At 43.2% G+C, this 115343-nt stretch carries 104 protein-coding genes and 4 pseudogenes (2 of these 108 cut by a window edge); 58 read left to right on the top strand and 50 right to left on the bottom strand.

Annotated features, from left to right (window positions below):
• On the top strand, positions 1 to 1233 hold the 3' portion of the coding sequence (locus EYR97_RS12885; RefSeq protein ID WP_131094201.1) for a DUF342 domain-containing protein. The gene continues 423 nt to the left of window position 1, outside the view; only the last 1233 of its 1656 coding nucleotides appear in the window; the start codon falls outside the window, past its left edge; the stop codon is at positions 1231 to 1233.
• 73 nt (positions 1234 to 1306) lie between these two features.
• On the opposite strand, the gene EYR97_RS12880 is transcribed toward EYR97_RS12885, so the two are convergent.
• From EYR97_RS12880 to EYR97_RS12865, 4 genes are all read right to left on the bottom strand, one after another.
• Positions 1307 to 2758: a diguanylate cyclase gene (locus EYR97_RS12880; protein WP_242635015.1), complete on the bottom strand. Its 1452-nt coding sequence runs from the start codon at positions 2756 to 2758 to the stop codon at positions 1307 to 1309.
• 89 nt (positions 2759 to 2847) lie between these two features.
• The gene (gene kynU / locus EYR97_RS12875; RefSeq protein ID WP_131094200.1) at positions 2848 to 4083 is read right to left on the bottom strand and encodes a kynureninase; all 1236 of its coding nucleotides are present in this window, start codon (positions 4081 to 4083) and stop codon (positions 2848 to 2850) included.
• Complete coding sequence (locus EYR97_RS12870) at positions 4016 to 5005, bottom strand: alpha/beta hydrolase (RefSeq protein WP_131094199.1); 990 nt, start codon at positions 5003 to 5005, stop codon at positions 4016 to 4018. The genes kynU and EYR97_RS12870 overlap by 68 nt, the downstream gene beginning before the upstream one ends.
• A 100-nt stretch (positions 5006 to 5105) precedes the next feature.
• Entirely contained in the window at positions 5106 to 6281 is a 1176-nt protein-coding gene (locus tag EYR97_RS12865; RefSeq protein WP_131094198.1) for a thiolase family protein, read from the bottom strand.
• Positions 6282 to 6618: 337 nt separating this feature from the next.
• Here EYR97_RS12865 and EYR97_RS12860 point away from each other — a divergent pair, with 337 nt between their 5' ends.
• The 6 genes from EYR97_RS12860 (at position 6619) to EYR97_RS12835 (ending at position 13662) form a co-directional block, all read left to right on the top strand.
• Complete coding sequence (locus EYR97_RS12860; protein WP_131094197.1) at positions 6619 to 7026, top strand: MerR family DNA-binding transcriptional regulator; 408 nt, start codon at positions 6619 to 6621, stop codon at positions 7024 to 7026.
• A complete protein-coding gene (locus EYR97_RS12855) occupies positions 7023 to 8192 on the top strand; it encodes an isovaleryl-CoA dehydrogenase (RefSeq protein ID WP_131094196.1) in 1170 nt (389 codons plus the stop codon). Before EYR97_RS12860 ends, EYR97_RS12855 begins: the two co-directional genes overlap by 4 nt.
• 80 nt (positions 8193 to 8272) lie before the next feature.
• Complete coding sequence (locus EYR97_RS12850) at positions 8273 to 9880, top strand: carboxyl transferase domain-containing protein (protein WP_131094195.1); 1608 nt, start codon at positions 8273 to 8275, stop codon at positions 9878 to 9880.
• Between the two features lie 11 nt (positions 9881 to 9891).
• Positions 9892 to 10710, top strand: coding sequence for an enoyl-CoA hydratase/isomerase family protein (locus EYR97_RS12845; RefSeq protein WP_131094194.1), 819 nt, complete (start codon positions 9892 to 9894; stop codon positions 10708 to 10710).
• Entirely contained in the window at positions 10703 to 12760 is a 2058-nt protein-coding gene (locus EYR97_RS12840; RefSeq protein WP_131094193.1) for an acetyl/propionyl/methylcrotonyl-CoA carboxylase subunit alpha, read from the top strand. The genes EYR97_RS12845 and EYR97_RS12840 overlap by 8 nt, the downstream gene beginning before the upstream one ends.
• A 2-nt stretch (positions 12761 to 12762) precedes the next feature.
• Entirely contained in the window at positions 12763 to 13662 is a 900-nt protein-coding gene (locus tag EYR97_RS12835; protein ID WP_131094192.1) for a hydroxymethylglutaryl-CoA lyase, read from the top strand.
• 153 nt (positions 13663 to 13815) lie between these two features.
• Here the strand turns inward: EYR97_RS12835 and EYR97_RS12830 are convergent, their stop codons facing one another.
• From EYR97_RS12830 to EYR97_RS12810, 5 genes are all read right to left on the bottom strand, one after another.
• Entirely contained in the window at positions 13816 to 15009 is a 1194-nt protein-coding gene (locus EYR97_RS12830; protein WP_131094191.1) for an MFS transporter, read from the bottom strand.
• A 127-nt stretch (positions 15010 to 15136) separates the two neighbouring features.
• Positions 15137 to 15670: an SRPBCC family protein gene (locus EYR97_RS12825; protein WP_131094190.1), complete on the bottom strand. Its 534-nt coding sequence runs from the start codon at positions 15668 to 15670 to the stop codon at positions 15137 to 15139.
• 38 nt (positions 15671 to 15708) lie between these two features.
• Positions 15709 to 16008, bottom strand: a complete 300-nt coding sequence (locus EYR97_RS12820) for a hypothetical protein (RefSeq protein ID WP_131094189.1) — start codon at positions 16006 to 16008, stop codon at positions 15709 to 15711.
• Entirely contained in the window at positions 15959 to 16240 is a 282-nt protein-coding gene (locus tag EYR97_RS12815; protein ID WP_131094188.1) for a nucleoside hydrolase, read from the bottom strand. Before EYR97_RS12815 ends, EYR97_RS12820 begins: the two co-directional genes overlap by 50 nt.
• A complete protein-coding gene (locus EYR97_RS12810) occupies positions 16206 to 16691 on the bottom strand; it encodes a nucleoside hydrolase (RefSeq protein ID WP_131094187.1) in 486 nt (161 codons plus the stop codon). Before EYR97_RS12810 ends, EYR97_RS12815 begins: the two co-directional genes overlap by 35 nt.
• Positions 16692 to 16934: 243 nt before the next feature.
• Between EYR97_RS12810 and glgC the strand changes: the two genes are divergently transcribed.
• Positions 16935 to 18218, top strand: coding sequence for a glucose-1-phosphate adenylyltransferase (glgC, locus tag EYR97_RS12805; RefSeq protein ID WP_131094186.1), 1284 nt, complete (start codon positions 16935 to 16937; stop codon positions 18216 to 18218).
• Positions 18219 to 18313: 95 nt separating this feature from the next.
• On the opposite strand, the gene EYR97_RS12800 is transcribed toward glgC, so the two are convergent.
• Positions 18314 to 19117 (bottom strand): alpha/beta fold hydrolase, encoded by an 804-nt coding sequence (locus EYR97_RS12800; RefSeq protein ID WP_131094185.1) that lies wholly within the window; start codon positions 19115 to 19117, stop codon positions 18314 to 18316.
• A 111-nt stretch (positions 19118 to 19228) separates the two neighbouring features.
• Complete coding sequence (locus EYR97_RS12795; RefSeq protein ID WP_131094184.1) at positions 19229 to 20554, bottom strand: MFS transporter; 1326 nt, start codon at positions 20552 to 20554, stop codon at positions 19229 to 19231.
• Between the two features lie 169 nt (positions 20555 to 20723).
• Here EYR97_RS12795 and EYR97_RS12790 point away from each other — a divergent pair, with 169 nt between their 5' ends.
• Positions 20724 to 21539, top strand: coding sequence for an acyl-CoA thioesterase II (locus tag EYR97_RS12790; protein ID WP_131094183.1), 816 nt, complete (start codon positions 20724 to 20726; stop codon positions 21537 to 21539).
• 222 nt (positions 21540 to 21761) lie between these two features.
• Here the strand turns inward: EYR97_RS12790 and EYR97_RS12785 are convergent, their stop codons facing one another.
• A complete protein-coding gene (locus EYR97_RS12785) occupies positions 21762 to 22607 on the bottom strand; it encodes an HDOD domain-containing protein (protein WP_131094182.1) in 846 nt (281 codons plus the stop codon).
• Positions 22608 to 23041: 434 nt separating this feature from the next.
• On the opposite strand from EYR97_RS12785, the gene EYR97_RS12780 reads away from it, so the two are divergent.
• A complete protein-coding gene (locus EYR97_RS12780; RefSeq protein WP_131094181.1) occupies positions 23042 to 24283 on the top strand; it encodes a glycosyltransferase family 4 protein in 1242 nt (413 codons plus the stop codon).
• Positions 24284 to 24285: 2 nt separating this feature from the next.
• Here the strand turns inward: EYR97_RS12780 and EYR97_RS12775 are convergent, their stop codons facing one another.
• Positions 24286 to 24678, bottom strand: a complete 393-nt coding sequence (locus EYR97_RS12775) for a SufE family protein (RefSeq protein WP_131094180.1) — start codon at positions 24676 to 24678, stop codon at positions 24286 to 24288.
• 57 nt (positions 24679 to 24735) lie between these two features.
• Positions 24736 to 25158, bottom strand: a complete 423-nt coding sequence (locus tag EYR97_RS12770; protein WP_242635014.1) for a DUF2750 domain-containing protein — start codon at positions 25156 to 25158, stop codon at positions 24736 to 24738.
• Positions 25159 to 25359: 201 nt separating this feature from the next.
• On the opposite strand from EYR97_RS12770, the gene xthA reads away from it, so the two are divergent.
• The gene (gene xthA, locus EYR97_RS12765; RefSeq protein WP_131094179.1) at positions 25360 to 26169 is read left to right on the top strand and encodes an exodeoxyribonuclease III; all 810 of its coding nucleotides are present in this window, start codon (positions 25360 to 25362) and stop codon (positions 26167 to 26169) included.
• A gap of 24 nt (positions 26170 to 26193) precedes the next feature.
• Positions 26194 to 26844: an energy-coupling factor ABC transporter permease gene (locus tag EYR97_RS12760; protein WP_242635013.1), complete on the top strand. Its 651-nt coding sequence runs from the start codon at positions 26194 to 26196 to the stop codon at positions 26842 to 26844.
• Between the two features lie 83 nt (positions 26845 to 26927).
• Here EYR97_RS12760 and EYR97_RS12755 read toward each other — a convergent pair whose 3' ends face one another.
• Together EYR97_RS12755 and EYR97_RS12750 are read right to left on the bottom strand one after the other, a co-directional pair.
• The gene (locus EYR97_RS12755) at positions 26928 to 27491 is read right to left on the bottom strand and encodes a phosphoribosyltransferase (RefSeq protein WP_131094178.1); all 564 of its coding nucleotides are present in this window, start codon (positions 27489 to 27491) and stop codon (positions 26928 to 26930) included.
• Positions 27492 to 27568: 77 nt separating this feature from the next.
• On the bottom strand, positions 27569 to 28819 hold the full coding sequence (locus EYR97_RS12750; RefSeq protein ID WP_131094177.1) for a lipoprotein-releasing ABC transporter permease subunit: 1251 nt from the start codon (positions 28817 to 28819) through the stop codon (positions 27569 to 27571).
• A gap of 206 nt (positions 28820 to 29025) precedes the next feature.
• Between EYR97_RS12750 and EYR97_RS12745 the strand changes: the two genes are divergently transcribed.
• The 4 genes from EYR97_RS12745 (at position 29026) to EYR97_RS12730 (ending at position 35965) form a co-directional block, all read left to right on the top strand.
• Positions 29026 to 29625 (top strand): PilZ domain-containing protein, encoded by a 600-nt coding sequence (locus EYR97_RS12745; protein ID WP_131094176.1) that lies wholly within the window; start codon positions 29026 to 29028, stop codon positions 29623 to 29625.
• Between the two features lie 69 nt (positions 29626 to 29694).
• Complete coding sequence (gene mfd / locus EYR97_RS12740; protein WP_131094175.1) at positions 29695 to 33198, top strand: transcription-repair coupling factor; 3504 nt, start codon at positions 29695 to 29697, stop codon at positions 33196 to 33198.
• A gap of 1 nt (position 33199) precedes the next feature.
• Positions 33200 to 35380, top strand: a complete 2181-nt coding sequence (locus EYR97_RS12735; protein WP_131094174.1) for a CsiV family protein — start codon at positions 33200 to 33202, stop codon at positions 35378 to 35380.
• 69 nt (positions 35381 to 35449) lie between these two features.
• Positions 35450 to 35965, top strand: coding sequence for a cob(I)yrinic acid a,c-diamide adenosyltransferase (locus tag EYR97_RS12730; RefSeq protein ID WP_131094173.1), 516 nt, complete (start codon positions 35450 to 35452; stop codon positions 35963 to 35965).
• A 128-nt stretch (positions 35966 to 36093) separates the two neighbouring features.
• Here EYR97_RS12730 and nagZ read toward each other — a convergent pair whose 3' ends face one another.
• Positions 36094 to 37131: a beta-N-acetylhexosaminidase gene (gene nagZ / locus EYR97_RS12725; protein WP_404840967.1), complete on the bottom strand. Its 1038-nt coding sequence runs from the start codon at positions 37129 to 37131 to the stop codon at positions 36094 to 36096.
• Positions 37132 to 37229: 98 nt separating this feature from the next.
• Between nagZ and EYR97_RS12720 the strand changes: the two genes are divergently transcribed.
• The 11 genes and pseudogenes from EYR97_RS12720 (at position 37230) to EYR97_RS12670 (ending at position 46601) form a co-directional block, all read left to right on the top strand.
• Positions 37230 to 39563 carry a penicillin acylase family protein gene (locus tag EYR97_RS12720; protein WP_131094172.1) on the top strand — a complete coding sequence of 778 codons (2334 nt, stop codon included), beginning with the start codon at positions 37230 to 37232 and terminating at the stop codon, positions 39561 to 39563.
• Positions 39560 to 40028, top strand: a pseudogene (gene ybaK, locus EYR97_RS12715) (Cys-tRNA(Pro) deacylase). Before EYR97_RS12720 ends, ybaK begins: the two are co-directional and overlap by 4 nt.
• Positions 40029 to 40244: 216 nt before the next feature.
• Positions 40245 to 42086: an ATP-dependent endonuclease gene (locus tag EYR97_RS12710; RefSeq protein WP_131094171.1), complete on the top strand. Its 1842-nt coding sequence runs from the start codon at positions 40245 to 40247 to the stop codon at positions 42084 to 42086.
• Positions 42087 to 42200: 114 nt separating this feature from the next.
• Positions 42201 to 42773 (top strand): hypothetical protein, encoded by a 573-nt coding sequence (locus EYR97_RS12705; protein WP_131094170.1) that lies wholly within the window; start codon positions 42201 to 42203, stop codon positions 42771 to 42773.
• A gap of 271 nt (positions 42774 to 43044) precedes the next feature.
• Complete coding sequence (locus EYR97_RS12700; RefSeq protein WP_131094169.1) at positions 43045 to 43407, top strand: hypothetical protein; 363 nt, start codon at positions 43045 to 43047, stop codon at positions 43405 to 43407.
• Positions 43408 to 43422: 15 nt separating this feature from the next.
• The gene (locus EYR97_RS12695) at positions 43423 to 43872 is read left to right on the top strand and encodes a DUF2059 domain-containing protein (RefSeq protein WP_131094168.1); all 450 of its coding nucleotides are present in this window, start codon (positions 43423 to 43425) and stop codon (positions 43870 to 43872) included.
• Positions 43873 to 43989: 117 nt separating this feature from the next.
• The gene (locus tag EYR97_RS12690) at positions 43990 to 44424 is read left to right on the top strand and encodes an N-acetyltransferase (protein ID WP_131094167.1); all 435 of its coding nucleotides are present in this window, start codon (positions 43990 to 43992) and stop codon (positions 44422 to 44424) included.
• Positions 44425 to 44512: 88 nt separating this feature from the next.
• Complete coding sequence (locus tag EYR97_RS12685) at positions 44513 to 45115, top strand: hypothetical protein (RefSeq protein WP_131094166.1); 603 nt, start codon at positions 44513 to 44515, stop codon at positions 45113 to 45115.
• A 154-nt stretch (positions 45116 to 45269) separates the two neighbouring features.
• Complete coding sequence (locus EYR97_RS12680) at positions 45270 to 45524, top strand: hypothetical protein (protein ID WP_131094165.1); 255 nt, start codon at positions 45270 to 45272, stop codon at positions 45522 to 45524.
• Positions 45525 to 45583: 59 nt separating this feature from the next.
• On the top strand, positions 45584 to 46027 hold the full coding sequence (locus EYR97_RS12675; RefSeq protein ID WP_242635012.1) for a hypothetical protein: 444 nt from the start codon (positions 45584 to 45586) through the stop codon (positions 46025 to 46027).
• 55 nt (positions 46028 to 46082) lie between these two features.
• Positions 46083 to 46601 (top strand): YcxB family protein, encoded by a 519-nt coding sequence (locus EYR97_RS12670; protein ID WP_131094164.1) that lies wholly within the window; start codon positions 46083 to 46085, stop codon positions 46599 to 46601.
• Positions 46602 to 46684: 83 nt separating this feature from the next.
• On the opposite strand, the gene EYR97_RS12665 is transcribed toward EYR97_RS12670, so the two are convergent.
• Together EYR97_RS12665 and EYR97_RS12660 are read right to left on the bottom strand one after the other, a co-directional pair.
• A complete protein-coding gene (locus EYR97_RS12665; RefSeq protein WP_131094163.1) occupies positions 46685 to 46981 on the bottom strand; it encodes a type II toxin-antitoxin system RelE/ParE family toxin in 297 nt (98 codons plus the stop codon).
• 6 nt (positions 46982 to 46987) lie between these two features.
• Entirely contained in the window at positions 46988 to 47230 is a 243-nt protein-coding gene (locus EYR97_RS12660; RefSeq protein WP_131094162.1) for a type II toxin-antitoxin system Phd/YefM family antitoxin, read from the bottom strand.
• A 353-nt stretch (positions 47231 to 47583) separates the two neighbouring features.
• On the opposite strand from EYR97_RS12660, the gene EYR97_RS12655 reads away from it, so the two are divergent.
• Positions 47584 to 48144 (top strand): hypothetical protein, encoded by a 561-nt coding sequence (locus EYR97_RS12655; RefSeq protein WP_131094161.1) that lies wholly within the window; start codon positions 47584 to 47586, stop codon positions 48142 to 48144.
• Positions 48145 to 48219: 75 nt separating this feature from the next.
• Positions 48220 to 48552: a hypothetical protein gene (locus tag EYR97_RS12650; RefSeq protein ID WP_131094160.1), complete on the top strand. Its 333-nt coding sequence runs from the start codon at positions 48220 to 48222 to the stop codon at positions 48550 to 48552.
• 81 nt (positions 48553 to 48633) lie between these two features.
• Here EYR97_RS12650 and EYR97_RS12645 read toward each other — a convergent pair whose 3' ends face one another.
• From EYR97_RS12645 to EYR97_RS12625, 5 genes are all read right to left on the bottom strand, one after another.
• Positions 48634 to 48858 carry a hypothetical protein gene (locus EYR97_RS12645; RefSeq protein WP_131094159.1) on the bottom strand — a complete coding sequence of 75 codons (225 nt, stop codon included), beginning with the start codon at positions 48856 to 48858 and terminating at the stop codon, positions 48634 to 48636.
• Positions 48859 to 49078: 220 nt separating this feature from the next.
• Positions 49079 to 49867: a motility protein A gene (locus EYR97_RS12640; protein WP_131094158.1), complete on the bottom strand. Its 789-nt coding sequence runs from the start codon at positions 49865 to 49867 to the stop codon at positions 49079 to 49081.
• Positions 49860 to 50750, bottom strand: coding sequence for a MotB family protein (locus tag EYR97_RS12635; RefSeq protein WP_242635011.1), 891 nt, complete (start codon positions 50748 to 50750; stop codon positions 49860 to 49862). Before EYR97_RS12635 ends, EYR97_RS12640 begins: the two co-directional genes overlap by 8 nt.
• Positions 50751 to 50784: 34 nt before the next feature.
• Positions 50785 to 51555 (bottom strand): hypothetical protein, encoded by a 771-nt coding sequence (locus EYR97_RS12630; protein ID WP_131094157.1) that lies wholly within the window; start codon positions 51553 to 51555, stop codon positions 50785 to 50787.
• A 48-nt stretch (positions 51556 to 51603) separates the two neighbouring features.
• Positions 51604 to 51945 carry a PadR family transcriptional regulator gene (locus EYR97_RS12625; RefSeq protein ID WP_131094156.1) on the bottom strand — a complete coding sequence of 114 codons (342 nt, stop codon included), beginning with the start codon at positions 51943 to 51945 and terminating at the stop codon, positions 51604 to 51606.
• Positions 51946 to 52243: 298 nt separating this feature from the next.
• On the opposite strand from EYR97_RS12625, the gene EYR97_RS12620 reads away from it, so the two are divergent.
• Positions 52244 to 52846, top strand: a complete 603-nt coding sequence (locus tag EYR97_RS12620) for a hypothetical protein (protein ID WP_131094155.1) — start codon at positions 52244 to 52246, stop codon at positions 52844 to 52846.
• A gap of 78 nt (positions 52847 to 52924) precedes the next feature.
• Here the strand turns inward: EYR97_RS12620 and EYR97_RS12615 are convergent, their stop codons facing one another.
• Together EYR97_RS12615 and EYR97_RS12610 are read right to left on the bottom strand one after the other, a co-directional pair.
• Positions 52925 to 53272, bottom strand: a complete 348-nt coding sequence (locus tag EYR97_RS12615; protein ID WP_131094154.1) for a hypothetical protein — start codon at positions 53270 to 53272, stop codon at positions 52925 to 52927.
• A gap of 137 nt (positions 53273 to 53409) precedes the next feature.
• Positions 53410 to 53937, bottom strand: a complete 528-nt coding sequence (locus EYR97_RS12610; RefSeq protein WP_131094153.1) for a helix-turn-helix domain-containing protein — start codon at positions 53935 to 53937, stop codon at positions 53410 to 53412.
• Positions 53938 to 54106: 169 nt separating this feature from the next.
• Here EYR97_RS12610 and EYR97_RS12605 point away from each other — a divergent pair, with 169 nt between their 5' ends.
• The gene (locus EYR97_RS12605; RefSeq protein WP_131094152.1) at positions 54107 to 54502 is read left to right on the top strand and encodes a hypothetical protein; all 396 of its coding nucleotides are present in this window, start codon (positions 54107 to 54109) and stop codon (positions 54500 to 54502) included.
• A 53-nt stretch (positions 54503 to 54555) separates the two neighbouring features.
• Here EYR97_RS12605 and EYR97_RS12600 read toward each other — a convergent pair whose 3' ends face one another.
• The 9 genes from EYR97_RS12600 to thrS all read right to left on the bottom strand — a co-directional run bounded on the left by EYR97_RS12600 (position 54556) and on the right by thrS (position 64113).
• Positions 54556 to 55803, bottom strand: a complete 1248-nt coding sequence (locus EYR97_RS12600; RefSeq protein ID WP_131094151.1) for a DUF563 domain-containing protein — start codon at positions 55801 to 55803, stop codon at positions 54556 to 54558.
• 361 nt (positions 55804 to 56164) lie between these two features.
• Positions 56165 to 56722 (bottom strand): hypothetical protein, encoded by a 558-nt coding sequence (locus tag EYR97_RS12595; RefSeq protein WP_131094150.1) that lies wholly within the window; start codon positions 56720 to 56722, stop codon positions 56165 to 56167.
• Between the two features lie 114 nt (positions 56723 to 56836).
• Positions 56837 to 57136 (bottom strand): integration host factor subunit alpha, encoded by a 300-nt coding sequence (gene ihfA / locus EYR97_RS12590; protein WP_131094149.1) that lies wholly within the window; start codon positions 57134 to 57136, stop codon positions 56837 to 56839.
• 3 nt (positions 57137 to 57139) lie between these two features.
• Positions 57140 to 59527, bottom strand: a complete 2388-nt coding sequence (gene pheT, locus EYR97_RS12585) for a phenylalanine--tRNA ligase subunit beta (RefSeq protein WP_131094148.1) — start codon at positions 59525 to 59527, stop codon at positions 57140 to 57142.
• 14 nt (positions 59528 to 59541) lie between these two features.
• Complete coding sequence (pheS, locus tag EYR97_RS12580) at positions 59542 to 60522, bottom strand: phenylalanine--tRNA ligase subunit alpha (protein WP_131094147.1); 981 nt, start codon at positions 60520 to 60522, stop codon at positions 59542 to 59544.
• 333 nt (positions 60523 to 60855) lie between these two features.
• On the bottom strand, positions 60856 to 61212 hold the full coding sequence (gene rplT / locus EYR97_RS12575; RefSeq protein WP_012518092.1) for a 50S ribosomal protein L20: 357 nt from the start codon (positions 61210 to 61212) through the stop codon (positions 60856 to 60858).
• Positions 61213 to 61230: 18 nt separating this feature from the next.
• Positions 61231 to 61428 carry a 50S ribosomal protein L35 gene (gene rpmI / locus EYR97_RS12570; RefSeq protein ID WP_012518091.1) on the bottom strand — a complete coding sequence of 66 codons (198 nt, stop codon included), beginning with the start codon at positions 61426 to 61428 and terminating at the stop codon, positions 61231 to 61233.
• A gap of 116 nt (positions 61429 to 61544) precedes the next feature.
• Entirely contained in the window at positions 61545 to 62084 is a 540-nt protein-coding gene (gene infC, locus EYR97_RS12565) for a translation initiation factor IF-3 (protein WP_131094146.1), read from the bottom strand.
• 112 nt (positions 62085 to 62196) lie between these two features.
• The gene (gene thrS / locus EYR97_RS12560; RefSeq protein ID WP_131094145.1) at positions 62197 to 64113 is read right to left on the bottom strand and encodes a threonine--tRNA ligase; all 1917 of its coding nucleotides are present in this window, start codon (positions 64111 to 64113) and stop codon (positions 62197 to 62199) included.
• A gap of 414 nt (positions 64114 to 64527) precedes the next feature.
• On the opposite strand from thrS, the pseudogene EYR97_RS12555 reads away from it, so the two are divergent.
• The 4 genes and pseudogenes from EYR97_RS12555 to EYR97_RS12545 form a co-directional block, all read left to right on the top strand.
• Positions 64528 to 65250: pseudogene (locus tag EYR97_RS12555) on the top strand (fructosamine kinase family protein); the annotation flags it as partial.
• Positions 65251 to 65314: 64 nt separating this feature from the next.
• Entirely contained in the window at positions 65315 to 65413 is a 99-nt protein-coding gene (locus tag EYR97_RS22715; protein WP_404840969.1) for a fructosamine kinase family protein, read from the top strand.
• A 59-nt stretch (positions 65414 to 65472) separates the two neighbouring features.
• The gene (locus EYR97_RS12550) at positions 65473 to 66222 is read left to right on the top strand and encodes a pteridine reductase (protein ID WP_131094144.1); all 750 of its coding nucleotides are present in this window, start codon (positions 65473 to 65475) and stop codon (positions 66220 to 66222) included.
• A gap of 86 nt (positions 66223 to 66308) precedes the next feature.
• Entirely contained in the window at positions 66309 to 67358 is a 1050-nt protein-coding gene (locus EYR97_RS12545) for a DUF3080 family protein (protein ID WP_131094143.1), read from the top strand.
• Between the two features lie 86 nt (positions 67359 to 67444).
• Here EYR97_RS12545 and EYR97_RS12540 read toward each other — a convergent pair whose 3' ends face one another.
• On the bottom strand, positions 67445 to 68068 hold the full coding sequence (locus EYR97_RS12540; protein WP_131094142.1) for a CPBP family intramembrane glutamic endopeptidase: 624 nt from the start codon (positions 68066 to 68068) through the stop codon (positions 67445 to 67447).
• Between the two features lie 218 nt (positions 68069 to 68286).
• Here EYR97_RS12540 and EYR97_RS12535 point away from each other — a divergent pair, with 218 nt between their 5' ends.
• The 10 genes from EYR97_RS12535 to EYR97_RS12490 all read left to right on the top strand — a co-directional run bounded on the left by EYR97_RS12535 (position 68287) and on the right by EYR97_RS12490 (position 81827).
• A complete protein-coding gene (locus EYR97_RS12535) occupies positions 68287 to 69123 on the top strand; it encodes a MurR/RpiR family transcriptional regulator (protein ID WP_131094141.1) in 837 nt (278 codons plus the stop codon).
• A gap of 212 nt (positions 69124 to 69335) precedes the next feature.
• A complete protein-coding gene (locus EYR97_RS12530) occupies positions 69336 to 70544 on the top strand; it encodes an amidase (protein ID WP_307722614.1) in 1209 nt (402 codons plus the stop codon).
• An 82-nt stretch (positions 70545 to 70626) separates the two neighbouring features.
• Positions 70627 to 72204, top strand: a complete 1578-nt coding sequence (locus tag EYR97_RS12525) for a gamma-glutamyltransferase family protein (protein WP_131094139.1) — start codon at positions 70627 to 70629, stop codon at positions 72202 to 72204.
• A 110-nt stretch (positions 72205 to 72314) separates the two neighbouring features.
• Positions 72315 to 73133 (top strand): sulfite exporter TauE/SafE family protein, encoded by an 819-nt coding sequence (locus EYR97_RS12520; protein WP_131094138.1) that lies wholly within the window; start codon positions 72315 to 72317, stop codon positions 73131 to 73133.
• Positions 73134 to 73143: 10 nt separating this feature from the next.
• Positions 73144 to 74403, top strand: coding sequence for an alanine--glyoxylate aminotransferase family protein (locus tag EYR97_RS12515; protein ID WP_131094137.1), 1260 nt, complete (start codon positions 73144 to 73146; stop codon positions 74401 to 74403).
• Complete coding sequence (locus EYR97_RS12510) at positions 74396 to 75631, top strand: allantoate amidohydrolase (RefSeq protein WP_131094136.1); 1236 nt, start codon at positions 74396 to 74398, stop codon at positions 75629 to 75631. Before EYR97_RS12515 ends, EYR97_RS12510 begins: the two co-directional genes overlap by 8 nt.
• Positions 75632 to 75742: 111 nt before the next feature.
• Positions 75743 to 76108, top strand: coding sequence for an AraC family ligand binding domain-containing protein (locus EYR97_RS12505; RefSeq protein ID WP_131094135.1), 366 nt, complete (start codon positions 75743 to 75745; stop codon positions 76106 to 76108).
• 355 nt (positions 76109 to 76463) lie between these two features.
• Entirely contained in the window at positions 76464 to 77876 is a 1413-nt protein-coding gene (locus tag EYR97_RS12500; protein WP_131094134.1) for a uracil-xanthine permease family protein, read from the top strand.
• Between the two features lie 352 nt (positions 77877 to 78228).
• Positions 78229 to 80655 (top strand): TonB-dependent siderophore receptor, encoded by a 2427-nt coding sequence (locus tag EYR97_RS12495; RefSeq protein ID WP_131094133.1) that lies wholly within the window; start codon positions 78229 to 78231, stop codon positions 80653 to 80655.
• Positions 80656 to 80726: 71 nt separating this feature from the next.
• Complete coding sequence (locus EYR97_RS12490; RefSeq protein ID WP_131094132.1) at positions 80727 to 81827, top strand: purine nucleoside permease; 1101 nt, start codon at positions 80727 to 80729, stop codon at positions 81825 to 81827.
• 114 nt (positions 81828 to 81941) lie between these two features.
• On the opposite strand, the gene EYR97_RS12485 is transcribed toward EYR97_RS12490, so the two are convergent.
• The 3 genes from EYR97_RS12485 to EYR97_RS12475 all read right to left on the bottom strand — a co-directional run bounded on the left by EYR97_RS12485 (position 81942) and on the right by EYR97_RS12475 (position 85423).
• On the bottom strand, positions 81942 to 83933 hold the full coding sequence (locus EYR97_RS12485) for an ATP-binding protein (RefSeq protein ID WP_131094131.1): 1992 nt from the start codon (positions 83931 to 83933) through the stop codon (positions 81942 to 81944).
• A 169-nt stretch (positions 83934 to 84102) separates the two neighbouring features.
• On the bottom strand, positions 84103 to 85023 hold the full coding sequence (locus tag EYR97_RS12480) for a diguanylate cyclase (RefSeq protein ID WP_131094130.1): 921 nt from the start codon (positions 85021 to 85023) through the stop codon (positions 84103 to 84105).
• A 67-nt stretch (positions 85024 to 85090) separates the two neighbouring features.
• On the bottom strand, positions 85091 to 85423 hold the full coding sequence (locus EYR97_RS12475; RefSeq protein WP_131094129.1) for a two-component system response regulator: 333 nt from the start codon (positions 85421 to 85423) through the stop codon (positions 85091 to 85093).
• 129 nt (positions 85424 to 85552) lie between these two features.
• Here EYR97_RS12475 and EYR97_RS12470 point away from each other — a divergent pair, with 129 nt between their 5' ends.
• Positions 85553 to 85909 (top strand): Hpt domain-containing protein, encoded by a 357-nt coding sequence (locus EYR97_RS12470; protein ID WP_131094128.1) that lies wholly within the window; start codon positions 85553 to 85555, stop codon positions 85907 to 85909.
• Between the two features lie 21 nt (positions 85910 to 85930).
• Here EYR97_RS12470 and EYR97_RS12465 read toward each other — a convergent pair whose 3' ends face one another.
• Positions 85931 to 86929, bottom strand: a complete 999-nt coding sequence (locus EYR97_RS12465; RefSeq protein WP_131094127.1) for an adenosine deaminase — start codon at positions 86927 to 86929, stop codon at positions 85931 to 85933.
• 280 nt (positions 86930 to 87209) lie between these two features.
• Here EYR97_RS12465 and EYR97_RS12460 point away from each other — a divergent pair, with 280 nt between their 5' ends.
• The gene (locus EYR97_RS12460) at positions 87210 to 88541 is read left to right on the top strand and encodes an NCS2 family permease (RefSeq protein ID WP_131094126.1); all 1332 of its coding nucleotides are present in this window, start codon (positions 87210 to 87212) and stop codon (positions 88539 to 88541) included.
• A gap of 129 nt (positions 88542 to 88670) precedes the next feature.
• On the opposite strand, the gene bamE is transcribed toward EYR97_RS12460, so the two are convergent.
• Genes bamE through EYR97_RS12445 form a run of 3 tightly spaced genes read right to left on the bottom strand, consistent with a single transcriptional unit; the run spans position 88671 to position 90529 of the window.
• Positions 88671 to 88928: an outer membrane protein assembly factor BamE gene (gene bamE / locus EYR97_RS12455; protein ID WP_131094125.1), complete on the bottom strand. Its 258-nt coding sequence runs from the start codon at positions 88926 to 88928 to the stop codon at positions 88671 to 88673.
• Between the two features lie 22 nt (positions 88929 to 88950).
• A complete protein-coding gene (gene puuE, locus EYR97_RS12450; protein ID WP_131094124.1) occupies positions 88951 to 89883 on the bottom strand; it encodes an allantoinase PuuE in 933 nt (310 codons plus the stop codon).
• 1 nt (position 89884) lies between these two features.
• Positions 89885 to 90529 carry a TetR/AcrR family transcriptional regulator gene (locus EYR97_RS12445; RefSeq protein WP_131094123.1) on the bottom strand — a complete coding sequence of 215 codons (645 nt, stop codon included), beginning with the start codon at positions 90527 to 90529 and terminating at the stop codon, positions 89885 to 89887.
• Between the two features lie 453 nt (positions 90530 to 90982).
• Here EYR97_RS12445 and xdhA point away from each other — a divergent pair, with 453 nt between their 5' ends.
• From xdhA to EYR97_RS12410, 7 genes and pseudogenes are all read left to right on the top strand, one after another.
• Positions 90983 to 92440 (top strand): xanthine dehydrogenase small subunit, encoded by a 1458-nt coding sequence (gene xdhA, locus EYR97_RS12440; RefSeq protein WP_131094122.1) that lies wholly within the window; start codon positions 90983 to 90985, stop codon positions 92438 to 92440.
• A complete protein-coding gene (xdhB, locus tag EYR97_RS12435; protein ID WP_131094121.1) occupies positions 92433 to 94829 on the top strand; it encodes a xanthine dehydrogenase molybdopterin binding subunit in 2397 nt (798 codons plus the stop codon). Before xdhA ends, xdhB begins: the two co-directional genes overlap by 8 nt.
• Positions 94826 to 95716 (top strand): xanthine dehydrogenase accessory protein XdhC, encoded by an 891-nt coding sequence (gene xdhC, locus EYR97_RS12430; RefSeq protein WP_131094120.1) that lies wholly within the window; start codon positions 94826 to 94828, stop codon positions 95714 to 95716. Before xdhB ends, xdhC begins: the two co-directional genes overlap by 4 nt.
• A pseudogene (uraD, locus tag EYR97_RS12425) lies at positions 95703 to 96207 on the top strand (2-oxo-4-hydroxy-4-carboxy-5-ureidoimidazoline decarboxylase). Before xdhC ends, uraD begins: the two are co-directional and overlap by 14 nt.
• A gap of 16 nt (positions 96208 to 96223) precedes the next feature.
• A pseudogene (gene uraH / locus EYR97_RS12420) lies at positions 96224 to 96569 on the top strand (hydroxyisourate hydrolase).
• Positions 96570 to 96574: 5 nt separating this feature from the next.
• The gene (gene guaD / locus EYR97_RS12415) at positions 96575 to 97870 is read left to right on the top strand and encodes a guanine deaminase (protein WP_131094119.1); all 1296 of its coding nucleotides are present in this window, start codon (positions 96575 to 96577) and stop codon (positions 97868 to 97870) included.
• A gap of 16 nt (positions 97871 to 97886) precedes the next feature.
• Positions 97887 to 99152 (top strand): urate hydroxylase PuuD, encoded by a 1266-nt coding sequence (locus EYR97_RS12410; RefSeq protein WP_131094118.1) that lies wholly within the window; start codon positions 97887 to 97889, stop codon positions 99150 to 99152.
• A gap of 6 nt (positions 99153 to 99158) precedes the next feature.
• Here the strand turns inward: EYR97_RS12410 and EYR97_RS12405 are convergent, their stop codons facing one another.
• Positions 99159 to 99995, bottom strand: a complete 837-nt coding sequence (locus tag EYR97_RS12405) for a hypothetical protein (RefSeq protein ID WP_131094117.1) — start codon at positions 99993 to 99995, stop codon at positions 99159 to 99161.
• Positions 99982 to 100641 carry a TetR/AcrR family transcriptional regulator gene (locus EYR97_RS12400; protein WP_131094116.1) on the bottom strand — a complete coding sequence of 220 codons (660 nt, stop codon included), beginning with the start codon at positions 100639 to 100641 and terminating at the stop codon, positions 99982 to 99984. The genes EYR97_RS12405 and EYR97_RS12400 overlap by 14 nt, the downstream gene beginning before the upstream one ends.
• A gap of 220 nt (positions 100642 to 100861) precedes the next feature.
• Between EYR97_RS12400 and EYR97_RS12395 the strand changes: the two genes are divergently transcribed.
• A complete protein-coding gene (locus EYR97_RS12395) occupies positions 100862 to 102871 on the top strand; it encodes a bifunctional diguanylate cyclase/phosphodiesterase (RefSeq protein WP_165478042.1) in 2010 nt (669 codons plus the stop codon).
• 158 nt (positions 102872 to 103029) lie between these two features.
• On the opposite strand, the gene EYR97_RS12390 is transcribed toward EYR97_RS12395, so the two are convergent.
• Positions 103030 to 104301 (bottom strand): diguanylate cyclase, encoded by a 1272-nt coding sequence (locus EYR97_RS12390; protein ID WP_131094114.1) that lies wholly within the window; start codon positions 104299 to 104301, stop codon positions 103030 to 103032.
• Between the two features lie 363 nt (positions 104302 to 104664).
• On the opposite strand from EYR97_RS12390, the gene EYR97_RS12385 reads away from it, so the two are divergent.
• Positions 104665 to 105783 (top strand): MBL fold metallo-hydrolase, encoded by a 1119-nt coding sequence (locus EYR97_RS12385; RefSeq protein ID WP_131094113.1) that lies wholly within the window; start codon positions 104665 to 104667, stop codon positions 105781 to 105783.
• Positions 105784 to 105835: 52 nt separating this feature from the next.
• Here the strand turns inward: EYR97_RS12385 and EYR97_RS12380 are convergent, their stop codons facing one another.
• Positions 105836 to 107563, bottom strand: a complete 1728-nt coding sequence (locus EYR97_RS12380) for an EAL domain-containing protein (RefSeq protein WP_131094112.1) — start codon at positions 107561 to 107563, stop codon at positions 105836 to 105838.
• Between the two features lie 341 nt (positions 107564 to 107904).
• Here EYR97_RS12380 and EYR97_RS12375 point away from each other — a divergent pair, with 341 nt between their 5' ends.
• Positions 107905 to 108831, top strand: coding sequence for a GGDEF domain-containing protein (locus tag EYR97_RS12375; protein WP_131094111.1), 927 nt, complete (start codon positions 107905 to 107907; stop codon positions 108829 to 108831).
• Between the two features lie 124 nt (positions 108832 to 108955).
• On the opposite strand, the gene EYR97_RS12370 is transcribed toward EYR97_RS12375, so the two are convergent.
• From EYR97_RS12370 to EYR97_RS12360, 3 genes are read right to left on the bottom strand one after another with little or no spacing between them, the layout of a single operon-like run.
• Entirely contained in the window at positions 108956 to 112042 is a 3087-nt protein-coding gene (locus EYR97_RS12370) for an efflux RND transporter permease subunit (RefSeq protein WP_131094110.1), read from the bottom strand.
• 2 nt (positions 112043 to 112044) lie between these two features.
• Positions 112045 to 113142: an efflux RND transporter periplasmic adaptor subunit gene (locus EYR97_RS12365; protein WP_131094109.1), complete on the bottom strand. Its 1098-nt coding sequence runs from the start codon at positions 113140 to 113142 to the stop codon at positions 112045 to 112047.
• Positions 113143 to 113157: 15 nt separating this feature from the next.
• Entirely contained in the window at positions 113158 to 113880 is a 723-nt protein-coding gene (locus tag EYR97_RS12360; RefSeq protein ID WP_242635010.1) for a TetR/AcrR family transcriptional regulator, read from the bottom strand.
• Positions 113881 to 114262: 382 nt separating this feature from the next.
• On the opposite strand from EYR97_RS12360, the gene EYR97_RS12355 reads away from it, so the two are divergent.
• Positions 114263 to 115343 carry the 5' portion of a serine hydrolase gene (locus tag EYR97_RS12355; protein WP_165478041.1) on the top strand. 5 nt of this gene lie beyond the right edge of the window, so the window shows 1081 of its 1086 coding nt (coding positions 1-1081); its start codon is at positions 114263 to 114265; its stop codon lies beyond the right edge, outside the window.

Genomic DNA, 115343 nt, shown 5'->3' with positions numbered 1-115343 from the left:
CCCGGTTCGATTATTGAAGAAACAGTGGCCAAAGGCCTTCCTGCCAGAAATGGCAGAAATTCTAAATTTGTCCCTCTTGTACCCAATGCACTTGAGCGTGTTTTAAAACCTCAAAACAGCAAGGGGGAGCGAGTAGATATGCGCAACCTTGGTGAAGTGATCTGCGTTAAAGTAAACACACCAGTGTTACGCAGAACGCAGCCGAGCAAAGGGCGCAGTGGCTTTGATGTTAAAGGTAATGTTATTGCTGCCTCTGGTGGTGACTGGGTTAACTTCAAGATGGGCGGTGGTACCGTTTTATCTGACAATGATCCAAACTTACTGATGTCTGCCATTTCGGGTATGCCTAAATATCGCGACCAAACCATGACAGTTGATGACACCTTTATATGTACTGGCGTCAATGTAGGCTCTGGCCATGTCACCTATGAAGGGGCAGTGTTAGTTAATGGTGATGTCACTGAAAAAATGCAAATTAAAGCAGCCGGTGACGTAACCATCAATGGATTTGTAGAGTCAGCTTATATCGAATCAGGTGGCGACATTATCATAACTGAAGGTGCAATGGGTAAGGTTAACGACAACGAAGGTGAGTTTCAATGCAAGTTGGTAGCAGCTGGTAGTGTTCACGTACAACATGGTCAAGGCATCGAAATTCAGTGTAATGGGAATATCACGGTTGGACGCCAACTCGCGTACAGTAAATTACGCTGTGGCGGTGCCGTTATTGTGGGTCAAATCGATAAACCAATGGGTAACTTGTTTGCTTGTGATATTGTCAGCCAAGAGAAAATAGAAGCCGGTACATTAGGCGCAGTGTCTGGCAGTACATTAAAGGTTGATTTCAGCCCAGGCTTTAATTTACTACTTGAACGCAAGGATGCCATTGACGATTTACTTAAGCAAATTCGAGAAAACAACTTAAAGCACAAAGAAAAAATTAACTTACTGCAAAATAAAAAAGTGCCGAAAGAGCTTAAGAAAAAGTTAGATGAAGCACTAGAACTATTTAACAACGAGAGTGCATTGTTAGAGTGGATCGAAAGTAAGGCTAATGACGTTAAATTAGCCAAAGAAAATTATCAATCTGAAATAAAACTCATTGCGAACAAACGCCTCTATCCGGGGGTTTCTGTAAAGTTAAACAATAGAAACTGGCGTTCAGAAAGAGAGTATGATCGCGCGCTTATTCATTATGATTCACACCAGTGGCACTACGATCCGATTGTTTAAATAAAAAACCAACCTCAAAGGGCGAAAAAGCGGTCTCAATAACGCACTACCGCCCTTTCCCGTTTTACAAAGCTTATTCTGCTATTGAAACCGTCCCGTAGCCTTGTCGTTTCGATTGATAGAGTGCCTTTTGCGTGCGCTCAAACCACTCCGAAAACTGCTCAGATTCCTTTAGCTCAGACAGCCCCATTGCTATGTTGAAATTCATTCTTAGGGCTTGATTACCTACCATGCATTCCAATAACCTTTGCGCAAGATTTTTCGCCGGATCAAGCTCAGTTTGTGGGCATAAAATAATGAACTGTTCACCGCTAAATCGCGATACCACATCTACTTCACGCACTGTGTTTAAACAACTTGCGGCAACGGTTTTCAGCGCCTCTTCCCTCATAAGGTTGTCTGGCACTTGATCGTTGTTTTCAATTGAAATAAGTTCAATAACAATTAACGATGCAGTGGTGTGAAAGCGATGAAAACGAGATATTTCCTCTTCGGCGCGTTGAAGCATGTGATTTCTGTTGTAAAGCCCGGTTACCGTATCATGTGCCGACAAAAAAGTGAGCGTTTTATTTCTGTCCAAAAGCGTCGCCTGTAACGCTGCAATCTCTTCATTTTTCTGTTCAACGATGCGATTAAAACGTTTGCTATAACGCCTACACATAATGGCCCATAGCATCAATATTACCACTATAGCCGTTGATAAAAGCATGACGGTGTAATCACGCTTATAATGGATTTGCACGTTGTTCCACTGTTTATATATTTCAACCTTTCGGCTTTCTGGGATCTTATCAATCGCGTAATTTAGTTTTTCTACTAGATGCCCAAACGACTTATTTACACCGAATGCCAATGAATCATAGGGCTCTGCATAACCCACTATTACCAAGTCTTTGAATTTAAGATTATTGATGTGCAAGTTAATACTCATTATCGAGCCAACCATGACATCAAACTCGCCCTTCATGAGCTTTTTAAGCCCATCTTCTTCTGAGGCTACCAATTTAAGCCGCAAATTAGGATAGTGTCGTGCGATATATTCGACCTGACGATACCCTTGCACCACACCTACGGTACGATTGCCAATCCCACCATAACCTTGCAGCATAGGCATGCCGGACTTGGCAACCAACACGTTAGGCGCTTCAAAATAAGGTAAGCTAAAATCTAAGAATTGTTTGCGATAGTCAGATGTATTGAGCATGGGGAGCACTTGACACTTCCCCTGTTGAACATAGGCTAGGCTCTGTTGCCATGAATCTGTAGGCACGAGTGTAAACTGCAAACCAGAAAGCTCGGATATAATTTGCAGATATTGGGCGGAAATTCCAACATGGCTACCATTTTTAATGGCTTCATAAGGAGCCCAATTGGGATCAACACAATAAGTAACTTCAGAAGATATCGTTTCTTTTGGTTCTGTCGTTTCACAAAGTGAATAGGTGGCAAAAAACAACAGTACGTAACAAAGTACACTGTTTATCACTCTGCTTAGGTTATTACGTTTTTTTTTCGCTTCAACCACTCACCTACATCTTGTACTACTAATAAGACATTCTCAGAGTATCAAACTTAACTATGTAAATTGCAATTTTTTCAATTAAAATTCGGTATTTATGTTACCGAGTGCTTGCTTTGAAAACGAACCTCTTTAAACACATTTTCAGTCATTATGACTTTGAGTTTACGTACCGCATTTGAGATATCTTCAAAGCGTAAATACAAAGGAGCAATTCCCACACGAAGAACATTAGGCGCCCTAAAATCAGCAATAACCCCTGCTTCTATCCACGCTTGGCATATGGCATAAGCATCATCGTGCGCCAGTGCTATTTGACTTCCTCGCTCTTGAATCGCTGGGCTGATAACGTCAAACAGGTCGAGTAAATTAGCATGTTGTAGTTCCGACACAAAATACGCCTGAAGCTTTTTAGACTTATCATCAATTGCTTTTAAAGACACATCGTCAAAAATACTCAATGATGCGTCTAATATACTCATGCCTATAATACCTGGCGTACCGCACAAGTTCTGTTGCACATTGGCAGCGGGCACATAGTCAGGCACAAAATCAAAAGGTGCATTATGCCCCATCCATCCCGACAAGGGTTGCTGATAATCTGCTTGATGACGTTCTGCCACGTAGATGAATGCCGGGGCGCCTGGTCCCCCGTTAAGGTATTTATAGGTACAGCCAACGGCGAAATCTACGTTACATTCATCAAGAGCAACCGGGAAGGCGCCCGCGCTGTGAGCCAAATCCCACAATGTTAAAATACCTTTTTCATGGGCAAGTGAGGTAATGCCTGACATATCAAGCTTTTTGCCCGACCTAAAATTAACCTGAGTAAGCATAAGTACCGCAATGTCATCGGTCAGCGACGTTTCTATTTTATCTTCCTCGATAAAACGCAATGAATATTCGTCGCCCAGTAGGCTCAGTAGCCCCTGCACCATATAGATATCGGTAGGGAAGTTATCTTGTGTAGTCGCTATCACCTTTCGCTCTGGATGCATTTTGATAGCTGCACTTAATACCTTGAATAGGTTGACAGAAATAGAGTCACAGCACACTACTTGACCTTCATTCGCGCCAATTAATTTACCTATTTTATTGCCCACTGTTTGGGGCAAAGAAATCCACTTATGTTTGTTCCAGCTTGTGATGAGGTCTTGCCCCCATTGATTGCAAACCACTTCACTGGCGCGTTTTTCGGCACATGTAGGTAGTGGCCCTAACGAGTTGCCGTCAAGGTAAATCGTGTTATCTGGTAATGAAAACTCACTGATCTTTGCTTTTAATGGGTCTTTGTCGTCCAATTCTTGCGGGGTATATACAGTATTCATTATTGTTCTCTAAAGTGACTCTCTTTTTTAAAACATCAAGCAGTGCATGAAAAGACGCTGACTCTGGGTGAAGCCAATCAAAGTGCCCACCTTTGGCAATCACAATTTTACCCTCGTCAAAATGCGAAGCGTGGTGCAAAGGAACGATGTGATCATCATCACCATGCATCAGCAAAACAGGCACGCCATTGCGCATTTGCGTTGGTGTTGCGTCTTGATAAGCTTTTGGTAGTGCTTGCGCTGTACCATTCATAAATTGTGTTGTGGCCGACTGACAAGAATTGGTACCTTCTGCGTAACGTGTAATATCGGTTATAGCCGCAAGACCAATAACCCCCTTCAACTTTTTGAAATCTTCCGCTGATTTGCTGAAGGTTTGTGTTGCCAATAACGCTAAATGTCCACCGGCAGAATGACCCACAACATATACTTTGTTGTAACGTTCATCAGTGTTAACACGGGCTAAAACATCACTAATACCTTGCTTTACATCATCTAAACTGCCTGGCCAGCCCCCGCCTTCATCACCAGCGCGTCGATATTCTAAAGCAAATACCCCAATACCCTGCTGGGCCAGCGCATTGTAAAAACCATATGCATGAGATAGATCATAAGCATTTAGCCAGCACCCTCCATGCACAAAAATAATTGCTGTTTTAGCAAATTCCGTCTGTGCCTGTTGGCTGTGCCACACTTCAACAATTTTGAGAGGCGTTGCACCATAAGAAAACCGTTCATTATATGCGCTGGTTGGAAGCGTTTTTAAAGCACTGTATGGCACTTGAGACATCAGTGATGGGGTTATCGAGGCGCTTGCTGTGTTAGCGCTAGCTATATTAGTGTTTCCAGTCCCAAATCCGACTAGTGCGGTAACTGAAAGAAGAACAGAAATTAAAAATACTTTGTGAGATGTACGTCTCATCATTCGAATAATTTATTTTTAAAGTTAGAAAACCAAAGTAGCACCTAAATAGGTGCTACTTCAACGGTTTATCTAGATAAACGCACAATACGTTAACTTGCAATTATAACATTTCTACCGCAAGCGCGACGCCTTCACCGCCACCGATACACAGTGAAGCAATACCTTTTTTGCCGCCCTGTTGTTTAAGTGCGTGAAGTAAAGTAACCAAAATACGCGCACCAGATGCACCGATTGGGTGACCCAGTGCACATGCACCACCTTTCACATTAACTTTTGATGCATCAAGGCCTAACTTTTTAATGGCTAACATGGTTACCATTGCAAATGCTTCGTTAATTTCGAAAAGGTCTACATCCTCTTTTTGCCAGCCGGCCTTTTCCAGTACTTTTTCCATTGCCCCCACCGGTGCAACTGTGAAGTTTTCTGGCTCAATTGAATGCGTTGCATGCGCTACGACACGCGCTAGCGGTTTAGCGCCAAGTTCGTTTGCTTTGCTTTCGCTCATTACCACTAATGCGGCAGCACCGTCAGAGATTGAGCTTGAGTTCGCCGCTGTTACTGTTCCATCTTTTTTGAATGCTGGTCGAAGTGAAGGAATTTTTTCAGGACGCGCAGAACCTGGGCCCTCATCGGTATCAACCACGATATCGCCTTTACGTGTAGAAACCGTAACAGGAACGATTTCATCGCTAAACGTTCCGTTGTTAATGGCTTCGTGTGCTTTTGATAACGAACTTAGTGCAAACTCATCCATCTCACCGCGCGAAATATTTTCTTCGTCCGCCGTATCCTGAGCAAAACAGCCCATTGCTTTGCCGTCGTAAGCGTTTTCTAGGCCGTCTAGCATCATGTGGTCAAGTACCTGACCGTGACCCATACGGTATCCTGTACGTGCTTTTGGTAGCATATAAGGCGCATTGCTCATGCTCTCCATACCACCAGCAACAACTACTTCTGCACTGCCCGCTTTAATTAAATCGTGGGCAAGCATAACCGCTTTTAGGCCTGAGCCGCATACCTTGTTGATGGTGGTTACGCCCGCTCCTAGTGGAAGACCAGCGCCAAGAGCCGCTTGCCTAGCAGGAGATTGACCAAGTCCAGCAGGCAACACGCAGCCCATGATAACTTCGTCAATATTAGAAACATCAAAATCTTCACAGGCGGCTTTTATCGCTACTTGACCTAAGTCCGTTGCCGACATATCAGACAAACTGCCGTTAAAACCGCCCATTGGTGTGCGCTTTGCCGCGACGATTACAACCGATTCATTACTCATATTCGTGTCCTTTAACTTTCAATATCAAACAATTAGCCGGCATTTACCGGTTAATTGTATACAAAACTAAACACTCTTCTCGGTATCAACTGGCCTTTGACACCATGAAAAATTGACGTTAGTAAAATGTTACTTTACCTTAACGTAAATTGTAATTAACGTTAACGTAAACCTGTACGTGAAACGTGTCAACAAAACACTACGTATCAGTGTAGCGTGAGCAAACACTGATATTGAATAACACGATAGTGCTACGTTTGACGCAGTTAACCCTAATTACAACTCCCACCTCGTTAGTAAGAGGTGGCTAGCAAGCGCTTTATAAAAGGTACGTGTAATGAACAATTACGACGACGAAACAACTTTCGCCATTGGTGAGCTGGCTCGGGAATTTGATATTACCCCCCGCTCTATTCGTTTTTACGAAGAGCAAGGATTAATGTCGCCTTCTCGTACTGGTCAAAACCGCGTTTATTTAAACAAAGACAGAGTGCGCTTAAAGCTCATTTTGCGTGGTAAACGCTTAGGCTTCTCTTTGGCTGAAGTAAAAACCTTGTTCGACATGTACGACAGTAACCCCAATTCAGCTGTTCAGTTAGAAGCCATGCTTGAAATGACTGAGCAAAAACGTGCTGTACTACGTCAACAATTAGAAGACATTCAAATGCTAATGACTGAGCTTGATGACGTAGAAGCACGTTGCCGCGAAGAACTCGCAGAACTCAAACGAGGAAAAATTGCATGAATACCACATACCCTACATTAAACTTTGGCCTTGGCGAAGACATCGATATGCTACGTGACCAAGTGTACCAATTTGCCCAAAATGAAATTGCGCCTTTAGCTGAAAAAGCCGACGCGGATAACCAATTTCCCAATGCACTTTGGCCAAAACTAGGTGAAATGGGGCTATTAGGTGTAACAGTTTCAGAGCAATATGGCGGCTCAGATATGGGATACCTCGCCCATACTATCGCAATGGAAGAAGTTAGCCGTGCATCAGCGGGGATCGGTTTAAGTTATGGTGCTCACTCCAACTTGTGTGTAAACCAAATTTTTAAGAACGGAAATGACGCGCAGCGTGAAAAATACCTACCAAAGTTAGTATCTGGTGAACACATTGGCGCACTGGCCATGAGTGAGCCAAATGCAGGTTCTGATGTCGTAAGCATGAAATTAAAAGCGGAAAAGCGCGGCGACAAATACATCCTTAACGGTAATAAGATGTGGATCACTAACGGTCCAGATGCGCATACATTTGTTATTTATGCCAAAACAGATCCAAGCGCGGGCCCACGTGGCATTACTGCGTTTATCGTTGAGCGAGATTTCCCTGGATTTAGCCGTGCACAAAAGCTCGACAAACTTGGCATGCGCTCATCAAATACCTGTGAACTCGTTTTTGAAGACTGTGAAGTCCCTGCTGAAAACGTAATTGGTCAGGAAGGCGAAGGTGTACGCGTACTAATGAGCGGCCTAGATTACGAACGCCTAGTATTATCTGGTGGTCCTCTAGGTATCATGCAAGCCTGTATGGATGTGGTTGTTCCTTACATTCACGACCGTGAACAGTTTGGTCAGTCAATTGGTCAATTCCAATTGGTACAAGGCAAAGTGGCTGATATGTACACCCAGATGAATGCGGCACGTGCTTATGTTTACGCTGTAGCACAATCGTGTGATCGCGGAGAAACAACCCGCAAAGATGCCGCGGGTGCAATCCTGTATTCTGCTGAACTCGCCACTAAAATGGCCCTTGATGCTATCCAGCTGCTAGGCGGAAATGGCTATATTAATGAATACCCAACAGGACGCTTACTGCGCGACGCAAAATTGTACGAGATTGGTGCAGGTACGTCAGAAATTCGCAGAATGTTGATTGGCCGCGAGCTGTTTAACGAATCCAAATAACGCGCCAGTTAAATTAAAAACATAAGTACCCAACGACAATACAGCCTCTTTCACAAGAGGCTGTCACACAAGGAGGGGTTATGCCCGTTCTTCACTCGAACATAAATGTAAAATCAGAAACTTTTGTTGCCAATAGCGAAGCAATGCAGACACAGGTTGACGATCTTCTCGCCAAAATCAATCAAATTGCACAAGGCGGTGGTGAAAAGGCCGCAGAACGCCATGTCTCTCGCGGAAAGCTACTTCCTCGCGATCGAATCAATGCATTGATTGACGATGACACACCGTTTCTTGAAATAGGTCAGCTAGCTGCATGGGAAGTGTATGACGATTACGTTCCCTGCGCAGGCGTTATCGCGGGCATCGGCATTGTAAACGGCATCGAATGTATGATTGTTGCCAACGATGCCACGGTAAAAGGTGGTACCTATTACCCGCTCACGGTAAAGAAACATTTGCGCGCACAAACCATTGCTGAGCAGAACAACTTGCCATGTATCTATCTGGTTGATTCAGGTGGCGCTAACCTACCCCGCCAAGATGATGTGTTTCCAGACCGCGAACACTTTGGTCGCATTTTCTTTAATCAAGCCAATATGTCTGCAAAAAACATCCCACAAATTGCAGTAGTGATGGGCTCGTGTACCGCAGGTGGCGCTTATGTTCCAGCCATGGCGGATGAAAGTATTATCGTTAAAGAACAGGCGACTATATTCCTTGGTGGTCCTCCTTTGGTAAAAGCCGCAACCGGAGAAGTAGTTTCGGCAGAAGAGCTCGGCGGTGGCGATGTACACACCCGTATTTCTGGTGTAGCAGATCATTTAGCCAATAACGATCATCACGCTTTGTCGCTTGCGCGAAACGCTGTTGCACGTTTAAACCGACAAAAGCCGCAAGCGTTAGAAGTGGCTGAAGTGAAGCCGCCTCGTTACGACAGCAAAGAAATTTACGGTATTGTCCCCGCTGATAGTCGTCAAACCTTCGATGTGCGCGAAATTATTGCCCGCGTAGTAGATGACTCTGACTTTGATGAATTCAAACCGCTTTATGGTACTACGCTGGTGTGCGGATTTGCCCGCATCTTCGGCTATCCGGTAGGCATTGTGGCCAATAATGGCATTTTGTTTGGTGAAAGTGCACTTAAAGGCGCACATTTCGTTGAACTTTGCGCCATGCGTAAAATTCCATTGGTATTTTTACAAAACATCACTGGATTCATGGTAGGTAAACAATACGAACACGGTGGTATCGCCAAACACGGCGCCAAAATGGTAACCGCGGTAGCCTGCGCGAATGTACCCAAATTTACCGTATTAATTGGTGGTAGTTTTGGTGCTGGTAACTACGGCATGTGCGGTCGCGCATACGACCCACGTTTCTTATTTATGTGGCCAAACGCCCGTATATCAGTAATGGGTGGCGAGCAAGCGGCAGGCGTACTTGCGCAAGTAAAACGCGACCAAAAAGAACGCGCAGGTGAAACCTGGAGCCCAGACGAAGAGAAGGCCTTTAAACAGCCTGTAATCGATACATACGAAAAACAAGGTCACCCTTACTATGCGTCGGCGCGCTTGTGGGATGACGGTGTTATCGACCCTGCCGACACACGTCTAGTACTTGGGCTGTCATTGTCAGCGGCACTTAACAAGCCCATTGAAGACACCCAATTTGGCATTTTCAGAATGTAGGAGTGATGAACATGGAACACGCAGTAACGTATGTTGTCGACGAGCGCAATGTCGCTATCGTCACTCTAAACCGCGCGGACAAGCACAATGCATTTGACGATGAAATGATTGCTGAGCTTACCCGCGTTTTTAAACGAGCCGGCGAAGACAGTCAAGTTCGTGCGGTTATTTTGCAAGCCAAAGGGAAAAGTTTCAGTGCAGGTGCCGATCTGAACTGGATGAAAAAAATGGCGTCGTATACCGAGCAACAAAACGAGGCTGATGCAATGGCATTAGCCACAATGCTACAAACGTTGTATACCTTGCCTAAGCCTACCATTGCACGCGTTCAAGGGGCTGCATTTGGTGGTGCCGTTGGTCTTATTGCTTGTTGCGATATTGCTATTGGTAGCAAGCTCAGTAAGTTCTGTTTAAGCGAAGTTAAAATAGGTTTAATCCCTGCCACTATCAGCCCTTATGTCATCGAGGCAATGGGCGCGCGCGTTTGTCGCCGCTACTTCCAAACCGCTGAAGTGTTCTCAGCCCGCCGCGCAAGACGCCTAGGTCTATTGAGCGAATCAGTCACCGAAGATGAACTGGACAGTACCATCGACGACATTATCAATAATATCGTCAAAAACGGGCCTCATGCCGTTGCACAAGCCAAAGCATTGGTGCAATGGGTAGCATCGAAGCCCATTAATGATGATTTGCTAAAACAAACCAGTAAATGTATTGCACAAGTGAGAACGTCTGAAGAAGGTCAAGAGGGCTTAGGGGCATTTTTGGAAAAACGCAACGCAGCTTGGGTTCAATCAGCCAATACCAGTGCGGAGAAGAAAAATGATTAATAAATTACTCATTGCTAACCGCGGTGAAATTGCATGCCGCGTGATTAAAACCGCAAACGCACTGGGCGTTAAAACCGTTGCAGTGTATTCAGATGCTGATGCCAACGCTCGTCATGTCGCTATGGCTGACGAAGCCGTGTACTTAGGTGCTTCGCCTTCAAAGGAAAGCTATTTACGCGGTGAGCTCATCATAGAGAAAGCCAAACAGTTGGGGGTTGATGCAATCCACCCAGGCTACGGCTTCTTGTCTGAAAATGCAGATTTTGCCAAGTTATGTGCTGAAAATGACATCATTTTTGTCGGCCCTCCTGCTTCTGCAATTGAAGCCATGGGATCAAAATCGGCAGCAAAACACATAATGGAAAAAGCCGGTGTACCTTTGGTTCCTGGCTATCATGGTGACGAGCAAGACGAAGCAGTACTAAAAGCTGCTGCTGACGACATGGGCTACCCCGTACTTCTAAAAGCTGCCGCAGGCGGTGGTGGTAAAGGCATGCGCCAAGTTTGGAGTGAAAAGGAGTTTTCTCAAGCACTGAGTGCCGCTAAGCGTGAGTCTATGGCCAGTTTTGGCGACGACCACATGCTGGTTGAAAAATACTTAACCCGCCCTCGTCACGTGGAAATTCAAGTTTTTTGCGATACGTTAGGTAACGGCGTTTACCTGTTCGAGCGCGACTGCTCGGTGCAACGTCGTCACCAAAAGATCATTGAAGAAGCCCCTGCGCCAAATATGTCTGAATCAATTCGCAAACAAATGGGTGAAGCGGCAATATTAGCAGCCAAAGCTATTAATTACGTTGGTGCTGGCACAGTTGAGTTTCTGCTAGATGAAGACGGTTCGTTTTATTTTATGGAAATGAACACGCGCTTGCAGGTAGAACACCCTGTGACTGAAATGATCACCCGTGAAGACTTGGTTCAGTGGCAGCTCACCATTGCGGAAGGTAAGCCTATTCCAAAGCAGCAAGACGAACTAACGTTAACTGGCCATGCTTTTGAAGCGCGTATTTACGCTGAAGATCCAAATAATGAGTTTCTGCCTTCAACCGGCACATTACACCTTCTACAACCGCCCACAGAAAGCGATGTTGTGCGCGTAGATACAGGTGTAGAGCAAGGTGACGAAGTAAGCGTATTTTACGACCCAATGATTGCCAAGCTGGTCGTGTGGGGAGAGTCTCGCGAAGTAGCGTTAAAGCGCTTGTTGCACGCGCTAGACAACTATCACATTGAAGGTGTATCGACCAATATCGATTTTCTAAAACGTGTAGCCAGTAACGAAGCATTTGTGAATGCTGAACTAACAACTACCTTTGTGGAAAAACATCACGACGCGTTATTTGCTGCCTCACAACCGAGTGCACAGTATTTAGGTGTAACACTGCCTGCAATGGCGCTATTAGCGTTGTCTCACCGCAATGCACTTCGCACAAAGGCCAATGATCAAGTGGACAAACACTTACCTGTTTGGCACTCAGCGGGGGCATGGCGAGCTAATAGTTATCACAATGAAACTCTCTCGCTTATTATCGATGACGAGCAATTTGATATTGTGGTTAAACACACACAAACAGTGGGTGGCAAAACGTGGCAAGTCACCATTGGAGAGCAAACCCACAACATTGCCGGTGGTCTTATTCAGTCAGACGACGGTAGTACATTGTTGAGTGCTATTATTGATGACTATAAATCGGTGTACCAATTTGCTGAACAAGATGGTCAGTACACGTTATTCAATCATGACACACATGCCCGTTTTGCCGTTGTACAACCATCGCTTGGCGATGATAGCGACACTAACCACGATGCCAACTTCAATGCGCCGATGAACGGCACCATTGTTGCTTTATTGGTAGAGCCAGGGCAGAAAGTTGAAAAGGGCCAACCTATTCTTATTATGGAAGCTATGAAAATGGAACACAGTATTGTGGCACCACAAGATGGTATGGTTGAGAGCTTTTATTTTAACGCAGGTGAACTGGTTGACGGCGGCGCAACCTTATTGTCATTCGTGCCAGAGAGCGCAGATGCTGACAAGAAGGACGCATAATAATGGCATTTCCTTCCACAGTAAGCATTGTTGAAGTAGGCCCCCGTGACGGCCTACAAAATGAAAAGCAGATATTGAGTGTGGACGACAAAGTTGCACTTATTAACCTGCTTTCTGAAACGGGCCTTACACGCATTGAAGCCGGTAGCTTTGTATCGCCTAAATGGGTGCCACAAATGGCGGATTCTGGGAATGTGTTTAACGCACTAACCAAGAAACCAGGTATACAGTATTCGGCGTTAACCCCCAACCTGAAAGGGCTAGAAGCAGCACTTGAGGCTGGCGTTGACGAAGTTGCAGTGTTTGGCGCTGCGTCTGAGTCGTTTTCACAAAAAAACATCAACTGTACTATCAGTGAAAGCCTGCAACGCTTTGAGCCTGTACTTGAATTGGCTAAGCAACACAGCATTCCGGTGAGAGGTTATGTGTCCTGCGTGATGGGTTGCCCTTATGAGGGTGAAATTGCCCCAAGTGCCGTGGCACAAGTGTCAAAGACACTGCTTGATATGGGTTGCTACGAGATTTCGTTGGGCGACACCATTGGTACGGGAACGCCTGGTGCCACAAAAGCGCTATTGGATGAAGTGTTAAAATATATTCCAGTTGCCAAAACGGCAGCGCACTTTCACGATACGTACGGCCAAGCGTTAGTGAACTTGTATACTGCTCTTGAATACGGTGTGGCCACCATTGACTCAGCGGTGTCGGGTCTTGGTGGCTGCCCTTATGCCAAAGGTGCCAGTGGCAACGTTGCAACAGAAGATGTGCTTTACATGCTAAATGGTATGGGCGTAACAACAAATGTGGATATGAACAAGTTGCTTGAGGTAGCTAAGTTAGTATCGACGATGTTATCTCGCCCGCCCGTTTCTAAAGTGGCTTCTACGTACTTAAGCCAATAAAATAAAGTGTGTAGATGAGTGCTGTAACCCAGTGCTCATCTACTTACCCTCTTACCTTGTCAGCTATTTATCTGCTTATCTACTTACGTTTTTAACTACCAACCTACCCGTCTACAAATATCTTCTTGTATCGCGTTGCCTTGCTATTTCTCTTTAGGCTTTTTCGTTGGGAAGTAAGGCCGTAGACACAATGCCTATTGCCAGCATTGCTGACATTATATAGACCACCGAAAATGACAACATGGGTGTTAGCAGCGCATAAAACCCGCCGAATGCAAGCAGAATAATGCCTATAGCTGTATTTGAAAGCCCGACCAGCATAGTACGATCATGCCCTTCTTTAATGTCTAAGCTGTAAGTTTTCCGCCCAGTGCGCACTCCCGCATGTGCCACGGCCAGTATGAAAAACAACACTGCTGATACCACCACATGCTCACTTTGAATAAGCAGCAAGCCCAAGCAAGCAACCAGTGCTAAACCACCCGCTATTTGCAGCGTCAACTTAGCGCTTTTGTCCGCCACAGCGCCCCATATTAATGAAGAAAGCAAACTCGCCAGCGCTTCAGCTGCAATATAGATTGGCAAGTAATCTTGTACGTCGGCCTCTTTTTGAAGGAGAAAATAAGGTGCAACCAAGGCAGAATGCACAAAAATACCGCGTACTAATATAAACTTATAAACCGTAGTATCTACGTGTAATTTAATGCCTTTCGACTGATGTTCAGACACATCTACATAGGTCTCAATTGGCCATATAACAACAAGAGATACAAAAAAGGCCAACGCACTAAAACCGACAATGCCGGCAACAAAATAGAGGTTAAGCGCGTCGTTGAATATGTAAAGCGGCAGTGCAATTAGCAGCGTCACCAAGCCTGACGCGGTAGAAGCCAAGCCAATTAAATTACCGCGTTCGCCTTTTTTGGCAACACTTGCCTCGATGTCTTTTACAGTCAATGAGCATGCTGCGCGCCCTAAACTTAAACACATTAATGCGACAAGGATCATTCCTCCTACCCAGGCTCCTTTTGAATTAACCTCGGCGAGAAACTTCCCTTCAAACACCAGAACGCTAAAAAAAGTGAGGAAAACAGAGAAAAACTGAACGCACATACCAGTGCGCCACACAACATGGCGCGCACTGTGGCGACGCAAATAAACACCGAGTAATGCTTGTGGAAGCAGTGCACCAGACTCCCGTATAGGCACTAACCACCCTATCATCCACGCTGGCGCACCAATCATGATGAACAGCGCCGTTAACGTGGTTTTTACTGAAATTAAAAGGTCGGCGAGTTTATTAAATGTTAGCCCAGCAATGAGCCTATGCTTTTTGTTACTGGTCAAGCGAACACCAAAGAATGAGATTTACTTACCTCAGCTGTATGCGAGCCAAGAGCAAGCTGTTGTTATTATTACGTGTAAACGAGATAAGGCTGTAATGAGATCACTGCAGCGCACTTTATCTCTATTTTTAACCCTGATTCTCTACCAAAGTCTTTAAGTTCTCCAAACCCAATTCGAAATCTGGACCTATCAAACCATCAATAAAAAGCACAAAATACCGATTAATAGGGTTGTTATCGACGATCCCTTCATCGCGCCACGTCACTTGAGTACCATCATCAAGCGCTTTAATAACAACAGATCCAGTAGACCCCATTTCTAGCTCTGGAAAGTAAAGTTTGTATACAACACGCTTGTTGTGCACAAGTTCAGTGATTTCCATTTCACCACTGCCTTCTTTGTCACTTATCCATTCAGAGCGCATACCAATGGCTCTGTCCGGCCCAGAGTAACTCAACACCATTTGGGGGTCGCGTTTAAACCACACTCCCCACTTTTGCCATGCTTTAAGATCAACAAGAAAAGGGTACACGTCATCTGGTTGCGCATCTATGGTGATACTGCGCTCGACAACATAGTCTTTGGGTATGATGAAGCTAGTTGCAACCAACATTACGATAACTATACCGACCAATGACAACAACTTTTTTAACGCACCCATACAAGTCTCCAAATTCTCACACCCAATAAATATAACATTTAATTAACATATGTCACTGGCGGTGTTTTAAATTCTCCACTCAAATAATGAATTACCATTTGTCGCACATACTCTGCATCAACCCACGACATCCATGTGATGTCCGCGCCCAATGTATCGTCTCGATAAGTTTGACCGGCATTCGGTGTTGATGTGGCTACCGTGATCTTCCCTGTATTTGTAGTAAATTTATCCTGCGGTAATGCAATAGCGCATACTGACAGTACATCCCACAAGAAATAGGTAAATTCATAAGATGGAATTGCCGTAACCGTGGCTGCCCAAAACTGCCCTGCCAAATCTGACACCGCGGTTTGGTTTTTCTGCTAAAGCATTTAAAAACTCCCAAGAAACGGGAAGCGAGTTTGTTGCATCTAATGGGACTAACATAACATCAAGTCCACTGTGCACTAGTTGGTGTGTAGCTTTAGGGTGCCAATATGCATTCCACTCAGCGGTACCATTGTGATCGTGCATGGCCACATTGCCTTTTACATCAACGGCCCCCCCCCATCCAAATAACGCGATCAATGTTATTTTTTACCTGCGCCCCTTTTTCTGGACAGTTGATAGCAGCTACTAAATTAGTTGCTGGCCCTGTCATTATCACCGTTACGTTGGAAGGGTGAGAGGCAATCACGTGCCGCATCCACTGGTGAGCACATTCATTTACTACAGTAACATCGTCATTTGGGGTTCTTAGCATCAATGGCATCGCGTGACATATTTTGGGCTGAGCACGCCATTCAGGAGGAAATGGATTAGGACCCGTTATGTTACCAACGCACACCGGAATATGCGTATTTCCCGATAGCGTAAGAATTTTTTTTGTGCTTATTAGTGCATCATCTGGATAACAGTCAGCAGGGGTAATACTAACACCAATAACCTCGATGTTCGGCAAACGTAACAGTAAAAGTAGAGAAAGTAAGTCATCTATTCCACCATCATGGTCAAATATTACGGCTTTTTTTGAATTCATTTCACAATAATCCCAACGAAAAATTAACAACTTGGCAACAATGCGCAAAAATGCCACTGTCTTTCTAAATATTCTTGTGTAATATGAGGTTAGCGTAGCGAGTTATGCCTCATTCAACGGAGTAATGTTAACCCTATCTCAAAGGAGTAACTAAGAATAGCGCGATCGTTAGCTCACTTTCGTTTTCTTTTAAAAACGTCTTTCAACATGCAGTTCTCGCTTTAGTAAAGGAGCTTTTAATAAATGGCAGATCAAAGTCCTCGTTATATCAGTAACCTTACACGCGATACCTATGCGCTTATACTCGCAGGTGGTAAAGGTTCTCGATTGCACGAACTGACAAACTGGCGGGCTAAACCAGCGCTCTATTTTGGCGGTAAATTTCGCATTATCGACTTCCCTCTTTCAAATTGTGTTAACTCGGGAATTAGACGTATAGGTGTTGTTACACAGTACAAGTCTCATTCACTTATTCGACACCTTGTAAGAGGCTGGGGCCATTTCAAAAAGGAACTCGGTGAGTCGGTAGAGATATTACCAGCATCACAGCGTTTCTCAGATAGCTGGTATGAAGGCACAGCAGACGCCGTATTCCAGAATATCGACATCATTCGAGACGAGTTGCCTAAATATGTCATGATTTTATCGGGCGATCATATTTACCGAATGGATTACGGTCACATGCTAGCCAGACACAAAGAGTCGGGCGCGAAAATGACGGTGTCATGTATGTCGGTTCCTATCGAGGAAGCCGCAGGCGCATTTGGTGTGATGTCGGTAGACGAGCAATATCGTATTAATGGGTTTGAAGAAAAGCCTGCGAACCCTACTCCCCTTCCGAACGACAGTACCCATTGTTTAGCCTCTATGGGCAATTATGTTTTCGATACAGAGTTCCTGTTCGAGCAATTACGCGTAGACGCCGAAAATATGGGGTCGCAAAGGGATTTTGGTAAAGACATTATTCCTTCAATTATTAAAGACCATGCTGTGTATGCCTATCCGTTTGAAAAAAGTGGTGGCGACAATGCCTATTGGCGTGATGTAGGTACCATTGATTCATTTTGGGAAGCCAATATGGAAATGGTTGCCCCCGTACCACAACTAAACCTATACGACAGAAAGTGGCCAATTTGGACTTACCAAGAACAACTGCCACCTGCGAAATTTGTTTGGGAAGACGCGGACCGTCGCGGTGAGGCAATCAACTCCGTAGTGTCTGGTGGCTGTATTGTGTCTGGTTCTACATTGCGTTCGTCTATTTGTTTCTCTAACGTGCGTGTACACTCATACGGTTTGATAGAAGATGCAGTCATATTACCCGACGTAGAAATAAAACGTCACTGTAAACTTAAGAAAGTGGTGATAGACCGTGGTTGTGTTATTCCAGAGGGCACAACGATAGGCTACGACCATGAGCAAGACAGAGCGAGAGGATTCCGCGTGTCAGAAAAAGGCGTAGTACTGGTAACGCGAGAAATGCTAGGTCAACCCGTTGGCGGCTTAAGCGCACCACCAAAAAGTTAATAACACGTCTTTATTTATGCTGGGTATTGCGTTCCATCAACATGGTAGCAATACCCTGACATTCACTTAACTTCAACTCTGATTCTACTAAAACCTTACACGTTCCAACGGGTCAACGTTTCTGTGATGAACCTTGCTACGGCCTCAGGATGTTCTAATGGAAACATATGTCCACCATCCATTTCAGTATGTTCAATGGGGTTGTGCTGCATCAAGCGCTGATACATCTCAGGTTTACAAACATTGCTCTTTGCACCAGTAACCAACACGGCTGGACAGCGCAGCTTGCCTTTGTATTTCCCCAAGTTATGCGGCACATTGCGAAACAACTCTGCTTCAACATCAGCGCGAAATGTCAGTGAAATGGCATCACCATTGGTGGCTGTCACTGCTTTTACGTAATCTCTTACACAACGTTTGTCCATATTACGAAAGAGTGCTTTACCGTGAAAATAGGCTTCCATGTCGGTATGGGCGGGCCATCGAGTGTTGCGATTTTGGGCTAATTTGGCAGGCGTAAGCTTGTTAATAAGCGGCGTATATTTAGCTAATTTAAACACTTGGCTCATGGGCCCAACCACTAACGGTGGATCAAAAAGAATAAGCCCTCTGAACAGCTCTGGTGCTTCACAGGCCGCCATATAGGTGATGACAGCACCAAACGAATGCCCTATACCAAAGACACCACGTTCGTCCTTATTCTCTTGCTCAACGTGTCGAATAAGTTCTTTCACCTGATTACGCCAGTTTTTGTTAACCGGCAAATTCGGATCATGTCCAAACCTTTCTACATGCAACCGGTTAAAGTGTGACGGAAGTGCCGAAAACATAGCGTTGTAGCTTGAGGCTGGAAAGCCATTGGCGTGGGCAAAGTGAAAACTTAATTCGGGCGAAGACACCGACTACTCCTTGAATAGCTTTCAACGTATTTTATTGAAGATAGCGAACCAAAACACGTTATAAAAAAGAGAGGCTGAAAATCAGCCTCTTAGTTAAGCGACAAGATATTACTATAACCCTCTGGACTCTGCCATCTCCCAATCTTTCACAATCTTGGTACTTGTCCATAAGAACACAGCAATGGAGATAACATAGGGTACGACTAAATAAATTAGTGACTGACGCAGTGCTTCTGTCTCTCCCAACGAAGGCACTAGCGACTGACTAATAATACCGGTTAATGTTGGCCCGCCACCCAGTGCAATAATGTTCAACACGAAGAAGAAAAGCGCGGTCGACATAGCACGAACATTCACCGGCGCGAGCGTTTGCGCCATGGCAAAGCTTGGCCCCAAATAAGAACCGCTAGTGAATAGTAACAATGCCATTAATCCAACAGACAACCAGAGGTCTTGTACCTGTAGCGAGACATAAAAAGCTGGCACACCGATAATTAGCATGATTGCAGGTAGCAGTGCATAAGCCTTTTTGTTGTGTTTACCCCAACGGTCGGCAATATAGCCACCTAACCACACACCCAATGCATAAGCAGTACCGTTAATAATACCGAATACAATAAGTAGCTGTGTAATATCTAATCCTGCAAAGGCGCGCACATAGTAGTCAATGATCCACGTTGAAATGGCATAGTTACCAAACGAACCAAATGAAATGCCCAACGCCATGCCCCACCAAGTAGGAATTTTTAGCAGCTGTTTAAGCGACGCTTTAACACTTGGCTTACTTGCCTCTTCTTGCTCTGAAAGCTTTGTGACCGTGCGCTCAGGCTCTTTAATTGTGAATTTGAGCAATAGCGCAAGAAGCACACCTGGTATACCAACACTGTACATTACAGTGCGCCAATCAGCCGAACCTCCTTGCAAGAAAAATGCAGATGCAAAGAAGGCCAACATAACACCAAATGGAATACCCAGTGAATAAATGGCTAATGCGCCAGCGCGTTTTTCTTTCGGAAATAAATCAGAAAGAATACTGTGAGACGGTGGGCTACCACCGGCTTCACCAATACCAACTCCAATCCTTGCAATAGCGAGTTGCATGTAGTTCGCAGCCAGTCCCGAGGCCGCAGTAAAACCACTCCAAAGAGTAAGCGAAATAGCGATGATGTTCACGCGACTGTAGCGGTCGGCTAACCACGCAATAGGAATACCCATAACGGTATAAAGCAAAGCGAAATAGATGCCTTTGAGCCAGCCCAGTTGTGCATCGTCAAGTCCCAAATCAGCTTTGATGAATGGAGAAAGAATGCCAATTATTTGCCTATCGATAAAATTGAAGGCGTAAACTAGGGTTAAGATAAATAAAACGTAATTTCGATAACTTACCGATACCCCTGATGTTTGTGCAGGAATACCTTCGACTTGGGTTTGGGCCATAACAGTCCTTCTTAGTGACGGTATCCCAGTCTACGCGCTAGGTAAAAAATTACACAACTAATTGTTACTTATTTGTAAACATAACGAAAATTTCTAAGAGAGTCTTTCTGTTACTTAGCGCTTGAGGTAGGATATTTAACACATAACTCATCAGACCAGATAACGAATCATGACCGTAGACGAACTGTTAACTATTCCACCAATAACACAAATCTCTGACAACGTATGGCGCGTTGATGACCTAACAATCCCCAAGACCTGGGGACAAGGCCGAACTGCATTTGGTGGCATTTCAGCGGGAATGTTGTACTCAGCCGTAAAGCAACGTATTACCAATGACAGTGTACTGCGCTCGTTTACCACGAATTTTGTGGGCCCGTTAACACTCGATATGCCCTTTAGTATTGAAGTAACACTGCTTCGCGCAGGTAAAAACGTATCGCAATTTACTGCCCATGCCATTCAAGACGGTAAAAGCTGTGTTTTCTCACAAGCATGTTTTGGCGTAGCAAGAACGTCTTCTGTGGCAGTTGAAAACACTGAACGTCACACAATGGCTGCGCCAACTAAGGCCAAATTCATTCCTCAAATACCCAAAGTTACGCCAAAGTTCTTGCGTTATTTCGACCTGTCTATTGATGAAGGTGGAATTCCTTTTACTCGCAAGAAGACCAGCCACTATCACGGTTTTATGCGTTTTAAAGACGCTCCATCACAAATTACAGACGCCCATATCATCACACTTATTGACGCATGGCCTCCAACCTTACTACAAATGATGAAACTACCGGCTCCGGCAAGCACGGTCAGCTGGAATATTGAATTTATTCATCCGCACAAGCCTGTTAGCCCAACAGATTGGTTCGCTTATCAAGCGCACACACGCCAGGCGGCAGACGGATATGGTCACACAGAAGCAACAATTTGGGATAAAGACAACGAAGTGATTGCAATTAGTCGTCAAACCGTTGCTATCTTCGACTAAGTTGCACTCATCAATGCTCGGCAATGCCTTAAGCTTTTCTTTTTAACCCTTTGGCATTTGAGCATTTAGCTTTTTATGCACTTGTTATGACAAACAATTGTTGGACGGTCTCAAGTAGCGTAAGTCGATGAACTTACGCTACTATTTGGAAATAGAGACATAGAAAAAGAAATTGGAAATAAAAGCGTTGAAATAAACATCAAAGAATCAACATCTGCGCTATTAGTAAAGCATAAAGGAGTTCGGGTTAAACAACGAAATCACCGACACACATTGTAGGTTGGTAATGTCCAATGCATCTTCCAAATCATCTCTATCTAGTGACAAGGGCTCGTGATGTTCAGGCTTCAAGTTGTGATAACTTGGATAAATATCAGGATGCACGTTGTCTAGTGCCAACAAGTAAGACAACTGCAAAATTCTCTCTTCCAATGTTGCATCAAAACTTGCGTCGTCATGAATGGCAAGAATAGGGCCATAGATGGTTTCAGGAATTCCCCACTTTTCAATGAGCTTTGCCGACAACGTACTGTAGTTAAAACCCAATACACCAAACTGAAGTTCAAATGGGCTCACCCGAATATTGAATGCCTGACAGCGTTTCGCGGCTTCAGGCATAATGTCAGTAACGACTAACTCACCAATATTGTGCAATAGCCCTGCAACAAAAAAGCGCTCTGGTTCGCGTAAATTGCGTATGTCTGCAAAGTATTTAGCTAGCAATCCACAAGAAACACTCTGCTCCCAAAATTTGTCTAAATCTATACGCTGCCCATCTATTTCACTAAATGCCTGACTAACGCCGTAGGCAAGTGCCAAATCGTAAGTGGAGCGCGTACCTACAACTTGGATAGCACGGGTGATAGTGTCTATTTTATTGGGAAATCGATATAGTGCTGAGTTGGCGACACGCAATAACTGAGTAGCTAACGATGGGTCAAATGAGATGATGTCGCCAATGTCGTTAACACTTGATGCTTCGTCATCCATACACGCTTTTAACCGCGTAACAGACTCCGGCAACACAAAAAGGTCTTCCGCTTTAGCAACCAATTCATCTAATTTCATATTTGCACACTCTTAAATGCAACCATCTGTGATAAGAACGTCAATATCCCTTCAACTTCCCACTATTAAGGTATAGGCAAAAATGCCGAAACGGTCAATAATTTGTGCTGTTGAGTTAGTTAAACAATTGACCATTTGACTCACTTAAATTTGACTGAGTTGTCGACCAATTTCATCAAAGCTTTCACGCGCTTTGCCTCCCTGCCTATTGGTACAATTATAGATACCTTTATTGGCTCCCCCAAACGCTTATTATATCCTCACGTGCATAAATCCATACCAGAATATTCATTACTAAATAAATATCAGGGTAAGGCATTTTTCGCATTAGTTTTACTAAGGCAAAAAACCAATTAAAAATAGTGCACAAAAACTGTGTTAATATACCGTTTTATACATCTACTCGTATCAACAGTAAGCCACTACCTTAAACCATGTTAAATATCGCTATCATTGGCTATGTCTGGCCTGAGCCTAATTCTTCTGCCGCTGGTCAGAACATGCTGTCAATCATCAAATCGTGTTTGGAAGCTGGCTTTCGTGTTACGTTTTACACCCCTGCCACAGACAGTGAGCATAAAGCAGACTTAGACACACTGGGTGTTGAATCTCATACCATTTCAATTAATTGCAGCAGCTTTAACCAAACAATCGCTGCCTTGCAGCCCGATGTCGTGATTTTCGACCGCTACATGACCGAAGAACAGTTCTCTTGGCGTGTAAAAGAAAGCTGCCCGAAAGCACTACGGTTGTTAAATACCGAAGACTTACACAGCTTACGCCAAGCACGTCATGAGGCAGTGAAAAGTAAAGGTTGTGCTTTGCACGTTGATTTACATACCGAGCTTGCTCAACGCGAAATTGCCGCTATCTTGCGCTGTGACATCACCTTAATTATCTCTCAATATGAAATGGATTTGTTACAGCAACATTACCGCGTACCGAAATCTCAACTTCATTATCATCCACTATGCGTTGAACAGCAGGAAGCAGTAACACCGAGTTACGCTGAACGCGCTCACTTTGTGCATATTGGCAATTTCCGCCACGCTCCCAATTGGGATGCTGTTTTGCAGCTGAAGCAACATATCTGGCATGCCATTCGGGCCAAGTTGCCCCAAGCAGAACTGCATATTTACGGTGCCTATCCGCCTAAAAAAGCAACGCAACTGCACAACGCCAAACAAGGCTTTTTGGTCAAAGGCTGGGCAGAAAGTGCCAAAGAAGTAATGATGAACGCGCGCGTATTGCTTGCGCCTATTCGTTTTGGCGCGGGTATAAAAGGTAAAGTGCTTGATGCCATGCGCTGTGGTACACCTTCAATTACCACATGGGTTGGCGCAGAAGGGATCGTGCATGAACACAATGCATGGCCTGGCACTGTCTGCTCTGCCGTTCTTACAGACCCCAGCAACATTGAAGACTACGTAAGTAATGCAGTGAACTTGTATACCAACGAGCATACATGGGAAGCGGCTAGCGCCCGTTGCCACACAGTATTACAACAATATCGGGAGCAATATAGCGTAAACGCCCTTACTGAAAAGTTAGTGACAACTGCGAATAACATCGACAAGCACAGAAAAAAGCACTTTCTACAAGCTATGTTGTGGCATCAAACACTTAATGCCAGCAAATACATGAGCCAGTGGATTGAAGCGAAGAACAGACTCTAGGCTTATATTGCTTTAAGCTTTTGAATGACGAAGCGGATGCCGTTACCGCGCGATTGGCTTAAATAGCGCTCTAACTGGCATTGCTGTAGATATTCTTCAAAATCGAACGTTGTACGAGCAAGTGGCGGTAAACTATTGGCTTTTTCCAATAACACCGCCAATACACCGCGAATAACTTTACTTGGCGAATACGCTTTTATGCAATGGCTTTCTTCGCTATAGGCCACCCACACAGGGCTCTCACATCCTTCCACTGCGGCATCTTGTGTACGGGCAGCTTCAGGTAGGCCGTCTAGCCCCTTACCTGCCAGCATTAGCGTGCGGGTGAACCCGTCCCAACCCGCTGAATTAGCAAGTGATTGGGCCAATGGTAGAAGTGTGATTTCTTTTGTCATTGCAATTATAACGCTTTAGGCTGTGGCTAAAAAAAGGCTACTAAATTTAAGCTAACGTTACTGCGCAAGTTCTGCAGCTAGGTCTTCAGCTGTCATAACCAGATTTTCAACATCACTTTGGGTTGGAAACATCACCAACTCTACGCCGTTTTTCTGTAGACCTGGCAACCAAGTTTGCGTGAGCTCGTCAAGGCTAATGCTAACACTCTGTCCTTCAACACCATTAATTTCAATAAAGCGGTTTGCTAAATCACGGTGTGGAAATACCGGTAACTGCACGTTGTCGCCATCTTCAAACATGACGAAACCTTCGCTGCCTTGTACTAACCAAATGGCTTTGGCTTTGCTCACGTAGCTTACCACTAACTCTTGACGCTCTTCAGCTGATAGCTTCATGGCTTGGTCAATAACCACGTCATTTAATTTTTCAGACACTGTTTCTGGAAACACAGGAATTTCTCTTAAATCAATTTGCGGCAAGTATACTCGCCCCAATCACAGGTGCAATCCAGATAAACAAAAATATCCCCTTCCAATGTGTATCACGCTTTGCAGTGTAACCTTGATGGTTCGCCATCCATATTCAACAGGCTCTAGTAAAAGAACACGCATTAAGGTGGTAAACAGTTATTCCACAATCTGGTAGACTTACGCGCAAATTAGTACTGATAAATAACCGACATGAAAGTAATCTCATTTAATATCAATGGTATTCGCGCGCGCCTTCACCAACTACAAGCGCTTATTGACGCTCACCAGCCAGACATCATCGGCCTTCAAGAAATTAAAGTTCACAACGAACAGTTTCCCGTTGAAGCAGTAGAAGCCATGGGTTACCACGTTTATTTTCATGGCCAAAAGAGCCATTATGGTGTGGCCTTTTTAGCGAAAAAAGAGCCTGAGTGGGTGTCAATGGGATTCCCGACCGACGAAGAAGATGCGCAACGACGTATGATCATCCTGAGAACCACTGATGACAGTGGAAAGGCAGTCACCATACTCAACGGGTACTTTCCACAAGGTGAAAACGAAAAACACGAAACCAAATACCCAGCAAAGCGTAAGTTCTATCAAGATTTAATGTATTACCTTAACGACAACCTGTCGCCTGACGAGCAAGTTATTGTAATGGGCGACGTGAATATCTCGCATACCGACTTAGATATTGGCATTGGTGAAGACAACCGCAAACGCTGGTTAAGAACAGGAAAATGTAGCTTCTTACCAGAAGAAAGAGAATGGCTAAATGCATTAATTGATTGGGGTTTTGAAGACAGTTTCCGTACGTTAAATCCAACAGCAGACGACAAATTTTCGTGGTTCGACTATCGCTCGAAAGGCTTTGATGACAACCGTGGGCTGCGTATCGACTTGATACTGGCCACCAAAACTTTGCATAAAAAATTGACCGATGCCGGAATTGATTACGTATTACGTGGTATTGAGAAGCCGTCTGATCATGCCCCTATTTGGGCTGAATACAAAGCGTAACATTTAAACATGTGAGGAGTTATCGTGAGCGAGTTACACATCGGCGCCATGGCACTGTATGGCATTATTGTTTTCATTTCACTGAAACAGGCCGACCTCGCTCAGTTTATTCACAATAAGCATCGACAACACTTGGTATTTGGCAGCGCTGCGTCGCTGTTTGTGTTGTGGCTGTTTCGCGCTGGTATTTTCGAAGGCTTAGATGTTCACTTTCTGGGCCTTTCTGTTCTTACACTGCTACTTGGCTTTCGCTACGCGGTATTAGCTTCCACCCTCGCCTTATTAGGCACAACGGTGGTGGGGTTTAATGCGTGGGAAAGCGTTGGGGTTAACGGCCTACTGGGTAACATACTACCCATTGGGGTGACATACCTGTTTTACACCTTATCGTTTCATCGTATTCCAAGGCAGCTATTTGTGTACATTTTCGTGTGTGCGTTCTTTCCGGCAGCGCTGTCTATTGCGCTGAAAACCGTCGCCATGGGCATGTTTTATTACACACAAGACATGTACACCTGGGATGTTATTTTTGACAACTATATTTTGCTTATTCCGCTGCTTGTCTTTCCAGAAGCCTTATTAAACGGCATGGCTATCACTTTGTTAGTGATATACCAACCCAGTTGGGTTTACACATTTCACGATAAGTTCTATTTGGAAAAAGATGACAAATAGCAATGTAAAACATAGCGACATAAAAAAACCGCATTAAAAATGCGGTTTTTTGTGCTTGCTAACTAGGTGTAGCGCGCTGGCGATTATTTCTGGAATAAAATATCCATAACGTCAGCTAATTCGCTTTTGCCCTCGCGAATTTCTTCTTCCGATAAACCAGCAATTTCATGAGGGAACACTAACCACTCATCACTTTCGTTTACGTAGTAATCAGGCACGATGTCTGTTGTGTTGTTTTGCGGCTTGTACCACGGGCATGCAATGCGAATGTCTTTTGGCATATTCAAACGCATAAGCTTGTTAATTTGCTTGATTAGCGCATCAACACTGCGACCTGAATCGAAAACATCATCAACAATCAGAAGTTTGTCGTCAGCATTAGCGTTTTCTACAAGGTAATGTAAACCGTGTACGCGAATTTCTTTAGACTGTTTATTGATACCGTAGTAAGAGGACGTGCGCACAGCAATATGATCTGTAGACGTGTTCTTGAACTCAAAATATTCTTGAACCGCAATACCGATAGGTGCACCACCACGCCAAATACCAATAATAAAGTCTGGGCGGAAACCGTCTTCATATACCTTTGACGCTAAGCGAAAGGAATCCTGTAAAAGCGATTGCGAAGTGATAAAATTCTTGTTCATGACGTCTCACTGGGCATATTTTAAAAGACCGCGAGTATAGTGAATTTTACACAAATTTGCACGGCTAATTCGGTGAATTATTCATTTTGCAGGGCCTGAGATGGCTGTATTTTCATTGCCTTACGCGCAGGATATAGGCTTGCGAGCACACATAACAGCAATGAACCCAAAGTGATACTGACTATTTGGACAGGATCCATCTCAATTGGCAGGCCACTTCCATCTGCCGCTAACGACAGCGGAGAGCCCATCAACGCCAAAATATTGTTCAATTGCAACGTAATAATTACGCCTAGCACTAACCCTATACCACACCCTTTAATGCCATTAAAAAGGCCATTTAACACAAAAATCCACATTACAGCATTGGGTCGCATACCTTGGGTTAGCAATACGGCAATGTCACCTTGCTTTTCAGTTACCACCATCACCAAGGCAGATACAATATTAAATGCTGCTACGGCAATAATAAGCAGCAACATCAACATCATCATGTTCTTTTCCATTTTAACCGCATCGAACAACGGCCCTTGACGCTCGCGCCATGTTTTTATTTGCTCTGCGGGAATAGAGAATTGTGAAGTGAGCTGTTGCACCACAGCCAAATAGTTGAACGCATCGTCTAAAAATAAGCGCTGTGCTTGCCCGCTACCTTTGGGGTCGCGCAATAAGCGGTTTACATCGGCAAGGTGCATGTACATGACCTTATCGTCCATTTGCGAGCCTAAATCGAACACACCTGCAACGGTTACTAGCCGTTGCGAAGGCATACGCCCAAAAGGCGTGTAAACACTGGCTCCCGCCACCATTACACGCAATCTATCGCCTACTCGGGTATTCAACTTAGTCGCAAGAGCACGACCTATTATTACGTTGAACTGACCTTCACTAAGGTAGTTAAAACCGCCCTGCTCCATATTTTGCGCCACCAAGGTATGAGCTTGCATTACGGATGGGTCAACCCCGTGCAATTGCACGCCGCGCAAGTCAGAGCGACTTTGTACCACTGTTTCGGTTTGACGAAATGGCATTACGGCAATAACGCCGGGAATAGACGAAATCGGTGCTTTTTGGGCTGCTTCATCCTTCAGGGCTGTTGTTCCCTGCGGGGCTAGCTCAATATGCGGAACAATACCCAATATACGCTGTTTAAGCTGCCCTTCTAGCCCATTCATTACCGACACCACAATAATTAAGGCCATTAAACCCAATGCAATACCAGCCACTGAAAAGCGGTTGATGAACGACACAAAACTGGTTTGCTTTACGCTACCCGACTTGGCATAACGAAACGCAATAAAGGCTGGAAGCGAAAATGAAGAAAACATAAGCCCTTGTTTTACTTAAATGCGGTAATCTGTCTCACAATTAACTATGATAACAAGACTGGTTGCTCTTTGGCGTGCACAGGCGTTCATCAACGAGTAACAAGCAAGATCACTAAAGTGAGAACTGGGCGTTAACCCAAAATAGTAAAGTGGCTATACTACGTGTAAGCTACTGGCTGTACAAGAATTAGTGGCAGAGGAATGAAGTGAGCGAACCAAGCCTAGAGCAAAAAAAAGCCCAATTCGATGAGTATTTTTCAATTGCCTATCGCATGAATGTGAACGTGCGCCCTCTTGAGGACGACGAAAACATTCCCGATGAAGATGAAATTGAAGAACGCATGCCCTATGCGTTTCGCATAGCTAGCGAGATGGCGAGTATAGAAGCACAAGCCATTCGCCCCCTTAGAAACCTTAGTGACCACGCCGAATCGTTAGCCGACTACTTAAACCATCAAGCGCGCAAAATAGACTTGATGATGTCGTTTGTACTGCATCAACAAGACGAGCCTAAACATCGCTTTCACACGGTTAAATTTGGTGGCGGCGGTGTAGTTATTGAATCAGACACCCCGCTAGAGGTAGGTTCTCACGCTGAGCTTAAATTATTTTTAAACGAAGAAGCCGCAGCGATTTTTTGCTTCGGTGAAGTTATTACTTGCGAGCAAGCAGAAGATAGTTACCATATCGCCTTTATTTTTAATACCATTCGAGAGCAAGATCAGGAATTGTTGGTTCGCGCCAGTTTACATATTCAAACGCAACAACTACGAAAACGGGCAAAAGAAAAAAGAACTCGATCCTAATGGGTAGCTCACCCAGTATATATTGCCGTTCAAACGCGTATTGTAAGTAATTAACGAAACTAGGAAGTCATGACAGCCACTTTATTATCGCTGCCACTGCCAGCGCAGAAGAAAGACGCATCAGTACAAGATCACAAGCAATGGGGGCAACTACAAGGCAGCAGTGCTGCACTATGTATAAGCCAGGCGCTTAATCAGTATAAAGGTCCCATTGTATTAATTACGGCAGATACGCCATCAGCGCTAAAGCTTGAAAAAGAAATCGCGTTCTTTCTAAAAAGTGACGATCAACAAAACGCGCCAACCATTACGTTGTTTCCCGATTGGGAAACGCTGCCTTACGATGCATTTTCTCCTCATCAAGATATTGTTTCACAACGTTTAGAAACCCTATTTCGTTTTACGCAGCAAGTTGACGGCATATTTATTGTGCCCATTAACACCTTAATGCAACGCTTAGCGCCTACTGATTACCTTGCTAAGTATTTGTTAATGCTGAATAAGGGTGACACCCTCGACAGAGACCAATTCAGGCGCAATTTAGAACAGGCCGGCTATTTACACGTGAGCCAAGTTATGAGCCACAGCGAGTTTTCTGTTCGCGGCAGTATTATCGACTTGTTTCCAATGGGTAGCGACCACCCATTTCGCATTGACCTATTCGATGACGAAATAGACTCTATTCGTCATTTCGATACTGAAACACAGCGCTCCGGCGACGCAGTAAACGAAATTCGCTTATTGCCAGCAAGAGAATTCCCCACTGACAAAGAAGCCATTTCTTTGTTCAGGCAGAAGTTTCTAGAGAAGTTTGACGCTAACAACGCCTCTGAAAGTGTGTTTTCTCAGGTAAGTAAAGGCACCATGCCAAGTGGTGTGGAATATTACCTGCCCCTTTTCTTTGAAAAAACCGCCACCCTGTTCGACTATTTACACCCCAAGAGTGTGTTATTGCTGCACGGTGATGTTCAAGATGCCAGCGAATTTTTCTGGGCAGACGTGCAAGAACGCTACGAGCAATATCGTTATAATTTAGCGCGCCCATTACTGGCCCCTAGCGATTTGTATTTGCCCATTAATGAATTGTTCGGCGCTATTAAACAATGGCCAAGAGCGTCATTAACCAGCAAGGTTATTGAAGAAAAGTCTGGCTCGGTAAACCTTCAATGCGAAAAGCTTGACGACATTGCCATTAACTCGCAGAAAAAGGTGCCCGCTGAACGCCTCATTAACACGGTTAACGATGCAACGAACAAAGGGGCAAAAGTGCTATTTTGCGCCGAAACCCAAGGCCGCCGTGAAGGCTTGCTTACCTTGCTCAATAAAGCGGGTATTAAACCTACGCTTATCGACCATTTTTCAGATTTTATTGCCAGCCACCACAAAGTGGGCATTACAGTGGGTATGGTTGAGCATAGCTTTCGCTGGAAAACCCAGGAAGGCGAACTGCTGTTTATTACAGAAACCGAGCTGTTAGGCCATAAAGTTAGTCAGCGCCGCCTACGCGATAACCGCAATGCCACAGATGAAAGTGCAATTATTCGCAATTTGGCCGAACTGTCTACCGGCCAACCCGTGGTGCATTTAGACCATGGTGTGGGCAGATACTTAGGGCTGCAAACCCTTGATGCCGGTGGCGTAACAACAGAATACTTATGTATTGAATACGCCAAGCAATCGAAGCTATATGTACCAGTTGCCTCACTTCATTTAATTTCTCGCTACACTGGTGGCGATGCAGACACCGCACCGGTTAACGCATTGGGTTCTGATGCGTGGAGCAAAGCCAAACAAAAAGCCGCAGAAAAAGTACGCGATGTGGCAGCGGAGCTACTTGATGTATACGCACGCCGTGCCGCAAAACCCGGTTTTGCCTACCCGATTAACTGGGACGATTACCAGAAGTTTTCTGACAGCTTTCCGTTTGAAGAAACCCCAGATCAAGCCCAAGCCATTGCCGCTGTTATGCACGATATGGGCAGTCCGTCGGCTATGGACCGACTGGTGTGTGGTGACGTAGGTTTTGGTAAAACCGAAGTAGCCATGCGCGCAGCGTTTCTTGCCGCCAATGCGGGCAAGCAAGTGGCTATTTTGGTGCCAACCACGCTACTTGCTCAACAACACTATGAAAACTTTAAAGACCGCTTTGCCGCGTGGCCATTTGAAATTGAAGTAATGAGCCGTTTTGTAAGTGGTAAAGCGCAAAAATCGGTGGTAGAGCGCATTGGCGAAGGAAAAGTAGATATTGTAGTGGGCACACACAAACTACTTTCAAGCGACATTAAATACAAAGATTTGGGTTTGGTGATTATTGATGAAGAACACCGTTTTGGTGTGCGTCAAAAAGAGAAACTAAAATCTCTTCGCGCCGATGTAGATATTCTTACCCTAACGGCTACCCCTATTCCTCGTACGCTAAATATGGCGCTGTCGGGCATGCGTGATTTGTCGATTATTGCCACCGCGCCAGCACGCCGACTGTCAATTAAAACCTTTGTACAGCAGCGCAACAACGCCACTATTCGCGAAGCCATTATGCGTGAAATATTGCGTGGTGGTCAGGTGTATTTCCTACATAACGAAGTAGACAGCATTGCTCGTACCGCTGAAGAAATTGCCGAAATTGTACCCGAAGCGCGTATTGCAGTGGGGCACGGACAAATGCGCGAGCGTGAGCTTGAAGGCGTAATGAGCGATTTTTACCACCAGCGTTACAACGTATTGGTGTGTACCACCATTATTGAAACTGGTATTGACGTACCAAGTGCCAATACCATCATTATGGACCGAGCCGATCACCTAGGTTTAGCCCAGCTACACCAATTGCGTGGCCGTGTGGGACGTTCGCACCACCAAGCGTATGCGTATTTACTTACCCCTCATCCAAAACGCATGACCAAAGACGCGGTGAAACGCTTAGACGCCATTTCCCAACTTGAAGACTTAGGCGCGGGTTTCGCTTTAGCCACCCACGACTTGGAAATTCGTGGCGCAGGTGAACTGTTAGGCGACGACCAGTCAGGCCAAATTGCCAGCATTGGCTTTAGCTTGTACATGGATATGCTAGACCGTGCAGTGAATGCGCTTAAAGAAGGCAGAGAGCCATCACTTGACGATGCAACCGCAGGCCATACTGAAGTAGAGCTGCGTATTCCAGCCTTACTGCCAGAAGACTATATTGCCGACGTTAATACCCGTTTGTCGTTGTATAAGCGTTTAGCCAGCTGTGCAACACAAGACGATATTGATGAATTCCAAGTTGAGTGTATCGACCGCTTTGGCTTATTGCCCGAAGCGGCGAAAAACTTAATTGAAGTGGCTGAAATTAAGATAAAAGCACAAGAAATCGGTATATTGAAAGTAGACTTGTCGGCCCAAGGCGGTACCATAGAATTTAAAGAAACCACCAAGGTTGACCCTGGCTTCATTATTCAGTTGGTGCAAACACAACCAACCACCTTTAAATTCGAGGGAAGCCAGAAACTGCGCTTGGTGAAGAAAACCGAAACTGCTAAAGAGCGCATCGCGTTTATTAGTAATATCATTGCCGATTTTGCAAAGGAGTCGCGGTAACATGACGTTCATTCGCGGGTGTTTATCACTTGCTTTATTCAGTGTGCTTGCCTCGCATAATGCAAATGCCAATGACGATTGGTGGTTTGATGTGGAAGTTATCGCGTTTAAGCGAAACCTAGCATTAACCGAATTAGAAGAACAATTCACGCTGGCAGAATCGTTATTAGTTAACCAAGCTGATGTGGATGTGATTAGTAACGCCATTTACCCTGATATCAGCTGGCTTAAGCAAGGGCTTGCCACCTGCGGTGTAGACAGCAATGCCCCACCCGACTTTCCGGAAGAATATCAAATTCATATTCCCGACAGCGACGTCGACTTTTTATCACTGCCCCCATTACCTGAACCTGAAGCACTGGATGATACCGCAGCGTTAAGTTCAGGCTCGTTTGGAGAAGCTGCTTTTAGTGAAAGCTCGTTTGGCGAAAGCGAAAACGTATCCGACTATGCAGCAACGAATAACGCTGAATATGATGAATCTGAGGTGCTCGCAAGCACGGAAAGCACTGCTGAGCAAAACGGTAGCATTGAACAAATCAGCGATATTGATCAGAACAGAAGTATAAAAACAAGCAGTGACGCTTTTTCTACAGAACCATCGCAAGATGAATTACTAGTGCAGCAAAGCACTGACTTTGAGCTTACCGATGCACAAAGCACTAACGACATGGGTGAATTTGTCGAGTTTGCCGTTAACGAAAACGGTGCGAATGACGCAAACGAGGCAAGTACCGCTAGTGAAGAAACTGAATCTGAACTTGAACCTGAAGTTGAAGAAACACCACCACCGAGGGATGAAACCATTGCTTCTTACTGGCTGTCGTTCTTTGGCCTAGCGTTTGAGCAAGTATTTTTTGAGCAAGCTAGTTCAGTGGTGTCATCAGACGAAGCAACTACAAACACACCCACACCAAACGAAGCATTACTAGAAAAAGAAGCATTGCCAGAAGACGCAGTTTCAGCACTAACAACTGAAGAAGCAAAAGCAGGCATAAGCAAAAATGCAGTAGAATACACCAACCGTTACACAGTCCCAGCGTTTAGCTATTGCGAACAACCTAAGCCGTGGCTAAACATAGCCTACACGAATAATGGCGCAGTATGGCAAAAAGACACAGTAGACAATAGCTTACCTATACCCAAGCAATTACCCATTATTATTGAAGGCTTTGATTTTCGTCGTGCCGCTAGCCCGCATTTACTGTCTAGCGATCAACACGCACTCACCTCTATTTCTAGGCAAATTCGCAGTAGCCGCGAGCTTGAGCGTATGTTTCATGTAGCATGGCGTCAGCCAGTGCTGTTTGGCAAAGACAACGCCTTTAATGTGCATTTGTATGGTGGTAAAAATTACGCGAGCGAATTCGACATTGATGGATTCATGCGCCCAGCTGAAAGTGAAATTGAGAGCGAGCTGGAGAAGCACATACCAGCAGATAGCTTAAACGCATTAGATAAACTGACGCAGACACTTCATGGCAAATCGAGCGACAATGCTTTAATGAGCGATAGTGACAGTGCAAACCAAATCACCTATAGCAATAGTGTTGATGGTTATAGTGTTGATAGCAACGAAGCAAATGAAGGTAACAACACGCAAAACAACAACGATGCAGCTTCGAATTACCAAGCAGCACAAAACGAGCCTGACTTTTTTGCGAAGCTAGATAGTCGCATCACCAACCCTAAAGCTATCCCGTTTAGTGACATTAACCCATTGGAAAAACGCTCTTCTGATGAAGAGGCGATTAACGCCGATGCCCTTGGTGGTCGCGTACCGCCTATTTGGGAAATTGATGGGTCGATGAAAGTATTCCTCAAATACATTAACCGCGTGCCTTATTTGCACATAGACAGCGAACTCTTCTATCGCCAGCCCGTACCAAGTGAGTATTTTACTAACAGTACATTTGGTGATGCAGCTATAAGTAATGCCGATAACAGTTCTCAGGACGCGCCTATACCTACGTCTGAAGCTGTGTTAGCGGCTACTGAGGCATCGGCTGAAGACAGCGCATCTACCCAAGCGGTAGAGTACAAACTGGCTTCTATCCCGCTTGCCGAGCAGCGCCGCGTAATAAGTACCCAATTACATTACTTTGACCATCCACTGTTTGGGTTTATCGTGCAAATTCGCCGCTATCATCGCCCAGCTGACGAAGAAACAAGCGACTTATAAAGTAAAACGCTGTTCACGGGTATATATGAGAAACGAGAACAGCGTTGATTCGAAAGGACAAACAAATACATGAAGATATACACGCGCACGGGTGATAAAGGCAGTACCCAAATTTATGTAGACAAAGCCGTTCGTGTAGACAAAGACGATTTAATAGTACAAAGCTATGGCGAAATGGACGAGCTAAACAGCCACATTGGCCTGCTGTGTACCATGGTAAAGGCTGAACACAAAAACATGTTGCACAATGTGCAGCGCAAACTGTTTCAGGCCGGGTTTGCTATTTCAGCAAGCACTACCTTGCAGCAAGACGACATCGACTCACTTGAAGCACTTATCGACACCTTAACCAATAAAATGTCGCCTAATACGTCGTTTGTGTTACCCGGTGGAAGTACCGCTGGTGCGCAGGCGCATGTTTGCAGAGCCGTTTGCCGCAGAGCCGAGCGCGCGGTGATAAGTTTGGCCAAACATCACGACGTACCCGAAGTGGTTTACGCCTACCTAAACCGCTTAAGTGACTTTCTGTTCACCTTTGCGCGCTTTGTGAATATAGAAGCCGGCGTTGACGAAGCTCCTGTATAAGCGAAACCTACATAGGCTAAACCCGTATAACCCATACCTGTACACCTGCATACCAATTTGCAAAACAAAACCAGTAAACGGGGTCCTTGCTTGAAGGCGTAACACTAGCCTTGAAGTGCAAGTATTATTTAGTCTTTGCGCAGCTTATTAATTAACGTAACAGCATTGTTATACGTGCTTTTAAGCCCTGCAAGTTCGCCATCAGACGAACGTGTGCTACTAAGTAACGACAATACACGCTCACCTTTTTTAACATCTTCAGGGTGGGCGTGGAACACTCGTCTCTCTAACCCATCAATAATGCTTTCCGCACCTTCAACATTGTTGCACGCAAGTACCATATCGCACCCTGCGTCTAACGCTGCTTGTGCGCGCTCTACATAACCGCCTGCAACGCTTGCGCCGTGCATCGACAAATCGTCAGAAAATACAGCGCCGGTAAAGCCCAAACTTTTGCGCAAGACGTGCTGCAACCAATGAGAAGAGAACCCCGCAGGCTGACTGCACACTTCGCTGTAAATCACATGGGCAGGCATTACCCCATGTAGTTTGCTTTGCGCAATTAACTGTTTAAACACCACCATATCGGTGGCGACAATCTCGTCAAAACTACGTTCATCAACCGGTAGCGCTATATGAGAATCGGGCACCACGCTGCCATGACCAGGAAAGTGTTTACCAATAGCAGGCATGTTAACGGTACTTAGCCCGTCAATTAGGCAGCTGGCAAGCCTGATAACATCGTCGGCATGCTCGGCAAAGGCTCTGTCGCCAATAACCTGCGACGGGCCGTTAATATCAAGTACAGGGGCAAAGCTAAAGTCGATATCCAGCGCTTTAAGCTCGTAAGCCAGCGCAATACCACACGCTTTAGCGTAAGCTTCGCTGCTGGCGTTGTCCGACGTGTTTTTAAGAATATCCCCCATTGCAGGAATGGCAGTAAAGCCTTCGCGAAAACGCTGAACGCGCCCGCCTTCGTGATCTACCGCTATGGCAATGGGCTGTTTAGCGCTGGCGCGTATGTCTTTTACCAGTGCAGCTAGCTGCGCTTTATCGTAAAAATTGCGGGTAAATAATATCAAGCCCCCAACCGCAGGATGTGCAAGCTTTTCCTTTTCTTCAGGCAATAATTCTTCGGCCTGACAATCCAACATTAACGGGCCCACATGCCCTCCTTTAGCGACAGCTGCAACTGTGTCATAAAACATCACTTCAAATTTACTACATCTGTGGTTAGGATAGAGAAAAAAAGGGAGTATTACACGTGCTAAATTGGATCAAGTGGTTGCTTGCAGGGACTTTAATTCTATTACTGGCCATTGGTGCAGCACTGTATTTCACACTAACTCTTAGCCTTCCTACCTTAGACGGCAATAGCCACACGTTTCACGTAGAAAACAACACCTCGCTTCAGCGTGATGCGCTAGGCCAAGCCGTTATTCATGCCGACGATTTAGCCGATGCTGCCTATGCCCTTGGCTTTGCCCATGCCCAAGACCGCTTTTTTCAAATGGACTTACAACGGCGTTCAGCGTCGGGTGGATTGTCACAATGGGTTGGCAAACGAGCGTTAGAGCTAGACAAACGAGTAAGCTTTCACCAGTTCGAGCAACGAGCACTCGTGGTGTTTAACAACTTGCCTGAACGCCAAAAGGACCTGTTGGTACGCTATGCCCACGGTGTAAACGATGCGCTAGACGAATTTACCACACCGCCTTTTGAATACTTAGCAGCGGGTGTAGACATTCAGCAATGGCGTCCTACCGACAGTATTTTGGTTATTTACAGCATGTACCTTGATTTACAGGGTTCTCAGATAGACATCGACATGGCGCGACAAGCTCTGGTAGAAACCTTTGGCGAAGACATTTACCGTTTTATTACCCAGCCTAGCCATCACCAAGCGGCGTTAGATGGCAGTGAAATACCACCAAGCACGCAGCCCGTTCCGCCCTACCCTGAATATTTGAATGCTAAAGTTGATGGCGCGTTACAGCATTTGGCCAAATTAGCAAACTCAACATACAATGGCACAGAGCTGCCGGATATTGGCAGTAACAACTGGGCCGTAACCGGAAAATTAACCCAAACCGGTGCAGGCTTATTAGCTAACGACATGCACCTTGGCTTGCGCGTACCCATTATTTGGTACAGAGCACAATTAAACTATCAAGAAGCCGGTGAAGACATACAAGTTACCGGTGTGTCGCTACCCGGTTTGCCCGGCATAGTAGTAGGTACTAACAATCATATTGCGTGGGGCTTCACTAACGCCAATTTAGATAATGTAGATTGGGTAGAACTAGACGAAAATACCCCTACTCAAACCTATATACAAAAAATTGCCCTGCCCGACTCTGAGTACACGCACACCATAGAAGTAAGCAAGTTCGGCCCTGTTAAAGCCATAAACGGCAAGCGCTACGCCCTAAACTGGGTGGCGCATCATCCCTTTGCTGCCAACTTAAGCATTGTTAATTTTGGTGGTGCGAAACACGTAAAAGACGCCATTGCCATAGGTAAAACCATTGCCATACCTACTCAAAACATGGTGGTGGTAGATGCACAAGGTAGCGCAGCATGGTTACCCGCCGGTGCGGTAATGCAGCGCGACAAAGCGTCGTTTACCGCTATTTCTGAGCAAGACGTAGTGCCCGCTGAAAAAGCCAAGCGACTGCCTGTGGTTTCAAACCCCAGCTCAGAGAGAATTTGGACGGCCAATGCCCGCGTTATATCAGCCAGCGATATTCCCCGTTTAGGTGATGGCGGTTACGCATTAGGAGCACGAGGAAAGCAAATTCGCGACCGATTGTTCGAAAAAGACAGCTTCACCGAAAACGATTTTTATGCCATTCAGCTAGACAACCACGCCGCGTTTTTAACGCCATGGCACGATTTATTACTGGGCCTGTTAACGCTACAAAATGTAGAGTTTAAGCCCGACATTGCCTATTTAAATACATGGGGTGAATGCGCCTGCGCCGATTCGGTGGGCTACACCCTAGTGAAACACTTTAGACGTGAAGTAGTGCAAACCTTATTTGGTGGCATTTTAGGCACGCTTGATCAGCAAGGCATAAACAGCCGTACGCTTTTACGCGGTATAGAGCCCGCCGTCTGGCAGCTAATATACAGCCAACCTGAAAGTTGGTTGCCTGACAATACAGAAAGCTATGACGAACTATTGGTAGACGCCTACCGACGGGCCAAGCACAAGTTATTAGATAAATACTCACCGGTAGACGCCGACATGGACCTGCTTCGCTGGGGTAATGTAAACACATTAACCGTAGAGCACCCGTTTGCCGCAAACATTCCTGTGGTAGGCAAATACCTTAACATGGCAAAGGTAGATGGATTTGGCGACACCTACATGCCAGCGGTACAAGCGCCCACGTTTGGCGCGTCTGAACGCTTTTTTGTAAGCCCAGGACATTTAGACAACGCCATACTTACATTGCCTGGCGGCCAATCGGGCCACCCACTATCAAACTATTTTACGCAAGGGTTTAACGATTATGCCACCCATGCGGCCACCCCATTACTGCCGGGCGAAATAGAACATACTCGCCTTTTTTATAAAAAAGAAAACGAATGACACCAGCAATAACCTTACTTCTAAAAAAAACGCGTTCAACACAAGGTGCTTAAATACGAACACGATGCTAATGCGGCATCGTTCGGTTTAGAAGCGGTAGAAAAGCTTAACTTAAACGCCAGCAGTGTGTTTAAAACACTGGTTGTGAGTAACGAGCTGGGCAAACTTGCCGTAGCCATAGTGCCAGTAGACACAAAGCTAAGCGAAAAAAAGATGGCAAAAGCCCTAGGGGTGAAAAAAGTAGCGATGGCACAAGCCGATGCAGTAATGGCATCTACCGGTTATGTGCTAGGCGGTGTTAGCCCATTAGGTCAAAAGAAAAGCCTGCCCACTGTGTTAGATGCTACCGCCGAACCCCAAGCAGTTATTTATGTAAGTGCAGGCAAGCGCGGTTTAGAGGTAGAACTTTCACCTAAAGATTTAGTCCAGCTAACCCGTGGGAAGTTTGCGGGTATTGCGATTTAGAAGTTTGTGAAAAGCACCAAATTTACCTACAACCCGATTTGGTGTTTTTACCTTTTGTGAAAAAGGCACCAAACGATGATATTACTTGTTTTGACAATGGGTTATTGTGGGTTGATTAATGAATATTTAAAAACAAAAGCCCTGTTTTGGTTTGGCAATAATGACCAGTTTGGGGACGAGTAAACTGTTAAGCCTCATCAGTTGGAATTAGGAATAATGATAAAGTTAGAAAAAATTGCGATTAGTGGCTTTAAAGGTATTAGTGAGCGAGTAGAAATACCTGCAAAAGATTTCAATGTTATCGTTGGTAAAAATGATGCGGGCAAGTCAACTGTATTGAAAGCCTTAGATCTTTTTATAAATTCAAAGCAGTATCAAGCAGAATATTTAAATAACACAACAGAACAATTTTCTGTAATCGAACTTTACTTCTGCCCGAATCATACGCAAATTGTTATTGATGAAAATACTACCACGACTTTTGAAGCTGAAGGTTTAGTTAACAGTGATGGTTACTTACACCTCAAAAAAAGATGGGATGGAACCAAATCAGGTAAAATTTCTCCCGAATATTTTGTAGAAAGACTCTCATTTGGTGAGCTAGATTTCTTTTCACTTACGGAAGCTAAGCTCATAAAGCTATGCCGAGATAATGGGTTAGAAGCGGAACCAGGTTTAATGACAAACCCAGACACTGGTGAAGCCCACAATAATGCAGAGAAAAGAAATAGACTTCGAGAGTTCTTCATCGCTCGTGGAGATGAGTCTTCGTATATTTCAGAGAAGCTACCGACTTCAGGTACATCTCGCCTTAAAAAGACAGAGAGCGCTATTAAGTCATGCTTGCCTAGGTTTGAATACTTTGTAGCGGACGCCCCTTTGTCAGAAAGTGATTCAACTATACAGAAATACTTTAAAGATATGGCGTTTAAAGTCATTCAGGAACAGGTGGATACTGAAGAGCTTGAGGACAAGGTAAAAGGGCATTTACAAACAGTTCTGTCTGCTATTACAAGCAAAATCAATGCTGTAGTCCCTGAAAGTGAACAGGTTCATGCAAACGTTGAATTTGATTGGAGTAAGTTAATCACTACTACATTTGACAGCGATAACGGAAATGGTTCAGTGCCTCTTTCAGCAAGAGGGGACGGCTTCCGAAGAATTACAATGATGGCTTATTTTGAGTATCTCGCTGAGCAGAATTCTAGTGAAATTCAAAATATCATCTTTGGTTTTGAAGAACCTGAAACATTTCTTCACCCTTCTGCGCAAGAAAACCTATTCGAAAAGCTAAATGACATTTCGGTTTCAGGTTACCAAGTTTTCTTAACAACGCACTCTCCTGTAATTGTTTCGAAAACTCAAAAATCTGACTTGCATAGGGTATATAAAGAGGCAGGCTCATACACATGTGATTCGAGTGTAAATGACCACTCTGGTATTGCGAGCGATCTAGGAATAACAATCGACAACCAATTTATTTCTTTGTTCGACAACACAAAGTGCTTTCTTCTTGTCGAAGGCATAGACGATTGCGTTGCTTTCGATCATCTAGCCAATACATATAAAGACAATGGAATAGTTGAACAAAACTTTGCTGATCTAGGCGTCGTTACTATCCCTGTTGGTGGTTGTGGCAGCATCAAGCATTGGGTAACACTAGACTTGCTGCAAACTTTGAATAAGCCATTCTTCATTTTCTTAGACTCTGACAAAACTTCAGAAGATGAAGCATCTCCAAATGCTGAAAAATTGGCAGAGTATGGGTTTGTGGAAGGCGAGAACTTTACGGTATCTAAGAAGAGAGAAATAGAAAATTATATGTCTTCAGCTGGTATTGAACGCTTAGTTCCGGGCGCAAATCTCGTTTTTACCGACTGGTGTGACGTTAAGGCATTATCAAAATCTAATGGTTTAGCAGGTGCCTTAGGTGGTAAAAAAATAGCAAACAAGCTATTTTCATCTTTAACATTTGAAGAGCTGCGAGAAACTTTTTTCAACGGAGAGGTTGATGAGTTTGTAGAATTACACATGAAAGTATCTGCACTTGCAGACTGAGGCTTAACAAACGCTTCAAGAGGGATTCGTAAACATGTGCCGAACTCGCTTCGCTCAAACATGGCACACGTTCACTTTTAGTGGGTAAGACCATTGCCTAGAGGAAATTTTGACATGGATAAGCTTTTAGAGAAAATATTGGAAAGTAATCTATTACTGATGATCACACTCGGATTATTAGCATTAGTTGCTGCTATGATAGTTATACTTTTTATTCAATATCAAATTGATCGGGCAAAAGGAAAGCATGCAAAATTTCTTTGGTTTGAAGTAAATGCAACTCAGCCACCACCCAGTGAATCCATCCCCGCCCCTCAGCCAACTATTACAGGAAAGAATGTAAATACTGGTACTAATAATGGACAGATTGGAGATCAGTACACTGGGTTAAAGCAACGTGAATTCACTCAAAGTGACGCTGAATATTTGAAACAAGAAATTGAAAAATTTAGCGTTAAATACTCAGATAAAATAAACCGTTCACACATTACGATTGGGTTTCCGGGGTGTAAAGAAACAACGAATCTCGCTAACCAAGTTGCGGGAGTATTAAAACAGCTCGGTTATAATAATTTGCAAACAATGACACTTCAAACTTGGGGTGTAATAGGTAAAAAAATTGGAGTATCAAACGCTCCAGACAATACGATCATGGTAGAGATCTATCCCCCGGATAATGTGGAATAGACAACTAACAAACCAAGGCAGCGGGACACTAACACGTAGCCTCACGCCACTTTTTTCCGCAGTATAGCCTGCTGTTACAGCCCTTGCTTAGGGAGGTTGCCCTACATGGAGATAGAAAATTAGCGATCCAACTCTAATTAAAATATCGATATTATTGTTTTTTATATCCTGTTTTGTTCCATGGACAATATTCACATTCTATAAAAGCAAAAATAAAAACAAACCAACTCTTCTTTGGACTGCTTTCTTTTTACTATTCTGGGGAGCATTATTGTCGATCTTATTTAATCAACTTGATTCCGCTGCAGATAGCCTTGTTGCTGAAATACAATATAAAATTGAGTTGAGCAATGATGAATTAGAAATTCATGTACTTGAAGCAAATAGAGAGCAAATAGAATCTTTTGCTCAGATAATAGTATTCTTTAATATATTTTTTGTGTTTGTCGCTTTAAGTGTTGCCGCTAATTACATAACAATAGCTACAACTGAAAACACAGATAAAAAGATAGTTCATGATGTTTCAGAAGAGTTGAAAAAACAATTGTATAAAATTGAAGATAATCAAAAGTTAATCATTTTACTTTTGACTGTTTTAATTTGCATCGGGCTAGTGATCATTTTTACTAGTTAACTATGGGAGTTTGCGGTGAAATATATAGTTCTCTTATTAACCCTTATGTCCAGTATAGCTCTGGCTAACACCCAGATTTATGCGCTGCTTGAAGCAAATGGTGCTAAGGCATATTTTGCCCAATCTCAGGAAAAGATGGCGGCTATAACTATTGCACTAGATCCAAAGTTAGCTGCTCACGAGAAAACGGTTAAAGAGTGGGCCTCAACGTATTTTGCATGGAAACAAATTAGGGAGTCACTTGTTCCTATATATGAATCAAAGTTTACCGCTGACGAAATCGAAGAGCTTATCGGGTTTTACAGAACCGGAAGTGATCCCTCGTTCTACGAAACACAAACCGGAAAAAAACTGAAAAGCCTGCAACCTCTAATTAACCAAGAGTTCATTGCTGCGGGTCACAGATATATGATAACTGTATCGCCACATCTAGAAGAAATGATAAACACAAAAAAAGATTTATAAAAAACTAATGAAGCAAAACGAAAAACAATTGGCTTTTACTTCTACGTCCCGAAGTGTTGCCAACAACTCTTAACCCTTCAATGATGCCTTACTGCCTTGCTGCCTTACAGGAAACCAATGAACTTTAATTTTCAACAAGCAACAAAATGTGATCGAGATTACCTACTCGCTCTACGCAAGTTAACTATGGTTGAGCATTTAGAAAGGTCTGGTCAATTCTTGTCAGATAAAGAGCATGAATTTAGGCTTGATGATAAATACCACTGTTCGTACTTGGTGCATTTTAACAACACGCTAATTGGCACGCTCAAATACCAGTCAACTGAACTCGAAGTTGAGATAATGCAAGTTCAAATACACCCTGACCATCAAAACAAAGGCTATGGGCGAACCATCATTCAGCAGGTAATAAGCAGTGCGCAGTCAAAAGTAGTGTCACTCACAGTGTTAAAAGAAAACCCTGCATTACAACTGTATTTACGACTGGGATTTAAGATTGTTGGTGAAGATATGTATGAATATCATATGCAATTCAAGCCCGAATCCCCTTAGGGATTATTACCCTTGCCATTCAATAACAGGTATCATCTAATAGCATGTGTTCACCGCTGGCCTTTGTTACCTAAATGGAATTTAAATTTTGAAGAATTATGCAGTATTTGTAGCGATTACTTTTATGTTGGTTGGGTGTGTAAGTTTTCAGCCAACGCAACTCGATGTTCAACCGTCGACCAATGTTCTTCTAGAAGTTATCGACAAAAGGCCATTGGATCAAAAAGAAACAGAAATGCTCTCTTATCTAATTACCAGCTGTGACTATGGAATTCAACGGCTCGGAGATGAGTGGACAACACCAGATAAGGTTGAATTCTTAAAATCTCACATTGGCAGGCTATTTCCAAACGCCAAAAGCTTAGTTATCGACAACTTTGTTATTTATAACAACATGCAGTATCAACTTCGAGAGGGAAACATTTATAGAGGTCCTATCTGGTCGCTGGTAGAGTGCAATGAGAGTACTGACAAATTCACAATGTATACGCCTGAAGAAAACCCAGAACGTTTTAATATGCTTATTGGTACTTTTGAAGGAAGCATTGATGGCAACAAATACTCGATACGAGCCGCTGAGATACCAGTGTGTCCTGATGGGATGAAAACGTGTAACGGTTTGGTATCAAGAAATAATGCAATAACGAAAATTCTAAATAGCATTGTCGCTCAGATAGCTAAAGGGAGCTGACACCGCGCTGTTACTCTCCTTTCACAAACACTAAACGAGTGTTTCCTTCACACTCGTTTCATACAATGTAATGTTGAGAATGAACCGATATTTGTGCATTTTATTTATGACCGTTCTTTGTGGTTGCACTTCCACCAACTCCAATGAAGCAGAATTGAATTTTTCTTATCAGGATAATTACGACTACTTTGGCTACGTTACCTATTGGGTTAAGAACGCAGACATTCCCCCTACTGATAGTAATATAGCAGGTGCTAAAGAGGATTTTGAACTTTGCAAGAGCGAGATAAAAGCACACCTGATTGATACACAAATGCCAAGCCATGATATCCAATATGCATTTGTTGTGGCATGTATGCACAAAAAGGGTTGGCTACTATCTGTAGAGACTTATATGGTTACGCAATAAGTCACAACACTTAACAATCCAGTGAACGGAACAATTAATATAAAACGGAGAAACTATCAGTGAATACAGTAGCTAAGGTAATAGCCATATCTTCCATGCTCATCAGTTCGGGGATGGTAAGCGCCTCAGAAGAAGCGCTGCAATTAGGAACTTGTCTTACAGACTCATTGAACGGCAAAGAACGTAAGAATTTAGCCAAATGGATTTTTCTTGGCATGTCTTCGCACAGTTTAATAGAACCCTTTTCAAATGTATCAGAATCCGATTTTGATCATTCAAACAAATTTGTCGGCGAATTAGTTACACGCCTATTAATAGAAAACTGCCCTGAACAAGCTAAAGCAGCTGCAAAGGTGAATGGTGCAGCTGCATTCGAGCAAGCGTTCGAAATTGTAGGTCAGGTTGCAATGCAAGAATTAATGACAGAGCCTAGTGTTGGTCAATCACTTGGTGCGTTCGAGAAATACCTCGACCAAGAAAAAATCAATAACGTATTTAATTAATTACCAAATCAATTTAGCCAAAACTGAAAGCACATTGATCACACAAGGACGTTCTATGGAAATTACATACACAAACACAAAGGGCGATTTAATCGCATTCAACGAGCATCATCTGGCTAATAACCAAGATTATCAAAAGCGTAAGGTTATGAGCCTGTATGTATCGCCGCTTTTCTTGTTACTCGCCTTCTCCCTACTTGCATTCACATCTGAAGAAGACATCTATTACATTGGGGGCACAATCGGTGCTTTAGTATCATATCTGTGGTCATTTTTCGCGTACAAACGGTATGCGAAGAAGTGTGCCGAAGTAAACCAGAAAGAGGTTTTCTGCGAGCATAAGATCACCATTTCCGATTCCGGTATCAGTGAGTCAACTGAAAACAGCAGCAGCCAATGCACTTGGCAGGCGCTTGAGAAAATAGATGGCAATGAAAATTATATATTCATTTACAACACACCACTTACGGCGTTTGTTATTCCAAAACGAGAATTAGGGGAAGATACCTTTAATGCAGCTAAGGCGGCATTAAACGATTTCTTATTAACGAATAAGTCGCCCCCTTCTGATTAACTTAGAGTCGATGCTATGTTTGTTTATACTCTGCTCCAAATTAATATAGCATTGAACAAACTAATTGTAGCTTTGGGTGGTAATTACAAATGGTTCTGAGGAAGTTGTGATTGACCCAATACGGCAACAACTAAAATGAAGCCATCTTCTTTTGTAAAGTATGCTGTATGTTTGCCTACTGGAAAATAGAAGCCGCTTGGGTATACATCATCGCAACTGCGACCAACAGCCGGATTCTCAGCGAGCATTTGAAACCCATTGAGTAGCGTATCTTTGTAGCTCATCCACTGCGAAGCAGAGAAATTGTTAACAGTATAGTTTTTTATTTTAAGTAAATGAGTTTGTGCTAATTTACTTAGTTTATATCTACTCTTTTGCATAACGGGTTATAAGGCGTCTAAAAAGTCTTCTCCATCAACCGCATTACCTTGTGCCAAGTCTTGTTTAGCAGACTCAAAGCACTGTCTAAGGTAATCAGTTTTCATGGCCTCTAGCGCTTCATAATCCTTAATCGACATCACGACTACGGCGTCTTTGCTGTTTTTACTAATTTTTACAGGCTCTCGTTGGGCGCTTAGAAGCAACTCACCAAAATTACGTTTGGCATCATTTGCTGTTAAGGTTTGCATGATCAATCTCCAAATTTGGAATAGCAGTTAGAGTATAGCTGTTCACACAAAATGGTCAATTTGATTAAATCGTGCGATTTATACAAAACGCAGCTAATTGGGCACAATTGGCATTTCATTCTTACTAAAAATCAACCACATAAAGCACTTAATACATACCCACCTGTACAAAAATCATGTTATGTTTGCTTGTGTTACCTTCTAAATAAATTGGTCTTCAACGAATTAGCTATGGTTTCTGCCGAACTTTTATAGATAAAGAGTTAATTGATAAAAGACTAGAGGTAAACACTAAAACAAGGATTATTGTGACTGCCTTCACAATATACATTTCAGAACGTATGGAAATCAAAATGAAAAAAATACTAATTTTATTATGTCTTACTATCCCATTAAGCGCTAATGCAGGATGGTTTAGTTTTTTGGGTGACGTTGCAAGTATTTCTTCTGCTATGGACTCAGGACAAAAGAATGTTAGCCAAAGCGATATTAGGAAAGTAAACAGTTATTTGTGGGGTTACGTTGAGCGAAAGCAAAAGCTAGAAGGTTATGAATTTCTAGCTGAAACTTTGGAGTTATCGAATGAGATTGCTCACTTAGACACAGCTGCTCAAGCTCATTTTATAAATGGAAACAAGAAGAAAGCACTTGAACTGTATGAAACAAGAATACTTCCAACGGGAAGAGCGATTGATGTTGTATACGAACGCTATTATCGTGAAATGAAAGGGCTAAGTGCTAATCAAAAAATTCCTTATGAAGAATTGTATCGCGATAAAAAAGCAAAGGAAGAAGCGCTTGAGGAACGAGTAAATGCAGAATTAACACTGCCCTCTTCTGATTACGCTATTTGGGGAATATTAGTATTACTCTTCGTCAATATACTGTTGAATTTGGTGCGCAAGAGAAGTTAATGAAACCTCGCAAAACTTTTGCTTCTGCGCTAAAAATTTTCAATACTACCCTCTTTAGGTAATGTGACGTCAAAAATGGAATCTCGACTGCCGCTGTACAAAAAATTATTGGTGCTGTATCGCATAGAGCCAGGCTGCCTTGGGCCACAAGGTATGGACTATGTGGAAGATTTTTGTGTTTTTGCAAAGCAAAAGCTTAAAGACAAACACGGCCATTGTTTGCGCTGGACGTTTAAACCGCGTTACGACAAGTCACTGCCCGAAGTTGAATTTCAGATAAAAAATACCGTGGTATCTCGCGACAATGCCGCTAAATACATGGACAGTTTCAATATAGATTTTGCAGAGTTTGAAGAAGAACTAGACGAAGCTATTGCCGATTTGGTAGACGCGTTTTTCGAACGTTAAAAGTATGCACTGTACTGGGTATTCTTAAAGCCTTGCCACTTTTAGCAAGGCTTTTTTAGAAACGCTATTGCCTTATATCACTTAGTTAAGTGATGTTAGCGTGGCGTAACCTTCAGAGTCGAGTTCGTCGTTAACACACTGCAACAAGAACTCGTTTAACGCCATACCTTTTGTGCCTTCATCTTCGGCAACTTCTGTACAAAATTGTGTTAATTCAGCAATTAGGTCCGCAGGGGCCGCTTCTTGTGCAGTTGCCATTACAGAAAATGTTAACGCGCTTATACCAACCAACTTTAAACCCTTCATAATTACCTCGTAATATCGTTATGTGTAAACATTTTACGGGTTGGATATTGCGCCTGCTTTGCCTTTTTAAAAAGCTAATTTTTTTGTTCTAAAAGATAAAATCTTTTCATCAATGCTTAACAATGTATGAGCCTGATTATCGCAAGTGCGCGCTCTGCTCTAGGCCATTATTAGTTGCTTAAAGGTATTGAATAAACTATTTAATAGACTATTGAATAAGCTAGGGCCCAGCGGCAATTATTTCCTTCATTTCATCAATGGTTTTACGCTTATGGGTATCTACATAAGTTTGTAGAAATTCGAATGTCGCCTTGGGGTTTTCACCTTGCATAATCTTCATAGCGGCGTCTTTAACTAGGGTTTGATGAAGTAAAATCTCGTTGCTGCGGGCACTTAGTTTCTTTGCCAACGGTGTAGTTATACCATTGGCAATTAATGCACCATAAAGCGTGGTAAGTAAAGCCACAGCCATGCTTGGGCCTATGGCATCTGGGTTATCCATGTTCTGCAACATGGCCACTAGCCCAATAAGTGTACCCACCATGCCCATTGCCGGGGCAAACTCTGAAAACGTGGTCATTACTTTCACCGCCGTTTGGTTTCGTTCGCGGGTTTGGTAAATTTCTTTATTAAGCAGTGCAGAAACAGTTTCTATGTCGTAACCGTCTACCAGCATATCCATTGCTTTGGCAACGAATGGGTCGTCGTATTGCTCGCCTTCTAGCGCTAAAAAGCCGCCTTTTCTAGACTTGTCTGCCAATCGAATACACAGGTTGATAGTATCTTCAACATTATGGGTATTGCCTTTAAAGGCATGCACGGTACTAAGTAGCGCGTTAAAAAAATCGCTGGGCCGAAAGCTCATCATTACCGCACCAATAGTGCCAATAACCACAATGGCAATGGAAGACGGGTTTATGTAGGTAACAATGCCTTCTCCGCCAGTAATAATACCGCCAATGATGGCAAAGATAATAAGAAGTACACCAATAACCGACCCTTTATCCACGGTTAGCTCCTTGTTTAATTAGCGATAGTGTTTTCACTTTAGCCCTACCCTGACGAACAATAATTTCCACTCGGCGGTTGCGTGCTCTGTTTTCTTCACTGCTGTTTTCTACCAAGGGCTCAGCATCGGCAAGCCCTTTAACGTGTATGTATTGCAGCTTGCCAGCTGTTTTAAGCACTCGAGCAATTGCCACTGCCCGCATAGCAGACAGCTCTAGGTTGTCAGAGAACATTTCGTTCTTTAGCACCTGATCATCGGTGTGCCCTACTACTTCTATAGTGCCTGGAATATCAGCAAGGCGTTCACCTACCCGTTGAAGCGGGCGTCGAAAAGTTGGCTGTAAGTACGCACTGCCCGATGCGAACCCACCCCGCTCGTTTATGCGAATGATTAACTGCTGGCCTTGGTTGTCTAATTCAAACGTACCTGACGCCAGTTGCTCAGCCAAGCTTTGCTCAAGCTGGGCTTGTAATTCCACAAAGGCAGGATTGTGTTCGTCTTTTTTCCTGCCGGTGTTGTCGTTTAGTCGGTCGAGCGTAGGGTTTTCTGTACTTAAGTGGCGCGCTTCTTCTGTGCTGCTTTGTTGTTGTACTTCGTTTATGGGTGTGGGCTCAGTAATGGCTGGGCTAAATTCCTGTGCAATAATGCTGGTGCCTTTGGGAATATCCGCAGCTTCAACATCACGCTGTACGCCGAATGCGGTTTTCATCGAACCGGCAATTTGCTTAAACTTGATCACGTCCATTTCTGAAAACGACAGCAACAATACAAAAAAGCACATAAGCAGCGACATTAAGTCGGCAAACGTGGCTAACCAACCTTGTTGATCTTCTGACTTTTCTGTTTCTGCAACCAGTTCATTGCTGTCCATCAAGTTGTTCATATAAAGCTATTCATTAAAAGCTATTCATTAAAAGCTATTCACAGAAAAATCGCTCGTCATCAGTCACTTGACTCTCTTCTACTTTATGCCTTTCGTTCATTTCCTGTTTAGCTTGGCGATGTAACCAGTACGCCATCATTGGCAACATGTAGAAAATGGTAAACAGCGAAAACGCGATGATTGGGCCTATTTGCTTAGGTACAGGTTGTGCGGTTTGTAGGTACACAAGGCTTATAATATAAGGCGCTACCATTAAAACTAGCGCCAGTGCGCAGCATAGTGATAATGGCGTAGTCGTTTTACTGCGTATCCAATTTACAGCAGCCATTGCCGCGCATGCCCATAAAGCAGACTTAGGGTTAATAAACATATCGACATCGCTAACTTGGCTTAGTGCATATGGCAGGTCTTGCCAATACTCAGTAACAAACAAAATGCGATGCATTTCGCCCGCTAATACCATTTCCCACAATTGGGTCGTAGTGGTATCCATATTAGACAACCACGCCACAAGGCCAACTAAAAGTGGCAGAACAAGCAAGGTAGCAAGCATTACTATGCGGCTAATACCAACAGATGTTGTGCATTGTCGCCATAAACCAGTACATAAGGTTCGCGTGTATTGCGAAGCTATCCACAACCTTGCCGCAAAAGCAGAGGTTTGCTTACGCTTATCAAACTCTTCTAGCATATCGCCAAGTATGTTGTCGCCTGCCCACAGTCCATATACCTTGATGAGCAATACACAGAGGAAACGTGTAACAAGTGGAGGCTTATTTGAAGGCATATTTAAAGGCTTACTCATTGAATGTGGTTCTATTATGTCGCTATATTATGTCGCTATGTTGTCTGGCTAAATTGACTGCACGGGCTTCAACAAGGCTACGTGCTGCCAAAGGGTATTCATGGCGTCGCGGGCACGTTTAAGTGCAGTTTGTCCCTTTGCTGTTACCACAAAAAATCGCTTAGGTCGGCCACCGCGTTGAGCCGTCGACTCACCCAATGTAGACGTTACCAAACCCTTGTTTTCCATTCGTTCCATGGTTGCATACAAAGCGCCTAAAGACACATCACGGCCAATTTTTTCATGTAACAATTGACGAATACTTGCGCCATAAGCGCCCTCCCCTAGCTGTAAAATAGCCAGCAGTGTCATTTGCTCAAATTCACCTAGAAATTTTTCGTTGTCAGCCATTTGCCAAAGTACGTCAATTTAATTTTCATACAATGTAGTATTAATAGTTATGACAAGCAACTATTTTTACTACTTTGTAGTAATTACCAATAAAAAGTACTAACACTAACCCCCGTGCACGATTGGTATTAAAACCCGTTAATTTAGTTTAGAAACAATGTCGTTTAAGTGATAAATTTAAAAGTTTTAAGCACACAGTAACCTACTAAACGTTAATCGTAGTATTGGCGGTTTACAACTATTGGAACTACGACGGTGCTGATATAGGTGCATCAAACGCCCACTCAAGGAAGTAATAATGTATATAAAACGTATTGTTGCTATTTGTTTATTTTGCGTATTCTCTGCACAAGCTCAGGTATCAATTACCGCGGTAAACGGAAGTAAAGACGAAATAAAAATCAAATCAGATTTAGAGTCGCTGCATGTCAAATATAACCTTGCACCGTGGGTCTACACTGAAAAAATTTACGTTGATGACGGTGCAAAAACGCCTCATAGTCACCCAGTTCTAACCATGAGCACCCAACAAGAATATTTAAATAGTAAGGTTAAATTGCTCTCTAGTTATCTTCATGAGCAATTTCACTGGCATGTAATTATTAACGGCAAACCAACTAAGAAAGCATTTCGCGCCAGAATAAAAACTTTTTTTCCAAACGTGAAAACAGGCTACCCATATGGCAGTAAAGGTGAAGGAAGTACCTTAACGCATATTGTCGTATGTTATTTAGAGTACGTCGCACTAACAAAACTTATTGGTGAGGAAGAAGCCCGTGAAAACCTTTCTACCAACGGCTACTACACATGGGTTTATGAAACAGTATTAAACCCAAAAAACAAACAAATACTCGATAATCTACTAGTCGAGTTTGGTTTGGCATTAAGTGAAAATGACTAACTCGCATATGAATAAGACGTGGTAAAAGCAAAAATCCCGCTGAAAGCGGGATTTATTGCATGTATAAACAAGTAGAACTTAGTTCTCGTTTCTAGCTGCTTTAATTTTGTCAATTTGCGATTGAGTTAGCCTAATTACACTACCTGGATAAGGTCGACCTTGTGGGTAATCCCAGTCTTTAGGTGTAACTTCTTCAGCGAACTCTTCAAATGCTCTACATATTTTGCGCGTTGGTTTTGCGCCCAGTTTTTCCGCGTAAACTTTTAGGTACCGAGGATCAACCCCTTCCTTTTGAAGTAAACAATAAGCTTCTGTTGAGAAAGACTCAGTATCCATTTCAACATGGTCATCCGCAGATGCCATAAAACTTAGTGGTGCTGCCATTAGAACCAAAGCGACTTTGAGTGTCAGTAGGTGTTTTTTCATCGTTATTCCTTAATTATTGTAATTAGTATTGCCGTCAACCTGACGAACTGTTCAAGCATTAACCAATTATAAAAAAAGAACAAGTAATCTTTAAAAAACAATCAACAAAAACTGTAAACACAAACTGTAATCACAAACTACTTGGTTTCAGACTCGCTGATTTTTTCATAAATCATTTTATCTGCACCTTCTAGTTCCCCTCGGCTATGCTTTTCGCACAAACCCGGCCCAACCTTCAAAGAAAACTCACCGAGCTTCAGAGGTTCTCCACAACAAGAACAACTTAATGTTGGCTTGGTTACTTTGCCACAGTTGGTGTGAACGTACTCAATGGGTACGCCATCACAATCTTTCATCCACTTATCACCCCACTGGCCAAGCGCAATGAGTACGGGGTACAAATCCAGCCCTTTTTCCGTTAGTAGATATTCGTAACGATTGTAAGTTTCATCATACAAGTGCTTATAAATTAAGCCTTCTTCAATCAGTCTATTCAATCTGTCTGTCAGTCGATGCTTTGTTATCCCTAACGATTTCTGAATTTCTGAAAAGCGCTTTAAGCCAAAAAATATCTGACGAACGATTAGAAGCGTCCAGCGGTCGCCAAACACAGATGATGCCTTTCCAATGGAACAGGCTTGAGTACTCACTTCTTCCCAACGCATAAATCTGAACACTCCAAATAATCTATTTTTATTATTTTACTTGACAGGTTCCATTTTGCAACCATAATTAGAGTTCCATTATGAAACCATGAATTAATTAAAGTGCATTTATGAAATTGTTTCAGGGCACATTGGGTTCATAAAAGTAAATCGTCGTATCGGAGGATATATGAAATCGTCAACACCACTAAAAATCGCAGCTTTGTTGGTAGGCTTAATGGGAAGCGGTATAACCGCGGCAGAAACACTAAATAGGCTTGAGTTGAAACAACAAGCGTCAGCAATATGTGTTAACGCCATCAATGAAACGTACGGAGATGACGCTGTTACTTTTGTGCGAAAGCGTATTCAATGGCAACCAAATGCCAGCCGTTTACACCATAAAGATGGTATGTCTGCGAGTGTACGATTACTGGCTAAATTAGAGGGAGATCACCTATCTCGCGTAGTCTGTAACGTAGACCAGCATCAACGTATTAGGCTTGTTGCAGAGAGAATAGCAAAAGAGGAAAGCAATGGTTTATTGGCTATTCGCCAGTCGAAAAGTAAAACTAAAAAATTATGATAGAAATAGCGGGTTCACTACGTTTTAGATGGGAGCTAAGTATCAAAAGATATTTAGCTCTCAGTGTCATTAAGTGCTTCAACACGTTTAACAGTATTAGCTAATAATTCTTTGTTCACAAAGAAGTTATTGAAACGGTGAGAGCTACTACTGAGCGTTCCTACTTCACCACACCTAATTTCAAACCAGTTTAGTTTTGCTGCATAGGCTAAATTATAAAAAAACATATCTCCAAACCAATCAGGTGAAAGAGAAATTATTGATGAGTTTTCTTTAAGAAAAATTAAGTTACTCAAGTCACTGCCTAATGTAGAAACAACAATATCAGCTACACTCCAACGTTCAATCTGCTCTTCAAGGTTCTTGTGACCTTGTGTGATGACCGAGAATCCACTTTCTTCTAAACAATCTTCAATAGTAACTTGGTTTTCTATTGCTCTTTTGCTTAGGCGTCGTACAAACAATTTACTAGTAGAGTTCTCTTTAAAGCTTGAGTTAATATTTCTAAGGGCTGCTAATGCCCATGGATAGATAAATGCTTTTATCGGGTCAAATATCGCTCTTTTACCAAGTCGTCGAGAAAACCATTTACTAGTAAAGCTAGCCTCAAAGCATGGTTGAGTATTCTTAAGGGCTGCTAAAGCCCACGGATGGATGAATGCACTTGTCGGGTCAAACAAAAAGTCGAGTATATAGACAGACTTAAAAGCGTAGGTAACCGTAGGATCTACAGGTACCAAGGAATTCCTATTCACACCGTAAATATCCAAGAGCTTTCCACGACTCAAATTAGGATTGCAGAATATTTTAGGAAGAACGATTTTCATTTCAGGAAAATACTTTTGCGCGAAGAGAATTTTAGGAAAATTTTGAATTAAGTGATGACCCCAAGTGCCACCACCTTCGTTATGGATGACTAATACCGATTCGGAAGAATGCTCAAAGGAGACCGTTTTGGAAGACGATTTAAGCTTCTGCTTAGCCCACTTGAGTATTGCGTCATCACTACCTCCCTCCAAGCCACCTATTATAGAGGAGTCAGAATATATATGACTTTCATCGAAAGTTAGGAATGCATCATAAACATAAACATTGTCTAATTTTCTTATGTTTATAGCTGGGAATAAAATCTCTTTGGGTAGCGCGGGACGGGAGAAGTTATCTTTCGCTTTTGAATCTGAAACAAATTCACGAATTGTAGTTGTATCATATTCTTGAACTACCTCACCTAAAACTTCTTGAGGGTTTCCGTAGCTTGGTTCGTTGTGCTTGTTTAATACAGTCAACCTATCCATGTCCATTAAATTTAGTTCCTTATTACGATATTAAAAAAACAATATTCACTTATGTATAAACAACTGCTACCAAGCTATTTGGTGACAGTGTTAGTGAGTTGGCCGAACTACTCCCCTTCTTCAGGTAATCAAATATGAACATGGCCTTTAGCGTAGTCCATCGTTAACACAAAGTGCTTAATATATCCTAGCCTAAAATGCCCTGCTGCTATTGAGACTTCCGATGTGTACCAGAAATGCTCTACTGCTATTCAATAACAATAAACTGCCCTTCTACCGGAAAGCTCAACTAAACGTTTTCCAACGTAGTGGGGCTAAAAACAAAGTCAGGCTCGCGGGTCGACTCTGTTTATATTTTTGAATAAAATTAGTCAGTCTGTGAACGCTGCGCTTGCGATAACCACTGCTGTCGGGCGGCCTCTAATGCCGCACTATCTGGAGTTTCACTACCTGAAAGTGCAACGGCAATTTGTTCAATTATGGCGTCACGTTTTTTTATAAGCGCATCGGTACGGGCAAACAAATCTTTGGCTTCTGGATATTGCGCTTTAAGGCTTTCTACTTCTTCTAATGCATAATAACGCGCTTCAAACGCGTCGTTATACAGCTGGCGCTTTGCATTAAAAATTAAGTACTCTTTGGCTGCTTTAGATTGCAAATAGCGAATATCTTGCGCTGACAAGTTAGCCGCTTGCGCTACCTGTAGTGCCTGCTCTACCCACTCATTGATCGCTGATTCGTTATTTTGCTCTACCGCCAATTTAACACCTTGTTGCAAGTCGCTGGCATGCAAAATTTCCATTACCGTAATAAGTGGTACTTCAGCGGCTTGTTCATCTCGTGTGTTGGCCTCATATGACAAGTAGATAAACCAACCGGCAAGTGTAATGGCAATAAAAATGAGTACAACAAGTGCTTTTTTCACACTTCCCTCCAAAGGTAACGCAGGATTGTATCGGCGTGAATACGCCTAAAAACAGACACAAAACGAAAAGAGCGAGAAGGCCTCGCTCTTTATCATATTGTAACGACCAATATGTTATTGGTCGATAGGTGCAGAGTTTTCCACTCGGCTTTTCAATTTTTGACCTGGGCGGAATGTCACCACACGGCGTGCTTTGATAGGAATGTCTTCACCGGTTTTAGGGTTACGGCCAGGACGTTCATTTTTATCACGCAGGTCAAAGTTGCCAAAACCTGACAGTTTTACTTGCTCACCAGATTCCAGAGCGCTTTTAATTTCTTCAAAAAAAAGCTCTACCAGATCTTTTGCATCACGCTTGTTGATGCCTAATTTCTCGAATAGGTGTTCAGCCATCTCGGCTTTGGTCAATGCCATAGTTTACTCTCTTAACGCGGCCCCAAACTCAGATTCCAGACCTTTAACCACAGTATCTACAGCTTGCTGAATTTCAGCTTCTTCTAAGGTTTTATCCGGATCTTGTAAATGTAGTGACAATGCAAGGCTCTTGTAACCAGGTTCAATTCCCTTGCCTTTGTACTCATCGAACAAGTTTAGAGCAACTAGTTGATTTACGCCAATTTTTTCTATGTAAGAAAGTATATTTCCTACACGCACTTCATCCTTTACCGTAATTGCGATATCACGGCGATTCGACGGGAAGCGCGATACCGGTACTGCCGACGGTAGTTTGCGCTCAACAATGGCGTCAACCACCAACTCGAACACAAATACGCGACCGTTAACACCCAACAATTTAGTAAATTGTGGATGTATAGCACCAATATAGCCAACTTCTTCATCATTAAGCAAAATTTTTGCAGTCATACCAGGATGCAACGCGCTATGCTCGCCTGTTACGAACTGGAACTCACCGGCTTTACCAGTAAGAGCCAACAGAGCCTCAACGTCAGCTTTTGCATCAAAGAAATCGACTGGGCTGTCACCCATGTCCCAATGTTCTTCGTTACGACGCCCTGCTACTACACCACCAATTACGTGTTGTTGCAATACACCATTTGGCGCATCTTGTTGAGGAATAAAGCGTAATCCTGTTTCAAACAAGCGTACACGCTGTTGCTGACGCTTCTGATTGTAAGCTGTTGCACCTAATAATCCAGGCCATAAACTTACGCGCATTACCGACATATCAGCAGAAATTGGGTGTGGTAATACCATACCGGCAACGTCTGGAAATAACGCATTTTGCACTTTAGGGTCAACAAATGAATAAGTAATCGCTTCGTTATATCCACGGCTAAGCAGCAACGACTTCATTGTGTCTAACGGAAGTTTTGCTTCTTGCGAAGGCAACATCGCCAACGTTGCTGTAGGCGCTACGTTTGGAATATTGTTGTAACCGTAAACTCGAGCAATTTCTTCAATTAAATCTTCTTCAATTGCGATATCAAAACGGTAGCTTGGTGCATTAGCTTCCCAGCCAGCGTCGGTTTGCGTAACGTCTAAACCTAAACGGTTAAGCATTTCCGTTACTTTCGTATCATCAATACTGATACCAAGTACACGGGCAAGACGTTCACGGCGTAATGTTACTGTAGCTTGCTTAGGTAACTTATCTTCAGCTACAGCTTCAACCACAGGGCCTGCTTCACCACCACAAATTTCAAGAACTAATGCGGTTGCACGCTCCATGGCTTTGCGTTGAAGTTGTGGGTCAACACCACGCTCGTAACGATGCGATGCATCTGTGTGCAATCCATATTGACGCGCTTTACCCATAATGGCATCGCGGCTGAAAAACGCACTTTCTAGCAAAATGTCTTGTGTTTCTTCAGTCACACCAGAGTGAAGACCACCGAAAATACCCGCCATGGCTAGTGCTTTGTTGTCATCGGCGATAACCAGCGTATTGCTTTGCAATTTCGCTTCGGTTTCATCAAGTAACGTAAGTGCTTCACCTTCGTTAGCCATACGCACATTAATATTGCCTTCGATGCTGGCAAGGTTAAACGCGTGCATTGGCTGACCAAGCTCAAGTAATACAAAGTTGGTCACATCAACAATAGGGTCGATACTGCGAATACCACAACGGCGTAGCTTTTCTACTAACCATAGTGGTGACGCCGCTTTTACATTAACACCTTTAACCACACGCCCTAAGTAACGCGGGCACGCATCGTCTGCGCTTAATGTAATGGTTAGCTTGTCGTCAATAGTTGCCTCAACCGCGTCAACCTGTGGTTCACATACGTCTAGGTTGTTCAGTACACCAACTTCGCGAGCAATACCGCGAATACCCAAGCAATCTGCACGGTTTGGTGTTAAATCAACTTCAATGGCATTGTCGTCAAGGCCAAGGTATTCACGAATATCAACACCAATTGGCGCATCGGCAGGTAGCTCGATAATACCGTCGTGATCATCGCTAATACCTAGCTCAGAGAAACTACACAACATACCAAAAGAAGGCTCGCCACGTAGTTTCGCTTTCTTAATTTTAAAGTCGCCAGGCAGTACTGCACCAACAACAGCAACAGCTACTTTAATACCCAAGCGGCAGTTTGGCGCACCACATACGATGTCGAGTAGCTCATCACCGCCTACATTAATTTTTGTCACGCGAAGTTTATCGGCGTTAGGATGCTGACCGCACTCTACCACTTCACCTACTAGCACGCCTTTAAAGTCACCTGCTACTGGTTCAACGCCGTCTACTTCTAGGCCAGCCATGCTCAACTGTTCAGACAACTCATGTGCCGACAGCGACGGGTTAACCCACTCTCTTAACCATTTTTCACTGAATTTCATGTGTACTCTCTGCCTTAGTTGAACTGCTTAAGGAAACGAAGATCGTTTTCAAAGAACGCGCGTAAGTCGTTAACACCATAACGCAGCATGGTTAAACGCTCTACGCCCATACCAAAGGCAAAACCAGTGTATTCTTCTGGGTCAATTCCAACCGCTTTAAGTACATTCGGGTGTACCATTCCGCAACCCAATACTTCTAGCCACTGACCGTTTTTACCCATTACATCTACTTCAGCTGAAGGCTCAGTGAAAGGGAAGTAAGAAGGACGGAAACGAATTTCAAGTGACTCTTCAAAGAAATGATGCAAGAAATCATGCAAAATTCCCTTAAGATCAGTAAAACTAACGTTTTTATCTACCATCAAGCCTTCTACCTGATGGAACATTGGCGTGTGCGTTTGATCGTAGTCGTTACGATAAACACGACCCGGAGAGATAATGCGCAATGGTGGCTTTTCTGCTTCCATTGTACGAATTTGCACACCTGAAGTTTGGGTGCGAAGCATCATATCTGGGTTGAAATAGAACGTATCGTGATCGGCACGTGCTGGGTGATTCGCAGGAATATTCAGCGCGTCGAAATTGTGGAAACCATCTTCAATTTCAGGGCCGGTCTTCACCGAAAAGCCCAACTCACCGAAGAAAGATTCGATGCGCGCTATAGTGCGGCTAACAGGGTGTAAATTACCCGGCTTCTCGGTACGACCTGGTAAAGTAACGTCAACAGATTCTTCAGCAAGCTTTTTGTTTAGCTCAGCCGTGCGCAACAATTCGCCTTTTGCCGAGATGGCTTGCTGAATAGTTTGCTTTGCAACGTTAATCTTTTGTCCCGCGGCTGGACGTTCTTCGTTAGATAACTTTCCTAGCCCTTTAAGTAAGTCGGTTAATTTACCTTTCTTACCCATGAATTCGACCCTGACTTGGTCTAGTGTGGCTGCATCTTGTGCAGCGTCAATCTGGCTCTGTGCCTGATTGATAATAGCGTCAAGCTCCATGTTTTCCTCAATTTACATGATGACTGCATGGCCAAAGCATAGGGAGAATTATTCTGTGCGCTAAGGCTTGCCTGAAATAAAGGCAGTAGTTTACACGACTGACTAATATAAGGGCTACCCTAGATAACTGATATTGACAAATTTTCTTGTAAAAGATGGTATTTAATACCAGTCCGCATAGAAGTTTACCCACTCTGAGAGGGTAGACTCCTATACGGATTGGTATAAAAGACGTTGTCTAAGCGTTTGAAGAAAATAGAGACGAGAAAACGAAAAAAGGCGAGCATCCTGCTCGCCTTTTTCCGAAAGAACTTAAACTTAATTAGTTAATAATTAAGCTAATGCGCCTTTAGCCGCTTCGACTAGTGCGCTGAAAGCTGCTTTGTCATGTACTGCGATGTCGGCAAGGATCTTACGATCGATTTCAACAGACGCTTTCTTCAGACCGTTGATGAAACGGCTGTATGACATACCATTTTGACGTGCAGCAGCGTTGATACGTGCAATCCACAATTGACGGAATTGACGCTTGCGCTGACGACGGTCACGGTAAGCATATTGACCAGCTTTAGTTACGGCTTGTACCGCTACGCGATAAACACGTGAACGAGCACCGTAATAACCTTTTGCCTGCTTGAGGACTTTTTTGTGACGAGCACGTGCGATAGTGCCGCGTTTTACTCTAGCCATTAATCAGTCTCCTAAGTCTTATACGTAAGGCAACATGCGCTGAACCAATTTGGTATCAGAATCATGAACCAGTTTCTTGCCACGAAGGTGACGTTTACGCTTAGAGCTCTTCTTAGTCAAAATGTGACGTAAGTGAGACTGTTTGCTTTTAAAGCGGCCAGAACCCGTTTTCTTAAAACGCTTGGCGGCACCGCTTACAGTTTTCATTTTAGGCATTGCTAAAACTCCGCATTGTTTAATATCGGTACTTTTGGTGTGCAGTCACCTGATACCGGTTAATATTTGCAGCAAGGTGTTTCAGGGTGCAGATTCCTGAAAACTTTAGACCATTACTACTTCTTATTTGGGGCTAGCACCATGATCATCTGACGGCCTTCCACACGACGTGGGAAAGACTCGCAAGTAGCGACGTCTTCTAAATCGGTTTTAACGCGATTTAGCAAGTCGATACCGATGTCTTGGTGCGCCATTTCACGACCGCGGAAGCGGATCGTAACTTTGGCTTTATCACCACCTTCAAGAAAGCGACGCAGGTTGCGCAGTTTGACCTGGTAATCGCCTTCATCAGTGCCAGGGCGAAATTTAATCTCCTTGACCTGAATTTGCTTCTGTTTTTTCTTCTGCTCTTTTTGAGCTTTACTTTTTTCGAAGAGGAATTTGCCATAGTCCATAACTTTACAGACTGGCGGCTCGGCATTCGGACTGATTTCTACTAGGTCTAGGCCCGCTTCTTCCGCGTTTCGGGTAGCTTCCGCAAGTGTCACTACACCAACCTGTTCACCGTCTTTGCCAATTAATCGTACTTCTCTGGCTTTAATCTCATCGTTAATGCGGGCTTTGTCGCCCTGAGCCTTGTTGTTAGCGCCTTTAATGTGCTATTCCTCCAAACATTTAATTCTTTTGTCTGCTTTTGGGTCGTTCAATAAGAACCGAAATATTTACCAAAAGCAGACACCTGTTGTGCATTATACACAATTTGCTCAACTACTTAATGGTCTTTTCATCAACTTCTTGTTGAGCCATGGCAATAAAGTCTTCCAGGCGCATTTTGCCTAGGTCGTCTCCACGACGAGAACGCACAGCAACTTCGCCGGCTTCCATTTCTTTATCGCCTACTACGAGCATATATGGAATACGCTTCAAAGTATGCTCGCGGATTTTAAAGCCGATCTTCTCATTTCGCAAGTCAGACTTTGCTCTAAAACCTAAATTTTGCAGTTTTTTTACACAATCTGCGGCATATTCAGCTTGTTTGTCTGTGATGTTCATCACAACAACCTGCTGAGGAGCCAACCACAGTGGGTAAAAACCAGCAAATTCTTCGGTCAAAATACCAATGAAACGCTCTAGTGAACCCAAAATAGCGCGGTGAATCATTACCGGCACTTTACGCTCGCCATCTTCAGCAACATATGTAGAACCAAGACGACCTGGCATTGAGAAGTCAAGCTGAACCGTACCACACTGCCATGCGCGATCTAAACAGTCATGCAACGTGAATTCAATTTTAGGACCATAGAACGCACCTTCACCTGGCTGATATTCAAATTCAATATCGTTGGCTTTCAGTGCATCGGCTAATGCCGCTTCTGATTTATCCCAAATTTCATCAGCACCTACACGTTGCTCTGGGCGTGTTGATAGTTTAACCGCAATTTTATCGAAGCCAAATGCTGCATACGTTTCATAAACCATCTTAATACAGCCGCTTACCTCAGCAAGGATTTGCTCTTCTGTACAAAAGATGTGTGCATCATCTTGAGTAAAACCACGCACGCGCATTAGACCGTGTAGTGCGCCCGAAGGCTCATTACGGTGACAACAACCAAACTCAGCCATACGCAATGGTAAATCGCGGTAAGACTTCAAACCTTGGTTAAAAATTTGAACGTGCCCTGGGCAGTTCATTGGCTTAACCGCATATTCACGCTTTTCAGACTCAGTGGTGAACATGTTTTCAGCATATTTGTCCCAGTGACCTGACTTCTCCCACAAAGTGCGGTCCATCATTAATGGGCCTTTCACTTCGTCGTAGCCATAGTCGCGCAACTTTTTGCGAATGAAACTTTCAAGTTCAGTATAGATAGACCAGCCGTCGTTGTGCCAGAACACCATGCCCGGTGCTTCTTCTTGCCAATGCCACAAGTTCAATGCTTTACCAATTTTGCGGTGGTCGCGCTTTTCCGCTTCTTCTAAACGTTGTAAGTACGACTTAAGCTGTTTCTTGTCAGCCCATGCTGTACCGTAAATGCGCTGAAGCATTTTGTTGTCGCTATCGCCACGCCAGTAAGCACCCGCCACTTTCATTAGTTTGAAATGGTGACAGAACTTCATATTAGGCACGTGAGGACCACGACACATATCAGTGTATTCTTCGTGATGATATAACGCCGGACGGTCGTCTTGGCTAATGTTCTCATCAAGAATTTCAATTTTATACGACTCACCGCGAGCGTCGAACGCATCACGCGCTTCTTGCCAACTTACCTTTTTCTTTACTACGTCGTAGTTAGTTTTAGCCAGTTCAAGCATGCGCTTTTCAAGTTTGGCCAGGTCGTCCTGGGTTAGGCTCTCTTCCATATCAACATCGTAATAGAAACCATTGTCGATAACAGGGCCAATCGCCATTTTGGTATTTGGCCACAATTGCTTAATAGCATGACCTAATAAGTGCGCGCAGCTGTGACGAAGAATTTCTAATCCGTCTTCATCTTTTGCGGTGATAATTTGAAGTTGTGCATCAGCATCGATGATATCTACTGCATCGACGAGTTCACCATTCACCTTTCCTGCAATGGTTGCTTTGGCTAAACCAGGGCCAATGTCATTTGCAACGTCTAATACAGAAACAGGGTTATCGAAAGCGCGCTGGCTTCCATCTGGAAGTGTAATTACTGGCATGTGTGTTCCTTTACAGTGGTGACGCCCACTCTGCGCCACTTGCATTTTCAAAAAATAAAGCGCCTTACACAGTGCGCTTTACAAAGTATGCTTTTTTATCTCGCGCAAACATTAAGGGATGACGCTAAATAAAACCGCAGTGAATAAATAAAGAAGAGCGATTATAGCGACTGTACTATCAACTTCAATGGGCAAACACGCTTTGTCAGAAGATTCCTTTAATGCACGTTATATTTGATGAAAAAACACCCTACGCCATGATGTTGTGCAATTCTTAAAATTTGCTCCATACTTCAGTGAGAATGTTGTTTTTAGCGCTTGCTAGCCAAACATATTAAATAGGTCATACAAGCACCATATGAAATAACGTTCAAGAAAACCGTGGCGTTTTTGTTAGCGCGAGGAGCGTGTGATATGTGGCATTTTATTAGCGAACATATTTCAGACCAAACTGGCCAGTTTTTTAGCTGCCAGCGCAAAGAAACCATAAGTGGTGGTGACACCCATGAAAGCTATGTGATCAAAGACACAACCCGCCGCTATTTTGTTAAAACCCGCCAATATGACGACACACAACAACTCTCGCATGAAGCCGAAGGCTTGAAAGCCATAGAGGACACACAAACCATTAATGTTCCCAAAGTGATTTGCCATGGCATCACACCTACTGGCGAACCGCGAATAGAATACTTGGTGCTCTCGTGTATTCGCTTTGTTGAGCCTACACAGGCCGACTACACCCTGTTAGGGCAACAACTTGCTGCGCTACACAATATTAATGCCTACACCAGTTATGGCTGGCCTCACGATAATTACATTGGTGCCAATGTGCAAACCAACGGCAGAATGGCATCGTGGGCCGACTTTTTCGCTGAAAAGCGCATTGGCAGCATGCTGGAACGATTGGCATCATGCGGTCAATGGCGTAACGATGACGGAAACATCGACGACATCGTCACCTTGTGCAGACATGTTTTAAGTTTGCATCAGCCTCATGCATCACTACTGCATGGCGACTTGTGGGCAGGTAACGCTGGCTTTTGCAAAAAAGGCCCGGTTTTGTTCGACCCCGCCATTTATGTAGGTGACAGAGAAACCGATTTAGCCATGGCAGAATTGTTTGGCGGTTTTCCTTCTGCGTTCTTTGATGGCTATCAAGAAACTTCACCAATAGAAAAAAACTTACGCACAAAGAAAACCAATTTACCAGCTTTACCATATTTTAAATCACGGGTTATTATTCGGCGCACATTATATTGCCCAAGCAAAACAAATTATTAGCACAATTACGCCGCTATAACGCTTATTATTTAACAGCGTCAATTAAGATAAAAAACACAAAAAAGAGTAGTTTAGAATATGGAAACCACAGCCCCGGTTGCATTTATTACGGGCGCAGCAAAGCGCATTGGCGCAACATTAGCCAAGCAACTTCATCAGCAAGGTTATAATGTCCTCATACACTACGGTGCTTCAAAACATGAAGCACAAGCACTCGCTCTTGAACTGAACATGCAACGCGCACATTCAGCACACATACTTCAAGCAAACCTGTGTGATATGGGTGAAATCGACGTATTGGCAAAAGAAGCACTAGAGGTGTGGGGAAAAGTAGATATTCTGGTAAACAACGCATCCAGCTTTTATCCAACTCCCGTGGGAAGTATTGATGAGAAAGATTGGCATTCATTGGTTGGAAGTAACCTTAAAGGGCCGCTATTTCTATCACAAGCCCTTGCGCCAGCCCTTATTAAAAGCAAAGGCTGTATTATCAACATGGTTGATATGCATATTGACCGTCCGTTGCCAAACCACACCGTTTATTTACTGGCAAAAACAGGGTTAGCATCGTTAACCCAATCTTTAGCTGTCGAATTAGCGCCACATGTAAGGGTTAATGCCATAGCACCTGGTGCTATTCTTTGGCCAGAAAGAGCTATGAGTGAAAAAGACAAACAAACGTTGATCGACAGTATTCCATTGGGTGCGCTAGGTTCACCTGATGATATTGCGCAAGCCCTTTTATTTTTAGTGTCGGCCAGTTACGTCACCGGCAATACGATTTATGTTGACGGTGGACGCCGACTGCATTCAAACGCGTCGGCATAACTTGGCTTGAAATGGCTTAGCTTGGTTTGGATAGGCTTAGCTTGGATAGGCTTGCTTGGGAAATTATAAATAGCACAGTGAACATAATGAGAACCTGTTGTCCGTTATCAATACGCCTGTTTTTACTGGCGATACCACTTGTTTTAAGTGGCTGCTTTTCTGGCAGTCAACTAGAAGTAAGCTTAGATGACTACACATCTCGTTTAGCTTATGTGCTTGATACTGATTTACCTCAGCCCCAAAAACACGTGCTACCACCGCTAGCAAGCACCGACACACTTATTCACCACATTGCGCCAGTTAATATAAATCTACGCGAGTTTCACGCTTTAAATGGTTGTGAATTAAACCGCCTGGTGGCACTGAGAAATACGTCGTTAGGTAAGAGTCAACTGCCATCTCAACGCTTGGTGTATGAAAGCCAAGTCGTTGCTGAACTTACATCCTGTAAAAACTCAGTCGCAACAAGCAACCCAGAATTAGCGAATAAGTTAGCACAGTGGGCTGCACTAAAAGCCCAAGACTTCACGCTCACTTGGGCTAATGTTATTCAAACAAGCCAAGAGCTTCGCTTGGCGTTGAATACACCGGAAAACCTGTTGTCTGCCGAGAACAATAAAGATGCCCTTGCCAGTATTAATAGTTTGTATTTTCTCAATACTGTTTTACCGCCTAATACCAACGATGTTAGAAACCCCGTTGATAGCAAAGAACTTGAAACACAATTACACATTATTCGCTCTGCGCGATTACCCGCAACCTTATGGTTAACCCAGCAAACCTTATATAAGTCGCTAAGCGAATTAAACTTAACACTACCAGCCCACCTTGATGCCATAAGCTGCCCAGAGGGCCGCGCTAGTGAGCAAGCCAAAATACTGCGAAATGTGTTTTACTTGTTCTTTATAAAGGAAATACAACCCATTGGTAGTGTGGTGAACCAGTATCACTACAAGCTTGCACCGCTGTGGGATGATTGGATGGAAAGAGAAAGCCTACGCGCACAATTTAGGACTTACATACGCCAAAATTCTGAAGAAGGGTTTAAGCACTATCAAGATGCCATGACCACGCATGTTGAAATGTGGCAGCAGTTTTTGAAACGCTGTAGTTTATCCCCTGTCGCACCAAGTTGAAATTTCGATTTTTGTAGTATTTTTTATGGCATTTACTGTGAAATCTACCTTAACTTCATTATCGATATTACTGATTACTGATATTGCTAAGCAATGACCAAGTACGAGCCTAAACCGACGGTAAACAAAAAGCTGCCCCACAATGTATGTTCAATTACAACCACAGGCATTGAATTGGTTTGCATGTAACGATAACCAAAAACAGCGCCCCCGCACCATGTAATTAATACCGCAAACCAATTTCCATACACCAAGTGTGCAAACCCAAATACAAAAGTACTTAGCGCCCAGCGCGCATTCTTAGAAGGCAAAATACGCTTATAGCGATGGAAGAAGTAAGTACGAAAGATGATCTCTTGCGGAATAACCGAAATAACGGGGTAAAGCATCAACGTCATCACCCACATCCACGGGTCATTCAACGGCCACTGTAAAAAGCGCTCTGGTGCAATAACATAAACGACGCTAGCGATAATAGCAGCGCAAGGTACAAAGCACTTAAAGGCACTTTTAATGTGTGTTTTATTGTTATTCCACAACCACAGTTTATTCCGCTGAAACTGGGTGTCGGTTAACAGTATTGCCAAGCAATACACGCCTATAGCAGCTAGAATAACCAACAGCATATCTGCCACTTGATGTACCCAATAAAATACTGCCAAAGGAAGTATGACAAACAACAACACCATTTCTGACCACAGCCGCGCCACTTACGCCCCCTTTTACATCCTTTAGCAACCTTACATTTCAACTTAATGACATTTTTATTAAAGTGTAGCGGATTACATGTAAAACAGGCGCGTTTTTGTATTGTGCTTTGGTATTAGACTGGCGTCGGTGATGTATAAAATCGCTATAAATCGCGTTTGTATTTGTACAATGTGTGGTAGTCGTGGAATAATCGCAGCAAGTAATTAAGGCGGTATGTATGGCAAAAAAGAGCAGCCCGAATGACGTTTTACAGCAAATTGAAAAGCACTACGCATCATTATCGCCGTCAGGTAAAGCTATTGCGCACTATCTCCAGCAAAACCCTATTGCGGTCTTAAGCCAATCTACATCTCTTATTGCTGAGAAAACAGCTACATCCAAAGCCACGGTGAGCCGATTTTTCCGACAGCTTGGTTTTGACTCGCATCAGCAAGCAAAAGACACACACGTACAATTACGTGAGCAAGGAGTGCCCGTTGTTAGTGCGTCCAGCAATACTCAGCAACTTGAGAGCGAAATAAAGAATTTGTCACATACCTTTGAAGGTATGTCGATGGATGTGCTCAAAGAAGTTGCGTCACTGCTGGCAAAAGCCAACCAAATCACCCTGATTGGATTTCGCAATGCCTACCCTATCGCCTTACACTTTCGACAACAGTTAAAACAAATTCGCACATCTATTCGTTTGCTTCCTCAACCGGGGCAAACACTGAGTGAAGACATTATCGACCTTGGCGAAAACGACCTTGTGGTGCTGTTTGGTTTCAGACGCAGAACAAGGCAGTTCAAATTTGTACTCAATAGTATCAAGCATTGCAAAACTGTGCTTATCACCGACCCTACCGGACAAATTTACCGAGACCAAGTGAACCATTTGTTGGTATGCCACATTGGTAGTGAATCTCCTTTTGACAGTTATGCCGCACCAATGAGCTTAGTGGCGTCACTGTGTAATCTTACCTACGAAGAACTAGGCGAAGAAGCTGCGAAACGGGTTGAAGCTATTACCGACGTTTACATTCAAATGGACGAATTAGAAAGCCCAAGACGTTAATGTTTTCAGTTAGTCACTTCTGTCATCATTTATTAAACATTGCTGTAAAGCGGCAAAATCTATAAGCCCACAAACATAACCACAAACAAATTAAGCAACAAAAAGTAACAAACGTTTCTCTTGACATAGTGATGAAACAATTGTTTCATAGAGAATAAGAAAAATAACAATGATCATGCGCTGTGAATTCACCTTTTGTTTTAACGTCGTCAATTCCAACAAATAACGCAAACGCAAATAATGTAACAAGTCAAAGCGATACGCTTGCGAATTTAGGGTTGGCGGTAAAAGACCTTTTTCACGTTGCGGGGCTTCCAACCGCTGCGGGCAACCCAGATTGGCTGGCTACCCATACGTTGCCTACGCAAACCAATAGTACGGTTGAAAAATTGCTCTTGGCAGGTGCGGTATTCAAAGGCAAGACCATCACCGATGAAATGGCCTACAGCTTACATGGTCAAAACAAGCACTATGCGCCCTTGGTAAACCCTGTCGCGCCAGCACATATTGCCGGCGGTTCATCATCGGGCTCAGCCGTTGCAGTAAGTGCGCATTTGGCTGATATTGGTCTTGGCACAGATACTGGTGGCTCAATTCGTGTACCAGCGAGCTATCAGGGTTTGTGGGGGCTGAGGACTACACACGGTGCTGTACCTTGTGACAACATGGTGGCACTGGCACCATCGTTTGATACCGTTGGTTGGATGACCCGTGATCTAGACACACTGATAAAAGTAAGTCAGGTAGTCATTGATAAGCAAACTCAAACAAGCCTGACTGGACAAGCGGGCTTAACACTCCAGCAACAGCATGGTGAAAACAATACAGATTTAGCCACGTTGAAGTTTGGCGTTGCAAAGCAACTGTTTCATTCAGTAGCCCATGCTTCGCAGTGCTTCAAATGGATAGAACAACTAAGCAAGCGCACTGCACAAAACACGGTCAATCCAGTAGCACTTGATGCAGAAGAATTACAAACGGCTGCCACTTTTCGTATTTTACAAGGTGCTGAAATATGGCAGCAACACGGTTCATGGATATCAGAACAAAAGCCTGATATCGCCGACGATATAATGTTGCGATTAAATTGGTGTAAAACGATTACACAAGAAGATATACACCAAGCGAAACAGCAACAGCAGGTGGTAATAGATTATATCAATGCGCTTTTTAACGACATCGATGTATTAGTTATTCCCACTACACCGGGAGTCGCACCTCGTTGTGACGCCGATGAAACAACCTTGGCAAATGACAGGAATACATTGCTAGCACTTACTGCAATTGCAGGGCTAGCCGGTTTACCTCAGCTGCATTTGCCATTATTTACCCTACACAATGCCCCATGCGGTTTATCAATTGTGGGCAAAAAAGGCAGTGATCTTGCACTACTTTCACTGGCGCAAGAACTCGTAAAATAACAATCTTGCCGATTGAAGGTGCAACCTTTGTAATTCTCTATACAAATCGCACCATCACTGCCACACAGCAAAGGATAGAACAATGAGTGAACAACCCAATATTGCGTTTACCGCTCCCCATTTCGCCGCGTCGCAAGTCGGTTTAGATATACTTGAAAAAGGCGGAACAGCCATTGAAGCCATGGTCGCAGCTGCGGCTTCTATTGCCGTTGAATACCCGCACATGAATGGCTTAGGCGGTGATGGCTTTTGGTTAATCAGTGAGCCCGGTAAAGCACCTATAGGTATTGATGCATCAGGCGTAGCAGCACAAGGTGCCACCCCTGGTTTTTATGAAGGTTTAGATGCTATTCCCAGTCGTGGCGGCAAAGCTGCACTAACCATTGCTGGCGCGGTAGCTGGCTGGCAGGCCGCGCTCGACATAAGCGCTCAATGGCAAGCGCCGTTACCACTTCGCACACTGCTAGATACAGCAATAAGTCAGGCAAACTGGGGAATAGAAGTTACCCAAAGCCTTGTTGATGCCAGTAATAAAACTTTTGATGACCTTGCCGATGATCCGCATTTCTCGCCGTTTTTAATTAAAGGCAAAGCGCTTAAGAAAGGCAAAATATTGAAGCTTACCCAGTTGTCACAAACGTTGTCACATTTAGCAGACAAAGGATTGGATGATTTCTACCACGGTGAACTTGCCGAAAAACTTGCCTTTGATTTAGAAGCTGCTGGTTCGCCTATTCGTTTGGCCGACTTTCACAGCTATAAAGCGAAATATGTAACCCCATTAACGGTTACCACCAGCAAAGGTAAGTTGTACAATTTGCCAGCACCAACACAAGGTGTAGCGTCACTCATTATTTTGGCGCTGTACGACAAAGTACAGCATTTAGGTAGTACCGATGCAGACATGGTGCATTTACTGATTGAGTGTACCAAGCAAGCGTTTATCGCAAGAAATGCCAATGTTACTGATCCGTCGCGAACGCCGGTCGATTTGCAAAGCTTACTCAGTGACGATGCACTTAATGAAATGGTGCAGCATATCGCATTAGACACTGCACAACCATGGCCTCATGTTGCCAAACCTGGCGACACCATTTGGATGGGATGCTGTGACAGCGAAGGTCGTATGGTTAGCTACATACAGTCGCTTTACTGGGAATTTGGCTCAGGTGTGGTTAGCCCTCAAACTGGTATTGTATGGAATAACCGTGGAACGTCGTTCTCGCTAGACCCGAATAGCCAACAGTATCTAGCGCCCGGTTTAAAGCCATTTCATACCCTCAACCCAGCATTTGCAGAGTTGTCAGATGGCCGCAGAATGAGCTATGGCACCATGGGTGGCGAAGGGCAACCACAAACACAAGCAGCACTGTTTGCCCGTCATGTCTATCACAACCAACCTATCGACAAGGCCATTGCATTAGGTCGCTGGCTTTTAGGACGGACATGGGGTGATGAAAGTCACAACTTAAAGGCAGAGCGCGACCTTGTGGAATACGTGGGTGAAAGCTTACTTGCCCGTGGCCACGATATGGTTACTGTCGATCCTTGCAATGAATTGATGGGCCATGCTGGCGCCATTATTCGCGAAACCGATGGCATTGTCAGCGGTGCCAGTGATCCTCGCAGCGATGGCAAAGCCTTTACCGGTCATATCTAGCGCACAAAACGCGTAAAAAGTAGAAAAAGAAAGTAATAAAGCGGCGTTCAAGTGGCGTTTACACATGCCACAAGCCGCCAATCAATTCACGTTGAAGAGAAGAATTATCAATGCAATTTTTAATGGATAACTTAACGGTCATATTGTCGTTAATTGGCACCGGAGTGTTTGCTGGGCTACTAGCCGGTATGCTTGGCGTGGGCGGAGGTATAGTCATCGTACCCGTCCTATTCTTTCTATTTCAGGCTCTTGGGGTTTCTCCTGAAAGTGCAATGGTCATTGCCACAGCAACTTCACTCGCCACTATTGTACCCACATCGGTAAGCTCAATTAGGGCCCACAACAAAAAAGGCAATGTAGATTTTGATTTACTTAAGGCCTGGGCGGTATTCATTCTCATTGGCGTACTTGCGGGTAGTTATTTGGTTACGCAGGTTAACCCAACATTCCTTACTTTGCTGTTTGGCATTATTGCCACCTTGTCTGCACTTAACATGCTAATAGGTAAAAAGGACGCACTATTCCAAGGCCTTCCTGGTCGTGGCGGTCAGTCTATTATGGCAACCTGTATTGGGCTATTTAGTTCTATGGTAGGTATAGGTGGCGGTACACTTACCGTACCCACACTCACCTTTTGCAACTATCCTGCACACAAGGCCGTAGGTACTGCGGCAGCGGTTGGCCTCATCATCTCACTGCCTGCGGCTATTACCTTACTGTTTGCAGGTGCTACTCCAACCGACGCCCCTTTTGCTACATACGGTTACGTTAACTTGCTTGGCTTCGCTTGTATTGTGCCATTGACTGTGTTGTTCGCCCCTATTGGCGCAACTATCGCAAGCAAACTTGATGCAGGTTTACTGAAAAAAATCTTCGCTGTTGTTCTCATCATTACTGGCTTGCGCATGTTAGCGCAGGTTCTTATCTAGGAGCTTATTCATGCAACATTTATCACCTTTGTCTCCACCGCCGCGTTTGCTAATGGGCCCCGGCCCAATCAACTGCTACCCAAGGGTATTGTCGGCGATGGCCACTCAACTGGTAGGCCAATACGACCCAGTAATGACAGGTTACATGAATGATGTGATGGCGTTATACCGCGATGTGTTTAACACCAAAAACCAACAAACATTTCTAGTTGACGGTACCTCAAGAGCCGGCATTGAGGCGGTATTGGTATCGGCAATTGAACCAGGTGACAAAGTACTGGTTCCCATTTTTGGTCGTTTCGGCCACCTGCTTGCTGAAATTGCTGAACGGGCCGACGCAGAAGTGCATACTATTGAAGTGCCGTGGGGAGAAGTATTTACGCCTGAACAAATTGAAGAAGCCATTAAAGAAGTAAAACCAAAACTTCTGGCAATTGTACAGGGTGATACATCAACCACCATGCTACAGCCGCTTGCCGGTATTGGTGACATTTGTGAAAAACACGATGTCTTGTTTTACTGCGATGCCACTGCGTCAGTGGGAGGCAACGCGCTAGACGTAGATGCATGGAAACTTGATGCGGTATCTGTGGGTTTACAAAAGTGTTTGGGCGGCCCTTCAGGCAGCGCACCTATTACATTAAGTGATAAATTCGTAAAAACCGTTCGCACCCGACATCATGTTGAAGCCGGAATTCGCGATGCGCATCACGAATCAGCGCGAGGCCCTAAAATTTGTTCTAACTATTTCGATTTACCTATGATCATGGATTATTGGGGTGAAGAACGTTTAAACCACCATACCGAAGCAGCAAGCATGCTTTTCTGCGCAAGAGAATGTGCGCGGGTTCATTTGGAAGAAGGTCAACAGCAAGTAATAGCGCGTCATAAGGTTGCTGGCGATGCCATGCTGGCGGGTATACAAGCCATGGGGCTACAACCGTTTGGCGACCTGAAACACAAAATGAATAACGTAGTGGGTGTTTATATTCCTGATGGCGTAGAAGGAGAGCAAGTACGCGAAACCTTACTACTTCGTTTCAACATCGAAATTGGTACCAGCTTTGGCCCGCTAAAAGGAAAAATTTGGCGCATTGGTACGATGGGCTATAACGCTCGCGAAGACGCAGTTTTGCATACCCTACAGTCACTTGAAACCGTACTTCGAATGCAAGGTTTTTCAGTCAATGTGGGTAAAGGCGTAGATGCTGCCCTTACGGTATACAACGACCATGCAAATGATTCAGCATCAGGAGCTGTGAATGGGTGAGTTCAGCGAACTTGCTACGCAAGTAATGGCCCGCTGTGAGACCTTGGGTAGCCTTAGCCAAGACCCACATTGTTTGGACAGGCGTTACCTTACCGAACAACACAAGTTGGCGAATCAGTTAACCTCGGGCTGGATGATTGAAGCCGGCATGACAACTTGGCAGGATGCCGTGGGTAACATTTGGGGGCGTTATACCTCTAGTGTACCCAATGCACCTAGGCTTATTCTTGGCAGCCATTTAGATACTGTACCCAATGGCGGAAAATATGACGGCATGTTGGGTGTAGTAGCGGCAATATCTCTAGTTGCTATGTTTGATGGCACACGCACAAAATTCCCCTTTCACATAGACATCGTTGGTTTTTGTGATGAGGAAGGCACCCGATTTGGAACAACCTTATTAGGTAGTCGCGCACTTACTGGGCAATGGCAGGAAAACTGGCGATACCTAAAAGATGCCAATGGCATTAGCCTTGAGCAAGCCATGAATAATTTTGGCTTGAGCTTTGACGATATTGCCAGTGCCAGCATCGCCCGCACCGATATTTTGGGTTATTTAGAACTGCATATTGAACAAGGCCCAGTGCTTGAGCAAGAAGACTTACCTGTGGGTGTGGTTAGTGCCATTGCCGGTGCTAAGCGTTATAACATGACCGTAGAGGGCATGGCTGGTCACGCAGGAACCGTTCCGATGTCGATGCGATACGATGCTCTAAGTTGTGCATCAGAAATGATTTTGGCCGTGGAGCACATTAGCCAACATCGCCCTGGTGTAGTAGCAACGGTGGGCAAAATAGAAAATGCGCCCAACGGCGTGAATGTGATATCGGGCCGCACGTTATTCTCATTAGATATTCGAAGTGAAGATGACGAACTTCGCGACAAGGCGCTTTCAGAAATTATCGATAGCTTCAATGCAATTGCAGCAAGGCGTCAATTGAAACTCAGTATTGAACAAACCCACAGTGCCCCTGCCGTAAAATGCAATGAGCATTTAAAACAAGCCCTTGTTAAGGGCGTTGAAGCGTCAGGAATTAACCCGAGAATACTCGCATCAGGTGCAGGACACGATGCCATGGCAATGGCTGATATTTGTCCGGTAGCTATGTTATTCACACGGTGCAAAGGTGGTATAAGCCATCATCCAGCAGAATCTATTACTGAATATGATGTTGCCGTCAGCCTATCTGCGCTTTACAACACCATTAGTAATTTACAGCACGCTTAGTGCGATTTTTGGGTATATAACCTGCTTAGCATTCTTGATATCAGTAATCTTTTCAAAATACGTACAGGCAATCAAGCATTGTAAGAAGACAATCAAATAGCGGAAACGGAAATGAAAATAACGCGAATATACAATGACAAAGAAGGTAAAAGTCACTTTGGAGAAGTGGAGATTTCATTAAAAGACGGTGGACCAATAGGTTTATTATCTGAAAAGTTTGGGGCAGATAAAATTATTTTTAGAGAAACGCCTGCCGACTATGATTTCAAATGGCACCCTGCCCCTGCTCGTCAGCTATTATTTATTATAAAAGGCCGTGCTGAATTCACCGTTTCCAATGGCGAACGTCACGTATTTGGTGCTGGAGATGTCTTGCTGCTAGAAGATACCGAAGGCGAAGGTCATTGCTCTAAAGCTATGTACAACGAAGTAAGGCATTCTATTTTTGTTACCTTAGATAAAGACACGGTGTTATAGACGTTAATTGTGAGCCTGATAGTGTGCACTGAAGCTTATTTCGCTTATGCTAGTTCGACCAAACTAATATCAACTAAGCAAGAATCCACACAGCTTGCTTCAACTACGCGGTTTGGACAAAGCGGTTGAACATATACAAGCGCACTAAACAGGCTCATTTTGCACTCTATAGGTGCACACATAGTTTCATGCATTGAAAATCACTATCCCTTTCAAATTTACAACATACAAATCAGTAAGTTAAATACCTTTCGCACAATGACCAACTGGTCAATATATTGCAACAGCTGTTTACGATAACCATGCAATCTTTTTATGCGCATACTTTGCGATGCATTCAACTATTAGGTCTTTTATGAAAAGCAGTGACTTACTTTACGGTTTACATGACAAACCCGCTACGCTGCCCTCTTTTACCGCTGCGGTACAGCATCTTCTTGCCAGTTTTGTTGGCGTGATCACGCCAACGTTAATTATCACTTCAACGCTAGAACTAACCCAGTACACAGCATATTTAATCAGTATGGCGCTATTTGTTAGCGGCATTGGAACAGCCATTCAAACAAAGCGCATAGGCAATATTGGTAGCGGTCTTGTGGCTATACAAGGTACCAGTTTTGCTTTTATCAGCGCGCTCATTCTTGCGGGTGAAAAAGTAAAGAGCAACGGCGGTACACCAGAAGACGTTTTAGCATTACTTTTTGGCTTAACCATGGCGGGGGCTTTAGTTGAAGTGGTATTCAGCTTTTTCGTAACACACCTTAAGCGCATCATCACTCCATTAACCACTGGCATTGTTATAACGGCCATTGGTTTGTCATTGATTAATGTTGGTATGACTGACTTAGCAGGCGGCTTTCACGCCAGTGATTTTGCCAACACCGACAACTTACTGGTTGGCGTTAGCGTGCTGCTTATCATTGTCTTCCTTAACGCTTCAAACAACCATTGGCTGCGTTTAAGCGCTATTTTTATCGGTATGATCATTGGTACTTTGTATGTCACACTCACCCAAGGCCTAAGCTTTTCTCATTTATCAGCATTACCTGTTATTGCTTTCCCTACTCCTTTTGCCTTTGGCATCGACTTTGACCTTAGCTTGTTTTTGCCCATTGCACTCATCTACCTTTTTAGCGCTATCGAGACAGCGGGTGACCTTACTGCTAACAGTTTGTTCTGCAAACAACCGGTAAGTGGCCCAGTCTATTTGTCACGTATTCGCGGTGGCATTTTGGGCGATGGGGTCAATTCATTAATTGCCGGCGTATTTAATACTTTCCCCAACACCACTTTTGGACAAAACAATGGCGTTATCCAACTTACCGGCATAGCCAGCAGAAAAGTAGGTCTTTTTGTTGCCGGACTATTTGTCTTTATTGGTTGCTTCCCAGTAGTAGGCGGTGTTCTACAAGCTATTCCTAAGCCTGTTTTGGGCGGTGCAACCTTAGTCATGTTCGCCATGGTTGCGGTTGGCGGTTTAAAGCTTCTTGCAAGTTATGCACTAGATAGACGCAGTAGCTTAATAACCGCGTGTTCATTGGGTATGGCGATTGGTGTGATGATGGTTCCTGAGGCGCTAGCGCAATTGCCATTGTGGCTACAAAACATTTTGCTTTCCCCTGTCACATCGGCGGGCTTGACTGCGGTGCTACTAGACTTAACCCTTCCTCAACAACAAAGCATCAAAAATGCGCAAGAACCAAACAAAGAAAAGAATGAATACGGTGCACAACATGCCACACCTCACCGCGTTACACCTTTAAATTAGCGCCTGTTTACCTTTGTTCATAAATAGGCTCTAGTAACAATTCCTCATCAAAAATGGCGTCTTTTAATTGAAGACGCTTTATCAATTCAAAGTCTTTCATTTTAGTGCAGAAAAACGTTATTTTTCACCAAATTAGTGCAACTTAGAACACACCTCACGCCATTAACACAAAAATAACATCCCCTTTGTATTAACATTATAAAAAAACTATATATTTCATTTAGTTACAGAACAAGAAAAAAGCTGACCAACTGGACAAGACGTTGGCACTTTTCCTGCTTTTAGCAAAGCGCAAGAATTTACTGCGTATATAAAGCCCTTTTAGAGGGCAACTAAAAATACTGAGGAAACCATGAAAAACACTACATTCAAATTATCTCCTCTTGCGAAAGCGTTAACCATAAGCACGGCAATGGCATTGTCGACACAAGCATTCGCACAGGAAGAGAGTAAAGTTAAAGAAAAAGATGTTGAGAAGATAGAAGTCACTGGATCGCTAGGCAGCTTACCTGGGCAAGACGTTGAATCTGTTTTCGGTTTTGGCAAATCTATTCTTGAAACGCCACGCTCAGCATCTACCATTTCACAAGAGCAAATGGAGCGCTTTAACGTTTCTGATATCGATGAATTGGTTGCTTTCGCCCCCGGTACATTTACTCAATCATTTTTCGGTGTAGCAGGCTCGCTTGACGTACGTGGAACTCCGGGCGAAACCTATTTTCGTGGTGTAAAACGTTTAGATAACCCTGGTAACTATCCCACGCCTATTGGTGCATCTAGTCGAATTGATATAGTTCGTGGTCCAGCCTCTCCTATCTATGGGCCATCGAAGATTGGGGGATACCTTAACTTCAACCCGAAATCAGCACGCGCATCATCAGGACAATACCTTGAATCGCCTACAGGTGCGATGTCTTATACAACTGGCTCTTGGGACAAAAGTATTCTTACTGCTGAAGTAGGTGGTCCAGCCAGCATAGGCGGCAAAGAAATGGGTTACTACATCTATGGTGAACTAGAAAACTCAGACAGCTATTACGATAACACGGCAACTGACCAAACTGTTGTGCAAGCCTCTTTTAACATCGATATTACAGACAACTTGCGCTTTGAATTCGGTGGTATGTATCACGACTATGAAGGCAACCAGGTTGCTGGTTGGAACCGTTTAACCCAAGATTTAGTCGACAATGGCACCTATATCACAGGTACAGCTAAGCCCCTTGATACAGATGGCGATGGCCAAATTAGCCATGAAGAATATGCAGCGGTTAACATAGGTGGCGAAAGTGGCTTTTACGTACCGGCTAGTTCATTTACCGACTCTGAAGCCACTGATTTAATGCAATTGGAGAACGTGGGTACTGCTACTCTTGCTGGCAATCAAGTACTTGTTGCTCCTGATGATCAATTGGCGAACGAAGCGATTACATTATATTTTGATACTATTTACTTCTCTGATAATTGGGAAATTCGCAACCAGTTTTTCTACGATTCTTATGACAACATCAACGAAAACGCTTATGGTTTTTCACAGTTCCACGACAGCTGGGTAATAGAGGATAAGCTTATTTTTGCTACCGAAGTTGAAAAAGGTAGCTTGTTTGCACAGTTCCAATTTTCACCATCCATTCGCTATACCGACTTTTTGCACGGTGACGACTTTACCTACGAGTACTTTAACCGCCGTGATTTGACCATGCCTTCATCTGCGTTAGATCGCCGTTTACTTTCAACGCGCTCAGGTAAGAATTTCGACAACTACGATGATGGTAATTACCTAGACTTAGGCATTGCAGCCATGACCGATTTAACATGGGATTGGGGCTTAAACATTGTGCTAGGTTTACGCTATGACACCATTGATATTGAAAGTACGTCACGTACCGATTTATTGCTAGGTGCAACGGGTGATGAAACTCCTATCTACGCAGAAGAAACTGTTGATGGATGGTCTTGGAATACCAGTATTTCTTATGAATTTGAATTTGGCCTTATTCCTTACGTTACATTAGCTGAACAAGCTACGTTGGTTGCAGGTCAAGGTTCTGAAATTGGCGTGGGTCAGCTTAACCAACCTGGCGGTTCTGGTGCATTTGATACGTCAGACCTTATCGAATACGGTATTAAAGGCTCGCTCCTTGACGATACACTTTACTTTGCATTGTCATCGTTTGAACAAGAACGTACTGATTTCAATACACAGAACACAGTTACCAACAACACAACGAACAACAAAGGCACTGAATTCGAACTGCGTTGGGTAGTAAACGAAAACTTAGTTGTATCAGCAGGCTATACCAACATTAAAGTTATCAACCTTACCGCTCGAGAAAACGGAAACCAGTTTGGCTTCTTGGGTGCTGAAGACCTTGTTAACTTAAGCGACCCATCATTGGTATTCGGTGGTAACGTGATCGGTCTTAACCTTATTGGTGACGGCTTTGCCAATACGGATGCCCGCAAAGCAGGTATTCCAGAGAATATCTATACGCTTACAGCAACCTATGATTTCCAAAACGGTTATGCGGCTAACGTTAGTGTTGTTGATGTAGAAGAAGTGGCTTCAGGTTTCTCTGCATCGGTTATGCTTCCTGCATATACACTTGTTAATGCCGGTTTGTCATATCAGGCAGAAGATTGGTCAGTTAACTTAACAGTGAAAAACCTCACAGATGAGCGCTATTTCCGCTCGAACTTCCCAGACTTGTTCGGTAGCCAAATTATTCTTCCAGAACTTCCGCGTCACTGGAATGCGAAATTTAGCTATAAATTCTAATCTGAGCTAATGATTGATTAAGATAAAGGTAAACTCGGCTCGCGGGTTTACCTTTTTATTTGGAGTAGTAAATGTACAAACACCTTTTTAAGGGCTTGTGTCTTTCCGTTGCCCTTACGCTGACTGGTACAAACGCCTTCGCCAATCAAGTCAGCACTCAAGCTTCGCCGATGAAAGTGAAAGTTGTAATAGTGAGTATGTTTGAAATTGGGGGTGATGAAGGAGATGCACCCGGTGAGTTTCAGTTGTGGAAAGAAAGGCAAGAACTGACCACCCAATACTCGCTAGTTCATGGCTTTCATGACATTTATGCCAACACTGAGACAGGGGTTATTGGCATAGTGACCGGAATGGGGATAGCCCGCGCAGCTTCCGCCATTATGGCCTTAGGGTTAGACAGGCGTTTTGATCTTACTGACGCTTATTGGTTAGTGGCAGGTATTGCTGGCGTCGACCCGCTTGATAACACTATTGGCAGTGCTATTTGGACAGACTATGTGGTCGATGGCGACCTTGCACACCAAATAGATGCGCGAGAAATACCTACAAATTGGAAGACGGGTTATTTTCCCCTATTTACCAATGGTCCCTATGAAAATGCCGATAACGTAAACCCTAATAATAGCCCTAACGGTGAAGTGTATGTGCTTAATCAATCACTTATGAAATGGGCATATTCTATTAGTAAAGACACCGAGCTATTTAATACACCCGCAATGGATTCCCTTCGAGGTAAATACACAGGTTACCCAAATGCATTGTTAAAGCCATCGGTGTCTATTGGCTCACATTTGTCTGCATCAACGTTTTGGCACGGTAAATTATTAAATGAATGGGCTAATGAGTGGGTGAAGTATTGGACCAAATCAAAGGGAAATTTTGTTACCTCGGGCATGGAAGACTCTGCCACATTGCAAAGTTTGTCATACCTCCACAATGCAGGTTTAGTAAATAAACAGCGCGTTATGATCCTACGTACTGCCAGCAACTTTACCATGCAACCCGTTTCTTTAAGTGCAGCGGAAAACTTAAAGCAAGAAAGTGAAGGTGAAGGCTATGCCGCTATGGGGTCTGCTATTGAAGCTGCCTATCGCGTTGGTGTTAACGTAGTCGATTTCATTGTGAAGCACTGGGATAAAACTCAACACAAAGAACCTAGTATTGCTGAGTAAAGTATTTTTCTACATGCTAGCGAACGCATTACTTTTAAAGGGCTCTAATCGCAGGTGGCTTATACAAAAAATGCGGCTAAAAAAACCAACAGGGGCGAAGAAAGTAACCGCTATCTACATCAGCATTGACTTACCGCTTAACGCCCGTTTAATTTGCAACGCTACGTCGTAAGGCAATACGGGTTTTGTGAGAAAATCGGCCATGCCCGCTTCACTGCACATCACCTTATCTTTGGGTGATGTGTTTGCGGTCACTGCAACCACAAAGCCGTGTTTGGTCATCAAGCCTTCCTGTAAAATGATTTTTGTTGCACTGGCACCATCAAGAACGGGCATCACACAATCCATAAAGATTACGTCGTACTGCTTAGTTCGCGCCTTCTCAACCGCCACTTTCCCATTGTGGGCTTCGTCCGGCACAATATCGTACTTTTCGAGCATAGAGGCGATAACTAACCTATTGATATCATTATCATCAACAATCAATATATTTAAGTTTGAATCGAACGGTGTTTTAGGCAGTAAGTTATCTTCTTTTTTTCGATGGGCAGTCTCCAATTGAATAACAACGTCAAATGACGCTCCCCTTCCCACTTCAGATCGCACGTCAATTTCACCGTTCATTTCATTGACTAATTGCCCAACAATAGAAAGCCCTAGGCCACTCCCGTTTAACTCTTCACTTGCGTGTTGGGTTTTGTTTTCAAAGGGTTTAAATATACGAGAAAGAATGGTGTTATCCATACCGACACCAGAGTCTTCTACAGAAGTTATTAATACGGGAAGACCTTCTAAATATTTAAGCGTGACTTGAATAGCCACATACCCTGAATGCGTAAATTTAAGTGCATTGGAAAGTAAGTTAGTCACTATTTGCTCTATGCGTATTGGGTCGCCATATACCAATGATTTTTCATCAACAGCAAGTAGCGTATGAAAGCGAATTCCTCTCTCAGCGCATTTTGCTTTATAACGGTCAACTATTTCATTAAATAACTCAGCCACACAAAAATTTTGAGGATTTAGTTTTAACTCACCATTTTTCATTGATGTGTAGTCCAACACATCATCAACAAGCGCATGTAAGCGCTCTGCACTGTGAATGGCTAAGTCGGTTTTCTTCTTGCGAACCAAATCCCTTTGTTCGCATTTTAAGGCTTGCAACATGCCAGTTATTCCATTGAGCGGCGTTTTTAATTCGTGACTAATACGCGACAATAACATGGCGCTTTCAGTACTGGCGTTTATTGCTTCCGCACGTTTATTTTCGAGCTCAATACGAGCGTGAACGGCTTTGTCCACATTTTGAATAGTGCCGAACAAACGAATACATTTTCCATCTTTGAATTCAGCCGTGCCATGCGTTTCAATCCAAATAAGGTTACTTTTCGCTGAGGTTAATTGCACAGTGGCACTCCACGGGGCGCCTGTTTTAATGGCATCAAATACAAGCTTCCTGACTTCACCGCGATAGGGCTCTTGATAAAAGTCAAAAGCAGACTCTAATGTAGGAACGTAGTCGTTTGTTACTTCGTGAATGGCCTTTGCCTGAGACGACCAGCTCACACAATTTGACACTGTATCTACTTCCCACGTGCCAATATTCGCGACATGTTGAAGTTTTTTATAAAGCGATTTTTGGCGCGCTTCAGCTTTCTCTATTAGGTATTTTTCAACCGTTACACTAAGCCACTCGTCGACTAATGCAATTTTTTCATGATTGATAGTTTGAGAGGGACACGCATTGATGAAAATTAGACAAAATTGGCGAGAATCTACGTAATGAAATTTCCCACGTATGTAGCGGTCTGCATTAAAATACATAGAAAACCAGTGCTTAAACCCCATCGGGCACACATCACTATTAATGGGAAAGCGATTTTCAGAGGACGGGTCAGCAGAAAACACAGGTATTGATTTAAAATTCGGAGATTGCCCTGCACTGGACTTAACCAAAATGTTTACATTTTCATCGTCAATTTCTACCAATAAACCCTGAAAAACATTGAGGGAGTAACAAGCTTTCTGCACTAATTCTTGAATTGAGAGCATCAATGCCTTGCCTAATTCACTATGTGTGTTTGACCGCTCATCAAAATAGACCATATTCTGTATTCCAAAAGTAGCGTCGGGCTCAAATGCACAGAACGCAAGCTATGAATTAAACTAACAGAATAAATACTAGACCCAATTAGGAAGGGAGAACATTACACATTAGACTACTTTTTCGGCAGAAATGAGGCGAAAATTCGCCTCATTTGAGTAAAGAGTTGTTTTAGCCTACGGCTTGATTACGCCCAGACTCTTTCGCTTCGAAAAGCAACACATCTGCATCTTCAATGAAGGAATTCATTTCATCATCAATAACATCTTTTGCATGTCGCACCGCATATCCAACACTTATAGACACGTTATTGTCAATTCCTTTCTCATGAGGAATTGCGGCCTCTCTTACTGCTGTAACTAGGCGGCTTGCAATTTGAGAAACGCCTTGTAAGTCAGCATAGGGAATGAGAACAAGAAACTCCTCACCGCCAAAGCGTATCACTGCATCTTTTGGCCTTCTGACGGTATCGGCAAGTATTTTTGCTACCTGCTTTAAACACTCATCGCCTTTTAAATGCCCGTAGGTATCGTTGTACAACTTGAAGTAATCAATGTCGATCATAATTGCACCAACTTTTGCTTCATCGCGGGCAACTTGCTTAATAAGAAGTGGGATCTCATTGGTTAAATACATGCGGTTGTACTGCCCTGTAAGCTGGTCGTGAAATGTCATCAACTCCAGATAGTCGGTTTTAAGCTTATTGAGCAGATGTGTTTTAATTCGGTGAATAAGGGTTGAAGCGATTACCGGTTTCATCACAAAATCAGAGGCACCTATTTCCCAACACGCATTCTCACTATCCACATCCAATGTTGCGGTGACAAAAATAACGGGAATGTCTTTGGTTTCAGGGTTGGCTTTTAGGGCTCTGCATACATCCAATCCGTCCAAATCCGGCATATTCATATCAAGTAAAACCAAATCAGGCTTGTGCGCACTACAATGCTCAATCGCTTCTTTACCAGATTCTGCCTCACTGCAGGCAAAAATGGACGATAATAAAGATTCAAGAAGTAAACGGCTCATGGATTCATCGTCCACAATAAGTACATTGCATTCTTTAAACGGTTTTAATGCATTTCTATTCATTCAATCTTGACTCATTATGTAAAGGAAGTAGGCACTTTGATTTCTACTTCAAATCCCATTTTGATACCTACTTTGATTCCAAGGCAATCCTCTGCTCGTATATCAGTGTAGCAATCATTGCTAGATTTAACGATATTAATATCATACATAGACATCCGTTCACGTTTGGCCTTTGCTCTTGGATAGTAAGATGTTTTTTCACTCCAATACGACACAATTCAATATCGACAGGTTTCGATATTGATTGTATTGCACCGAGCATTAATACCATCCGTTTAGTTTCGGGATCACTATGTGAAGTCACGAATATAACGGGGATAACAAACATTAGCACATGCTCTTTTAACTGTTTACAGATTTCAAAGCCAGATATGCCTAGAGCCTGTGTATCTTTGTTCATAAATTGTACATGAGTTGTTTTTTAGTCAGACAATCGAAAATGTACTTAAAAAACGTATACTCAACGCTTTAGACAGTAGTACCGTCTTTAGTTTAAACTAGTACAAATACAATTAGTAAGAGCACCGTGATGAACAATGAGCTTGCCAACAATGACGCGCTATGGAACAGAGCGACTGCACTGCGCCGTTTGGGCGGTAATGAACTTTTGCTTAATAAAATTGCAGACATGTTTCTATCGCAAATTGAGCAAAAGCAAAAGGCCGTCAACGAGGCTGTATTGATTTTAGACGCGGAAGCGATTCGCTTTCACAGTCATGCGTTAAAAGGTTTCTCAGGTGATGTAGGTGCAGATGCGCTCAGAGAGCGCGCTGCGCAAATGGAATTTCTAGCCAAAGAAGGAAACCTCGACGAGATAAATGATCACTTGGCCAATTTAAATGCTCTAATTCAAGCAACCATTGAATTGATTCACTCTCATCGTTGACGTTTGCCGTTAAAACTACCACTACATTTGCGCAATTTTATCGACAAAGAGCGACTTACGCTCTTCACTTAAGAAGCTGGCTTTAAAACTGTTAATGGCTAATGCTTTTATAACACCTTCATTTATGTCCAGTGCGTTTGCTAGTGCTTCGAAGTTTTCATTTAAAAAACCGCCGAAATACGTTGGATCATCAGAATTCACCGTAACCAATAACCCACGCTCAAGAAGAGTGATAATGTTGTGCTGCTTCATATCGTCTATTACACACAACTTTAAATTACTTAGCGGGCATACGGTAAGGGGAATTTGCTTTTCTTGTAAGTAATCCATTAAGCGTTCATCTTCTTGACAACGCACACCATGGTCAATTCTATCAACGTCAAGCAGCTCAATAGCTTCCCAGATATAAGATGCCGGCCCCTCTTCACCTGCATGAGCAACAATTTTAAACCCCAACGCTTTAGCTTTTTTGAAAACTCGCTCGAACTTAGACGGTGGATGCCCTAACTCTGAACTATCAAGACCTACTGCTTTTATATCCCCATAGTAAGGCTCTGCCAATGCTAATGTTTCAAAAGCGGACGATTCAGGTAAATGACGTAAGAACGACATAATGAGAAAACTACTGATGCCATACTCGCCTTCGGCCTTTTTCATTGCTTTTAGAAAGCCCGGCATGAATACGTCAAAACCAATCCCACGCTCAGTGTGCGTTTGTGGGTCGAACATAATTTCGGTATGCACAATATTTTCTTGGTGGCATCGCGTAAGGTATTCCCACATTAAAGCGAAGAAGTCATCTTCGTCTTTAAGTACCCCTGCCCCTGCGTAGTAAATGTCTAGAAAGCTTTGTAGATCTTCGAAATTATAGGCGGCTTCAATTTCTTCCACGCTAGCATAAGGAAGTGATACACTGTGTTTTTCAGCAAGACGCCACATGAGCTCAGGCGTTAAGCTACCCTCAATATGAAGGTGAAGCTCGGCTTTGGGAATGTTGTTTATTATTGATGATAGCGACATGGTCCCCTCACTTTTTTGCACCAATACAAGGCGAAGGCGCGCATTTGGTGCAGAGTAGTTTATCTTTATTGTTGTCTATTAACGAATTTTTATCGCGTTCTAGGGCAATGTTAGCCGCATAGTAACATCATTATTTCGCTTTGTTGTTTGTTTCAATGGTGTTGTGTCGTCTGGTTGTAAAAAGATAGCACAAAACGCACCAACAAGTTGACTAATTGGTCAGCTTATTGCTTTAACTTCCAAAATAAACAGTCGATAGAACACAAAAAGAGATAGTTAAATGTCCAACCTCATTCTTGAACGGCTTTTCAAACTTCAAAGCCACGGCACTACCATTAAAACGGAAATTATTGCGGGTCTGACAACATTTGCCGCCATGTCGTACATTTTGGTGGTCAACCCCAGTATTCTTGGGTTAAGTGGCATGCCAGTAGAAGGACTTATAACCGTAACTGCTATTGCAGCCTGTTTAGGCACGCTAATAATGGCGTTAATGACAAACTACCCCATTGCACTAGCACCAGGAATGGGTTTAAACGCTTTTTTTGCCTTTACCATTTGTTTAGGTCGCGAAATTCCTTGGGATGCCGCATTGGGTATTGTGTTTTGGAACGGTATTCTGTTTCTTCTGCTTTCTTTAACCGGTGTTAGAACGAAAATTGCTGAGTCTATTCCACCTGCGCTGAAAGTAGGTGTTCAATGTGGTATCGGGTTATTCATTGCGTTCATCGGATTAAAAAATGCAGGGCTTATTGTTGATAACCCCGCAACGTTCGTGCAACTGGGTGACTTGTCAGACCCTGCCGTTATGCTTGCGCTAGCCGGTATTATTTTCACTATTGTTTTAATGGTGAAAAACGTCACTGGCGCTATCTTGATTTCTATCGTCACATTAACAGTAATTGGCGCATTTATACCCACAGAAAGTGGCACATTAACCGCGACGCCTAGCGCTATTGTTGGTATGCCAGAGTCTATATCCACTACCTTCTTAGCCATGGATTTTTGGTATCCCGTACACCACCTTGCTGAAACTTGGGACCTAATCTTCGCACTTATGTTTGTAAACATGTTCGATACCATTGGTACACTTATCGGCGTGTCGCGAAAAGCAAACCTGTTAAATGAAAACGGTAAGCTTCCGAAAATTGGTGCGGCTATGACGGCGGATGCGTCAGCAAGTGTGGTTGGTGCTTGCGTGGGAACATCTCCGGTGACAAGTTATGTTGAATCTGCAACGGGCGTTTCTGCTGGAGGGCGAACTGGGTTAACTGCCGTGGTAGTTTCTATTTGCTTCTTATTATCGCTATTCTTAACGCCGTTGATGAAAGTCATTCCACTCATGGCCACAACACCAGCCTTATTAATGGTGGGTATTTTAATGATGGAATCTATCCGTCAGGTAGATTTTGACGATTTAGGAGATCTTGCAACGGCATCCGTAGCGTTAATTGCTATGCCACTTACCTTTAGCATTAGTGAAGGTATTGCACTTGGGTTTATTACCTACGTTGGTATTAAAGTGGGCACGGGAAAATACAAAGAAGTATCACTATTAACCTATGCCATGGCAATTGTATTTCTGTTGCGTTATATGCTCGACCTTAAATAAAAGAACGAAAATTAACGCTCTTAGTAGAGACGTTTTATCCAAGCATGGTCGTTTATCAAAACTCATGCTTAAAATGCAAAAAAGGTGGCAATGCCACCTTTTGTAGTTTGATACAACAGTAAGGAAAGCTTACTTTAGGCCTTCATAAGTGAAGGTAATTGCCTTATCAGCCATAAATACAATTTTAACGTGTTTGGCGTCTTCGTTGCCCCACACACAAGCTAGTGTTCCCAAAGTTTTACCACAATTGTCAGCAGAGCCCAAAATAGTCTCCACTTCTTGTTGTGTCATACCCACTTCAAGCTTGTCGTAGTTTTCTTTGGTTAATTTTGAACATGCAGTTAATGCAAGTGTTCCCATTACTAGAGCAATCATTTTTGTTTTCATAACGTTATCCTTTCTACTTTTTTTACTCGAGCTCGTCAATTTCTGCGCTCGTAACAGGGTGTGTGCTTAGCCAATGGCGTGCGATATCCTCGCGGGTAGCTAACCATACCTTATCATGAGATTTAACATATTCGATAAAGCGTTTTAGTGATGCCATTCTTGCTGGGCGACCCACTATTCTATTATGTAAGCCAATGGATAGCATTTTAGGCGCGAATTCTCCTTCTTCATAGAGCACATCAAATGCATCTTTCAGATAGGTAAAGAACTGATCGCCACTGTTAAAGCCTTGTGGACTAGCAAAGCGCATGTCATTCGTGTCCAGCGTGTAAGGCACAATCAGTAAGGGTTTACTGTAATGACAATCGTAATAAGGCAGATCATCGGCATACGAGTCTGCACAATAAAGAATGTCATCGCGTTCGGCGATTAACTTCAAGGTGTTCGGGCTAGTTCGCCCTGTATACCAACCCGCGGGCTTTTTACCCGTTAGTTGTTCATGCAATATTATGGCGTCGTCTATCAATTTGCGCTCTTGCGCTTCGTCCATATCTTGGTAGTGAACCCAGCGCATTGCATGGCTAGCTATTTCCCATCCGGCATCCATCATGGCTTGTACTGCTTGAGGGTGTCTCTGCATTGCCATTGTTACGCCAAACACGGTAACAGGCACATCATACGCTGTCATTAAGCGATGTAAGCGCCAAAAGCCTGCTCGACTACCATATTCATAGATAGACTCCATGCTTAAATGGCGATCTTTATAGGCTTGTGCACCAATAATTTCCGATAGAAATACTTCTGAGGCTTCATCGCCATGTAATACGCAGTTTTCTCCGCCCTCTTCGTAATTTAAAACGAATTGAACGGCTATTTTAGCGCCATTAGGCCACGCTGCATTTGGAACGTTTTCACCGTAACCAATCAGGTCTCTTGGGTAATGTGAGTTTGACATACTACTCCTTAAACGCCTCAGGTACTGCTAACCCACAACCGCCAAGTACAAGCTTAATGACTTGTTTAGTGGCATTCTCGAAGTCTGCCTTGGTCATTTTCTTACCGCGTAAACGGGTAATCTGTGCAGAGAAATCGGCATAATGCTGCGTGCTTGCCCATATGGTATATAGCAAGTACTCACCTTCAATAGGCGGCAGTTTACCGGCCGCTATCCAAGCATCGATTACCGCTAAACGCCCTTGCATCCACAAGGCGTGCTCTTCATCGAAATAGCCACTAAGGTTTTGCGCACCGTTGATAATTTCCATCGCGAAAATCTTTGAAGCGAGGGGATGGGTTCGTGAGACTTCCATTTTTTCAGCAATATAGGCTGCAAGCACCATGGCAGGATCATCATTCACCGTGGCTTTATCAAAGTGAGAATTCCACAGTGATAGGGTTTCTTCTAGTACTGCCACATAAAGCTCTTGCTTGGTTTTGAAATAATACAAAACGTTGGTTTTTGGCAGCCCTGCTTCATCAGCAATTAACTGCACTGCGGTTCCCTTCAAGCCAAACTGGGCAAAACACTTTTCAGCTGCTTGGAGTATCTTTCTTCTGTTCATCGCGCCAACACCAGCATCAGCGCCTTTCACCTTAATCATTATTATTCAAATTCCTTTACAATCTGTTCTGCAAGCGCCGTGAGTAAAAGAACTCGCCACTCTTATAACGAACGTCTTTTAATGGTTTTATAACAAGAAGCAGGCCATTGCAAAAATATATAATACCTCAAGCCCCGTTGTCTTTTTATCAACAATACAATTATCAAGTTAAAAGCTAGCATAAAATTTGCTTGAGACTTTCTTAGAAATTGCTTAAAACCTGCTTACAACGCGCTTAGGAGTTATTTAAGTTAGCCCAGTATTACTTCTTTGCAGTTACCAAGAAAGGTTACTGCGAAACACAATACACTGCTTAATTTCATCTAAAAAATATGGCCTTTTTAGACTTGGCCATTTTTTATAAGCAAAAAATTGACCAAATGGTCTACTTTTATGATTAAATAATCGATATATTAATGGACACAACAATGAACGTAACTAGAAGGTGTGAACATGATTCGCTTTCTTATTAATCAAGACACCGTTGAATTAGAAGAAGCGCGAGCTGACCTCACACTTCTCCAGTACATACGCGAACATCGCAAGAAAACCGGCACAAAAGAAGGATGTGCTGCGGGTGATTGTGGCGCATGTACTGTGGTGCTTGCAGAGCCTGATGCAAAAAAACCAAACACCCTGCATTATCGCACGGTTAATAGTTGTATTACGCTAATGAGTGCCGTGCATGGCAAGCAGCTTATTTTAGTAGAGCATTTAAGTAGTAACGGCAACTTGCACCCCGTACAGGCAGCATTGGTAGAATACCACGGCTCTCAATGTGGTTTTTGTACACCAGGCTTTATAATGTCTATGTTTGCGCTTTATCACAGCAATACAAAGCCCAATAGAGACGACGTTTTACATGCTCTGTCTGGTAATTTATGCCGCTGTACAGGTTACCGTCCTATTATTGAAGCAACCTTAGCCGCATGTGCTCAAGCGCCTAATGACCAGTTTACTCAAAACGCGATTACCACACTTAAAAAGCTTAAAGCGCTTTCAGGGCTTGAAGATGCTAGTGATATGCAACTAGGTACTGGGCATATTTTAATGCCAACCACCCGCGAAGCATTGCGTGATGCTATTGAGCAAAACCCTGACGCTCAGCTTGTCGCCGGTAGTACCGATTTAAGCTTACAATTTACACAGCAACTGAAAAATGTGAATAAACTGATCAGCCTTTGCCACATTGATGCACTGAAACAATGCACCACAACAGAGCATTCACTTACAATTGGTGCAGCGGTTCCGTTAAACGATGCCGCACCACTTATGCTGAAGAGGTTTCCACAAGTTGCAGAGCTGATTACCCGTTTTGCATCATTGCCCATTCGCAACCAAGCCACGCTAGGAGGCAATGTAGCCAATGCTTCACCTATTGGCGATACCCCGCCTCTTTTGCTTGCATTAAATGCCGTGTTGCATATCGACAATGGTATAGCCGTAAGAAAGCTTCCTATTAGCGAGTTTTTTGTTGGCTATCGCAAAACAAAACTCGCCGTCAATGAGTGGATCTCCGCGATAGAAATTCCTTTGCTTAGCTCGTTTCAAAAAATTGCAGCGTATAAGATATCCAAACGATTTGAAGATGACATTTCTGCGGTGTGTGCCGTGTTCAATGTCACGGTAGAGAACAATGTTATCGTAAATATTTCTGCAGGGTTTGGGGGTGTAGCAGCAACGCCTGTTCAATGTGACGCCCTTAACAATGCATTAGTTGGAAAACCACTTTCTAGCCAAGAGTGTTTAACCCTTGGTAAACAGATATTACATGATGCCTTTACGCCTATTGACGATGTACGCGCAAGTGCAGCGTATCGAAAAACAGTATTAGCTAACTTATGGCATCGCTTCTGGTTAGAAAATCAAACAGAAAACAAAATTGAAACACGGGTGGTGCAACATGCGTAAATTGATAGACAAAGCACATGCACAACAATCACCATCAAATAACGTCGTTCATGTTTCATCTAAACACGAAAGTGCTCCTCGCCAAGTTCAAGGCGCCGCTAACTACGTAGATGATATTGTAGAACCCCAAGGTACGCTTTATGCTGCTGTAGGATTGAGCCAATGTGCTAAAGGTCAAATCACCGGCATTAATCTTGATAATGTGCGCCAAAGCGAAGGCGTTGTAGATGTTGTTACCATAGACGACGTACCCGGTCACAAAGACATTGGTCCTGTTTTTGAAGGCGACCCACTACTTGCCAATCAAGAAATAAAGTTTTTTGGACAACCTGTATTTGCCGTACTGGCAACCTCTGTTCAGCTTGCCAGACAGGCTGCACTTAAAGGGCAAATAGACGTAGAAGAAGCATCACCAATAATGAACGCGGATGAAGCTCACGCCCAGTCTGAGTTTGTACGCCCACTTCATCGCTTTGGTCAAGAAATGGCTAAGGTTGACAGTACCTTTGAGACAGCTACGCATAAAACTCACGGAAACCTGAGTATTGGTGGACAAGAACACATGTACCTTGAAGGACAAGTGAGCTTAGCCATTCCTGACGAAGAAGACAGGATGAAAATCTATACTTCTAGTCAACACCCCAGCGAAGTGCAAAAGCTAGTAGCCGAAGTGCTTAATGTAAAACTTCATCGCGTAATGGTTGATATGCGAAGAATGGGTGGCGGCTTTGGGGGTAAAGAGACCCAAGCAGCACAATGGGCGTGTATCGCCGCTTTACTGGCTTCGAGAAACCGCTGCGCAGTGAAACTTCGTTTGCCACGCTTTACCGACATGCACGTTACGGGCAAGCGTCACCCTTTCGAAAACAGTTACGATGTAGCATTTGATGATACGGGCAAAATTGAAGCCACGCGCATGGAAATCAATGGTATTTGTGGTCACTCACCGGACTTGTCCGATGCCATTGTAGATAGAGCCATGTTTCACGCCGACAACGGCTACTTTCTGGGAAACAGTGACATTGTTGGTCATCGATTAAAAACCAATATGGTATCGCACACTGCCTACCGGGGGTTTGGTGGCCCACAAGGGATGATCATGGCTGAAGCTATGATGGACAAGATTGCTCGACATCTTGGCACTGATCCGCTTTCGGTGAGAAAACGCAACCTCTACGGACCATCAACAGGTACCGTTACCCCTTACGGCATGGAGATAGAGCATAATCTACTGCCGGAAATGATAGATGAGCTAGAACAGAGAGCAGAATATTGGCAGCGCAGAGAAACCATTACCGCGTTTAACCGCACCAGCCCTATCATTAAAAAGGGCCTAGCCCTGACCCCTGTGAAATTTGGTATTTCATTTACAGCCAAACACCTAAACCAAGCTGGGGCGTTAGTACATATATACACTGATGGCAGTATTCAGATTAACCACGGCGGTACTGAAATGGGGCAAGGTTTACATACCAAAATAGCCCAAATTGCCGCCAATGAGTTTGGTGTTGGTATCGACATGATAGAGGTTACCGCCACCCGCACCGATAAGGTGCCTAATACCTCACCTACCGCGGCATCAAGTGGTACTGATTTAAACGGCAAAGCCGTACAAAATGCATGCTTAACACTGAAAGCGCGACTCGCAGAATGTTATGCCAAAAGCTTAAGTCGTGCTGATGATGCAAACTTGGTTGAGTTTGTGGGCGATGAAGTAAGACTCGGCAAGCACAGCATCTCTTTTGTAGAACTTATTCAAAGCGCTTACTTTGCGCGTGTATCGCTATCGGCTAGCGGTTTTTACAAAACCCCTAAACTACAATACAACAGAGAGACCGGTGAAGGCCGCCCCTTTTTCTATTTTGCATACGGTGTATCCATGAGCGAAGTGTCAGTAGATACATTGACCGGAGAATACACTGTTGATGCCGTCGACATTATCCACGATGTGGGTAACAGCTTAAACCCCGCTATCGATATAGGCCAAATTGAAGGCGCATTTATTCAAGGTATGGGTTGGCTAACAACCGAAGACTTAAAATGGAACAACAAAGGCAAACTTATTAGCGAGAATATGGCCACCTATAAAATTCCGGCAATTGGCGATACACCCAAGACGTTCAATGTTTCGCTGTTTGGACGCGAAAATGCAGAAGACAGTATTTATCACTCAAAAGCCGTCGGTGAGCCCCCTTTCATGCTGGCTATTTCGGTGTGGTGTGCATTAAAAGATGCCATTTCCAGTTTATCTGGGTATACCGTAGACCCTGCATTAGATACACCAGCCACACCAGAACGCGTTCTCAATGCCATTGCAGACATTCAAGCTAGAGTTACATCGCCCAATGCAAAAGAAAGTGCAACAGAAAATGCAAAGGAGTCGGTATGACCACCAAAGCGAACAAGGCGTTGAAAACGTCTTCTTGGCGCCCTCAAACGTGGTATGAAGCGGTTGAGCAATGTCAGCAATCAAACGAAGCCTACGTGCTGGTAACGGTTGTAGGTACGGCAGGTTCAACACCAAGAGAAAGTGGCAGTAAAATGGTGGTTACGGCCAGTTCAAGTATCGATACCATTGGTGGTGGTCACCTTGAATTTGATGCCATTAACCGCGCTCGCGCCTATTTGGCAAAAGGACAAGCCTGCACAGAATTGCACAGTTACCCTCTGAGTCAGTCACTCGGTCAATGTTGTGGTGGTGCGGTAAAAGTGCTTTTTGACGTTTGTAATATGCACCAGCAACATATTGCCATTTTTGGTGCAGGTCATGTGGCAAAAGCCTTAGTACCAATACTGGCACAGTTACCGGTTCGTATTTCGTGGATAGACAGCAGAAACGAGCTATTTCCAGAGCAAATTCCCGCTAACGTGCAAGTTGTGATAGAAGAAGAGCCAGAAACTGAAGTGCGTCACTTAAGTGATAACAGCTGGTTAATCATTCTTACCCACGATCATCAGCTTGATTATCGTATTACAGAGAATGCGCTTAAGTATCCGTCACTGCCCTTTATCGGTCTTATTGGTTCTGATACGAAAGCCAAACGCTTTATGACCAAATTAACGCACCGAGGATTCGATGAAACCACCCTTGCAAGGTTGCATACGCCTATAGGTAACCCTGCAGTACCCGGAAAGCGTCCCATTGAAGTGGCGGTTTCTATTGCTGCGCAAATTATAAACTTGTTGCATCACAAACCAGCTGAGCAGGGTAAAAAAGCGTTGCAACAAGAAACTACGAAGAAACACATAAAGGACACTGTCGATGACCTTAGATGAACTAAATACGTTAGATAATGATGCTGCATCGGCATGGTTTGAACAGTGCTGCGCGGCAAACGCGTGGATAGAGAAAATGGTGAGTACACGCCCCTATTCATCCATTGATGCTCTTGAAGCCAGCGCAAAACAAGCGTGGCAATCTTGCACTAATGACGACTATCTAGAGGCCTTCAAAGCACACCCTATGATTGGTGATGTGGATTCATTGCGCAAAAAACTTTGCCAATACCAAAGCCATTGCAGCGGGTGAACAATCTGGCACTGCAAGTGCGTCAGATGAGGTTCTACATGCATTGAAAGAAGCGAACCATGCGTACTTAGACAAACATGGGTTTATCTTTATTATCTGTGCAACGGGATTATCCGCTGAGACTATGCTAGAAGAACTTCAGAAAAGGCTTCCTAATAGCACTGATGAAGAGCTACAAAATGCCGCTGCGCAACAAATTAACATTACGCTATTACGCATTAGCAAAGCACTTGTATAAGTATTAAGGAATTCGAATGAATACATTATCAAGTCATGTACTAGACACGACACTCGGAAAGCCTGCATCAGGTATTGCACTTACGCTAACACTGCCTAATGGTAAAACCTTAGACGGCATTACAGATGATGATGGTCGCTGTAAGCAGTGGCTAGGGTTAGAAAAAAACGCAAGTTGAAGCATCATTTGAAGCAGGCATTTATACATTACGCTTTCATTGCAAAGCGTATTTAGAAGCGAATCACAAGCAGTGCTTCTACCCGCATATTGATATTACATTTGAACTTGAACCAAATGGTGGGCACTACCACGTGCCATTACTTATCTCGCCATTTGGGTTCAGTAGCTACAGAGGCAGCTAACACACATGCAGCTATTTCGTGCAAGTATTGCGCACTTTTCAACCCGTACGTCTGAGTACAACAAAGACATCACTATTTACAAAGACGGCGGCCTTGTCATTGACGGTAAGCACATTAAAGATATCGGCCCTTATAGTGAAATTGCCGAGCGCTACCCCAATGCGGCAATTAAAGATCTCACTGGGAAATGGGTTTTACCGGGTCTTATTGACAGTCATCTACACTTCCCTCAAACACAAAGCATTGCCCACTATGGTGAGCAACTATTAAGCTGGCTTGAAAACTATACGTTTCCAACAGAAATGCAATTTGCTGATAACCAGCACGCAGAAGCCATAGCGAAGGTTTTCTTACAGCAACTTGTTAAAAATGGAACCACAACAGGTCTGGTATTTACTACGGTTCACAAAGAAAGTTGCGATGCATTATTTCGCGCAGCAAGCGAAATAGACATGGCAATGATAGCCGGAAAAGTGTGTATGGACAGGCACTGCCCCAGCGAGCTACAAGACACTGCACAAAGTGCACAACTAGACAGTGCGCAACTTATAGAAACCTGGCACAACAAAGGGCGTAACCGCTATGCCTTAACGCCCCGCTTCGCACCGACCAGCACCGATGCACAATTAGCGGCAATGGGTGAACTTGCCCAGCAGTATAAAGATGTATTTATTCAAACTCATTTGTCTGAAAACCTAGATGAAATAGCATGGGTAAAGCGTCTTTTCCCAAATACTAATAGCTACTTGGATGTATATGACAAATACAATTTAGTGCGCGAACGCGCCGTATTTGGTCATGGTATTTACCTATCGCCTGACGAGTGGACAAGACTAAGTGAAGCCAATGCCACATTGGCTTTCTGCCCTACTTCGAATTTATTTTTAGGCAGTGGCTTGTTTGATATGACATCGGCTAAAGCCAATAACGTCCATGTTGCATTAGCCACTGACGTGGGTGCGGGTACAACATTTAATATGTTCAATACATACGCTGATGCCTACAAAGTAAGCCAACTACGCAATGCACCTATTTGCCCATTGGAAGGCTTTTACTTAATGACACAAGGTGCTGCACTAGCCCATCGACTCGATGACGAGATAGGCAACTTAAATCCAGGTTCAATGGCCGACTTCATTGTCGTTGAGCCAAGATTTGATGAATTAACATCACTTCGAATAAAACAAGATGCAACGTTTGATGATGTGTTCTTCGCCCTAAGCATTTTGGGTGACGATCGTGCTATAGAGCAAACGTGGATAAGTGGTCGCTGTTGTTACACAAAGAAATCACCACAATAGAATAAGGAGAATAATAATGCCGTGGCTAGATTGGTTGAGTCTTTTCGTACGTTGGTTTCATGTTATTGCCGGCGTTGCTTGGATAGGTGCGTCTTTCTATTTTATTTGGTTAGATAATAACTTACGTACACCTCCTCAATGGAAACAAGACAAAGGCATTAAGGGCGATTTGTGGGCCATTCACGGCGGTGGCTTTTATGAAGTGGCAAAGTATGCCTATGGACCAGAGCAAATGCCTACCACATTGCACTGGTTTAAATGGGAAGCCTATACCACATGGCTATCGGGCTTTGCTTTGCTCATTATTGTCTATTACTTTGGTGCTTCAGCGTATCTCATCGACCCTTCAGTTAATGCAATGACGCCAACTACTGCAATTGCCTTAGGGTTGAGCCTTATTTTTGGTGGCCTATTTGTATATGAGATAGCATGTCGCAGCCCGTTAGCCAAATACCCTCTTGCATTTGGTATAGGGTTAGTCGCCCTAGTCACTTTGGTAAGCTACCTTTCTACGCAATGGTTTAGTGGTCGTGGTGCCTACATTCACGTGGGTGCGCTAATCGGTACCATTATGGCCGGTAATGTGTTTTTTAATATCATGCCAAACCAGCGCAAAATGGTAGCCGCTGTCGCACAAAAGAAAGATATTGATCCGAACTGGGGTGCTAGTGCCAAGCTGCGTTCGGTTCACAATAACTATTTTACGTTGCCACTGCTGTTTATTATGATTTCAAACCACTACCCTATGACCTATCAGCACCCACACAACTGGCTGGTACTTATGGCTATCATGGCGGCAGCCGCATGGATACGCCATTTCTTTAATTTGCGTCATGTAGGAACCACCAAGCCTAGTATTTTAGTATCGGGAGCGGTAGCCATGTTGGCGATCACCTTGTGGGTGTCATGGCCACAGTCGACCAAAGTAGAAAACAAATATGCAGAAAGTGGTTTACCTCAAGCTACTTTGCCTAAATCAACAAAAACAGCAGGAACAGATGCTCACAATAATGTGGTGTCAGACCAGCAAGTAACAAGCCTCATCGAAACCCACTGCGTTAGTTGTCATTCACGCTCGCCAAGTGACGATATATTCAAAGTTGCGCCGTTAGGTGTGGTGTTAGATTCATGGGAAGACATTGAACGCTATGCACCGCAAATCGTTCGGCGTGCAGCGGTAACCAAAGACATGCCCTTTTTAAACAAAACCGGCATGACTGAAGAAGAAAGGCAGTTGTTAGCTCAGTGGTTTGAACAACGCAACAAAGAACCGTTTAACTGACGCATCTCATATGCTTTTAGCTGACGAGCGATATACCAATGTTTTCAACAGCTTGTAAAAGATCGGTGAAGTACTAAGCTCACCATCAGGTAAATTGAGTGTACGTTCTACACTTTCTAAAAACGCTACTATAAGCCATTCAGAAGGTTCTTTTTCAATGAGTAGTTGCTGTAGCGTGTTACTTATTAAAAAAGTTGTTGAGGAAACATCTGTTACCTGTGTGGTATTCGTTTCGTTAGCGCGTCTTACCACTCGTTTTAACATTTGTCTAAAGAATGTTATTTGATCTTCAATAGTCATATCGCTCTTTGATGAAGCATTCAAAAGCATAAGGAACAACTCTTCAAGTTGCTGGCTTATATGTTCAATGTTTAGAACTTCAGGCAAAAACAATTGAGATAGAACTTTTCCTCTAGCCAAAATAAAATTAGGAGCATGCTTGTCTATCAATGTTAAATGGATACGCATAGGAACCTGTGTACCGCCGCTAATATCAGCACACATCCAACTAAAGTTACACTCTCCGTATTTTTTAGTGTGCGCAATTGCCTCTGATGCAAGTAAGCTCGATGGCAAACCACAAGGTTGTAGCTTTGGGGAAACACAAGCAGGTGTTAAACCTACAAATTCAACAGGATCATTTACTTTGTAAACATGCTTTGTCGCTTCATTTGCAAGTATAAATTTTTCGTCCTGCATCAACCAGTAACATTCATTTGACGCGATAAACTCCGGTTTGTAAGGCATCTCACATTTTGAAGCCAATACACATCCTTTGCAGTTTCCTGGGCAATTTTCATGAAGCATCGATTCTTCAGAGTCATTTATATTAAGCACACTCATTTTGTAAATCACTTAACAGGCCTCGCATAGAGTACGCCTCTAGCTTTAAGGTTCGCTCAATACACTCAAGTCCGGCTTCTAAAATACTAGAATCATCCTCGCGACCATCGGCAGGTTTCAACAACGCTGGTATCTCATAAACAAGTGGTAACATAATCATTGCTAGCAACTTAGCACTCATTTCTGGGTGAGTTACCTGACTTTCACCACGCTGGTTTGCACGAACCAGTAACAATTCTAATGAGCCTATAATTATATCGACATACCTTGTCTCGAAGACTCGCCTTAATTCATGATTTCCAGAAGACGCCATAAATTCAGCAAGCGATAGCCTGATGCCATTTGTATTTAATAAAATATACGAAGCAGGCCAGTGGATAAAAAAAATCAATTTCTCTGCAAGACCCATATCTGCTGCACTGAGAATATCTTTGATCTGTTTTTGAAAACTAGACACTACGTGTTCGTAGCAGCTCTCAATGACCCCTTCTTTCGACTTAAAATAATGATAAAAAGTACCTTTGGATACATCGGCTTGTTTCAACATCATTTGCAAATTTACATTACAAAAGCCACTCTTAAAAAAAAGTAAGAAGCTGCTATCAATAATTGCCTGTCTTTTATCGTGATAGGAGTCTCGTTTCAATTTATCTCCTCAAACATAGTTACTCAAGGTAACGGAATAACCTTATTGTATACCAGAGCACGATTCTTTTCTCGGAACAATGCTCAGATCTCAGGTTAAGATGTAAAAAATACGTAAATAAAAACCCATCATCATTAACACCACTAGACCAATAGTCTAGACCTTTGGTTTATTTATGTATACATTAATAACAAACTGGTTAAGGAAAACAATTAACACAATGACAGCCGCGTTTTGGTTTTACTCATCCAATAATAACTCTTGGTATCTATCGTCAGATTTACAAGAAGCGCTAACTCTAAATAATTCACCCTCGTCGGCAGAGTTAATTTCAGCCATTCCGGCCATCAATCGCTTCAGTGTATTACGGCAATTTAGTAAGCTATTTCTTGGAAAATCAAAAAATGGAGTACTCGAAACGACTCTGAAATCAAAAAATAATGAAACATTGCAGGTCAAAACCGAAGTAAAGCGCATTTGTGACCGTAATGGAGAGATTAAAATCGAGGGAACAGTAGATCTCGTTAAGAGTCCTTCATCATTTCTGCAAATTCCTTCAGTAGCAAAAATTGTTTACGAAAATACGTCAGAGGGCATATTAGTTACAGATGCGAATGGTTTTATTCTATCTGTTAACGCAGGATTTAGTCGGATTACTGGATATTCCTACGAAGAGGTCATTGGAAAGCGCCCAAGTATTCTGAAATCAAACAAACAAGACCAAGGCTTTTATCAAGATTTATGGCATTCAATTATACGTGATGGTGCTTGGACGGGTACGTTGTGGAACAGAAAAAAAGACGGAACTTTGTTCGCATCTTTTCAAAACATTAGTCAAATTCCCTTAAATAATGGTCCAGTAAAATACGTCAGCGTATTCTCTGACATAACATCAGACCACAACTATAAGCAAAAATTAAAACAGTTAGCATACCACGACCAGTTAACCGGATTAAAAAATCGCGCCTATTTACGGGACAAAGTCAACAGCCAAATAGAAAAGAACAAATCGCTCCAGTTTAATTTGTTGTTCATCGATTTAGACAACTACAAACCAATAAACGATAACTATGGGCACGCATATGGCGATGAGATACTTAAGCTTGTAGCTACAAGACTTGAAAGCACATTAGATGACGAGTTTGAGATTGCTCGATTCGGTGGTGATGAATTTATTGTTTATATTCCAAATTTTAACGATTGTGAGTTGCGCAATTACATTACGAAAATAAAAGCAGCCATGCTTATACCTTTCGAATACAAAAATATAAAGCACCAATTATCCGCCAGTATTGGAGTAAGTGCTTATCCTAGAGATGGCAAGAACTTTGACGAACTATTGGTCGCATCTGACTTAGCCATGTATTTTGCGAAAAGCACAAAACAACGCTCGTGCAACTACATTGAAGACATGGGATACTCAGCCTCCAGACAGGCGCGTCTTGCCAAAGATTTTGTACCGGGCCTTCTCTCGGGTGAATTTAGCCTCGTTTACCAGCCAAAAATTAACACTAGTAATCGACTTATTGTTGGTGTGGAAGCACTGTGTCGTTGGCAACATCCTGAATTTGGTGCAGTTAGTCCACAAGAGTTCATCACAATAGCTGACCAATATTCTCTCCATTCTGAGCTAACAGAATGGGTTGTAAATAAAGCCTGCACAGATTTCAGACAAATTTCAAGAATAGCTCCTACTTTAGACCTTGCCATTAACATCTCTGGTTCTCAACTCAAAAGTGATCGGTTGGTCGAACTGATAAAAACCGTTTGTGAAGTTTCAGGTGTTCACACTAGTCAGCTAGAGTTGGAAATAACAGAGAACGAATTGATTTCCGACGTAGATAAATCAATACGTGTTTTAACGAAACTTCGAGATATGGGTGTAAGAATTGCTATTGATGATTTTGGCAAGGGCTATAGCTCTTTTTATTATTTACGTACACTACCTATTAATGCATTGAAGTTAGATAAAGCATGTTTACAGTTCGATGAAAATGATGACGAGACAGCATTAAACATATTAAATGCAGTGGTAAACCTAACCTCATCTATGAACCTAGCACTAGTAATTGAAGGCGTAGAAAATGAGCACCATCTCTCGTTAGTTGAGCAAGTAGGCGCTAATACGGTACAAGGCTTTTATTTCAGTAAGCCGCTACCAATTGAAATCATATATCAACAAATAGCCATCAATCACAATAAGAAGAATCAACTAAGACAAACAAAATAGAGCTGAAACTAAGGAACATCACCTTCACAATTTTGGCTTAAAAATCAATAACATTTGACATTACCCTGATAACTGACAATTTGATTTTATGGATTAGAAAACGCATGACTGTCTAGCGATTTTAGCGGTTCACGTTTAAAGTAACACCGCCCTTTGACTCATTTTGTATTGCATGAATACTGATCAGGTCGATGCTTTTTGTGATACATCGCCTCATCCGCTAAATCTAACCACTCTTGTACAGATTTAATTTTATCGTTCCACTCCACCCAGCCTAAACTAAACGAAATTGGCAAGTCTTCGCTATTTTCCAATTTGAGCGTAAATTTACTCTGTGTAAATCGTTCAAAGAACGCTTCCGTTTCCACTACGTTTGTGCCGTATAACAAAATGACAAATTCATCCCCGCCTATTCGGCCAAACCTATCACTTTCCCTAAGCAGGCATTGTGTTGTCTGTGAAAAGTGCAAAAGTGCTTTATCTCCAATCTTATGTCCGTATTTGTCATTGATTACTTTAAAGTCGTTGAGGTCGACATACACCAAAGTTGAAGACTTCTGGCCTCTCTCCATTCGGCTAATTTCATTAGATAATTGATGAAATATCTCTCGCCTATTATCTAATCCTGTAAGCGCATCAGTTTTAGAGAGTCTTTCTAGTTTGGCAACCGCTTTCACCAGCGCATTTTGCTGCGCTTTTTCCTTGGTAACATCATCTGCGGTACCCAAAATAAGAGTCCGTCGCTCACTGGCGTCGTAAATCAAACTTCCTCTATCGTGCAAGTGCTTTATACTTCCGTTTGCATCCACAATACGATATTCAATGTCCCAATTTTGTAGTGGACGTTCATTAAATACAGCGTGAACCCGTGCTTTATCTTCTTCATGAACGTGATTTATAAACGCCGTAGGGTTGCAGTAAAGCTCATATTCATTGCAACCGAAAATAGTACTGAAACCGTTATTCACGTACTTAAGAGTACATAAGTCAGATGAAGCAACCCATATAAATGTGCGATCTGAAAAAGCACTTACGATTTTGCTAAATAAGGCTTCTACTTGAAATAACTCGGTTTCTAAACGTTTCTTATCATCAATATCTTCAACAACAGAAATAAAACACTCCGGGTTACCTCGTTTATCTCTGACAAGAGAGACCATTAATTTTCCCCACACTATCTTCCCGTCACTGCGAATGTATTGTTTTTCAAAGGTGTAGTCTTGTATCTCGCCCTTTAGTAAGCGATTAAGGTAAGTAAGATCTTCATCAAGATAGTCGGGCACGGTGAGTTCTTGAAAGGTCATTTGGGTTAATATTTCTTTTGGATAGCCCAAAAACTCGCAAAGCTTTTTGTTAACTCTAATGAATTCACCATCTAGGCTTACGTGTGCAAGCCCAACAGCACAAAAGTGAAAGGTCTTCTCAAACATGGGCTACCGCCCTAATAAACAACTGCATTCCATCGCCTCTATTGTTAAATTACGAACATCTTGACTACCGCGTTAATAAGCGCAGTTTCACAAATGACCTACAGGTACATCGTCCTAATTAAATAATAGTACAGAGAACGCAAACGCAACACGAAAGTTACACTTAAATTCAGAACTATTTGTCGCTGAATATTACAATTGCAGACTTTACTCTGCACTAGTTAACATTGAACATAAACCTTCATAATTTCAGACAATTAAAACTACCCCCTAAAAATTACACTACCCAGTTTACTTTTGTTTGAAAATCGCAATATAATTACACTACACCGTGCAGTTTACAAATATAAATGGAGTGATTACATGAAAACGAAAGTGACCATGTACTTACTGATTGGAGTTTTTATTATGATTTCATGCTGTAGTTCTTCTCAATCAATGGCTTCTGACATTCTTTCGAAGCAAAAATCAATTCAAGAGAACACGCCTATTCAGGAAACAGGCACTGAAGATAACGGCAAGTTTTATAATCAACATATTGATTATAAAACCAATTGGTGGGATATATGGAAAGTATTTAAGGCATACTGGCGAGATGATAGAAAGGCTGCCACACCTACATTCGATATTCCCGTAATAACGCTAACACCAACTATTTTGGCATCGCTCGAAGATGACAGTATCATCAAACTCGGCCATTCATCATCATTATTAAAGCTAGCCGGGCAATATATCCTAATTGATCCAGTTTTCAGTGAACGCGCCTCCCCTTTTCAATGGATGGGGCCTAAACGCTTCCACGCTTCACCAATATCGTTAGATTCATTGCCTCAATTGGCAGCTGTAATTATAAGTCACGACCATTACGACCACCTAGACAAAGGCAGTATTGTCAAACTCAAAGACAAAACTGACAAATTTATTACCCCCTTGAAAGTAGGCAAACATTTACGAAAATGGGGAGTAAACGCGACTCAAATCAAAGAACTTAACTGGTGGGATTCAGTAAAAGTTGGTGATGTAACAGTTATTGCAACCCCTTCACAACACTTTTCTGGCCGTGGATTATTTGACCGTGATAAAACTTTATGGGCAAGTTGGGTAATTCAAAGCCCTGAGTCAAAAGTGTTCTATAGTGGAGACTCAGGTTATTTCAACGGCTTTAAAGAGATTGGGGAGAAATATGGCCCGTTCGACTTGTCGCTGATAGAAACCGGGGCGTACAACGAGATGTGGTCTGAGATCCATATGCATCCTAACCAAAGCCTACAAGCACATATAGATGTTAATGCAAAAGTCATGATGCCCGTTCACAATAGCACTTTTGACCTTGCGTTACACGATTGGAACGAACCTTTGATAAAGATTGTAGAGCTGGCTCAACAAAATGATATAGTCATTAGCACACCTATGTTTGGCGAACCTCTTCCTATTGGAGATGCTGCTTTTGCGCCAAACAAAATGTTGTGGCTTGAGCCCTAGCAAAAGCCACAACGCTTTAGAAATGTTATACACCCAACCACTATTTGTATGTTCAATCACTTAAAGACGCATAAAAGCGCTTTTCAATATCTTTAGCAGACATAGGTTTGGCATACAAATAGCCCTGAGCAAAATCTACTTGCAAGCGCTGACAATAATTGGCTTGCTTTTCAGTTTCAACGCCTTCCGCAACTATACTTAAATTTAGTTTTTTCCCCACATTCACTATGGCCTCCATAATCGCGCTATCAAACTCATTTTCAGGCGCGTTTAACAAAAAGGACCGGTCTACTTTTAGGTGACTGATTGGGAATTGGCGTAAATAACTTAGCGAAGAGTACCCTACGCCAAAGTCATCTATAGATATATCCACGCCTTTATCCCTTTGCGCTTTAAGCCCATTGATTACCTCGTTATTCGCTTGAATAAGAATATTTTCGGTAAGCTCAATACCTATATCTTTTGGTGCTAAGTTGTATCCGCTTTTGCATTCATCAAGGTTTTCAAAGAAATTAGGCTGCACTAGTTCTTTGCCTGACACATTGATATCTACTCGCAAATAAATGCCTTTATTGCGCCAGTCATTTATTTGCTGGCAAGCTTGCTCAAGTACCCATTGACCAATCAGTACAATTAAGTCAGTACGCTCGGCAATGGGAATAAACTCACTAGGAGGGACACTTTGAGACTCATCGGCAGGACACCAACGAAGCAACGCCTCACAAGCAGAAATTTCACCGGTTTCCAAATCAATCTGAGGTTGGTACATCAATTCGAATTCATCGTTTTGGAGTGATTCGTGAAGTTGCACTGCCATCAACACTTGCTTTTTCAGCCTATCGCCCAGTGTCGAATCAAACATGCGAAAACGGTTTCCACCCTCAGCTTTAGCTTGATACATAGCCACATCGGCATACTTAAGTAAATCGTCAGGTTTAATGCCGTCACTAGGAAAAGCACTTATTCCAACACTACATGTAATTCTTACTCTTTCTCTGCCTAAATCGAAACTGCATTCAAAACTGTTTGTCAGGCGTTGCGCTAACTGGTGTACTTGGTCTTCGCTCAACCCCAGGTTTGAAACAATAACAAACTCATCACCACCGAATCTTACTAGCATACCCTCGTCTTTTAAGCATGCCCGCAACCGGTGAGTAACCGTGCGTAATAATTCATCGCCCCAACTGTGCCCAAGGGTATCATTCACCTCTTTAAACATATCAAGGTCGATAAACAACAAGTAAAAAGGATTGTTATTAGACTCACTGGCTTTTATACGAGACTGAAGTACTTCATATAGCTGACGTCTATTAGGTAGCCCCGTTAACAGGTCTGTTGATGCCATGTGCTTAAGCTGCTTTCGCACGGCATGTTGTTCACTCAAATCGATATCGATGCAATACATCTCAGGAGTAGAAGTATGCTCTTTAAGCATAACGTGGGAGGAAAACACATGGATGGTTGCGCCATCTTTACGCTTGAGGGGTAATTCTTCAGACGGAATAGGAATACCTTTTTCGATCCACTGATGGTGAAGAGCAATAACCTCACTTCGCATATGTTCTGGAATAATCAGCTCTTCAAGCTTTTTTCCAATCGCCTCTGCATGACTATAGCCATAAATGGCCTCGCTAGATTTGTTCCAGTAAATTACTTTTCGGTCTTTGTCATACCCTTGTACAGACACTTTTGGCAATGAACTAATTAGCTCCAGAAACTGCTGTTCCCCTTTTTCATACTGCGCTAAAGACAGATCAGACTTTCCATTTTTCACCATCATAGCTCTCCCTAGTTTCTGCAAACCGGGCGTCTCTTTTCTACTGCTAGCTGTTGCTAAGCTGTATCAAAAAGACAATTCCACTTTACATTTAATGATATGAATCGAAGTCTTCCAGACAGACTACTATACCGCCTTAAAACTTGCATCTTTCATAATTAGACCCGATTTTGAGTAAATAAAATACGAGTAAATATAACGCTGAAGTGTAGTAAAAAATTGTGTGTTTCACACGATGATGTATAGCAAAGGCCATATTAGACGAGCTTTATTGGTTGATTCAGTGATAAATAATAAAAACTCAACTACGTTTAATTATAAGTAACTTAAAAGAGAATAAGGCTGTGATTGCTGCCGCTTGTAACTTTAATCAACTTATTCGCGATTTTATAGACGTAAGTAAAGACGGGTACGCGATATTCTGCCCCGATGATAAATTGTTATTCGCAAACTATGTTTTCTTAGACGCCTTTTGTGCAACTCAAGAGTCCACTGAATATTGGACGTTTGATCAACTGGTAACGCATGCATACAAGATAAAGCGCGGTGTAAATATTGAAACTGAACGTCTTGAAGACTGGTTGAGTTATGTTCACAGTGTGAGACGTAAGCGGGCTTTTCGCATTTTTGAGGTCGACCTTGTGGACGGACGGTGGATGTTATTTTCAGAACAGTTACTTGAATCGGGCGAATTGCTGGTTCAGATAAAAGACATCAGTAAGCAGAAACTTACCGAAATAACGCTGAAAGATTCTGTCACCAAACTGAAAAAGCTAGCTTTAACAGATTCACTTACAAACCTTGCTAACAGGCGTGCGTTTGTTGATGCGGTAGAAACTGAATTAGCCCGTTGTCAGAGAAATGATTTGTCAGCCACAATGCTCGTCATCGACTTAGACTACTTTAAGAAAATTAATGATACCTATGGTCACTTAGCCGGTGACGAAGTGCTAGTCCATACCGCGCAAATTCTAAGGCGCGCAACAAGGCAGTACGACATAATTGGCCGCCTTGGAGGAGAAGAGTTTGCTGTATTTATGACTGATACGGATGCTTCAAGCTCATTTGAAATCGCTGAACGCATTCGACAGACAATTCAAGCTACGCCAACTACTGTTGACGATACTCCCGTTGCAGTAACAACATCCATTGGCATTAGTATTCAAACGTCTCCATCTACATTCGAAAATTTATTTAATGACGCCGACGAAGCCCTTTACCATGCAAAATCTCTGGGAAGAAACCAAACTGTGGCATCGAACGAGATATAACATCTGTCCCTTTCTTCTATGTCTATAACTAGAGCCTGTTTACCATTGCAGTGCGTTTTTACAGCAAAAGTTAACACGCTCTAATTTATTCGGTAGGTTTTACACCCGATTTGCGATTAGAAGCTCAACTCACTGAAGGTACTTCTTCCTCTGCCAAAAGCGCCTCGTTTCTGTGATCAGTCGCTAATCTTTCATACAACAAAGGCAAAACAATTAAAGTAAAAAATGTACCTATTAGCATGCCCGCTACCAAGATGATACCAATACTGTTTCGCGCCTCTGCACCTGCGCCTGTAACTAACACAAGTGGGAAATGCCCCAAAACGGTTGCGCCTGTAGTCATCAATATTGGGCGCAGTCGTGTTGCTGCCGCTTCTTTCACAGCATCTAGCTTTGATTTTCCAGACAGCTGTAATTGATTGGCAAACTCAACAATCAATATACCGTTTTTCGCGATAAGCCCGATAAGAGTAACCAGTCCAATTTGACTGTAAATGTTGATAGTGGTTAATGATAAGAACGGCAACATCAGGGCGCCAGCAAGGGCCAGTGGTGCACATCCTAACAACACCACCAGCGGGTCGCGGAAGCTGTTAAACTGAATGGTGAGCAAGAAGTACACAATAATCAGAGCAACTCCTAGAACGCCTAGCATGGTATTGCCTTCTTTGCGCAATTGTCTGGACTCTCCTGCATAGTCTATAGAGTAATTGGCCGGCAGCGTCTCAGCTGCAATTGACTCAATAGTACTCAGCCCTTGTTCCTTGGTAATGTGAGGCAACACACCAGCTAGAATTCTAAATGAGCTTTGCTGATTGAAAGAGCCCAGTACTCTAGGGCTGGTAAAGGTATCCAAGGTTGCAAACGATGACACTGGAATTAAAGCGCCTGAGTCTGTGCGTACTTTCATTGCCAATACTGACTCAGGATTATACCTGCTATTATCATCCACAATAGGAATAACACGGTACGCTTTACCGTCTTTGTTGAAGTAATTCACAAAGTTAGTCGACAGTAACACACTTAATTGTTCATTGACGTCTTGCACCGTCAAGCCCAAATCGGCAAGTAGCGCTTTGTCTATTTGCAATTCCGCTTGAGGCAAATCGATTTTCAAGTCGGTATTAACAAACATGTAGTTGCCCGACGCATTCGCTTGGCTGATGATTTTGTCGGCATATTCTTTCATTGTTACGGGATCATCAGTGGTACGAAAAACAATTTCCACGTCAAACTGCCCCGCTGTCGGTAATGATGCAGGTAATACTGGGAACAAGGTTAAGCCGGTAACTGTACCCAAACGGCCGTATAAGTCGTATATCATGTCGTGGACCGACATTTCACGCTCTTCAAATGGCACTAATTCTACACCACCAAAACCTGCCGATGCCGTTAGAATTTGCCAAGTAAACTTCGCACCTTCAGACGCATTAAGTACCGCCACGGTATCGTTCATTTTTTCAGAAGTGTATTGCTGCGACGACTCGGGTGGCGCTTCAACTACCACATTAATGGAACTTTGATCTTCCGTGGGAGCAAGTTCTTTCTGTGATAACACATAAAACGGTACGCTTAAAAGTGAAAACACAATAGCAATAACTGTAATTTGGGCACGCCACGCGAAACAATGGAAAAGCGCGCGTTTATAGGCGCTTTGAAGTCTATCGAAATAGTGATTCACGCGCTGCGTAAACGGCCCTTCTTTTCCGCCTTCAGGGTTAACATAGGCACTCATTATGGGCGAAAGTGTCACGGCAACCACGCCTGAAATAAGCACAGCAATAGCCAATGTGAACGCAAACTCTCTGAAAAGAAACCCGGTCAAACCGGTTAAAAATCCAATAGGAGCGTATACGGCAGCAAGAGTTAATGTCATCGCGATAACAGGAACTAATAACTGTCTTGAACTGATGAGGGCAGCTTGAAGACGTGGTTTTCCCTCGCGCATGTGTCTTGCGACGTTTTCTACAACCACGATAGCATCGTCTACCACCAAGCCAACAGACAAAACAATAGCCAAAATGGTTAGCAGGTTTAACGAAAATCCAATGACGGAGATAACTGCTACAGCACCTAATACTGAAATAGGAATGGTAACAAGAGGAACCAATGCGGTACGAAATGAACCCATCATCAGTAAAATAACAATACCAACTAACAAAACGGTTTCAATTAGCGTGGTAAATATCTCTTTTATCGAGTCACGCATGTACAAAGTGCCGTCGTAACCAGTGGTAATATGCATACCCTCGGGCAGCGTTGCATTTACCGCGTCAAGCTTCTCATAAAGGGCATCACCAATATCAATTTCATTTGCGCCAGGTAGCGCCCACACGGCTAAAAACACTGTGGTTCTGTCATCAAGTCGCGCGGTAACAATGCCTTCTGCCTCGCCAAGTTTAATATCGGCCACATCGCTAAGTTTAAGCTGACTCCCTGCATCGTCGCGTATGATTAGCTGTTCAAAGTCGGCAACTGTGCTTAGGTTGGTATTCGCCATTAAATCAATTCGCTGGAGATCATTTTCACTGTATCCCAAGGTGGCGATAGTATTATTACGTTGCAGAGCGCTATATACTTCGCTGGCACTCAGGCCGTAAACAGCAAGTTTCTCTGGGTCAAGCAGCACCCGCATAGCCGGGTTTCTCCCACCTTCTAAAGTAACTTTTTGCACGCCATTAATGTCATTAAGTACTGGCACCACGTTGCGAATCAGGTAATCACTCACTTCGCTGCGGGTTTCATTTTTTGCTTCAACATCAAGATAAAATACTGCATATGGGCTATCGGCACGCACAATATCAATAGACGGGTCTTCAGCGCCGGTAGGTAGCTCAAACTTAATCTGATTTAGTTTAGTAGTGAGATCAGATAATGCATCTGTGGTGTCGTGATTAAGCTCAAGCCAAGCCGTTACTTTGCTCAAGCCTGACGTTGTAACTGAGTCGACATAGTCTACCCCTGGAACCGTAGAAGTTACACGTTCGATGGGCTCGGTCACATAGCCCTTTACAACTTCAGCAGATGCGCCGGTATACACAGTGTTAATAACCAGTGACGCACTTTTAATTTTGGGATATTGCTGCACAGAGATGTTGTTTGCCGCGTTAATCCCTGCAAGCAGAATTAACACAGACAACACAATGGCAAGCACCGGCCTATTTACAAAGGCGTCCATTATTGACGGTTTGTTTTCATTAGGCATACTCATGGCTATTCTCCAGCGCCATTAAACGAGTTAGGCGCTTGGGTATATACCAGTAAACCTTCTGAGAGCTTAAATGCACCTTCGGTAGCGATAAACTCGCCACCTGTGAGGCCTTGTAAGATAACTTGGTTGTCTTTTATGCGCTCGCCGACGGTTACTTTTACAGGGTTTGCTCGCCAGTCGTTGTTGTCGTCGCGCTTAAGTTCATAAACATAGTTGCCAGTATGATCTCGATAAATCGCATTGGTAGGCACAAGTACGTGGTGAGAACTTGCTCCACTAACAATAACGGTAACCATTTGATTCGGGCTTAATACGTTATTGGTATTATCCAGTGAAGCGCGGTAAGTAATTTGACGGGAAGCGCTGTCTACCTGCGGATTTCGTGCGATAATTTCGGCAGAATAAGTTTCTTCCGACTGACCAATTACTGTAACCAAAACACGATTGCCAATAGCCGGTTGTTTGGCCGTTTGAGGCAACGCAAAATCAATCCATATGATATTGCTGTCACCAACAAGTTGAGTAATAACCGAATTTACATCAAGCATTTGACCTACCTGATAGTCTTCTAGGCCAACCACGCCACTGAACGGCGCCTTGATAGTTTTCTTCTGAATTACTGACGACAAGTTCTCAACTTCAGCAGAGGCAATTAACATTTCTGCTTCGGCCATATCCACGTCGTTTTGACTTGTTCGCTTTTGCGACAATAGCGTTGCTTGACGCTTGTACTGTGCTTTCGCTAATTTCAAACGGGCATGGGCGGCTTTCAAATTGGCTTGCTCGAGACTGCTATCTTGACGCAACAATACCTGATCAGCCTTAACGTTATCCCCTGGCGCAAAACCAACATAGGTGATTGGCCCTGCGTATTCTGTAGTAAGTGTTAACGACTTAGGTGCTTTGGCTTCACCTATCACGTCATAGCTATTCGCCAGTTCAACCGTTTCAACAACTGTGCTTTTCACACTGCCTGACGGTTCTGGAAAAGACTCACCAAACGCGATAGCTGCTTGAATTTGTTGAAATTTAACAAATCCGAGTGATGCTATAACGACAAAAATGAGCGCGATACTTATTAGCCAACGAGTTATGTTCATTATGTTAAGCCTCAATTAACGAAAGTTTAATTCTGTGAGTAGTGAAACGATGCGGTTGACCGTTTGTAACGTGAGCGGTTGTTGCCAAGGATAGCTGTTTATTAAGCGGATCATGCTTCGAATAAGGGGTTCATTGACATCTAAAGGGGCCGACAATGTCGCAGTACCTTCAATGATCTGCTTCGACTGTTGAATGCGAAGTACCCGTTCATGCCCTACCATCATCGCCCAGCTGCTCACTGTGATCTCCTCAATGAATTCATCGACATTCACGCTCTGTACTAGCTCATCTGCTTTAATACCATCAGACAGACGCGCTTTAAACATGGCTTCACACCCCGCGCCTGCATCAATCATTTTTTGTGTCCAACGCGGTGTTGCTTTGCGGATAACGGCATCATTTGTGGCAAATGACTCTAACTCGCTATCAAAGGGAAAGCGTTGTAATTTCTCTGGGGACAATAAGCTAATTGCGATAATTTTTTCAGGCGTGCTTAGTTCCAAATCCAGTATTTGTTGGAAAACTGAAGTTATGTGTGAAAAGGATTCAAATGCCAATGCCATGACAATGTCTTCTTTGCACTGAAAGTGCTTGTACACCGACCCCATAGAAAGCCCAGATTTAGATGCCACTTTGGCCATAGTAAAACTGGTGACGGACGAAGCAAGGATACATTCAACGGCAGCATCTATAATTTTTCTCTGCTGCTCTTCAGTACTGAATTTAGGGGCTGGCACTGTATTTACTCCATACATCACAAAAATCGAACCCTATTCGAATGACATTCGAATGGGGTTCAAATTATAGTAAATAAAGTAAAAATGTCACTTATTTTTTGTTCAGGAATCAATTCGGAACGCTTTACTGTTTTTTTAGGGAGTATTTATCTTAAGTAGACTTTTGCGCTCAAATTTCGATATTAACAATGCGTTACCTAAGCTTGATAATGTACTGCTACTATACTTAGCTGCCATCAAAACATTATTTATTACTAAGATTAAATTTTCACCTCAACACATTCAGGTAAACGCCTTGTTTAAAACATGTATATTTTTTGATAACGTGAGCGTTCTATAGGAATGGAGCATTTAGCACCTGATTTTGAAAAGGATCTCTAAATTGGCTAAAACATTAACTAAAGCCACCGCCATTCTAGCGCTTTTGTTTAGTATCATTGCATGCGAAAAAGCATCTACATCAAACACAAGCAGTGCCATAAATGCGCTTAAGCAACATACATTCAAGCTTTACAGTAAGGATGAATTTTCTGGCTCAATACTGATAGCTAAAAATGAGGAAATATTGATACATGAAGCTATTGGTTATTTTGATAGAGCCGAGAAAAAGCCCTTAGATACAGATGCTAAGTTTCGATTAGGTTCTTTAAACAAGATGTTCACCTCAGTAGGCATCCTGTTGCTTGTAGAGAAAGGTAAAATCAATTTAGATGAGCCCATGAATACATACCTACCCAATTTCAAAAATAAATCGATCTCTGAATTTGTGACAGTACATCATCTTCTATCTCACACTGGTGGTACAGGCGATATTTTTGGCCCTATGTTTGATCAAAACAGGCTCTCACTAAAAAGCCATGATGATTATGTGAGGCTGTATGAAGACCGAGGAGCCACTATGCCACCCGGAAACACTTTCCAATACTCGAATTTTGGTTTTATTTTGCTTGGGAAAATAATCGAGAATGTGTCGGGCCAGGATTACTATGAATTCTTAAAAGAAAACTTATTTAGTGAGCTCGATATGAAAGCAACCGGCTTTGAACCTGAAGAGCGAGTTTCAAGAGAATTAACGAAAGGTTACATGCGCGTCGAAGATAAATGGGTAGATAACAAAGATACCCTTCCTTGGCGAGGAACTGCAGCAGGTGGTGCATATTCAACAACAGGAGATCTTTTTAAGTTCGCAGTTGCTCTAAAAAATGAAAAGTTGATAAGTAAAGAAACATTAAATTTAGCAACGACCAAACACGTCGCTATGGGAGATGCTGCTTATGGCTATGGGTTTGGAGTTTTTGGGGAAGGAGAGTCATTCTTTTATGGTCACAACGGTGGTGCGGCCGGAATGAGTTCATGGTTATCAATATATCCTAAGAGTGGATACATCATTATTGTGCTTAGTAACTACGACCAACCGATTGCAGATGAGGTACAGCGCTTTTATGTAGAACAAGCTAATCTCA

Source organism: Alteromonas sp. KUL42, from assembly GCF_006538325.1.
In the GTDB taxonomy this organism is placed as follows: domain Bacteria; phylum Pseudomonadota; class Gammaproteobacteria; order Enterobacterales; family Alteromonadaceae; genus Alteromonas.
Note: the sequence above shows the minus strand (reverse complement) of the source record. Positions and strands in the feature narration are given on the sequence as shown.

Excerpts from the sequence above, each read along its gene's own strand:
- EYR97_RS12870 (WP_131094199.1), bottom strand. The coding sequence starts at position 5,005 with ATGATGAGACGTACATCTCACAAAGTATTTTTAATTTCTGTTCTTCTT.
- EYR97_RS12855 (WP_131094196.1), top strand. The coding sequence starts at position 7,023 with ATGAATACCACATACCCTACATTAAACTTTGGCCTTGGCGAAGACATC.
- EYR97_RS12545 (WP_131094143.1), top strand. The coding sequence starts at position 66,309 with ATGAGAACCTGTTGTCCGTTATCAATACGCCTGTTTTTACTGGCGATA.
- EYR97_RS12460 (WP_131094126.1), top strand. The coding sequence starts at position 87,210 with ATGTCCAACCTCATTCTTGAACGGCTTTTCAAACTTCAAAGCCACGGC.
- EYR97_RS12660 (WP_131094162.1), bottom strand. The coding sequence starts at position 47,230 with ATGCAAACCTTAACAGCAAATGATGCCAAACGTAATTTTGGTGAGTTG.
- EYR97_RS12465 (WP_131094127.1), bottom strand. The coding sequence starts at position 86,929 with ATGTCGCTATCATCAATAATAAACAACATTCCCAAAGCCGAGCTTCAC.
- EYR97_RS12470 (WP_131094128.1), top strand. The coding sequence starts at position 85,553 with ATGAACAATGAGCTTGCCAACAATGACGCGCTATGGAACAGAGCGACT.
- puuE (WP_131094124.1), bottom strand. The coding sequence starts at position 89,883 with ATGTCAAACTCACATTACCCAAGAGACCTGATTGGTTACGGTGAAAAC.
- EYR97_RS12550 (WP_131094144.1), top strand. The coding sequence starts at position 65,473 with ATGGAAACCACAGCCCCGGTTGCATTTATTACGGGCGCAGCAAAGCGC.
- EYR97_RS12705 (WP_131094170.1), top strand. The coding sequence starts at position 42,201 with ATGGATAAGCTTTTAGAGAAAATATTGGAAAGTAATCTATTACTGATG.
- EYR97_RS12625 (WP_131094156.1), bottom strand. The coding sequence starts at position 51,945 with ATGGCTGACAACGAAAAATTTCTAGGTGAATTTGAGCAAATGACACTG.
- thrS (WP_131094145.1), bottom strand. The coding sequence starts at position 64,113 with ATGCCAGTAATTACACTTCCAGATGGAAGCCAGCGCGCTTTCGATAAC.
- xdhB (WP_131094121.1), top strand. The coding sequence starts at position 92,433 with ATGCGTAAATTGATAGACAAAGCACATGCACAACAATCACCATCAAAT.
- EYR97_RS12775 (WP_131094180.1), bottom strand. The coding sequence starts at position 24,678 with ATGACAAAAGAAATCACACTTCTACCATTGGCCCAATCACTTGCTAAT.
- ihfA (WP_131094149.1), bottom strand. The coding sequence starts at position 57,136 with ATGGCATTGACCAAAGCCGAGATGGCTGAACACCTATTCGAGAAATTA.
- EYR97_RS12850 (WP_131094195.1), top strand. The coding sequence starts at position 8,273 with ATGCCCGTTCTTCACTCGAACATAAATGTAAAATCAGAAACTTTTGTT.
- EYR97_RS12510 (WP_131094136.1), top strand. The coding sequence starts at position 74,396 with ATGGGTGAGTTCAGCGAACTTGCTACGCAAGTAATGGCCCGCTGTGAG.
- EYR97_RS12390 (WP_131094114.1), bottom strand. The coding sequence starts at position 104,301 with ATGTTTGAGAAGACCTTTCACTTTTGTGCTGTTGGGCTTGCACACGTA.
- EYR97_RS12370 (WP_131094110.1), bottom strand. The coding sequence starts at position 112,042 with ATGAGTATGCCTAATGAAAACAAACCGTCAATAATGGACGCCTTTGTA.
- EYR97_RS12825 (WP_131094190.1), bottom strand. The coding sequence starts at position 15,670 with ATGGGTGCGTTAAAAAAGTTGTTGTCATTGGTCGGTATAGTTATCGTA.
- EYR97_RS12525 (WP_131094139.1), top strand. The coding sequence starts at position 70,627 with ATGAGTGAACAACCCAATATTGCGTTTACCGCTCCCCATTTCGCCGCG.
- EYR97_RS12505 (WP_131094135.1), top strand. The coding sequence starts at position 75,743 with ATGAAAATAACGCGAATATACAATGACAAAGAAGGTAAAAGTCACTTT.
- EYR97_RS12790 (WP_131094183.1), top strand. The coding sequence starts at position 20,724 with ATGACCGTAGACGAACTGTTAACTATTCCACCAATAACACAAATCTCT.
- EYR97_RS12810 (WP_131094187.1), bottom strand. The coding sequence starts at position 16,691 with ATGAATTCAAAAAAAGCCGTAATATTTGACCATGATGGTGGAATAGAT.
- EYR97_RS12630 (WP_131094157.1), bottom strand. The coding sequence starts at position 51,555 with ATGAGTAAGCCTTTAAATATGCCTTCAAATAAGCCTCCACTTGTTACA.
- EYR97_RS12610 (WP_131094153.1), bottom strand. The coding sequence starts at position 53,937 with ATGCGTTGGGAAGAAGTGAGTACTCAAGCCTGTTCCATTGGAAAGGCA.
- EYR97_RS12665 (WP_131094163.1), bottom strand. The coding sequence starts at position 46,981 with ATGCAAAAGAGTAGATATAAACTAAGTAAATTAGCACAAACTCATTTA.
- EYR97_RS12365 (WP_131094109.1), bottom strand. The coding sequence starts at position 113,142 with ATGAACATAACTCGTTGGCTAATAAGTATCGCGCTCATTTTTGTCGTT.
- glgC (WP_131094186.1), top strand. The coding sequence starts at position 16,935 with ATGGCAGATCAAAGTCCTCGTTATATCAGTAACCTTACACGCGATACC.
- EYR97_RS12780 (WP_131094181.1), top strand. The coding sequence starts at position 23,042 with ATGTTAAATATCGCTATCATTGGCTATGTCTGGCCTGAGCCTAATTCT.
- EYR97_RS12620 (WP_131094155.1), top strand. The coding sequence starts at position 52,244 with ATGTATATAAAACGTATTGTTGCTATTTGTTTATTTTGCGTATTCTCT.
- EYR97_RS12475 (WP_131094129.1), bottom strand. The coding sequence starts at position 85,423 with ATGAACAAAGATACACAGGCTCTAGGCATATCTGGCTTTGAAATCTGT.
- EYR97_RS12445 (WP_131094123.1), bottom strand. The coding sequence starts at position 90,529 with ATGATTAAGGTGAAAGGCGCTGATGCTGGTGTTGGCGCGATGAACAGA.
- EYR97_RS12835 (WP_131094192.1), top strand. The coding sequence starts at position 12,763 with ATGGCATTTCCTTCCACAGTAAGCATTGTTGAAGTAGGCCCCCGTGAC.
- EYR97_RS12395 (WP_165478042.1), top strand. The coding sequence starts at position 100,862 with ATGACAGCCGCGTTTTGGTTTTACTCATCCAATAATAACTCTTGGTAT.
- pheS (WP_131094147.1), bottom strand. The coding sequence starts at position 60,522 with ATGGAGCTTGACGCTATTATCAATCAGGCACAGAGCCAGATTGACGCT.
- xdhA (WP_131094122.1), top strand. The coding sequence starts at position 90,983 with ATGATTCGCTTTCTTATTAATCAAGACACCGTTGAATTAGAAGAAGCG.
- EYR97_RS12710 (WP_131094171.1), top strand. The coding sequence starts at position 40,245 with ATGATAAAGTTAGAAAAAATTGCGATTAGTGGCTTTAAAGGTATTAGT.
- EYR97_RS12490 (WP_131094132.1), top strand. The coding sequence starts at position 80,727 with ATGTACAAACACCTTTTTAAGGGCTTGTGTCTTTCCGTTGCCCTTACG.
- EYR97_RS12845 (WP_131094194.1), top strand. The coding sequence starts at position 9,892 with ATGGAACACGCAGTAACGTATGTTGTCGACGAGCGCAATGTCGCTATC.
- EYR97_RS12645 (WP_131094159.1), bottom strand. The coding sequence starts at position 48,858 with ATGAAGGGTTTAAAGTTGGTTGGTATAAGCGCGTTAACATTTTCTGTA.
- EYR97_RS12405 (WP_131094117.1), bottom strand. The coding sequence starts at position 99,995 with ATGAGTGTGCTTAATATAAATGACTCTGAAGAATCGATGCTTCATGAA.
- mfd (WP_131094175.1), top strand. The coding sequence starts at position 29,695 with ATGACAGCCACTTTATTATCGCTGCCACTGCCAGCGCAGAAGAAAGAC.
- EYR97_RS12520 (WP_131094138.1), top strand. The coding sequence starts at position 72,315 with ATGCAATTTTTAATGGATAACTTAACGGTCATATTGTCGTTAATTGGC.
- EYR97_RS12735 (WP_131094174.1), top strand. The coding sequence starts at position 33,200 with ATGACGTTCATTCGCGGGTGTTTATCACTTGCTTTATTCAGTGTGCTT.
- EYR97_RS12750 (WP_131094177.1), bottom strand. The coding sequence starts at position 28,819 with ATGTTTTCTTCATTTTCGCTTCCAGCCTTTATTGCGTTTCGTTATGCC.
- EYR97_RS12605 (WP_131094152.1), top strand. The coding sequence starts at position 54,107 with ATGAAATCGTCAACACCACTAAAAATCGCAGCTTTGTTGGTAGGCTTA.
- EYR97_RS12500 (WP_131094134.1), top strand. The coding sequence starts at position 76,464 with ATGAAAAGCAGTGACTTACTTTACGGTTTACATGACAAACCCGCTACG.
- EYR97_RS12615 (WP_131094154.1), bottom strand. The coding sequence starts at position 53,272 with ATGAAAAAACACCTACTGACACTCAAAGTCGCTTTGGTTCTAATGGCA.
- EYR97_RS12600 (WP_131094151.1), bottom strand. The coding sequence starts at position 55,803 with ATGGACATGGATAGGTTGACTGTATTAAACAAGCACAACGAACCAAGC.
- EYR97_RS12840 (WP_131094193.1), top strand. The coding sequence starts at position 10,703 with ATGATTAATAAATTACTCATTGCTAACCGCGGTGAAATTGCATGCCGC.
- EYR97_RS12755 (WP_131094178.1), bottom strand. The coding sequence starts at position 27,491 with ATGAACAAGAATTTTATCACTTCGCAATCGCTTTTACAGGATTCCTTT.
- EYR97_RS12655 (WP_131094161.1), top strand. The coding sequence starts at position 47,584 with ATGAAAAAAATACTAATTTTATTATGTCTTACTATCCCATTAAGCGCT.
- EYR97_RS12495 (WP_131094133.1), top strand. The coding sequence starts at position 78,229 with ATGAAAAACACTACATTCAAATTATCTCCTCTTGCGAAAGCGTTAACC.
- bamE (WP_131094125.1), bottom strand. The coding sequence starts at position 88,928 with ATGAAAACAAAAATGATTGCTCTAGTAATGGGAACACTTGCATTAACT.
- xdhC (WP_131094120.1), top strand. The coding sequence starts at position 94,826 with ATGACCACCAAAGCGAACAAGGCGTTGAAAACGTCTTCTTGGCGCCCT.
- EYR97_RS12535 (WP_131094141.1), top strand. The coding sequence starts at position 68,287 with ATGGCAAAAAAGAGCAGCCCGAATGACGTTTTACAGCAAATTGAAAAG.
- EYR97_RS12650 (WP_131094160.1), top strand. The coding sequence starts at position 48,220 with ATGGAATCTCGACTGCCGCTGTACAAAAAATTATTGGTGCTGTATCGC.
- EYR97_RS12635 (WP_242635011.1), bottom strand. The coding sequence starts at position 50,750 with ATGAACAACTTGATGGACAGCAATGAACTGGTTGCAGAAACAGAAAAG.
- EYR97_RS12480 (WP_131094130.1), bottom strand. The coding sequence starts at position 85,023 with ATGAATAGAAATGCATTAAAACCGTTTAAAGAATGCAATGTACTTATT.
- pheT (WP_131094148.1), bottom strand. The coding sequence starts at position 59,527 with ATGAAATTCAGTGAAAAATGGTTAAGAGAGTGGGTTAACCCGTCGCTG.
- xthA (WP_131094179.1), top strand. The coding sequence starts at position 25,360 with ATGAAAGTAATCTCATTTAATATCAATGGTATTCGCGCGCGCCTTCAC.
- EYR97_RS12865 (WP_131094198.1), bottom strand. The coding sequence starts at position 6,281 with ATGAGTAATGAATCGGTTGTAATCGTCGCGGCAAAGCGCACACCAATG.
- EYR97_RS12485 (WP_131094131.1), bottom strand. The coding sequence starts at position 83,933 with ATGGTCTATTTTGATGAGCGGTCAAACACACATAGTGAATTAGGCAAG.
- guaD (WP_131094119.1), top strand. The coding sequence starts at position 96,575 with ATGCAGCTATTTCGTGCAAGTATTGCGCACTTTTCAACCCGTACGTCT.
- rplT (WP_012518092.1), bottom strand. The coding sequence starts at position 61,212 with ATGGCTAGAGTAAAACGCGGCACTATCGCACGTGCTCGTCACAAAAAA.
- EYR97_RS12385 (WP_131094113.1), top strand. The coding sequence starts at position 104,665 with ATGAAAACGAAAGTGACCATGTACTTACTGATTGGAGTTTTTATTATG.
- EYR97_RS12785 (WP_131094182.1), bottom strand. The coding sequence starts at position 22,607 with ATGAAATTAGATGAATTGGTTGCTAAAGCGGAAGACCTTTTTGTGTTG.
- EYR97_RS12795 (WP_131094184.1), bottom strand. The coding sequence starts at position 20,554 with ATGGCCCAAACCCAAGTCGAAGGTATTCCTGCACAAACATCAGGGGTA.
- EYR97_RS12730 (WP_131094173.1), top strand. The coding sequence starts at position 35,450 with ATGAAGATATACACGCGCACGGGTGATAAAGGCAGTACCCAAATTTAT.
- EYR97_RS12860 (WP_131094197.1), top strand. The coding sequence starts at position 6,619 with ATGAACAATTACGACGACGAAACAACTTTCGCCATTGGTGAGCTGGCT.
- EYR97_RS12380 (WP_131094112.1), bottom strand. The coding sequence starts at position 107,563 with ATGATGGTGAAAAATGGAAAGTCTGATCTGTCTTTAGCGCAGTATGAA.
- EYR97_RS12515 (WP_131094137.1), top strand. The coding sequence starts at position 73,144 with ATGCAACATTTATCACCTTTGTCTCCACCGCCGCGTTTGCTAATGGGC.
- rpmI (WP_012518091.1), bottom strand. The coding sequence starts at position 61,428 with ATGCCTAAAATGAAAACTGTAAGCGGTGCCGCCAAGCGTTTTAAGAAA.
- EYR97_RS12670 (WP_131094164.1), top strand. The coding sequence starts at position 46,083 with ATGGAAATTACATACACAAACACAAAGGGCGATTTAATCGCATTCAAC.
- EYR97_RS12690 (WP_131094167.1), top strand. The coding sequence starts at position 43,990 with ATGAACTTTAATTTTCAACAAGCAACAAAATGTGATCGAGATTACCTA.
- EYR97_RS12410 (WP_131094118.1), top strand. The coding sequence starts at position 97,887 with ATGCCGTGGCTAGATTGGTTGAGTCTTTTCGTACGTTGGTTTCATGTT.